This is a genomic window from Desulfovibrio sp. SGI.133 (genome assembly GCF_050313955.1).
Lineage (GTDB): Bacteria > Desulfobacterota > Desulfovibrionia > Desulfovibrionales > Desulfovibrionaceae > Desulfovibrio.
Genome location: NZ_JBNPMK010000010.1, coordinates 1 through 110,727, shown reverse-complemented (window position 1 = coordinate 110,727; position 110,727 = coordinate 1). Strand labels below are relative to the sequence as shown.

Below are 110,727 nucleotides of genomic sequence, written 5' to 3'. Positions count from 1 at the left end.
TAAAACTTTTATTATGGCCCCTGACGGTCATCAGAGACGCCGAAACCGTGCCGGGCGTTCTGTCCCCCGGCAGCACAGAAACGCCCCGTATCAAAACGATACGGGGCGTTTTTATGCCATCCAGAGGAATATATGGACGAAGCGTGAGCCTTGCGCCGGGCCGATCCAACCTTGCGACACCATGCCCGCCATACAGACCAGAAAAAAATTTTTTCGGGGTGGGGAAGAGCGCAAGAAGGGGAGGGACAGTTTTTACCAAAAAACGCCCCTCCCCCTCTCGCATCTCTTTCCCCGGTTCAGACGGGGCAGGCTTTAATCGTCATGCCGGGCGGCACGACCGCAAAAACGTCCCTGCAGCTCGTTGAGCTGGTTCACGGCTTCGCGCCCGTTGGCGATGTTGTGCACCAGAATCTCGCTTTGCTGCGAAAAACGGTTGCCCACCCGTACGGTGTAGCTGTTGAACAGCCAGCTGCTGAAACCCGAGGTGAAAGCCGCATCTTCCATATCCCGCCATTTGACGCCCACGGCGCCCCGGTTCCAGGGCAGGATGCCCCGGTACAACCAGACGCCCTTGCTGTCGGCATACAGGTGCACGCTGCGCACCAGCAGTATCCTGTAGACCATGCACAGCACCAGCAGGGCGCCCACGCCCGCGAAGATCCAGAAAAATTCCGGCATATAGCGCTGTCCGGCCACGCACAGGGCCACGCAGACCAGCAGCATCAGCACCGGCCCGGCCCAGGCCAGCCAGGACTGGCGATAACTGAGCAGGGGCCGTTCAGCGGCATCGCTGCCCTCAAGGATATGTTCATCAGACATGCGCGTTCCTCCTTGGAAAAGGACGTCGCTGTGAAGAGCTCCGGGGCGCAGGCACGCCCGCATAAAAACACGATGGGCGTGTCTGGAGAAAAGTTTTCCTTCCTCCAAACACGCCCATCACATTACAACATCAGATCTCGCTGCCCGGGGCCAGATGCAGCAGGCGCTCCAGCTCGGCGGTGGCGGCATCGCTGTCCCGGCCCTGGCGACGGGCCAGATCGGGCAGGTTGTCCACGGCATCGCAGGGACGCACATAGAGCGGCTCGATGTCCTCAGAAGCGTAGTCACCATGCCGTGCCAGCAAACACAGGGCCTCGGTGGAGGCATGGATGCAGGCGGGCAGGCAGGTCACGGCAGGCAGGGTTTCCAGCGGTGCGCAGGCATCCGCATTGCGCCGCAGGCCCGTACCGCAGACCAGCGTGGCGTCCGCCGTATCGGCAGTGATGGCCGCCACGGCCTCGGCCGGCGTGCACAGGCTCACCCCCTGCAGGGGCTGGGCCGGGATCTCGGGCCCGTAGCTGATGAAGGGCTGACAGTGGACGAGGTTGCGGCGGGCATGGGTCAGGACCCAGATGTGGCCGCCGTAGAGCATGCCGCGCCGCATGACGGCCGTGGTGGCCAGGGCCTGCATGTAGTCCAGCCCCGCCAGCTGCGCCCGGCCGCAACGGCGCAGAGCCGCGGCCGTGGCCAGGGTCAGGCGGATGCCCGTAAAGGAGCCCGGCCCGCGCACGCAGGCGATGCGGCGCAGATCGCTCCACCGGATGCCCAGTGACGTGGCCAGCTCGGCCAGCGCCGGGGCCAGGATCTCCGTGGCCCGCTCGCTGCGGTACCATTCCTGTGCACAAAGGATGGCCTCATCCTCCGTGACCACGATCTGCAGCACGCCTTCAGCGGCGTTGAGTATCAGCTCCAGTCCCGTTCCCGGGACAGCGTGTGTCGCCATATCTATTTCTCCCGCCGGACGCTAGGGGGCCGTCTTTTCCACGGCCGGGGCCTCGTCCGGCGTATTGATGATGCGTGTCACGTCGTTGAAGGTGGCAAAGATCATCAGGCTCAGCAGCAGGGCCATGCCCACGCGCATGCCCCATTCCTGGATCTTCTGCGGCACGGGGCGGCGGAAGATCATCTCGATGAGGCAAAAGAGCATCTGGCCGCCGTCCAGCACGGGCACGGGCAGCAGATTGAGGATGGCCAGGTTGATGCTGATGAGCGCCGCCAGGCCGAGCACGCCCACAAGGCCCTGCTCCGCCTGCTGGCCCACCATCTGGGCGATCATGATGGGGCCGCCCACCTGATCGGCGGGCACCACGCGCTGGGCCAGCTTGACGAAGCTCTGCCAGGTCAGGTCCACCAGACGCCAGGTCTGGACAAGGCCCGTCTTCAACGCCTCGGAAAAGCCCAGTTCTTCCACGCGCACCGAGCCCAGCGGCCCGATGCCGATGAGCCAAGCTTTCTCATCCTCGCCAAAGATGGTCTTGCGCGTGCTCCACTTCGGCGTCAGGGTCAGTTCCAGTTCCGTGCCCTGGGTCATGCCCTCGGCGGGCTGCCGGGCCACGGTCAGGGTCAGGGGACGGCCGTTGGCCTCGGCCACGGTCGGGGATATCTCGTCCCACGAATTGAGGGGACGGCCGTCGATGCTCAGGATCAGGTCGCCCTTTTGCAGACCGGCCTGTGCCGCCGCGCTCTGGGGCATGACGGCGCCCACCTGCGGCAGCATGACGGCATTGCCCCAGCCCCAGGCCACCACCCAGCACAGGATGCAGGCCAGCAGGATGTTGGCGAAGGGCCCGGCCGCGATCACAAGGAAGCGCTGCCACGCGGGCCGCAGGGAAAAGCATTCCTCCCGGGTGAAGCCGCTGGGGATGTCGTTCTCGTCGTTCTCGCCCACCAGGGCCACATAGCCGCCCAGAGGTACCAGCGACAGGGCGTATTCCGTCTTGCCGTGGCGGTATTTGAGCAGTTTGGGGCCAAAGCCCAGGGAAAAGGTGGACACGCCCATGCCCAGCCAGCGGGCCACGGCAAAATGTCCCAGTTCATGGAAAAAGATCAGGCCGCCAAGGACAATGATGGCGGCAACGATGGTCGTCAGCACTCGTCAACTCCGGCGCGGGCCAGCTGTTTCACCAGCTCGCGTGTTTTCAGGTCAAGGCGCGACATGCGCTCTGTCAAGATAGTCACTTCCCGTTCAAGGGCAAGACTGTCATCGCCGCTACAGGACAGCGGCGGGCAGAACGGTTCGTGCCCCGGCTCGCCGGCGGCATGGGCATCCATGGCGGCCGAGACCAGCTCCGCGATATCGGCAAAGGCGCACTTGCCGGACAGGAACAGCTCCACGGCGGCCTCGTTGGCGGCGTTCATCACCACCGACATGCCGCCGCGTTCCCGCAGGGCGCGGCGCGCCAGCTTCAGGGCCGGGAAAGCCTCGTCGTCAGGGGCGAAGAACTGCAGGGTGCCGGCCTTGACCAGATCCAGCGGCGGCACGCCCGTATCCACGCAGCGGGGCCAGAACAGGCAAGCCGCAATGGGGATGCGCATGTCCGGCGTGCCCAGCTGCGCCAGCTGGCTGCCGTCCGTGAACTGCACCAGCGAGTGCACCAGCGACTGCGGATGCACCAGCACCGTGATCTTTTCCAACGGCACGCCGTACAGGTGGAAGGCTTCCACCACTTCCAGGGCCTTGTTCATCATGGTGGCCGAGTCGATGCTGATCTTGGCGCCCATCTTCCAGTTGGGATGATCCAGGGCCTGCGCGCGGGTCACGTTGCGCAGCTCCTCGCGGCTGCGGCCGCGGAACGGGCCGCCGGAGGCCGTCAGCAGCAGGCGGTCCACCTCCTGTCCACGTCCGGCCAGGCACTGAAAGATGGCGTTGTGCTCGGAGTCCACCGGCAGGATACTGGCATGGGTGCGGGCGCAGACCTGACGCAGCATGTCACCGGCCAGCACCAGCGATTCCTTGTTGGCCAGGCAGATGACCTTGCCCGCCAGCGCGGCCGCCAGCGTCCCGGCCAGGCCCGCCGCGCCCACCTGCGCCGAAAGCACGGTGTCCGCTTCGGGCAGGGCCGCCAGACGGGCATAGCCTTCGCTGCCCACCAGGATCTCGGGGGTGTAGCCCGTGGGCAGCAGCTTGCGCAGGCCCGCGGCCGAAGCCTCGTCCAGCACGGCCAGATACGGAGGACGGAATTCCTGAGCCTGCTCGGCCAGGGTCTTGATGTTGCGCGCGCAGGAAAGGCCCAGCACCACGCATTCACGCCGCCGCGAACGGATGGCCGCCAATGTGTTGCCGCCGATGGAACCGGTGGAGCCCAAAAGGACAAGCTGGCGCACGCCGCGCCGCCACGCCTCGGAAGGCGCTTCCGAAATATACCGAATCGCAGGGCCGTTCAGCCCGGGCCACAGATCTGACATGTGTTTCTCCTTTGTCTCCGGGACAAAATCGTCCACAGCATGCCAAAAATCCCTTGCCGCGTCGAGAGCGGGCCGGAGGGAGGAAGGAATGGGATGCAAGCGTGTTTGCGGGGGAAGGGAGGGCCGGGACCGCGCTTGCCCCAGCCCGGATGCCGGGCAATGGCTGTCATCCGACGGCTGTTTCACAGAACGCAAGCGGATCTATTCCCCGCCAGCGTCCTTCTAAAAACGCCAAAGGGGCCGGTCCTCCAGAAGAAGACCGGCCCCTTTGCAAAATCGGGCTCAGCACGGGCAGCCGATGGTTCCATCAGCTGCCGGCGGCATGACGGCTAAAAGAAGAAGAACCACTGGTCCACGACGGCGAACATGGGCATGGCGAACAGGATGCTGTCCGCACGGTCCAGGATGCCGCCATGGCCGGGCAGCAGGTTGCTGGAGTCCTTCACATGCACCGCGCGCTTGAGGGCGGATTCGAACAGGTCGCCCAGCTGGGCAAAGGCATTGATGGCGATCCCCAGCAGGGCGAAGGCCCACCAGCTGGCGCTGCCCAGGCAGGCGCCGTAGATGGTGCAGAAGATGACGCAGCCCACCAGACTGCCCACCGCGCCTTCGGAGCTCTTGTTGGGGCTCACGCGGGGCCAAAGCTTGTGGTGCCCGAAGCGGGTGCCCACGAAATAGGCGGACGTATCGGAAACGGCCACGGCCGCCAGCACGAAGATGAGCTTGGTGGTGGAAAGATAGGTGGCGGGCAGCAACAGCAGCGGGATGTAGGCCAGACCGGCCATGAAGATGCCGCTGGAGGCAAAAGCGGGCACGCCTTCCTCTTCCACCTCATTCCAGCGGAACAGGAAGCTCATGGCAGCCAGCACGAAGCCCGCGCCCAGGCAGACCAGGGCGTCCTGCGTGCGGTGGGCCCAGGTCAGCGTCAGCATGCCCCAGCCCAGAGCGATAGCGCAGATACGGCTGGGGATGCGCTTGTTGCCCCAGAACAGGGAGAAGAACTCCCACAGGCCCAGCGCCGCCACCAGCAGGATGAGGGCAAGCAGCACCCAGCCCCGCAGGACGAGGGCAAGAACGACGATGGCGGCCAGAACGAGGCCGGTGATGGTGCGGCGGATGTCGGTGGCGTGATCAACGGCCATTGATTTGCTCCTGGGTTTTCCCGAATCGGCGCGAGCGTCCGGCGTAGACGGCCAGGGCCTCGTGCAGGGCCTCCACGCCGAAGTCGGGCCAGGGCGTGGGGGTGAAGTAAAATTCGCTGTAAGCGCACTGGTAGAGCAGATAATTGCTCAGGCGCTGTTCTCCGCTGGTGCGGATGAGGAAATCGGGGTCGGGCTGCCCGGCGGTGTACAGATGGTCGGCCAGGCTCTGTTCGGTGACGTCCTCGGGACGCAGGCCCTCGGCCATCATGCTGCGCACGGCGCGCACCAGCTCGGCGCGGCCGCCGTAGTTGAGGGCCAGGTTGAGCACCATGTCCGTATTGGCCGCCGTGCGGCGCAGGCCGTGGCGTAGAGCCGTGCGGGCGGCCAGGGGCAGGGCCTCCATGTCGCCCAGGATGTTCAGGCGGATGCCCTCGCGCTCCATGCGGGGCACTTCCTGGCCCAAAAATTCCAGCAGCAGGGAGAACAGGGCCGAGACTTCGGTCTTGGGCCGCGACCAGTTCTCGCTGGAAAAGGTGTACAGGGTCAGGTAGCGGATGCCCAGACGACGGCATTCGGTTACGATGGTGCGCACGGTCTCGGCACCGGCACGGTGCCCCGCCTCGCGCGGCAGACCGCGGGCCTGGGCCCAGCGGCCGTTGCCGTCCATGATGATGGCCAGGTGTACGGGAAGATGGGTAAGCGTTTCGCTCATGGTACCTCTCTGAACCGGGGACGACAGGCCCGGAAAACATGACCGTGCCGAAAAAAACATGGCCCGGTGCCCCTGGGGCTGGCCGGGCTGCGGAAAACGTCCGGGAGCGGCAATGCCGCTCCCGGAAGGCGGACACTAGATGTCCATGATTTCCTTTTCTTTGGCCTGGCTGCGCTTGTCGGCATCAGCCACGAACTTGTCGGTCAGCTTCTGCACTTCGGCCTCGGCCTTCTTCTGTTCGTCTTCGGTGATGGCCTTTTCCTTCTCCAGCTTCTTCAGGGAGTCGTTGGCATCACGACGCACGTTGCGCACGGCCACCTTGGCGTCTTCGGTGTACTTGCGGGCCACCTTGACGAGCTCCTTGCGGCGCTCTTCGGTCAGCGGCGGGATGTTGATGCGGATGATGCGGCCGTCATTGACCGGGGTCAGGCCCAGGTCGGACTTGAGGATGGCCTTCTCCACCACGGAGATGCCGCCCTTGTCCCAGGGCTGGATGGTGATGGTGCGGCTGTCGGGCACGGCCACGGAAGCCATCTGGGAGATGGGGGTGGGGGTGCCGTAGTAATCGGCCTTGATACCGTCCACCAGGGCGGTGGTGGCGCGGCCGGTGCGCAGTTTCTGGAAGTCGCGTTCCAGAGCGGCCATGGCTTTTTCCATGCGGTCTTCGGTATCCAGAAGGATGGTATCGATATCCATAAAATCTCCTTACAGACTGTAGAGTTCGGAAAGATCGTGACTAGCAGTCGTGCACGATGGTGCCCACCTGCTCGCCCAGGATGGCACGGCGGATGTCGCCGCCCAGCATGCGGCAGACGATGATGGGCACGTTGTTGTCGCGCACCAGGGCAAAGGCCGCGGCGTCCATGACGCCCAGATGGCGGGACAGGGTCTCGTCATAGCTCAGGCTGTCGTACTTGACGGCATCGGGGAACTTGGCGGGGTCCTTGTCGTAGATACCGTCCACCTTGGTGGCCTTGATGATGGCATCGCACTGCAGTTCCATGCCGCGCAGGGCAGCGGTGGTGTCGGTGGTGAAATAGGGGTTGCCGGTACCGGCGGCGCAGATGACCACACGGCCCTTTTCCAGATGGCGCATGGCGCGGCGACGGATGAAGGGCTCGCAGACTTCCTGCATGTCGATGGCGGACAGCACGCGGGTGGGATAGCCGAATTTTTCCAGCATGTCCTGCACGGCCAGGGCATTGAGCACCGTGGCCAGCATGCCCATGTAGTCGGCGGAGGAACGTTCCATGCCCTTGGCGGAACCGGAAAGGCCGCGGAAGATATTGCCGCCGCCGATGACCAGGGCAAGTTCCACGCCCATGTCGAGCAATCCGCCGATCTCCTTGCAGATGGTGCCCACGGTTTCGGGGTCGATACCGGTTTTCTGCTCTCCGGCCAGGGCCTCGCCGCTCAGCTTGAGCAGCACGCGCTTGTACTTGAGTTCAGCCATATGTTCCGCCTTGGTTGAAGCCGGCCACGCCGGCTGTTGCTTTCATGGATCGTCCGATACCGAACAGCAGGCATTCGGACGCGCTCTTTTCATCATAGCAAAAAACGTCGCTATCTCAAAGCACTTTTACCATGGCGCCCCCGCAGGACGGCACGGGACGGCCCTTTGCAAGGCGGCCTGCCCGGCAGGAGAAGACACGCTCCATGAACAGGACGACCGCGTTGGACGGAATGCAGGGTAAGCCCCATGACTGCCCCCTTCCCGGCCTCAGCGGGCCGTGTCTGCCGCACCTGACGGGAAGACAGGGGGGGGCTGCCGTCGCCCAACGTGCGGTACCTCAAGGTGCGGCGAGGCTGGACGGCAATATGCAGCGGGCTTTTGTCCGATACCTACCGCCGGGGACCGTCACCGGAACGGGAGCCTATTTGCCTGCCCCCGGCTTTTGCGGTATCGGAAAGATTCCCCCACTGAAGCCGCGCGCAGCCCGGCAAGGAGTCCCCATGCTCGAATGCAACAACCGTTTCGAAGATCGCGCCTTCCTCCTGCTGCTGGCCGGCGTCTCGCTGGCCTTCCTCTGGATGCTGCGCCCCTTCTTCGATGTCATCTTCTGGGGCATCGTCATCGCCCTGCTCTCCACTCCCGTCTACGATGCCCTGCAACGCCGCAGCATGGGCCGCAACCTGGCGGCGCTGACCTGCGTGCTCCTGAGTCTGGTGCTCATCATCGTGCCCTGCGCGTACATTTTTTATACGTTCATCAATGAGGTGGCCAACCTCTACGGCCGTCTGACGTCCGGCGGGCATGACATCCGCGAGACGCTGGAAAAGCTGCGCGAGGTGGCGCCCGGCGTGCAGGACTGGCTCACCCGCTACGGCTACGGCCCTGAGGTCATCACCCAGAAACTTTCCGAGCTGGCGGTCAAGGTCAGCGGGCTGGTGGCGCGCAACACCGTGGCCCTGGGCGGCAGTACGGTGAACTTCCTCGTGGACCTCTGCATCATGCTCTATCTGGCCTTCTTCCTGGTGCGCGACGGCAAGCAGCTGCGCGTGCTGCTCATCCGGGCCCTGCCCTTTGGCGACCACCGCGAGGACCTGCTCTTCGCCAAGTTCGCCGAAGTGCTGCGGGCCACGGTCAAGGGCAGCCTGCTGGTGGCCATGGCCCAGGGCGCGCTGGGCGGCCTCATCTTCTGGATACTGGGCATCAAGGCCCCGGTGCTTTGGGGCGTAGTGATGACCCTGCTCTCGCTCATCCCGGTGGTGGGCGCGGGCGTGGTCTGGGCGCCGGTGGCCGGATATCTGCTGCTCACAGGCGATTATGTGTCCGGTGTGGTGCTGCTGGCCTACGGGGTCTTCGTCATCGGTCTGGCGGACAACATCCTCCGCCCCGTCCTGGTGGGACGCGATACCAAGCTGCCGGACTTCATGGTCCTGCTCTCCACGCTGGGCGGGTTCTCGCTCTTCGGTATGGACGGCTTCGTGACGGGCCCCATGCTGGCCGTACTTTTCGTGACGGTCTGGAAGATCTTCATGGACGAATTCAAACCGCCCCTGACACTGGACGGTAGCGCCCCCGCACAGGATGCGGACGGGGACGGCCCCACGGCATGACGCAAAAGGCCACCCGCAACGGCGGGTGGCCTTCCATTACCTGCCCCCCGGCAGGTGAAAGATAGGGGACGGGATCCACGGCACCCGTCCCCTGTATGCGGCAGCCTCCCACAGCTGCTGCTCCGGAAGCAAGGAAGAGGGGAAAGGAGGAGAACCTGATCCCTTGCTTCCGGTAAATCCTGCTGTCCCGGCGAGGATGTTCCCATCCCCGGCGTCCTGCAGCGGCCCGGGACACACGGGCCATCCGGCATGCCCTTCCGGGCACCGGCGGCAGACGCCGCCCCGCCGGGACAGCTAATGTTCCAGACGGCGGACCAGCACCTCGTCGATGCGGTTGCCGTCCATCTTCACTATCTTCATCCGCCAGCCCTGGATGCGCACCCGCTCGCCTTCGTGCGGGATATGCCCCAGAGCTTCCAGCAACAGCCCCGCCAGTGTGGCCGAGGAGCTGCGCGGCGGCAGGTGGATGCCCAGCCAGGAGGTCACGGCATCCACGGTCAGGCGACCGGGCATGAGCCACGAACCGTCAGGCTGACGGCAGGCTTCTGGCCCGGCGGGCATGTCGCCCATCTGGCCTGCCAGCACGCTCACCAGATCCGTGGGCGTGATGCAGCCCACCACGCTGCCGTATTCGTCACGCACGAAGGCCAGGGGCGTGGGCTCTTCGCGAAAAGTTTCCAGCATCTCCGTCAGCGAGGCATGCTCGAAGATCGTGGGCGCGGAGCGCAGCAGGGGCAGCACGCTCCAGACCTGTCCGCTACCGTCATCCTGCGGCGCTGCCGTACCGGGGCCGTCCGTGCCCGTCACGGGCCCCTGGGGCGTCACGGCCGCCAGATCCCCGGTATGGATCACGCCCAGCACCTCGTCCCTGTCCGGGTCCAGCACCGGCAGCCAGGGCGAGAGGCTCTCGCTGGCAAAACGGCAGGCCGTGGCATAGTCGGCATCGCTGTCCAGCCAGCGTACCCGGTGGCGCGGGGTCATGATGAAGCGGGCCGTGCGTCCGCTCAGGCGGATCACGCGGGCCACCATGTCGCGCTCTTCCGGCTCGAACAGGGGCTGGGCATCGCTCTCGCTGGCCAGGGCCGCGGCATCGCGCCGCGCTTCTTCCTCGCCGGGACGTCCGCCGCCCAGCAGCCCCAGCACCGCCATGGCCATGGATTCACGCATGTCGCGCATGCTGATGCGCTTGCGACGGTTGCGCAGGGCCACCTGGTTGCAGATCTCCACCAGCACCGAGAAGCAGATGGCCGCATAGAGGTAACCCTTGGGAATATGGTAACCCAGGCCGTCCATGAGCAGGCTCAGGCCGATCATCATCAAAAAGCCCAGACACAGGATGATGACCGTGGGATGACGCTCCACAAAACTGGTCAGCGGTGCGGCGGCCATGACCATGACCAGCATGGCCACGATGACGGCCAGCATCATCACCGGGATATGGTCCACCATGCCCACCGAGGTGATGATGGAATCCAGGGAGAACACGGCATCCAGCACCAGGATCTGGATGATGACCTGCCAGAAGCCCGAGCGCGTGGGCGCCGAGGAGTATTCGGCCATGCCGCCTTCCAGGCGTTCGTGCAGCTCCATGGTCCCCTTGAGCAGCAAAAAGATACCGCCGCCCATGAGGATGAAATCTCGCCACGAGAAGGCTTTGCCGAAGATCGTGACCAGGGGCTCGGTCAGACTGACGATCCAGGCTATGGCGGAAAGCAGCACCAGGCGCATGACGAGCGCGAGACCAAGACCGGTAAGGAAAGCCCGGCGGCGCTGTTCCTGCGTATGCAGGCGCGAGGTGAGGATGGAGATGAAAACGAGGTTGTCGATGCCCAGCACGACCTCGAGCACGATCAGGGTGCCCAGCCCGGCCCAGGCCGAGGGATCGGCGATCCACGAGAAATCCCACATGGGAGCTTTCCGCCTCCTTGCGGCAGTGATGCTGAAGTGATGCCCGGCCCTCCCGCTCCGCATGAGGTCCCGGACTGGATGAAGGCAGCATACGCCGGCGTCCGTCAGGAAAGCGTCGGCATGGCCGGGAAAAAGGCCAAAAAAAAGGAGGGGCCGGAGCCCCTCCTGGGATCTTTATAGCGGACAGCTTATTCAGCGGCCAGCTGGATGCGGCTGAAGCCGGCGACCTTGATGTCGCCACCGGCGGCCTTGGCCACTTCGCGCACCACTTCGGTCATGCTCTTCTTGTCGTCGCGGATGTAGGGCTGTTCCATCAGGCAGACTTCCTTCTGGAACTTCTTCACGGCGCCTTCGGCGATCTTTTCCACGATCTGTTCGGGCTTGCCTTCTTCGCGGGCCTTCTGGCGGTACACTTCACGCTCGCGTTCCATGGCGGCGGCGTCCAGGCTGGCGCCGTCCAGGGCCATGGGGTTGGTGGCGGCCACCTGCATGGCCACGTTCTTGGCCAGTTCCTGCACTTCAGGCTTGGCAGCGGTAGCGGCGCTGTCGCACACCAGGTCCACCAGCACGCCGATCTTGCGGTTGGCGTGGATGTACTGGCCGATCACTTCGTTGTCTTCACGGGTGTGACGGGTGAAGTTGCCGAGCTGCATGTTTTCGCCCACGGAGGCGATGAGCTGGGTCACGTCTTCGCCCACCAGGCCCTTCAGGGCTTCGGCGTCGGCGGGGTTGCTGTCCAGCACGCTCTGGGCCACCTTGGCGGCCAGGGCTTCGAACTGTTCGCCGCGGGCCACGAAGTCGGTTTCGCACAGCAGGGCGGACATGGCCACGGTCTTGCCGTCAGCGCTCACGGCGGCCATCACCAGGCCTTCGCTGGTGGCACGGCCGGACTTCTTGGCAGCCTTGGCCATACCCTTCTGGCGCAGCCAGTCGACGGCCTTTTCCAGGTCGCCGTCCACTTCCACCAGGGCTTTCTTGCAGTCCATCATGCCGGCGCCGGTCTTTTCGCGCAGTTCCTTCACCATAGCGGCGGAAATAGCCATTGTATTCTCCTGTGTATCCGGCCTGGGCCGGAGCAAGATTCCAAAAAAATCGCGCAGTGCGCAGGGTGGCGGCACAGCCCGAAAGCCGCGCCGCCACCTTTTGAAGCATGGGGGGGCCGGAGCCTTGCCGCTCCGGTTCCTGCGTCGCCCGCCACGGGCATCCCCGTCCGGGCGCGGGCATCAGCAGGGCCGATGCCCGGGGCAACAGCGTTGCCCGAGGTCAGAAGACCGTACCAAAACTACTCGGCGGCAGCTTCGGTCTCGGCAGCCTTCTGCATGGCTTCTTCGGCGTTGGCTTCCACGGCGGCGCCGTCCTTCATCTGGGCTTCGCCTTCCTGGCAGGCTTCGGAGAAAGCCGTCACGAACAGCTTGATGGCGCGGATGGCGTCATCGTTGCCGGGGATGATGTAGTCGATGACATCGGGGTCGCAGTTGGTGTCGGTCACGGCCACGATCGGGATGCCCAGCTTGCGGCATTCCTTCACGGCGATGTCTTCGCGATGGGGGTCGATGATGAAAGCCAGCTGGGGCAGGCGATCCATGTTCTTGATACCGCCCAGGGTCTGTTCCAGCTTCTGCATTTCGCGTTCCAGCAGCAGGATTTCCTTCTTCTGGTAGCGGTTGATGCTGCCGTCGGCGAACATGCCTTCCAGCTTCTTCAGGCGTTCCACGCTCTTCTGGATGGTGACGAAGTTGGTCAGGGTGCCGCCCATCCAGCGGTTGGTCACGTAGTACTGGTTGGCCTTGGTGGCTTCGGTGGCCACGGCTTCCTGGGCCTGGCGCTTGGTACCGATGAACAGCACCTTGCCGCCGTTGGCCACGGTGTCGACCACCTTGTCATAGGCCACGCGGAACAGCTTCACGGTCTGCTGCAGGTCGATGATATGGATGCCGTTGCGGGCGCCGAAGATGTAAGGACGCATCTTGGGGTTCCAACGACGGGTCTGGTGACCGAAATGCACGCCGGTTTCCAGCATCTGCTTCATGCTGACGTAAGCCATTTTTCAATCCTCCAAAAGGGTTGTGATCTTCCACACCGGCCCAGACCCTGCAACCCGGCCTGCCGCCGCCCCCGGCCCCATGACCGGAAGACAACGAAAAATGCGCCGTAGCGCATTGCCGGGCACCCCGGGCCGCTGCCGGAGTGTGCTTCGATGAACGAGTTTCCATAGACCAAAAGCCCGTAAATGGCAAGCCCTGAAGGCAAAGAGCCGCTCCTTTCCCGACAGGCGGCATTTCTTTTGGCACATCGGAAAACATTCGCCTGATGCCTCTGAAAGATCCGGCAGCGTCACCAAAAAGAAAGGCTCCCCAAAGCGGGGAGCCTGACCGGGGAAGACTGCGGCGTTGCCTGCCGGCGCTTGAAGGCGACATGGCAGGGGCTGCTGCCGTTCCGTGGCCGTACCGGTAACGGAGCCGTGACGCGGCGCGTGGCCGGGTCCGATGTTCTCCGCTAGCGGGAAATTTTCCGGGATCACCGGCAGCCCCTCAAGGGGGGGCGGGGCTGCCGGGGGGGGTATCAGGAGGAGGAAGGTCGGTATGTTCCCGGCCGGCTCCGAAGGAGGGACGAGCCGGCCGGGGGAGGGACTTTTTCAGGAGGAAGGAGGTTGCTGTTTTCAGTCCCGGCCGGTCCTGGGGGGGGACAGGCCGACCGGGGAAGGAGGTCTTAGAAGAAGCGGAGGATGTTCGTTTCAGGTTCGAAGGAGGTCCGTCAGGCTGTCCACGCTACCGCGGTCTGTCGCGGGCCGAGGCAGCAAAGAGGCCATGCGGCTGCCGCGGTAGCGCGGACGGTAAGAAATTTGTGGTGTTCCATGACGGACCTCCATGAAGGAAGAAGATGGTATGGCATGTATATCTGTTCGGCGCTGTCCCCGTTAATGGTGGCGGACCGGAGGGCCCGTCCCGGACGATGCCGTTGTTGTACGGGATACAGCAATCGCCGTGCCAAAATATGTTTTTATAATAAAAACAATCTATTACAAAACAAGGCTTAAAAAAGGCGTTTTCCTTGCCCCGGCACCTGTACAGAAATTGAACACTTTTTCCCGCCATTCCGGCAGGTTGTAAAAAAATTGGACGCTTTGCCCCGCAGCAGGCGGCCCATGTGCTTTTTTTATACAGTCCGCGGCCGCCGTTCCGGCAAAGGGTCCTGCGCCGGGGCGCCAGCACGCTCTTTGCAAAGCGGCAGGCTCCATAGTATAGCCGAACCATATGAATCTTACCAACGAACCTTCCCTGAAAGGATCCCTCATGAACAGTCATGGTTTCGAACTCGTCACCGAGCGCCGCCTGCACGAAGTGGGCGGTACGGCCCGGCTCTGGAAACACGGCGTCACCGGCGCACAGCTGCTCTCCGTCAGCAATGCCGACGAGAACAAGTGCTTCGGCGTGAGCTTCCGCACCCCCCCCACGGACTCCACGGGCGTGGCCCACATCCTGGAGCATTCCGTGCTCTGCGGCTCGGACAAATATCCGGTCAAAGAACCCTTCGTGGAGCTGCTCAAGGGCTCGCTCCAGACCTTCCTCAACGCCTTCACCTTCCCGGACAAGACCTGCTACCCCGTGGCCAGCGCCAACCTGCAGGACTTCTACAACCTCATCGACGTCTACATCGACGCCGTCTTCCATCCCCGCATCAGCGAGGACATCTTCCGTCAGGAAGGCTGGCACGTGGAGGCCGAGGACACCAAGGGCCCCTGGACCTACAAGGGCGTGGTCTACAATGAGATGAAGGGCGCCTATTCCTCGCCCGATTCCGTGCTGGCCGAACAAAGCCAGCAGGCCATCTTCCCGGACATGCTCTACAGCCTGGACTCCGGCGGCAACCCGGAAGTCATCCCGGACCTGACCTACGAGGCCTTCCGCGATTTCCACAGCCGTTACTACCATCCCTCCAACGCGCGTTTCTTCTTCTGGGGCGATGACCCGGAAGAAAAGCGTCTGGAGATCGTGGCCGAGGCCCTGCAGGGCTATACCGCCCGTGCGGTGGACTCCGCCGTGCCCCTGCAGCCCCGCCGCGACACGCCCCGGCAGGTGGAAGTGCCCTACGCCGCCACCGACGGCCAGAAAACGGCCCTGTTCACGGTCAACTGGCTGCTGGGCGAACGTGGCGACGTGCATCAGGCCCTGCTCATGGAGATGCTGGAACACATCCTCGAAGGTCTGCCGGGCTCGCCCCTGCGCAAGGCCCTCATCAGCTCCGGCCTGGGCGAAGACACCACCGGCTGCGGCCTGGAGACCGACCTGCGCCAGATGTACTACTCCACCGGTCTCAAGGGCGTGGACCCGCGCAAGGTGCAGGACGCCGAGATGCTCATCTTCGAGACCCTCGCCGATCTTGCCGAGGACGGCATCGCCCCCGCTGCCGTGGAAGCCGCCGTCAACAGCGTGGAATTCGCCTACCGCGAGAACAATTCCGGTCGCTTCCCGCGCGGCCTCTCGGCCATGATCCAGGCTCTGTCCACCTGGCTCTATGACGGCGATCCGCTGGCTCCGCTGGCCTGGGAAGGCCCGCTGGCCGACATCAAGGCCCGTCTGGCCGCCGGGGAGAAGGTCTTCGAGAACGCCATCCGCGACCACTTCCTCAACAACGAACACCGCGCCACCGTGGTGCTGCTGCCGGACGCCCGTCTGGCCAAGGCCCGTGAGGACCGCGAGGCCGCCCGCCTGGCCGCCGTGTACGAAGCCTGCTCCGATGCCGAGCGGCAGGAGCTTGTGGAGGCCACCAGCCGTCTGCAGGCCGCCCAGTCCGCTCCGGACAGCCCCGAGGCCCTGGCCACCATCCCCAGCCTGGGCATGGATGCCCTGCCCCTGCGCAACACGCCCGTGCCCTGCGCGCGGGAGGCCCTGAGCGGCGGCCAGACCTGGCTGGCCCACGACCTGCCCACCAGCGGCATCGCCTATACGGCCCTGCTCCTGCCCCTGAACGCCGTCCCGGCCCGCCTGGAGCCCCTGCTGCCCCTCTTTGCCCGCAGCCTCACCGAAGTGGGCACCGCCCGCCGCGACTTCAGCGAACTGGGCGCGCGCATGGCCGCCAAGACCGGCGGTGTGGGCGCCGATCCCCTGCTGGCCACCACCCGCGGGGAACGCGGCCTGGTCAAATACCTGAGCGTGGCCGGCAAGGCCGTCTACGACAAGGTGCCCGACCTGTTCGACATCTTCCGCGAGATCCTGCTGGAGCCCCTGACCGACCGCGCCGTGCGTCTGGAGCGCCTGCGCCAGATGCTGCTGGAAGACAAGGCCCGTCTGGAACACGGCCTGGTGGCGGCCGGTCATTCGGCCGTGGGGTCCCGCCTGCGCGCCCACTTCACGCCCTCCGGCCTGCTGGCCGAGCGCCTGTCGGGCATCAGCCAGCTCATGGCCGTGCGCGAACACCTGCAGCGCCTGGACAGCGATCCCGACAGCCTGCTGGCCGATCTGGACGAGCTGCGCCGCCTCATCGTGGCCAGCCCCGACGTGCTGGTGGACTGCACGGCCGAGACCGCCGGTCTGGATGCCGTGCAGCGGCAGGCCGCCGACCTGCTGACCGCCCTGCCCGCCGGCCGTGACGCGGCCCTGGTCCTGCCGCCCTTCAGCGACGGTCTGCCCGCCGCCGAAGCCTTCCTGGCCCCTGCCCAGATCAACTATGTGGGCAAGGCGGCCAACCTCTACGACCTGGGCTACACCTACCACGGCTCGGCCAGCGTCATCCTGCGTTACATGCGCATGGGCTATCTGTGGGAACGCGTGCGCGTGCGCGGCGGTGCCTACGGCGCCTTCTGCATGCTGGACCGCATGGGCGGCACCCTGGTCTGCGCCTCTTACCGCGACCCCAACGTGGACGACACCCTGACCGCCTATGACCAGATGGCCGACTACCTGCGCTCCTTCCGTCCCGACAAGGAGCAGCTCACCAGCGCCATCGTGGGCGCCATCGGCGACCTGGACAGCTACCTGCTGCCCGACGCCCGCGGCGCGCAGGGCCTGGCCCGCCATCTGGCCGGGGACGACGAGGACGCCCGCCAGCAGATGCGTGACGAGATCCTCGGCACCACGGCGCAGCACTTCCGCGACTTCGCCGATGTGCTGGCCGAGGCCGCCGGCCACGGCGTGACCTGCGTACTGGGCGGTGCCCAGACCCGCGCCGCTGCCGAGGCCCACGGCTGGCAGACGCAGGAACTGCTGTAGTCCCGGCCCTGAGGCCTGGATGCGTACATAAACATCCGGGGGAAGCGGGAGAGCCTTTGCCGCGGCGAAGGTCTCCCCTTCCCCTTTCCCGTTCCTCTCGCCAGAACTCACCGGCCGGGGACCTCCATCAAGGCGGGCACGGCAGGAGCGCGGCCTCTCCGGCATCCCGGCCCGCAGGGACAAGGGCCGGTACGCCCTTCCCGGTCCATGCCGCCGTGAACGGGGCCGGGCGGGCCTTTGACGGCAGGACATCAATGTGACACGGGAGACCGTCAGCTCTCCCGCCCGTACCGGCAGCGATGCCTGGTATTGCCTTTTCCCTCTGGAATACCTACCTTTTCAGGAAACCGTCAGGCAGGGCCCCGCACGGGCTTTGCTGCCCGGATGTCGTCTTGCCGCACTGCAGCCGACCTGCTGCCGGTCCGGGATGCCTTCGATCTTCCGCATCCCCGGACGCCATGGCTTCAGGCAACGCTCATCCCTGCCCGTATCCGGGAACCCTTCCCCCAAGGCGTTCCCCTTCCCTGCTCCCAAGGAGGCTCCATGAAGCAGACCCCCGGCCCCGTCATCGGCGCTCCTTCTTTTGTCATGCCCGCCAATGTGGCCGACAATGCCCGCTTTCTGGCCGGGCGCGTCGATGAAGTGGCCTTGTGCCTTTTTGAGGCCCGTTCCTGCCTGGCCTATGACGACGAAGACCTGCCCCCCGCGCTGGCGGACCTGCCCCTGAGCTGGCATGTCCACCTGCCCGTGGATCTGCCCTGGCCGCGAAAGAAGGACGCCGAAGCCGTGCGCGTGGCCGTGGAGCTGGCCCTGCGCGTCTTTGACCGGGTGGCCTGGCTCAAACCCTGGGGCGCCGTGCTCCATGCCCCCAAGGGCAGCCCCGTGCTGCAGCGTTTCATCCTGCGTCAGGCCGCCGCCTGCTGGCAGCGCCGCAGCAAGATCCCCCTGCTGCTGGAGAACACCGACATCTGCGACATCGCCGGCCTGGGACGCGGCTTTCCGGCCGATCACGGACTGGGCTTCTGTCTGGACGTCGGTCACCTCATGGGCTATGCTCAAAACGCACTTTGGGCATCCCCCCTGCCCGAGACAGCGGCCCTGGTCCACTGGAGCGCCCCCGGCACCCAGGACCAGCATCTGGCCCTGCACCGGTTCACGGCAGCCCAGCAGCATCTGGCACGGCAACTGGCCGGCCGTCTGCCCGGGAACTGCCGTCATCTGCTGGAGATCTTCCGCTGGCAGGGGGTGGAGGAATCCCTGCCCCTCCTGCGCGACCTGCTGGCCAGCCAGCCGGATACCGTGTCCCCCGGCTGCCCGCACGGCCCCAACAACGCCAAAACAGCGGAGTAAAGCGGTCATGACCAATCCCTATGTAGCGCAGATGCGACAGTGGCGGCAGACACTGACCAAGGATCAGCGCTGGGCCATCCTCATCTCGGCGGACCCGGACGCCCTGGCCTCGGCGCTGGCGCTCAAGCGCATCATGGCGCATCGTGTGCGCGGTGTGGACATCTTCCGCATCAACGAAGTCACCCGGCCCGACAACCTGGCCATGATCCGCTACCTGCGCATCCCGGCCAAGCTCTGGCAGCCCGAAAAGGCCGATCTCTACACCAATTTCGCCATGGTGGACTCCCAGCCCCACCACAACCCGGCGTTCCAGGGCATCAGCTTCGACCTCATCATCGACCACCATCCCCTCACGGCAGGCCAGCTGCCGCAGGTGCCCTTCTGCGACATCCGCCCCGGTTTCGGTGCCACCAGCACCATGATGACCCGCTACCTGCAGGGCCTGCGCATCAAGCCCGGGCCGCTGCTCTCCACGGCGCTGCTCTACGGCATCCGCACGGATACCGCCACCTTCGAGCGTTCCGGCGGCGAGGACGACCTGCGCGCCTACCAGTGGCTTATCAAGCATGCCGACGCCACCCTGCTGCGCCGCATCATCCGCAGCGAGTACCTGCGCGCCTGGCTGCCCCTTTTCTCCCGCGCCTTCCGCTCCCTGCGCGACTGCCGGGGCGGGGCCATGGTCTGGCTCAACGAGGTGGACAGCGCCGACCTGCTGGTGGCCGTGGCCGACTTCTTCACCCGTGTGCACGGCCTCAAGTGGATCGCCGTCTGCGGCGTGGTGGAAAAGACCGTGGTGGTCATTTTCCGCGGTGACGGCAGCCGCGACATCGGCCGTCTGGCCGACGCCTGCTTCTACGACGTGGGCTCCGCCGGCGGCCACCGCAACCTGGGCCGCGCGGAATTCCCCCTTGCCGCCATCCCGGCAGGTACCAAGCCCGCGGAATTCATCTTCCAGCGCCTGCACAGCCGCAAGCTGCGCCCGGTCACGGCCAGCGCCGCGCCCCTGGCCGAAAACGCCGGGCAGCAGGCCGTGCACAGCGAAAAGCTGGAACCCGCTCCCGTCCAGGCCCTGGCCCACGGGGCGTAAGACACACGACAGACAGGCAAAAAGGGCAGGTGACGTACCGCGTCAGCTGCCCTTTTTTTGTGCGATAGTGGTGCCTCCGCAGGGAGCGGCGTACCGCCGCTGCGGGCGCTGCGGTGTTTACCTATACGGGCAATCGATTTTTTAATTTAATAAAAACAATAAGATATAAAAACATCTCCCGCTATTTTCCGGCGGGAGGCATTTTTTTCACGAGCGACTCTTGACAAGCCCCGGGCTGCGGCGTAGCGTTCGTGGAAACTGTTGGAGTTTTGAAGATGTCCCGTTTCGTTCCTGCCACCTCCTGCTACGCTGCTACCGGCTTTTGCTTTAGCTGGTTTTATTTTGCGTACTTTAGCGGAGCCTGTGGTCAGGAGCTTTGCTGACATCTTCTGTCAGAGAGTTTCGGGGCCGCAGGCATATAGCCGGCGGCCCTTTTTTTGTATCCAGCGCCGCCGGAACGGCTCCATTCCACAAGGAGAGATCCCATGTACCTTGGCAAACAGGTTCGTCTGGAACGCATCATCAATCGTGAAACCGGCCGCACTATCATCGTTCCCATGGACCACGGCGTGACCATCGGTGCCGTCGACGGCCTCATCGACATGCGCGAGACCGTCAACGACATGGCCGTGGGCGGCGCTGACGCCGTGCTCATGCACAAGGGCCTGGTCCGCTGCTCGCACCGCAACGCCGGCAAGGACGTGGGCCTTATCGTCCACCTGTCCGCCTCCACCATGCTCTCTCCCCAGGGCAACACCAAGACCCTGGTGGGCACCGTGGAAGAAGGCATCAAGCACGGCGCCGACTGCGTCTCCGTGCATGTGAACCTGGGCGATCCCAACGAGCGCCTGATGCTGGCCGACCTGGGCCGCGTGGCCGCCGCCTGTGACGACTGGCACATGCCCCTGCTGGCCATGATGTACGCCCGCGGCCCGGCCATCAAGAACGGCTTCGCTCCCGACGTGGTGGCCCACTGTGCCCGCGTGGGCGTGGAACTGGGCGCGGACATCGTCAAGGTGCCCTACACCGGCGACATGGAAAGCTTCTCCGACGTGGTCTCCTCCTGCTGCGTGCCCGTGGTCATCGCCGGCGGCGAACGCATGGAATCCACCCGCGACGTGCTCCAGATGGTGCATGACGCCATCAAGGCCGGCGGCGCGGGCATCTCCATGGGCCGCAACGTGTTCCAGCATCCCAACCGCATCCAGCTCGTGCGTGCCCTGCGTGCCATCGTGCATGAGAACGCCACGGTGGAAGAAGCCCTGGCCATCGTGGGAGAATAGCATGGCCCGCATCTACTACCGTTGCGAACCGTTCAGCAAGGTCGATGTGACCCTGGCCCTGGAATCCGGTGTGGACGGGGTCATCGTGCCCCGCGCCCAGGTGGAGAAGGTGGCTGCCCTTTCCCGCTGCACCGTCTGGGCCTGCGAGGACGTGGCCAGCGTGCCGCTGAACGTCAAGGCCGACGAGGAGGCCCTGGTGGCCCGCCTCAAGGCCGGTGAGACCGCCTGCCTGGCCCGCGGCTGGGAGATCATCCCCGTGGAGAACCTGCTGGCCCAGGCCGACAATGTGCTGGCCGAGGCGGGCAGCCTGGAAGAAGCCCGTCTGGCCGCCGGCATCCTGGAACGCGGCGTGGACGGCATCGTGGTCCTGCCCGAGGCCCTGGCCGAGCTCAAGGCCATCGTGGCCCAGTGCAAGATCTCGCAGGGACGCGAGGAATTGCAGAAAGCCGTCATCACCCGCGTGGAACCCGTGGGCCTGGGGCACCGCGTCTGCGCCGACACCCTTTCCCTGCTCAAGCGCGGCCAGGGCATGCTGGTGGGCAATTCCAGCGCCTTCACCTTCCTTGTCCATGCCGAGACCGAACACAACGAATATGTGGCCGCCCGTCCCTTCAGGGTCAATGCCGGGGCCGTGCATGCCTATGCCCGCCTGCCCCACGACAAGACCTGCTACCTGGGCGAGCTGGCCGCAGGACAGGAAGTGCTCATCGTGGGCGCCGACGGCCAGACCAGCGTGGCCACGGTGGGCCGGGTCAAGATCGAAGTGCGCCCCATGCTGCTGGTGGAAGCCGAGGCCGAGACCCCCGAAGGCCCCAAGCGCGGCGCCGTGTTCCTGCAGAACGCCGAGACCATCCGCCTGACCGCCCCTGACGGCACGCCCCTGAGCGTGGTCAGCCTCAAGCCCGGCGATACGGTGCTCTGCCGTCTGGATCAGGCAGGCCGCCACTTCGGCATGCGCATCCAGGAAGAGATCCGCGAGGTGTAGCATGGCCGACGCACATTCCCCCTCCGACGCCCCCCAGCGCCTGACCGCCATCCGCGGCGAGATCGACAGCGTGGACCAGGAACTGCTGGCCCTGTTCAACCGCCGCGCCGCCCTGAGCCTGGAAGTGGGCCGCATCAAGGCCGGTGACCCCGGCATCGTGTTCAAGCCCCTGCGCGAGCGCGAAGTGCTGGACGGCCTGGCCCGCAAGAACGACGGCCCCCTGCCCGAAGAGCACCTGCGTGCCATCTGGCGCGAGATCTTCTCCTCGTCGCGCGCCCTGCAGCGCCCGCAGAACGTGGCTTATCTGGGCCCGGAAGGCACCTTCTCCTATTTTGCCGGCGTGGAATATCTGGGCCATGCCGCCAGCTTCCACCCCTGCAACGACCTGCCGCAGGTCTTCGCCGACGTGCACTCCGGCCGCTGTGAGCTGGGCGTGGTGCCGCTGGAAAATTCCCTGCAGGGCACCGTGGGCGTCAGCTTCGACCTGTTCCTCAAGTATGACGTGCATATCCAGGCCGAGCTCTTCTCGCCCATCTCGCACTGTCTGCTGAGCCATGCCGCCAGCCTGGCCGAGATCACCACGGTCTACTCGCACCCCCAGCCCCTGGCCCAGTGCGGCGGCTGGCTGCGCAGCCACCTGCCCCAGGCCGGTCTCATCCCCGTGGAGTCCACCGCCGCCGCGGCCCGCATGGCCGCCGCCAATCCGCAGTCCGCGGCCATCGGCAACGGCAAGCTGGCCGACATGACCGGCCTTTCCATCCTGGCCCGCCGCATCGAGGACGAGCCCGGCAACTGGACGCGCTTCGTCATCATCGGCCCCAAGCCCGTGGGACAGCTGGACAAGCTGCCGCGCACCGCTCCCGTGCCCGGCCATACCGGCGCGGACAAGACCTCCATGCTCTTCACCCTGCCGGACAAGTCCGGTGCGCTCTCCTGCGTGCTTTCCCTGCTGGCCGAGCACAAGATCAATATGCGCAAGCTGGAGTCCCGCCCCCTGCGCGGCCAGTGCTGGAAGTACGTCTTCTTCACGGACGTGGAATGCGACCTGACCGCCCCCCAGTATGCTGACCTGCTCCAGAAGCTGGCCGAGACCTGCACCAGCTTCCGCATCCTGGGCAGCTACGCCACCGGCCCGCAGCTGGACCGCATCGGCCTGGACGACGTGGAGGACAACCATGCCTAGTCCCGATACCGCCTGCGTGCGGGCCCCGGCCTCCAAATCCATCTCGCACCGCTACTGCATCGGCGCGGCCCTGGCCCACGGCACGTCCGAGCTGCACCACGTGCTGGACAGCCGTGACCTGGAATGCACCCGCGCCATCCTTTGCGCCGCCGGAGCCCGTATGGAAGCCCTGCCCGATGAGGAAGGCGGCTGGCGTGTCACCGGCATGGACGGCCGTCCCCGGGGCGGCACGGACACGCCCCTGAGCTGCGACGTGCACGAATCCGGCACCACCTGCCGCCTGCTGACCGCCGTGCTGGCTGCCGGTCACGGCCTGTTCCGCATCCACGGTGCGCCGCGCATGCACGAGCGGCCCATCGACGAGCTGACCCGCGCCCTGGAGGCCCTGGGGACGGATGTGCGCTTCGAGCAGCGTCCCGACTGCCCGCCCCTGCTGCTGCGGGCTGCGGGCCTCGATCCCGCCCGCAACGGCGGCCGCGTGCGCCTGGGCATGGATGCCTCCAGCCAGTATTTCTCCGGCCTGCTGCTGGCAGCGCCGCTGGCTCCGGCTCCCCTCTGTGTGGAACTGGGCGGACAAAAGGCCGTGTCCTGGCCCTATGTGGGCCTGACCCTGCATTGTCTGGAAGATTTCGGCATCCGCTTCAGCGTGGAGACCCGCGAGCCCGACGGTCCGTGGCAGACCCTGCCCGACGGCGGCTGGCGCGCCCTGCGCACCGCCCGTCCCGACGGACTGCGCATCACCGTGCAGCCCGGCACCTACCGTGCGGGCAGCTATCAGGTGGAAGGCGACTGGTCCGGGGCCTCCTACCTGCTGGCCGCCGGTGCCCTGGGCAGCCGCCCCGTGCGTGTGGACGGCCTGAGGGCCGATTCCCTGCAGGGCGACCGCGCCATGCTGGACATCCTGCGCGCCATGGGCGCCCGGGCCGAGGTGGAGGGCACGTCCATCACCGTGCATCCTTCGTCCCTGCACGGCGTGGACGTGGACATGGGCCACTGCCCTGATCTGGTGCCCACGGTGGCCGTGCTGGCCGCCTTTGCCCAGGGGCCCACCCGGGTGCGCAACGTGGCCCATCTGCGTATCAAGGAATCCGACCGCATCACCGCCCCGGCCACCGAGCTGGCCCGGCTGGGCGTGCGTGTGGACGAGCATGACGACGGCCTGACCGTCCACGGTCTGGGTCCCGAGGGCCCGGTCTGGGACGAAGCCGCGCGCTTCTCGGCCCACAACGACCACCGCATCGCCATGTCCCTGGCCCTGCTGGGCCTGCCCCACGGCAAACGCATGGACGCCCTGCTGGACGATCCGCTAGTGGTGCGCAAGTCCTTCCCCACCTTCTGGAAGGTCTGGGAGCGGCTGCTGTGAGCCCGGACACGACGACGCCCAGGGCGGACGAAGACGGAACCGGCCCCGTGCCCGCGAAAGCCGCGGTCTCCCTGCGGGGACGCGCCGTGCTCGTCGTGGGCTGCCGGGGCCGCATGGGCGCCATGCTCTGCCGCCGCGGTAAGGCTGCCGGTCTGGACATACGGGGCGTGGACGTGCCCCTGACGGACGCGGTACTGGCCCCGGCCTGTAAGGATACGTCCCTTGTGCTGCTTTGCGTGCCCGCGGCCGTCTTTGCCGACGTGGCCGCTACGGTCTGCGCCCATCTGCCCACCACGGCCATCCTGGCCGACATCACGTCGGTGAAGGTGCGTCCCCTGCAGCAGATGGAAGCCATCTGGCCCGGTCCGGTGGTAGGCACGCACCCGCTCTTCGGCCCGGCCACGCCCGACGAGGACGGCCTGCCAGTGACCGTTACGCCCGGCCGCACGGCCCGCGCGGAGGACACGGCCCTGGTGGAAGCCTTTTTCCGGGCCCTGGGGTGCAGCACTTTCCGGGCCACGGCCGACGAGCACGACCGCGCCATGGCCCGCGTCCAGAACATGAACTTCATCACCAACCTGGCCTACTTTGCCCTGCTGGCAGGGCAGGAAGACCTGTTGCCCTATATCACCCCCTCCTTCCGCCGCCGCCTGCACGCGGCAGAGAAGATGCTCACCGAGGACGGCACCATGTTCACCGGCCTCTTCGAGGCCAATCCGTACAGCCACGAGGCCGTGCGCCAGTATCGCAAGATGCTCAACGTGGCCGCTGCCGGTGATATCGAACTGCTCTGCCGCCGCGCGCAGTGGTGGTGGAAAAAATGACAGCGGGGAAGGAAGCGCCCTGGACAAGCGCTTTCCTTCCCCTTTTTCCTGCTTCGTCCGGCAGCCGTCTCCGCCAGCAGTACTGACCGTCCGCGTCCGTCACGGGCGGACGATTCCCCCACCTTCCCACGGCTCCCCTGCTCCGGCGTCCCGCTCCCCGTACCCACCGCACGGCGGCAGCCATGCGCTTTCCGGCAACCCCGAAAAATCGTTGCTCGCGCAACCTTGACCGCCACGACCCTGTTGCCGCATCATGGTCCCCTCCCTTGCAACCCATGGAGGACCCATGACCACCTTCTTGCTCCTTATCGCCTGCGGCATCGCGGGCGGCCTGCTGTTCTTCTTCCTGCATATCCCCGGCGGTGCCATGCTGGGGGCCGTGGTGGCCGTGCTGGCCGTCAAGATGCTGGGACATGTGGAAGCCGATACGCCCCGTCTGTTCCAGCTGGGGGCCCAGATCGCCATCGGCGTCATGGTCGGCAATATGATGACCGGCGGCACCCTGCTGGAGATACGCGCCATGGCGCCCCTGATGTTCGGCTCCACGGCCCTGCTCGTCGTGGCCGGTGCTTTGGGGGCCTGGTTCATCTGCCGCTCGGCCGGGCTGGATGCGGGCAGCGCCATTCTGGCCACCAGCCCCGGCGGGCTCCAGGCCGTGGTGGGCATGGCCTCCGACCTGGGCACCAACGCCCCCGCCGTGCTGGCCTTCCATCTGGTGCGCCTGTACACCGTATTGCTGCTGGCGCCGCTCCTGGGCTGGCTGCTGCACCGCCTGCTGCCGCACAGCTGATACCGGCCATAAAAAAAACGGCTCGGGAGGGAGCGTCCTCTCTTGGGCCGGACATCGACAGTCCTGCGGCAACGGCGGCGCATCTCAGCCAAACAGCGCAGGCATCCCTCGCAGTGCCCTGCCGGATGGTATGAAAAAAGCTCCGGCGCTGCCGGAGCCATGATGCCTCAGTATGCCCCCGTCCACATATCGTCCGGGGATCGGAAAACCTTTCGAAACTATAGCGAAAAACGCAATCGCGGCAGGGGGCCGTCCAGATAATCCAGGGCCTGCGCCAGCACGGCGGGCCGGGTGGCGATGTCGTCCGGCCGCAGGGGCAGAGTATCGAAACGGAAGCCGTAGGCACGCGCGTAGCGGGCCACGTCAGCGAGCCCGGCACCCACGTCGGCCTTGTCGTGGGCATCGGAGGCCAGGCAGATGTCCACACCGAAGTCGGCGGCCAGCCCCATGATGGCCGGGCAGGGATAGGGCTCGGCAAAGGGCTGGCGCAACCCGGCCGACGAGACCTCCATGATGACCCCGTTATCGGCCATGGCCTGCACGGCACGGGCCACCAGATCCAGGCTGCCCTCTTCGCGCAGCCACTCATGGAACAGGCCGTAGGAGGCCCGCTTGATGAAGTCGGGATGCGAGGCCACGTTCACCAGCCCGCTGGCCGCCATGCGCGCCATCTCTTCATAATATTCCCGGTAGCGGGCATAGGCGGCCTCCCGGCCGTCGGTCCAGGTGTTGGGACGCGCCACCGGGAAGAGCCCCACATAATGCAGGGAGCCGATCACATAGCTGAACGGCCAGCAGGAAAGGAAACGGCACATGTGCCTGGGATAGTCGGGCAGCCAGTCCAGTTCCACGCCCAGCAGGGGCAACGGTCGGTCTCCCCGCTCCAGCTCCCGCTGCCGCAAGGCCTGCACGTCCCGGACGAAGTCCCGGAAATTGCCGGGGAACGCCGCCACATACAGCTTACAGGCATATTCCTCCGGCAGGGGGGAATGCTCGCTCAGGCCGAAAAGATCCAGTCCGGCCGTGGCAGCGGCCTCGTACATCTCGGCGGCGCTGTGGTGTCCGTGGGACGTGTTGGTGTGGGTATGCAGGTCTGCCAGCATCGTGTTTCCTCCGGCGGACACCTTATGCCGGAGCGCGGCAGGACTCAAGGGGCAGAAAAAGGTGACCGCTCTTTTATGGGGAGCAAACACCTTAGCGAATCAGCGAAAAAACAGGCCAGCTTTTCCCAAATTCAGCCAGGCCGTCATCACAACACACGACTGTCATATAAGAACCTTTTTCATGACGGCGCAATCTTGTTATGCCTGTATAGAGCAAGGATATATTTTTTTCTGTCGATGAGATGATACATAATACGATAAATCTTGCTTCCCACCCTTTAAAACTATGGAGCGTCGTTGCTTTAACAGCGGATTTCCCCATACAGAAGCCCATTTTCTTTCGACGCTGATTTTGAGCATTTTCATCAAATGTATCTATAGTTTTTATATTTCGCTTACCAAGTTCACAAACAATATCACGACCGCATTCTACTGTTTCAGATAAAACAACTATATCAGGAATAGCCGCTTTGCTTTTTTCTCCGCAAGCCTTCATCATATCTTTGACAGCAATAAAACAGGCTTCTCCTCGTCTCTCAAGGGAGCTTTGAATCCAGCGCAGCTGACAAGGCCATATATCTGGAAGGGCATCTCTGTCATCGACTGGAAATTCAAACTGCTTTTCACTATAAAATCGACGAATAAAGTCCTGCGCTATTTTCAGTGCGTCAGGCGGCAGCCTATAACTGAATGGAAGTTTGACCCAATCACCACGAAATCCCATACCTTCCATAGCTTCATCAGTCCACGAGCTTGCCGTACCGTAAATATCCTGCGTCTGATCAGCAACAAGAAGCATTTCTCCATTCTGTTTGCAAGCCGCACGCAATACGGTCCACCAAAGAGGTTGAAAATCCTGTCCTTCATCAACAAGTATCGCATCATATTTACTAAATTCATTATTTTCTATCACCCTATAGGTCAAATCAGGAAGGATCTTATTGATTTTTTTATCGCTAGTTACAGACTCATCTCTCCATATATTCAAATATTCATTTGAATACCCATATTGATAGCAAACCAATCTGCACCACCTGTGAAAGTGTACAAACTCTATATTAAAAAGCCCATTTTTACCATCAAAACTACGAATAACCAAATCATGAATATAATTTAAAAGCGTTATATTAAATGTACAAATGAGAACTTTTTTCCCTTCCGCAGCCAGTATTGCCGCACGTTTTGCCAACACAACGGTTTTCCCGGATCCCGCAGCCCCCTTTATGCGGCGATAACCACTTTTTGTACGCGTAGAAGCCAGATCTTTTTGGATACGGCTTAGAGGTAAAGGAGTTCTCTGGATTCTGGAAAAATCAGGTTCCACGAGCCATGCACGCAAATCCTGTGCATATTCTTCTCGCATGATATACGAATGGGAACGATAACTTTCTGGAAAAATTTTTTGCAGATTTTTCGATGTTACTTCATCACATCCGCTAACCGTAAAATATTGATATTTCCTTTCTCCGTCATCTAAGTTATTGTAAAAATACTTTATAAGAAAATTTTTATCCAAATTTGGACAAATCACACCTGTCGTGATTACCGCCCATGCAGCATGAGAATTACCATAGGCTTCACCAAGACGCGGACAGTAAAGCTCGTATAATTCTCTTTTATATAATCTTATTTTATTTAATACATTTTGTGCAAATTTTATTTTTTCTTCAAGTCTGCTATTATCAGTCCATGAACACTCCTCTACTTCAAAGAGAGCAATACCAACGTTAGGATTAAGAAGGATAAAATCTGGTTGCACCCCATTCAAATGTGGATGTACATATATCTCCCAACCTCGTGGCAAAAATTTATTAAAAATATCCAATACAATTCTTTCTTCCACGCTTAGACGAGTCCCTAAATGCCCGAATATCGCATGTTGTGGGGAGACCTCATGCGTCATAGCAACCTCACAGTAATACAAAATTATTCAATAAAAATCATTTCCTTTTGCAATATTTCTCATATAATTCATCAAAATCTTCTAGTGGAATTAAATTTGGCATCAGTAAAGGATATATCAAAACACACCTGTCATATATCTCTCTTAATTCCACTTTCGCTTTTTCTATTCTCAAAAATTCATCCATATCCCCACTACTGGATTTTATTTCATCCTGATACTCTTCAAGTTCTTTTATATTTTTAAAGAATTCCTCTTTCAGCTGCCTACGTGATTCTTTTTCAATTTCTTCAACCTTATCTGTTCCAAGTATCTCTACAAAATATCCATTACGTCTAGACATCCGTTCATATAATTCGATATTTTTATAAGAAAATTTAACTATTAATTTCACATTATATTTTCTAAAAAATGCTTCTACTTTCCTAGCATACTTTCTCAAAATTATGATACAGACAAATATACATATAATAATTATAAACATACTAAAAAACACTTCATTTTTCATCGCTTTCTCCAATGCGTGTTATAAAATTATATTTTTTTAAAATAGGAAAACATATTTTTCAACGGATTATAACCGTATTAAAATCACGCAATTACATATATCAGACAAAAAAACGGCGCGTAACGATCTCTCGTTACACGCCGGTCTAGCTGGCATGAGGATACCGCCCCGCAGGGCAGCCCCGTCATTTCAGGTGCGTTATACCATCGCCGTCTGTTCTAAAAATACATGGTCAGCAAATCGCGGGCCCGGGCAACGTCGGTGCGGATCTGGGCTACCAGGGCATCGGCGGACTCGAAGCGCTTCTCGTCGCGCAAACGGGCCACGAAGTCCAAACGCAGCTCATTGCCGTAGAGGTTCAGGTCCGTATCCAGCAGGAAGCTCTCGATACTCAGGCCGTAGTCCCCGAAGGTGGGCTTGCGGCCGATGTTGGTCACGGCCTGCAGGGTCTTGCCCAGGTGCGGCACCACCACGCGGGTGGCGTAGACGCCCGGCGCGGGCAACATGGTGTCCGGGATGGCGATATTGGCCGTAGGGAAGCCCAGACCGGTGCCGCGGCCTTCGCCGTGCACCACCAGTCCCTCGCAGCCGTAGGCATGGCCCAGCAGGCTGGCGGCCGTGGCCACGTCGCCCTTGCCGATGAGCTCGCGCAGGCAGGTGGAGCTGACCACATGCCCGCCCACTTCCACCGGCGGCAGCTGGTCCACATCAAAGCCGTACTTCTCGCCCAGGGAGCGCAGCACGTCGGGCTGGCCGCTGCGACCGCGCCCCAGCGTGAAGTCATGGCCGATGACCAGATGTTTGAGCCGCAGCGGCAGCAGGTGCTGCCGGACGAACTCCTCGGGCGACAGCGCGGCCAGCTCGTGGGTGAAGGGCAGCTCCAGCACACGCAGATCGCCCAGGCCCTGCAGCAGGCGCATGCGGGCGGCCCGGCTGGTCAGGGGCTGATGCGGCTTACCGAAAAGCACGCGCGGATGCGGCCAGAAGGTGATGACCACGCAATCCAGGCCGAACTGCTGGCTGTAGGTCAGCGCACGGCGGATGAGGACCTGATGGCCCTGATGGACGCCGTCGAAATTGCCGATGGTGACGGCCGTGGCGCGGGGAGACGCGGAAGGGGAAGTATCCATGATGGTCCAGTTGCTCAGATAAGACGGTCGAAAATGGATTGATAGGTTTGCCGCACATGCAGCATCAGGCGCAGGGCCATGGCCTGTGCGCGGGCCTCGTCCTCGAAAAAGACAGCGGCCAGGAAACGGGACACGGGACGGAAGTCCGCATCGCCCCGCTCGGCCAGCACCTCCCAGTAGGCCGGGGCACGCTCCAGGGCCAGGGCAGAGATCTTGTCCGTATGGCTCTGCCCGAAGCTTTCCCGGAACTGCCGGAACATGGCCTCGGCATGCTCAGGGAAGGAGCGCTGCAGGGCCAGACGCCACAGGGCCATGCACAGGCCGCGCCACTCCGCCAGCAGACGGGCGCGACGCCGGAACTGCAAACGGCCGATACCGAGGATGTGCAGGGCCCGTCCCGCATCCAGATCGAGGAGCAGGACGGGAAAATTGTCCAGGGCCTCCTGTACCGCATCGGCACGGACGGCCATCAGACTGCTCATGCTTCTGCCTGACCTTCAGCCGCAGGCTTGCGACGACGGCGACGACGGCGACGCTTGGCCGTGCCCTCCCCTTCGGCAGGGGCGGGAGCATCCCCGCCATCCGCCGCGGGCGCGGCGTCCGCGACGGCCTCGGCGGCAGGAGCAGCGGCCTCGGCGCTCTTGTCCCCGCGATCACGGCGACGACGGGAGGAACGCTTGCGGCCCCGGCCCTCGCCGTCACCACGGCGGGAAGACTCGCTGCGGCCTTCGGGCAGCTGCTGCACATGGCCCAGGCTCTCCTGATAGGCGGCATCCACCAGCATGGCCAGCAGCAGGCCGTTCTCGTCGTCCTCGGCCTGGCTGGCCAGTTCGCGCACCAGCGGCGCATAACGGGCCACGCGCATCTTCTCCAGACCGGTCAGCTTGCGGAAACGGCTCTCCAGCAGGGTGGTCACGCGCGCACCGGCCACCACGGCCACGTCCTCGTCCGTGGGCGCGGGAATCTCGCGCAGGGCGATCTTGTAATGACGGGCGATGCGCTCCAGTTCCATGCGCTGCATGATGTCCACCAGCGAGATGACCGTACCGGCAGCCCCGGCACGGCCCGTACGGCCGGCACGGTGGATGTAGCTTTCGTGGTCTTCCGGGGGCTCGTAGAGAAAAACATGGGACAGGGCCGGGATGTCGATGCCGCGCGCGGCCACGTCCGTGGCCACCAGATACTGCAGGCTGCCCTGGCGGATCTTGTCCAGCACGGCTTCGCGCCGGGCCTGAGAAAGGTCGGCCGACAGCTCGTCGGCATTGTAACCGAAGCCCTGCAGCACGCCGGTGATGTAATGGACATTGGCCTTGGTGTTGCAAAAGATGATGGCCGATGCCGGATTCTCGGTCTCCAGCAGGCGCACCAGCACGCGGTCCTTGTCCATGGGGCGGCTCTGGCAGAACAGATGCTGCACTTCGGCCACATGCACTTCCTTCTGCGAAAGGGAAAGCATGGAAGGCTCGGTCAAAAATTCCCCGGCCAGCTTGAGCACATGCGGCGGATAGGTGGCCGAGAACATGCTGGTATGGATGCGGCGGCGCGGCAGGTAGCGCTGCACTTCCTTCATGTCGGGATAAAAGCCGATGGACAGCATGCGGTCGGCTTCGTCGAAGACCAGGGCGTCCAGATCGTCCAGCGAAAGGGTGCGGCGCAGCAGATGGTCCAGCACGCGCCCGGGCGTGCCCACCACCAGCTGGGCCCCGTCACGCAGGGCATCCATCTGCTTCTTGTAGCCCACGCCGCCATAGACGGCCACGGGACGGATGCCCGTGCCTTCGAACAGGGTGCGCGCCTCGTGTTCCACCTGCACGGCCAGCTCGCGGGTGGGCACCAGGATCAGGGCCTGGGCGGCGTGCAGTTCGGGATCCAGACGCGGCACCAGGGGCAGCAGGTAACAGCCGGTCTTGCCGCTGCCGGTACGGGACTGCACCATGATGTCGCGGCCTTCCAGCAGGTACGGCAGGGCCAGGGACTGCACGGGCATTAGGGACGTCCAGCCCGCACGGCCGCAGGCAGCGGCGATGGTCTCGGGCAGGGTCTCCAGCGTGGCGCGCGGCAGGGCGTTCTCGGGCTCGGCCACGGAAAAATTCTCAAGGGAAGCGCCGGGGGTGGAAAGTTCGGCCGCAGGGGCGGCCTGTTCCTGCGCGGCCTCTCCGGCGGAGGCGGGGCAGGTAGGATCGGTAATGTCGGACATGATGGCTCTCTGACGCATGGCGGCCGGGGGGATCCCGTCTGCCGCCGATGCGGATGGGTTATTCTTTTGATGTCGGAAACGCACTAAACTGCCACAAGCGGCGCCCATGCGCAAGGCGCCGCCGGGGCCCTCCCGCGACGGGTACGGGGGCGACCCGCAAAGGCCTTCACGATAGCGTCAGCCGGACAAAAGCGCCCCCTTTGCCGGGTGTAGGGGCAGGCCGCGTTGTTGAAAAGCCTGACCATCTTTCCGTCAGGCAGCGCCCGAAACGTTCCCCGTACGCAGGGGCGTCAAAAAGGCACGGGGCGCGGCTCTTGTCACCCCGGCGTCGCCAGTCTGTCACCGGCGGCGGGCAGGCTGTGAAAAAAGGCCGCCGGATGCGGGCGCCGCTTGCGTCCGGGCAAGAATGCGGCTAGCCTGAAAGGCCTCACCGGCGCACCCGCCGTACGAACAGGGGCACCGGAGCATGTTTTTTTGATTCGGAGGGAGCCATGGCGCAATTACAGCCGGATTTCGGTCCCGATTTTTCCAAGGGACTGGTCCCCGCCATCGCGCAGGACGCGGCCACGGGCGAAGTGCTCATGCTGGCCTATATGAATGAAGAAGCCTGGAAACGTACCCTGGAAACCGGCGAGGCCCATTACTGGAGCCGCAGCCGCAAGGAACTCTGGCACAAGGGCGGTACGTCCGGGAACGTACAGAAAGTGCTTTCCATCCGCCTGGACTGCGACAGCGACACCGTGCTGCTCAAGATCGAGCAGATCGGCGGCGCGGCCTGCCATACGGGACGGCGTTCCTGCTTCTACCGGGAATGGGACAACGGCGTGGTGCGCGAGTGCTCCCCCGTGGTCTTCGATCCCCAGAAGGTCTACGGCACCAAGTAGCCGGGACCGCACGATGCTTTCTTCGGGCCTTCGGGCCCGTCTCTGGGAAGGAGCCATGCGGCGCATGGCCCAAACAACACAGCAGCAGGCCTTTCGCCTGCCGGAGTAGACACGATGAGCGAAGAATCGCAGGCCATCCTTAAACTGGGCGTGCCCAAGGGCTCGCTGGAAGACGCCACCATCAACCTTTTCGAGCGCGCCGGCTGGAAGATCCGCAAGCATACGCGCAACTATTTCCCGGACATCAATGACCCCGAGATCACGGCCTCGCTGTGCCGCGTGCAGGAGATCGGCGGCTACATCGCCGCGGGCATCCTGGACGTGGGCATCACCGGTCTGGACTGGCTCACGGAAGGCGGTCATGAAGACAAGGTGGTGCATGTGGCGGATCTGGTCTACTCCAAGACGTCCAACCGCCCCTGCCGCTGGGTGCTGGCCGTGGCCGGTGACTCCCCCTACCAGTGCCCGCAGGACCTGGCCGGCAAGCGCATCGCCACCGAACTGGAAGGTCTGACCCGCAATTATTTCAAGCGCGTGGGCGTGGACGTGAACGTCTTCTATTCCTGGGGCGCTACGGAAGCCAAGGTCGTGGAAGGCCTGGCCGACGGTATCGTGGAAGTGACCGAGACCGGCACCACCATTCGGGCCCACGGCCTGCGCATCATCGACGAAGTGATGTGCTCCTACCCGGTCATCATCGCCAACAAGGAAGCCTGGGCCGACCCGCGCAAGCGCGCCAAGATCGACCAGCTGACCCTGCTCCTGCAGGGCGCCCTGCGCGCTGAAAGCCTGGTGGCCATCAAGATGAACGCGCCGGCCTCCAACCTGGACGCCATCCTCGAGATGCTGCCCTCCCTGAACTCGCCCACGGTCTCGCCCCTGCGCGACGAGGCCTGGCTCTCGGTGGAAACCGTGGTCAACATCGACGTGGTGCGCGACCTCATCCCCCGTCTGCGCGACGCCGGGGCCGAGGGCATCATCGAATACGCCCTGAACAAGGTCATCTAGCAGGGCCCATCTGAAAGAATGTCTGTGGGGGAGGGAACCCCTTATCTCTGCTGTCGATGCCCGTAGCTTCCTTCGTCGCAACGGGCACAGCCCTTGCGGTCCGCCTTCGGTCGCTTGCTTGCGGCAAAAAGGGGCCCCCTCCCCCACACCCCCTCCCTCCCCAAAACCCGCCATACGGGGCTGAGCTATCGGAAGGACTGTGCAGCGGCATCTCCTGCGGGAGAAGGTCGCTTTTTTCTTATTCGGGTAACGGGCATGACCATGTCGTCTTGTCCGGCGATTTTCGGCCCCTCTTTCAAAAGCCGGGCGCCCGGGCACAGGGACATCCGGCACAATGACAGTTTTGCTCTCCCCTACCGTATGCCTCCACGAGGTCCCGTCATGTATCGCCAGACCCTCCGCCTGCTGACCGTCCTCTGTCTCCTGGGCGCCGCCCCGGTCTTTACCGCACAGGTGTCCGCAGGCAGTGGCTCCCTCACGTCCACCGTCACCAGTGTGGCCGCCATGACCGGCCCGTCCCGGCAGCCTTCGTCCTCCGTCCGGCCTTCCCCCCGACCCGCCCAACGGCAATGGCAGGGCAATCCCGCACGCAAGGGCTACGACGACTTCCGCAACAAGCACCACCTGCGTCCCGAAGGCCAGCACCGCCTGCCCCGGCCCCGCATCCAGCGGGACGGCTCCTGGCGTCCGGGCCGTCACGACTGAGGACGTCCGGCGCAGGAAGCTCGCGCACGCCGCCTTAGGCTCAGGACTCATTATTTCCAACGACGTCAAAAAAGGATAAGTATGGATATGGAGGTTTCTATGTCCACTCTTTTTTACCTTTCTTCCGCTCAGATGGATGTCATTCGCCCTTTCTTTCCTCGTTCAAGAGGCATTCCCAGAAGGGACGATCAAAAAATTATCAGTGGAATTATCCATGTTCTCAAGTTCGGTCTCCGATGGAAGGATGCTCCAAAAGAATACGGCCCCTATAAAACTCTTTATAACCGTTTTGTCAGATGGAGTAACATGGGCGTCTTCAAAAAGATTTTTACGGCTCTTTCCGAAAGTACCCAGGACACCTCCCTTCTCATGATTGATGCTACCTGTCTGAAAGCTCACAGAACTGCCGCAAGTTTGAGAAAAAAAGGGCTTCCTCTCGCTGTATCGGACGCACAAAAGGAGGATTGAACACCAAATTACATGTAGTCTGCGACTTCGACGGACGTTCAATTCGGACATTGCTGACAGCCGGAAGCATCAGTGATTATGGCGGTGCGGCATGTCTCTTGCCAACTCTGCCTTCAACCCGAATACTTCTTGCTGACAGGGGCTATGATGCCGGATGGATTCGCAGTTTTTTGAAAAATCGAGGTTGCACTCCCTGCATTCCTTCTCGGAAAAATACAAGAGTCATGAGTATTACAACAAGAAACAATATCTCCAGCATCACAAGATAGAACACATGTTTTCCCGGTGAATGACTGGCGTCACATAGCCACGCGCTATGATCGCTGTGCTCACAGATTCCTTTCAGCAATTCACCTTGCGGCTATCGTTATTTTTTACCTTTAATGAGTCCTGAGCCTACAAGATGGCCGCCATTCTGGACAAGTTCCCGAAGCTCCGGGTTTGCGCCGCGCATCTGGGGGGCTTCCGGCAATGGAAGTACGCGCTGGACGTGCTGGCCGACCGCAACGTCTGGATGGACACGTCCTCCTGCATGCAGGAGATCGACGACGACACCCTGCGCGCCATCCTGCGGCGGCACCCGCGCGAAAGGCTGGTCTTCGGCACGGATTACCCCATCATGGACCCGCAGGACGAGATCGACGCCCTCCAGCGCCGCACCCGCTTCACGGACAGCGAGCTTGACGAGCTGCTCATGAACGGATCGACCATGCTTTTTGGCTGAGCCCGGCCCCTGCGCTTTCGTCCACGGGCGGTTGCGCGGGAGGGGCCCGGCCCCGTGCACGGCAAGGCCCCGTTTCCTGCCGGGAACGGGGCCTTGTTCTGCGCGCCTTGCGGAGAAGGGGGGATCAGTTCTGCGGGGCTGCGAGGCGGGCGCCGATGCAGCCCACGAGGATCAGCAGCATGAAGCCGGCCTGGGGCAGGGAGATGCGGTCTTGAAAGAAGAGCATGCCGCCCACGGCCACGCCGATGGAGCCGAGGCCGGTCCACAGCGCGTAGGACAGGCCGGCGGGCAGGAAGCGCATGGCGTAAGACAGCAGGCCCATGTTGAGGAAGCTCAGGACAATGGGGATGAGGGAGGCAACAAGGGGACGGGAGGTCGTGGGAGCCCATTTGAGGCTCAGGCCCCAGATAATTTCCGTGACGACTGCGGTGAACAAGGCAAGCCAGGGCATGGGGATACTCCTTGCGGCTTACGTGGTGAGCGCGGGCATGCGGAAGCCTGAAGATCATGCCCGCGTTCCTCCGCAAGGAGAGCGCATGCCGGCTTTCTACCATCCGGGGCATCCCGTGGCAAGTCCTAGGCTCAGGACTCATTATTTCCAATGACGTCAAAAAAGGATAAGTATGGATATGGAGGTTTCTATGTCCACTCTTTTTTACCTTTCTTCCGCTCAGATGGATGTCATTCGCCCTTTTTTTCCTCGTTCAAGAGGCATTCCCAGAAGGGACGATCAAAAAATTATCAGTGGAATTATCCATGTTCTCAAGTTCGGTCTCCGATGGAAGGATGCTCCAAAAGAATACGGCCCCTATAAAACTCTTTATAACCGTTTTGTCAGATGGAGTAACATGGGCGTCTTCGAAAAGATTTTTACGGCTCTTTCCGAAAGTACCCAGGACACATCCCTTCTCATGATTGATGCTACCTGTCTGAAAGCTCACAGAACTGCCGCAAGTTTGAGAAAAAAAGGGCTTCCTCTCGCTGTATCGGACGCACAAAAGGAGGATTGAACACCAAATTACATGTAGTCTGCGACTTCGACGGACGTCCGATTCGGACATTGCTGACAGCCGGAAGCATCAGTGATTATGGCGGTGCGGCATGTCTCTTGCCAACTCTGCCTTCAACCCGAATACTTCTTGCTGACAGGGGCTATGATGCCGGATGGATTCGCAGTTTTTTGAAAAATCGAGGTTGCACTCCCTGCATTCCTTCTCGGAAAAATACAAGAGTCATGAGTATTACAACAAGAAACAATATCTCCAGCATCACAAGATAGAACACATGTTTTCCCGGTGAATGACTGGCGTCACATAGCCATGCGCTATGATCGCTGTGCTCATACATTCCTTTCAGCAATTCACCTTGCGGCTATCGTTATTTTTTACCTTTAATGAGTCCTGAGCCTAGACCCGCGCTTCTCCACACGAGGCAGGGTACCGGCTCTCCAGGACGATCCCTGATCCCTCTCTGCGTACCTGACCTTCATCCCGCCTAGAATGCATGCTCCTCCCGCGAAGTCGGCAAAGACGAACCAGACAGTCCGGTACGGCAGCAGCCTGCCCTATGCCTGCCCTGCTGCAGCGGCATAAAGCCCAGTAAAAAGGGCCGCAGCCCCTTCCATCGCACCGCAGTCCTTCCTCTGGAACGAAAAAGTTTGCAGCAAACCCCGGAAGAGGATACAAGCAAGCAGGACGGCGCGCATTAGGGAAATTTTTCCCAAACACTGTCCTGCTCCCACAACCTTCCAACAAGAGAACGCATCATGGAAAAAGACGCCAGCCGCGAATTCATGGAAAACCTGCCCGAGCTGGAACCGGGCAAGACCTTCTGCTTTGCCTGCCATCCCGAAGTTCCCTGCTTCAACCGCTGCTGTGCGGAACTGACCCTGCCCCTGACCCCCTATGACGTGCTGCGCCTGCGCCGTCATATGAACAACATGCCCAGCGAGGCCTTCCTCAACGACTTCACCCGCATGCGCACCTTCCCCGACACGGGCTTCCCCCTGCCTCTGCTGCGCATGCTGGAAGGCCCCGGCGAACCCTGTCCCTTCGTGACGCCCGGCGGCTGCTCCGTGTACGAGAACCGCCCCGGCGCCTGCCGCTTCTACCCCCTGGGCCGCGGCACCAAGATGGGCCACGAGGGCGTGGACGAACGCTTCTTCCTGGTGCGTGAGCCCCACTGCCACGGCTTTGACGAAGGCAAGGAATGGACGGCCCAGACCTGGCTGGCCAGCCAGGAGCTGGACGAATACAATGCCGCCAATGACCGCTACATGCGCCTGATGGCCATGGTCAAGGCCACGGAAAAGCCGCTGGAACCGCGCATGGCCACCATGGTCATCCTTTGCCTCTACCAGCTGGACAAGTTCCGCGAACTCATCGAAAAGATGGGCATCTTCCGCCGCGTGGAGATCACCGAAGAGCGCCAGAAGGCCGTCATGGAATCCGACGAAGCCACGCTGGACTTTGCTCTGGACTGGCTGGAACTGGTCATCTTCGGACAGAGTGAAGGTTTGAACAAAAAGTAGCTTTTTTTTGCAACTGTAAAAAAAGCTGACATCTGACAGCCTGCTTTCCATCAGGGGAGCAGGCTGTTTTTGTTTTCCGTATCTCCTTTGGTTACGGCATGTTAGCTTGCGATTGGGATTTTTTGCACAAATGGCATGTTTTTTGCTGTTTTTGACGGCAAACATACCGGGAGGAGTTATGAGTTTTGGCAGATCACTGTATCAATTTCTGTTAAGCAGCTCGCAGGCCTACGCCAAATGGGACCTGGAAGTCTCCACGTCCATCATCAAGAACCGCAAAAAGATGCTGTTCCTGCTGGCCCTGGCCGCGCCCATCCTGCTCGTGTGCGGTGCCGAAGCCTATGAAGCCCACGAAATGCTGGGCGGCAAAAGCGCGTATGCGCCGGCCTTCTACACCACCACCATTTTCCTGGCCTCCATCGCCGTCGGTCTGGCGGCCGGCCTCATCACCGGCTGCATCGGCGCCGGTGGCGGCTTCATCATCACCCCGGCCCTGATGGCCGCGGGCGTCAAGGGCATCCTGGCTGTCGGTACGGACCTGTTCCACATCTTCGCCAAGGCCATCATGGGCACCACCGTCCATAAAAAGCTCGGTAACGTGTCCGTCAAACTGGCCATCGCGTTCCTGGTAGGCTCCGGTGCCGGTACCTTCGTGGGCGGCGCCATCAACAAGGGCCTGTACAATGCCGACCCGCTGCTGTCCGAAATGTTCATCAGCACCATCTACGCCGTGCTGCTGGGCTTCCTGGGCTTCTACGCCCTGTTCGACTTCCTGAAAGCCACCCGCGGCACCCAGGCCGACAGCGGCGACGCTCACGGCGGCACCGCCGGCATGACCGGCCTTTCCGTCAAGCTGCAGAGCCTGAACGTGCCCCCCATGATCACCTTTGACGAAGACCTGGTGCCTGGTGGCCGTCGCATCTCCGGCTGGATCGTTGCCGCCGGTGGCGTGGTCGTGGGCATGCTGGCCGCCATCATGGGTGTGGGCGGCGGTTTCGTGACCTTCCCCATGTTCGTGTACATCTTCGGTGTGTCCTCCATGACCACCGTGGGTACCGACATCCTGCAGATCATCTTCACCGCCGGTCTGGCTTCCGTGGGCCAGTACGCCATTTACGGTTACGTGTTCTACACCCTGGCCGTGGGCATGCTGCTGGGTTCCCTGCTGGGCATCCAGGTGGGCGCTCTGACCACCAAGGTCGTAAAGGGCGTGCACATCCGCGGTTTCTACGCCGTGTCCATCATCTCTGGTTTCATCAACCGCGCCGCCACCCTGCCCAAGAAGCTGGTCGAAATGGAATACCTCGACTGGTCCATGTCTGTGGTGAATATCATCGAAGAAGTGGGCAACGTGATCTTCTGGGTGGTCGTCGCCTTCTTCGGCCTCTGGGTGTTCAGCAAGTTCTTCCTTAATCTCGGCAAGCTCAGAGGGGAGGCCTAATTATGCTTATTCATGAAAAAGGCCCCTTTGTCCGGGGTTCCATCCTGCTGATTTCGTTCCTGGTCCTGTTCTGTGTGCTGCTCACCCCCGTCATGCGTGACGAAAAGGGCAACCACCTGACCGGCCTCCAGTACGCCGATAACGTGTTCAACGAACTTTCCAAGGGTTCTTCCTACTTCATCCCCAGTGTGCGTGAACATGTGAAGACCGTGGAAAAGGTCAACGTCAAGGTCACCGTGACCATGAAGAAGGCCGATCTGGCCGAGACCGCCGTGCAGGTGCTGACCAAGGCCGGCATGACCGCCAGCGCTGACGGCGCCAAGGTCACCTACGAAGGCAACCTGGCCGCCATGCTGAACGCCGCCACCACCGACGCCGACAGCCTGTACCACAACGACGCCGAGACCGTGACCGCCCGTTACGACGGCACCCATGCCCTCAAGGCCGCCGCGGCCTGGTGGTATGTGCTGAGCCCCTCCATCAAGGAACTGCAGAAGCAGCGCCTGATCGCCGAGGCCCAGGTCGTTGACCAGGTCCTGCGCCGCGCCGTGGAACCCGGCAACAACTTCTACAGCGTGGAACCCGTGAAGGTGTCGGATCACATCTGGCTCATGAGCGGCATGCTGATCTTCTACGTCATCTACACGCTCTGGTATGGCTTCGCCATCTTCGAGCTGTTTGAAGGCGTTGGCCTTGCCATGACCAAGTCCAAGGTCAAGCAGGAAGGCTAGTTCCCGGTCTGGCCTTTCCAGGCGGGCAACGTCAGGCGCCGACGGGCAACCGTCGGCGCCTTTTTTATCCCCGTCCCCGGGCATTCCGAACAGGACCTTTGTTTCTTCCCTTTCGGCGACAGTCCCTGCAGGCGTTCCTTGTTCCTGCCCGCTCCTTGCCTGCCGCCCCGCCTGCCGAGGCCTTCCCGGCCTGCCCGCGGCTCTCCCCAAAAGACTCGACGCCGACTGTCCTCCTTCCCCACGGGCCCTACCGCGACGGAGCTGAAGCCGCGCGGGACGGCTGTTCCCCGTTCCCGCCATCCCTCACGCCCACCTGTCCGCTGCCTTCCCTGCCCCCCGGGGGCACGGCCTTTCCCTCCCCTGAGGCATGCCGCCCTTTTTCGTCCTTTTCCCCTGCGGGACATTGACACCCCCGCTTTGCCGAGGCTATCCTGCCGGGATAACGCCCGTAACGGGCCAACTCCACGCAAGGACAAGTTCGATGATGGATATTGATCGCCAAATGGCCGTGATCAAGCGCGGCGTGGCGGAACTGATTGACGAGAAGGAACTGCGCAAGAAACTGGAACGCGGCACGCCCCTGCGCGTGAAGGTGGGCTTTGACCCCACCGCTCCTGACCTGCATCTGGGCCACACCGTGGTCATGCACAAGATGCGCCATTTTCAGGAGCTGGGTCACCAGATCATCTTCCTGATCGGTGACTTCACCGGCCGCATCGGCGACCCCACCGGCCGCTCCGAGACCCGTCCCCCCCTGACCGAGGAACAGGTCATCGCCAATGCCGAGACCTACAAGAAGCAGGTCTTCAAGATCCTCGACCCCGAAAAGACCATCGTGGAATTCAACTCCCACTGGCTGGGCAAGATGGACGCCTCGGACTTCATCCGTCTGGCCTCCAGCTATACCGTGGCCCGCATGATGGAGCGCGATGACTTTGAAAAGCGCTTCCGTGAGCAGCGCCCCATCTCCATCCACGAATTCATCTACCCCCTCTGCCAGGGCTATGACTCCGTGGCCCTCAAGGCCGACGTGGAAATGGGCGGCACCGACCAGAAGTTCAACCTGCTGGTGGGCCGCAACCTCCAGGCCCACTACGGCATGGAAAGCCAGTGCATCCTGACCATGCCCCTGCTGGAAGGCCTGGACGGCGTGCGCAAGATGTCCAAGTCCTACGGCAACTACATCGGCATCGACGAAGCTCCCTCCGAGATCTTCGGCAAGGTCATGGCCATCTCCGACGAGCTCATGTGGCGCTACTACGAGCTGCTGTCCTTCAAGTCTCTGGAAGAGATCGCCACCCTCAAGGAAGACGTGGCCCAGGGCCGCGTGCATCCCAAGGCTGCCAAAGAAATGCTGGCCCACGAAATGGTCAGCCGCTACCACAGCGAAAAGGACGCCGACGAGGCTCGCCAGGGCTTCAATGCCGTCTTTGCCAGCGGCGGCGTGCCGGATGACGCCCCCTGCCACACCTGCGCCCAGGGCGACGACAGCACCCCGCCCGCCTTCCTGGAAGCCGCCGGTCTGGTCAAGAGCCGCGGCGAAGCCAAGCGCCTCATCAAGGAAGGCGCCCTGTCCGTGGACGGCCAGCGCTGCGACGACGCCATGTCGCCCCTGGCTGCCGGTGAATACGTCATCAAGCTGGGCAAGAAGCGCTTCCTGCGCCTGACCGTCACGGCCTAAGCTGCCGCAGCTGTTTTTTTGCGAGGGGGCGGGGGACTTTTGTGAACACAAAGTCCCCCGCCCCCTCGCGCTCCCCCACCCCTTCAAAAAACTTTGCTCTGGTCGTGCGCCGGTCCCCATCACCGTCTCACCGGCAAGGGCCTCCTTCCCTGATCATCCGGACCTGCGCACAAGATGCCCGCGCCGCCGGATTCCCGGCCGGACACCGGCCTCAGTGCAGACAGCCCGTATCCGCTTCTTGTTCCTCATTCCGGCAAGATCTTTGAGCCTGTCCTCCCGCCCCTGCATCCAGAGCGGCCCCGCCCTGCCTGTACTTCAACGCCCTCTGCTGCTCTCCTACCGCCACAGTCCAGAGCCTTCCCCATCACCTGCTCCTTGCCGGTTGTCATGGCAGGAGACGCAACACTCTCGGCAATTTGCAACAATACCCTTCATTCCCGGAGGGGCACCCGTCTGTTCCCTTTTCCGGCACGCCCGGATATCCCTGCCCTTCCAGACAACGGCGGGAACTGTCGTCCACACCCGAGCAAATTTTTTTTCGGGATTGGGGGGGTGAGGGGAGGGGCAGTTTTTGCCCCAAAAACGCCCATTCCCCCACGACAAACCCGCTTCCAATCCCCCGGTCGGCAATGCTATCCTGCGGCAGGAGTAAATTATGCGAAACACGCCCGTTAGTCCGCTGTGTGCGGCTTTTCTACTGGTGATGCTGCTGTGCCCTCTTTCTGCCGGTGCGGTACAGCCTCAAAAAAACATATCGTCCCCTCTGACCATCACGGTACAGGAGGCAGAACCAGGACAAATGCTACTTTTGGGCAGCAGCCCTGAAGACAGCGACCTGCGCGTGGGGGCCCTGATCTGCCGTCCTCTGGCCGAACAGGCGGTGGACAGGAAAAAAACAGGAGGCGGCCTGCGCCTGGACGTGCCGCTGGAATGGCTGGACGGTTATGTGGCGGCCCGCAGCGGCAAGGAAGATCTTCCCTTCCAGCTCTGGCAGCAGGGGGAGCAATGGACCTCCAGCCTGCCCATACGCCTGCATGACGCCTGCGCCGCGGCCCCCATGTCCCGCCTGACGGAACGCTGGCAGGCAGTGCGGGAAAAGCTATCGCGTCAAAAGCTCTCCCAGCCCTGCCGTGCCTTCCGCCAGCAGGGCGACAACTGGCTGCCGCTGGTCCTCTGGTGGGACGGCCATCAGGCCTTCAAGGAAGACCGCCCCTATCGCCCCCTGGAGCTGGGGAGCATGGCCGCCCAAAGCGACGCCCTGCAGGAGTGGTGCGGCAAGCATCCCGGCAAGCCGCTGAAAAAGGCCCTGGAACAGCTTGCGGCCCCCAAGGCGGCCCCTGCGTCCCGCTGACCGGCATGACGCTCGGCCCTGTCCAGCTCGTGGCCAGGCCGCGCTTGAGATCCGTACAGACCAACGCCCACAGGAGTCACATGCACAAGCTCTATCTCGTCATGGTGGGCTTGCCCGCACGCGGCAAGTCCCGTCTGGCCCGGCGCATCTGCGGCGGCCTGGCGGCTGACGGCTTCCGTTCAGCCATCTTCAACAACGGCGATGTCCGCCGCGAACTGCTGGGGGCGGAATCCACCCTGCCGGAGTTCTATTCCCCGGACAATGCCGAAGGACGCAGGATCCGCGAGGAGATCTGCCAGCGCAACCTGGTCCGGGCCAAAGAATGGCTGAACCGGGAAGGTGACGTGGCCATCCTGGATGCCACCAACGTCAGCCGCGCACGGCGGGCCTTCATAGAGCGCAGCCTCACGGATCATCCCGTTCTCTTTCTGGAATGCGTCAATGAAGACCCCGTGCTGCTCAATGCCTGCATCCGCAACAAGACCCGCTTGCCGGAATACGCAGGCTATACCGAGGACGAAGCACTGGCGAGCTTTGTGGGCCGCATCGGCTATTACGAAGCCATCTACGAACCTGTAGGCAAGGAGCAGTACTGGCTGTGCGTGGACACCATGTCCAGCCGCATCCTGGCGGAACAGCCCTGCGAAGGCTCCCCCTACTATCCCGCCATCCGCGAGATCGTGGTCAGCTGGTGGGTGCAGAGCCTGTACCTGGCGCGGCATGGCCAGACGGAATACAACGTGCAGGGCCGCATCGGCGGAGACCCGCCCCTGACGGCTAAGGGCCGGATGCAGGCCGAGGCCCTGGCCCTGCATCTGCGCGACCAGAAGCTGGACTGGGTGTTCACTTCCACGCGCATGCGCTCGCACGAGACTGCAGCCCCTCTGCTGCGCGGACGTCATGATACCCGTGTGATGGCCTTCAAGGAATTCGACGAGATATGGGCCGGGGATTGCGAAGGCATGAGCTACAGCGAGATCCGCGAGACCATGCCCGAAGTCACGGCAGGCCGTAACGCGGACAAGTACCACTACGCCTACCCGCACGGCGAAAGCTACGCCATGCTGCGCGAGCGTGTGCGGCGCGGCCTGCAGCGGGCCCTGTTCCTGGCCGGGGAACTGCCCGTGATGCTGGTGGGGCACCAGGCCATCAACCGAGTCATCCTCTCCTTGTTCCTGCGCCAGCGTGAGGAGGACATCCCCTACATCAACGTGCCTCAGAACCAGTACTACCACATCTCGCTTACGCCCCGCCGCAAGCTCATCGAGCGCATCAGCTACTAGGGCATGATGCCCTTCGGGAAGGGATGCGCCTTCCAAGCAAAAGCAGCCGCTGCCCCGGCATCTTGTATGTCCGGGCAGCGGCTGCTGCGTCAAAAGGGCTCCCCGCACGGGGTACCCGAAAATTTTCTAGCTCTCGGTACTGCGGTACTCGTGGGCCGAGGCCACCACGCGCTTGAGCAGGGCCTGCAGGGTGTGCTTCTCGTCCTCCGTCAACGGGCTGGTCACCGAGGCGTCCCAGCCCCGGATGATCTCCAGCACGTGCGGGTACACGTCCAGGGCCTTCTGCGTCGGGAAGACGGCGGCCGTGCGCTTGTCCTGCGGATTGACCTCACGCCGGATGAAGCCGCGCTTTTCCAGATGGGCCAGGGCACGGGTGACGTTGCTCTTGTTGATGTGGATGATGTCCGGCAGCTTGTCCTGGGTCAGGCCGGGCTGGCGGCAGATGTTCAGGATGAAAAGATACTGGCTGCCGCTGAGACCGTACGAAGCAAGACGCTTGTTCAGGTACATAAGGTAATGCCGGTTGGCCAGCGCGATCCACTTATAGGTCAGTTCCACAACAGCTCCAGAAAATTGATGTAGGTCACATACGTCGTTTTTTCATAGTCAGCCTTGCAGCGCCTTGCAAGGGCAAAAGCGCTCCGTCCGCCGGACAGGTTTTCTGCTTGACAAGAGAAAGCACCCGGACGTATATCGTTGCACACGCAACGGTATGGCGATATTTCGCCCAGGAATCCCTATGCCCACCCAACACAGATCCCGGCCCCGGACACAGGACCGCAGCACCGCCAGCACCGGCGAAGCCCTGCGCTCCATTTTCAACCGCAACTTCAATGTGGTCGCCTGCATCAACCTGCTGGTCATGACGGCCTATTACCTGATGTTCGTCACCAGCACGGCCTACGCGCGGGCCACCTACGGCGCCAGCCTCAGCAGCGCCGGGCTCACCGCGGGCATCATGGTCATCGGCTGCCTTATCGGCCGTTTCCTGACCGGCAACCTGCTTTCCCTGTGCGGCTGCCGTGCCATCCTTTTTGCCGGGCTGCTGCTCTATTCGGCCAGCATCGCGGCCTTTTTCTGGGTCCCCAACCTAGCCCTGCTCTTCGTGCAACGTCTGTGCATGGGCATGGGCGTGGGCATCATGGGCACGGCTACCGGTACCATCGTGGCCTATGTGGTGCCCCACCAGCATCACGGGCTGGGCATCAGCCTGTTCAGCATGAGCACGGCCTTCGCGCTGGCCCTGGGGCCCTTCCTGGGCATCCTCATCTCCCAGTATTTCAGCTATACCATCCTGGCACAGACCTGCCTGGGCATCGGGCTGGCCTGCATCGCCATCTTCTTCGGCCTGCACGACCTGCCGGAGATGCGCCACCGCCACCGGCCCTTCCTTGAGCTCAACAGCTACATCGACCCCCGTGTGGTGCGTTTTTCGCTGGTGGCGCTCATCACCTGCCTGAGCTACGGCTGCATCCAGGCCTTCATGACCTCTTATGCGGCGGAACGCGGCCTGACCGGCGCGGCCAGCCTTTTCTTCCTGCTCTACGCCCTGGCCGCCCTGGTGACCCGGCCCCTGACCGGCCGCCTGTTCGACCTGCGCGGCGAGAACATCATCTTCTACCCGGCCCTGCTGCTGACGGCCCTTTCCCTGACCATGATGGCCCACGCCAACAGCAGCTGGGTCCTGCTGGCCGCAGGATTGATCCTGGGCATGGGCTTCGGCAACTTCCAGTCCGCCGGGCAGGCGGTCTCGCTTTCGCTGGTGTCCAAATCCCGCTTTGCCCAGGCCACCACGACCTTCTTCATCTTCTTCGACCTTGGCATCGGTCTGGGGCCCTACCTGTTCGGCTTCATGATCCCCGCCGCAGGGTATGACGGCATGTATCAGACCCTGGCCTTCGTGGTCCTCGGCGCGGTGCTGCTGTACTACGTCCTCCACGGCCGCCGCGTGGCAGCCGCATAGATATCTCCTTCCCCAGAGAGACGGCATTGTCATTCTCCCGGACGATGCCAAAACGCCGGGTCCCCCCCGGCGTTTCCGTTTTTTTGAGCGGCCACGTCGCCGCTGTGTCCTCTGCGGAGCAAAAGCAGGATGCCGCCCCCTGTTGTGACGGCAGGGATGCGAGCCCGTTAAAAGGCCATGCGTCAGGCTGTTTGCCCTGCCCCGGCGCCCCCGGCCCGCACCCGGCGCAGATGCAGGAGCGGATACGGCTGCCCCGCCCCATCCAGCGGGGAGCGCCCTACCACCTCGAAGCCCCGGCGGGCATAAAATATCCGGGCCGCCGTATTCTGTTCATTGACGTCCAGCAGGATCTCGGGATGCCGGGAGCCGAAGTCCTCCAGCAGGGCCGTACCGATACCCCGGCCCCGCAGGCCCGGCTCCACGAAGAGCATCTCCACCCGCTGCTCCACGCTGCCCAGAAAGCCCGCCGGCAAACGCCCCTGAGAGGGACGGGGCACAGCCACCGTGCCCGCCGGTAAGGGGCCTTGCGCCGTCCTCGGCACACATTCGTCCCCGGCATCTCCGGCGGACGCGAGCTCCAGCCAGGCCAGACGTACGCGCTCCATGGCCGGAAGATAGACGCCCGGCAAGGCAGCCCCGATGGCCCGCAGATAGTCCTCCGCCACGAAGCCGTGCGTGGCCCGCACGTTGCGCCACCACAGGCACAGCAGATACGGCCAGTCCGCAGGACCGGCATCGCTGAAGGTCAGTCGTTCCATCCTCTATTCCTTGCAGGGATAGCACCAGCAGGGGGCCTCAGGCCTGTACGCTGCAGGTGCCCCACCCCCCCCGGATGCGTCCGCGGGCAGTGCCCGACGGCAGGCAAGGCAATCCGGCCGGACTTCTGACGGGAACAGCAACGCCATCGTTTCCAGGCCCCGGAGCGCCGTACGGCTGCCCATCGCAAGGGAGCGTCCGCAAGCGCCTCAGGCTGTCTCGGTGTCCGTCAGTAATTCATCTTCCACTGGACACCGGCGCTGGTGTTGTCCTGCTCCGTGCGGATGCCCGCCTTGCTGTGCGGGGTCAGTTCCAGTTCCATGATGACGGCGGTGCTGTCCGGCTCCAGGCCCTGTTCCACGCCGAGATAGATCTTCTCGCCGATGAACTTGCCCACTTCCAGGCTGCTTTCTTCATCCCCGCTCTCCTTGTCCGTGGCGGAATTGATGCGCAGCACGTCCACGCCCAGCACCGCGCGGCCCAGATCCAGGACGCCCAGGCCGCCGGAACCGAATCCGGCCAGACGTGCCACGGCGGCGGCCAGACGCAGGCTTTCGAAACGGCCCAGCTCGCTGGAGCCGCGTCCGAACATGACCCGCGAGATGATCTCTTCCTGCGGCAAGGAGGGCGTACTGCTCAGTTCCAGCTTCATGCGCCGCACGGAGCCGCTGACGCGCACGTCGGCCGTGATCTCCGGCACTTCGTAGCGCAGGGTCACGTCCAGCAGGGGATTGGAGACCGCCCCGCCGTTGAAGGAAATGGTGCTGGGGCGCAGGGTGAAGATCTTGGAGAGCAGGTCGAACTGCCCCCGTACCGAGCGCACACTGCCGATGACCAGCGGATCGTTGAGGGCCCCGCGCACGCGCAGACCGGCCTGCCATTCACTCTCCAGCCCGTGGCCGTTGACGGCGATATGCCCGGGCGCCCGGACGCTCACGTCCAGGGAGCCGCGTCCTTCCTTCTTTTCCGTGACCGGTTCCGGGGCCTCGCTGGTTCCCTCCACGGGCAGGGTGGTCACGCTGCTGCCGGTGAGGCGGTTGAGATTGACCTGGGCCTCGTCGATGGTGATGTCCGCCGCCACCTGGGGCGCCATGAGCGTGCCCTTGACCGAGGCCGTGCCCGACAGGGTCGCCTGGATGTCCGCGCGCCGCAGGGGGCGCAGACGCTTCATGGCGGCATCCAGATCGAGCCTGCCGCCTTCGGGATGCAGACTGCCCGCGGCCGTCACCAGGCCGCCGCGCCCGTCGCTCATGGAGGCCTCCACATGCACGGGCTCCAGCTTCAGGCCCTTGCCGCTGCCCGCCGTCACCGAGGCCTTGATGTCCGTCAGCAGGATGCCCAGGGCCAGATCCTCATACCGTCCGCCCGCGATCTCCAGCCGCCCCTTGGCCGTAGGCACGGCAAGACTGCCGGCCAGAGCCAGATGCATGTCCAGGCGTCCGGTCACGCGGCGGTCGGCCACCGGCACCAGACGCCAGAGCGGGGCCAGGTCACCCTGCCAGTCCAGACGCCCGGAAAGCGGGGCCTTCATGTCCGGCAGGGGCAGGCCGTTGGCGGAAAAATGCAGGGGCAGGCGGACTTCAAGACCGGCCTGCTCCGCTCCCAGGGCCTGCCGGGTGGAGGGAGGCAGTTCCAGCCGTGTGTCCAGACGTCCTTTGCCGTTGCTGCCGCCCAGCTTGCCCGTCAGGGCCAGATCCAGCGGCGGCAGGGAGCTTTGCGGGACTTCCAGTCGCCGCACGTCCAGCCGGAAGGTCCCGGCAGGGGCCGCTGGGCTGCCGTGCAGGCGGCTCTGGAAAGCCAGCGCGGCCGAAGGCAGGCCCGGCACTACCGTCCGCCACGGGGCAAGATCCATGCTGTCCAGCGTCAGGCGCACATCCATGGCCGCGGGCTTCAGGCTGGCCGTGGCCCGTACCCGCCCCGCAGGCGCGATGCGGGCATCCAGACCACGCAGGGAAAGACCGTCCTTGTCCAGCACCAGGGCCGTCCCTGCCTGCAGGCGCAGGCCCACGCCCTGCTTGAGATGCAGGTCACACACGGGGATGTCCAGCCTGTCGCCCTGCCAGCGAAGACGCAGCTTGGCCCGAATGTCTCCGGCGCAGGCCAGTTCCGCTTCGAGCGGGGTCGCCAGTTCGCCCTTCAGGCCCACGAGCACCCGCTCCAGACGCAGACCGGCCGCATGGAGCTGGCGCACGTCCAGGCGCTGTTCCAACTTTCCCCGGCCGAAAATATCGTCGATGCGCAGATGCTGATGCAGCTCGCGCAGCAGCAGACGCTCGCCTCCCCTGTCGTGCAGGCGGAGGAAGCCCACGTCGGCATCCAGACTGAACCACTGTTGCCAGTCCCGGCTACTCAGGAAGGCCGGATCGGCCAGTCCGGCCACAGCCGCCAGCGGAAGTTCTTCGGCTTTGTCCGGGGCACACGGCAGACCGCCCGCACGCAGCATCAGACGGACAGGCCGGTCATCCTTCTTTTCCAGGCGCAGGCCCGGTGACCAGTAGTCCAGCACCCGGCCCAGCGCGGCCCAGTCTTCTATCTCGCCGTACAGCGAGGCCCACAAACGCGGCCTTGTCCCGGGATCGGGGAACAGCCGGGCCAGCAGTCGCGCAGGGACAAAATCGCTGCCTACGATGGCCGGGGCCGGAGGGACGGGGGCTGCGGCGGCATCCGCAGCCGAGGCAGGAACAGGGGCCGCCGGAAGGGCCGCTGCGGGCTGTCCGGCCGTATCCGCAGGAGCCGGGGGCGTCCCGGCCTCTCCCACCGCAGGGACCGGGGCCTGCTTTTCCGCCGAAGCAGCAGGAACGGCAAGCATCTCCTGCGGGGCATCGGGCAGCAGGGCCAGCAGGGCACCGTCCAGACGGGCACCGGCGCCGTGCAACTCCAGCTGCGGCAGGCCCAGCAGCCAGGCCGCGCCGTCATGTCCGGCCCGCAGGCGCAGTTTCGTGGAGATGTGGTCTTTTCCGGTGCGCACCTGCAGGGAGAGCGGCAGTTCCACCTCGCCTTTGGCAGCCAGCTGCGGCCACGGCAAAGCCTCTCCGCCTGCCAGCAGGGAGAAATCGTTGACGGCATGTCCGCCTAAGTCCAGCGTGGCACAGGCCAGTTCCAGACGGGGCTCGGGCGCACCGGGACTGCCCTTCACGCCGACGTCCAGACGCAGGGCATCGCCCAGGGGCGCCAGCAAGGCCCGCGCCTGGGGCAGCAGGGCCGCCGCATCCGCAGCGGAAGACACGGTAAGCGAGCAATCCAGTGCCAGCGGCGAGGCCAGCGCATCCGCAGCGGTGGCAAGCTCCAGCGTCCCCTGGCCGCGCAGCCGCACGGCCCCGGCATCCGCCTGCAGGGCCTCCAGCGCCAGCACGGGGCGCTCACCGGGCAGCAGGGCCAGCTCCACCCTCAGGGACGACGCCTGCCCGGGCGTCAAAAGCAGAGCCAGCGGCGCGGGCAGCCACTGTCCTGCCGCTTCCGTCAGGAGGGGGGCCGTATCCGTATTTTTTTCCTGCGCAGGAACAGGACCGGCTTCTTGTGCCGGGGCCGCCGCCGGAGTCATCCCGGGCGCTGTCACACCGGATCCGGGAGCGGGCGCAGCGGCGGAAGGCGTCTCCTCAGTGGCCGAAGCAGCGGCTGCCGATGCGGACGCCAACTGCCACGAGGCCTGGAGACCGGCCCGGGCCGTTGTCCCGCTCAGGGAAAAATCAGCTTCGGCTGTCAGGCACAGCGAGATTTTCAGCCCCTCACCGACGCGGAGGGCGCTTTCCACGGCGGCCACAGCCACGGACAGGGGCGGCGCCGGGGGAGCCCCGGGCGTCATCGCCTCTTGTGCAGGGGCAGGCGCAGCGACGGCAGGGACCGGGGGCGTCTGAGCATCCGCAGGCACACTCCCCGTTCCGGCCGAAGCCGCCGCGTCCTGTGCTGCCTGCCCGGAGGCATCCACCAGCGTGCCGGACGAACTGCCGTCCAGTACGGCCGAGCCCAGCCACAGGCCATCCAGTGCCACGTCACGCACATGCAGGGAAGGCAGCCAGCCCGGCAGGGAGGCCGTGATGTCCAGCGCGCTCCGCAGGCTCGTCTCCAGCCCGGCCAGCGTCTCGGCCAGCGGCGGGGAGGGCTCGTCGGGAGAGGGAGGCAGCTGGGGCAGGCGATACAGAGAGGGGTGTTCCAGGCGCAGGTCGAGCGAGATGCCGGGCGGGAAGACGGACAGACCCACGTCCACACGCGCCCGGGGCACATCCAGCCAGAGGCCCCCGGCATCACGCATACGCAGGGCGCATTCCATCTCCAGCGGCAGGGCCCCCTCCAGACGGATCAGCTCCAGGGAAAGGCCCTGTTCGGCCAGGGGCGGAGCCAGCAGGGCGTCGGCTTCCTGCCGCAGCCAGTCCTGCCCGCCGGGCGTACGCAGCCACCAGACCGCTCCGGCCCCGGCCAGCAAAGTCAGGAGCACGAAAAGCAGCAGGCACGGCAGGACACGGCGCCGGAAAAAGCTCCTGCGCACGGGCGCTGCCCCTTCCGAGGGAGCAGGGCCCGACGGCCGGCCGTCAGGGACAACAGGGGGAGTGCCGGATTCGCTGGCCATCAGAAGCTCTGTCCTATGCTGATATAGAGTTGCAGGGGGGGATCACCGTCCACGGGATTGAGGGGCGTGGCCACGTCCAGACGCACCGGGCCGATGGGCGTGTAGTAGCGCAGGCCCAGGCCCGCGCCCCAGCGCATATCGCCGAAGATCTGCGGCAGGGCGTCCTCGTAGACCATGCCGCCGTCCAGGAAGGGCACGATGCCTATCTCGTCGGTGATCTTGTAGCGGGCCTCCAGATTGACGATCTGGTAGGAACGACCGCCGCTGGGGTCGCCCTTGTCGTTGCGCGGGCCGATGGCCTGATAGGAATAGCCGCGCACCGAACCGGCACCACCGGCGTAATAGCGCAGCGTGCTGGGCAGGTTGTTCATCTCGGCCCCGGCCATGCTGCCGCCGCGCACACGGGCCGCCAGCACGAGTTTGTCGTCGATGGCCCCCTTGCGCGGACCTTTGCGGAAGGGGGCGTAGTAGAACATGCCTTCCACTTCCGTGCCCAGGGCCGTGAAAAAGCCGTCGTAATAGCCGAAGATGGGTTTGGAATTGATCTCCAGCACCGAGCCGCGCTTGGGATTGATCTTGTTGTTGCGGCTGTCGCGCACGATGCGCAGGTGCGGGCCCACGAAACTGTAAGGCTCGTTGGTGCGGTCGTCCTCGGTGAGGGCGCCGCTGTCGGAAGAGGCGCCCACCCCCACCCACCAGTAGGGGCTTAGGCGGCGCTCGATACCGGCGCCCACGCGCAGGCCGCGCCGGTCGTAAGCATCGGTGAATTCCTGCAACAGGGAGGCTTCGCCCACCAGCTTCTGGTCGCGATCCAGAAAGGCCGGTTTTTCGAACGACGCCTTCAGCCCCTGCTTTTCGGGCGTGATGGGCAGGGAGACCACCAGCTTTTCCCCGTTGCCGAAGAAGTTGCGGTGTTCCCATTCCCCTTCCACGCCGATACCGGAATCGGTCTCATAGCGGGCAGCGGCGCTGACCGAGCGCGGCGGCCCTTCGCGCACCACCAGCTGCACGGGCAGCACCACCATGCCGTCCTTGCGCGGCGAGGGCACGTCCTTGATGTTGCGCTGCCGTACCATGCTGAACAGGCCCAGGCCGCGGAGCTCGTCCACATAGTCCTGCACCCGGCTCTCGTTCCAGGGCTCCGTCCCGGCCTTCCAGGGGGCGCGTTCGCGGATGTAGGTCGTACTGACGTCCTTGTTGCCCTCCACCACGATCTCGCCCAGCAGAGCCGGAGGACCGGTATCCACCACGATCTCGGCATTGAGGGTACGGGCCGCGCGATCGAGGAAATAGCGCTGGCTGCTCACCTGGGCCAGCGGATAGCCCCGGCGGCGCAAGCGTTCGGGCAATTTTTCCACGGCTTCCAGCATCTGGTCGGCCGTGACGGGTTCGCCGGGGGTGACCCCGCGCAGGGTATCGGGAAAACGCGGGGGCGGGGTCGCTTCGCGGGCCTCGTCGCCCCACAGGGCCCCCAGGCCGCTGTACGGCGCCCGCCGCTTGCCGTGCTTGAGGGCCGCGGGCACGACGGGGACAGGTTCATAGCGCACCGAGGCCCGGCCCAGCACATAGCGGGGGCCCGGCGTCAGCTGCAGGCGCACCGTGACCGGTTTGGTCGTGCTGTCCATCTGAAAGGTCGCCGTGCCGTCATAATAGCCCTGGGAATGCAGCAGCTTGACCGCCGTCTCCACATCGCCCCGGGCCCGGCGCTCCAGGCCCAGCAGGCTGTCCGGCGGATCGGAACGCAATTGCTCCAGCTGGCTCAGATCGCGCATCTTGTCCGACAGGCCGCTGTTTCCCCTAGTAGCAGACGGCGCGGCTCCCGTCCCTTCACGGTCGGGGGCATCCGCCTGCGGGGCTGCCGGTCCGGCCTCGTCGTCCTCCTCCGGGCTGCCGCCCAGGGGCACGCCCTCGGACTCCCCGTCAGGATCCGTGGCCGCAGCGCGTTTTTCAGCCGCCGTGGCGCGGCGTTCCCCCTCCACTTCGATGGACAGCTTGTAGGGGATGCGCTCGCCCTGTGCGGCGGGCATCTTGGTCCCGCCGTCATCACGCAGTTCTCCGGCGGCATCGCCGAACAACAGGCCGCAGCCCCCCAGCAAGAGGCAGGCCATGAGCAAAAAAGAAAAAAGGATATATGTTCGGCGCATAATAATCCCATAGCCGCAGTGAGACAGCTTGGCAAGACAAATCCCCTTTGTTACCATGAAGTTATTCAGTTCTTTTTTTCAGGAGTCTCCCCATGTCGTATGATCTCTGCCTCCATGTGGACGCCAATGATCCCGCTGTGCTGGCCTTTGCTTTCGTCAATGCCCGCAACTATCTGAACGGCCTGCCCGGCAAGGAATTCGAGCTGGTGATGGTGGCCAACGGCCCGGCCGTCAAACTGTTCGTGCCTGCCCAGACCGAACTGCAGAAGACCGCCGAGGAACTCATGGCCCGCGGCCTCAAGCTGCGTCTGTGCAAGAATGCCCTGGATGCCAACAAGATGACCGCCGCCGACCTTTGGCCCGGTTGCGAAGTGGTGCCCGCCGGCCTGGTGGAAATCGTGGAGCTGCAGAACAAGGGTTTCGCCTACATCAGACCGTAAGCCCATTTTTGTCTGCTATCCGCAGCTGTTGACGTCAAAGGCCCTCCCCAGGCTCAGAAAAATCCTGAAGAGCGCTTCACGCCCCTGAGCCGTAACCTATTCCCAGCGTCGTCCTGCTGTCCCGCAGGGACTGGTCTCCTGTCCGTCACGCGATCAACGCTGGTAGTGATTTTCCTATACCTTCCAGGCCTGTCCGCCTGAAAAAGAAAAAGGGCCGGCAGACATGCGAACATGTCTGCCGGCCCTTTATGCATCCGGGATAAGGAGACCTAGGCCTTCTTCTTGGCCCCGGCCATCTGGTAGCGCTTCTGGGCGGAGAGTTCCACCTTGCGCAGGCGCAGGGACACGGGGGTCACTTCCACCAGCTCGTCCTCACGCACGAAGTGCAGGGCGTGTTCCAGGGTCATCTTCTTCACGGGGGTGAGGATGACGTTCTCGTCCTTGCCGGCGGCGCGCAGGTTGGTGAGCTTCTTTTCCTTGGTGGCGTTGACGTCGATGTCGTTGTCACGGTTGTGCTCGCCCACGATCATGCCCTCGTAGACCGGATCGCCGGGCTCCACGAACAGGGTGCCGCGGGGCTCCAGGTTGAACAGGGCGTAGGCCACGGCATTGCCGGGACGGTCGGCCACGATGGAACCGGAATAGCGGGTGGGGAAGTCGCCGCGCCATTCTTCATAGCCTTCCAGATAGGAGTTCATGATACCGGTGCCCTTGGTATCGGTGAGGAACTCGTCGCGGTAGCCGATGAGGCCGCGGGAAGGCACGGAGAACTCCAGACGCACGCGGCCGGTACCGTTGTTGGTGCAGTTGAGCATGCGGCCCTTGCGCTGGTTGATCTTGTCGGTGACCACACCCATGAAGACTTCGTCGCAGTCCACATACAGGTGCTCGATGGGCTCCAGGGTCTTGCCGTTCTCGTCCTTCTTGAGGATGACCTCGGGACGGCCCACGGAAAGCTCGAAGCCTTCGCGGCGCATGGTCTCGATGAGGATGGCCATCTGGAACTCGCCGCGGCCCTTGACCAGGAAGGCGTCCTTGTCGGTGGTGTCTTCCACGCGCACGGCCACGTTGCGCAGGCATTCGCGGTTCAGGCGGTCGCGGATCATGCGGCTCTGCACCAGCTTGCCTTCACGGCCGGCCAGGGGCGAGGTGTTGATGCCGAAGCGCATGGCCACGGTGGGCTCGTCCACGCGGATGCGCGGCAGGGCGCGGGGATTCTCGCGGGTGCAGATGGTGTCGCCGATGGTCACGTCCTCGATGCCGGCCACCACCACGATGTCGCCGGGCTGGGCCTTGTCCACTTCGGCCAGCTGCAGGCCTTCATAGACCTGGATCTTGGAGGCGCGCAGCGGGCGGGCCTGACCGTCTTCACCGATGCAGGCCAGGCTCTCGTTGGCGTAGATGCTGCCGTGCATGATGCGGCCCACGGCCAGACGGCCCAGGTAATCGGAGTAGTCCAGGTCGGCCACCAGCATCTGGAAGGGCTGCTCGGGATCGTAGGAAGGACCGGGGATCTTTTCGAGGATGGTCTCGAACAGGGGGGTCAGGTCCTTCTGCTCGTCGTCGATGTTGCGCATGGCCACACCGGCGCGGCCGATGGCGTAGAGCACGGGGAATTCCAGCTGCTCGTCGCTGGCGTCCAGATCGATGAACAGGTCGTAGACCTCGTTGAGCACTTCATCGGGACGGGCGTCCTTGCGGTCGATCTTGTTGATGACCACGACCACGGGCAGACCGGCTTCCAGGGTCTTGCGCAGTACGAAACGGGTCTGGGGCAGCGGGCCTTCGGAGGCGTCCACCAGCAGGATGGCGCCGCTGGCCATGGAGAGCGAACGTTCCACTTCACCGCCAAAGTCGGCGTGACCGGGGGTGTCGATGATGTTGATCTTCACGCCGTTCCAGTGCACGGCGCAGTTCTTGGCCGCGATGGTGATGCCGCGTTCGCGTTCCAGATCCATGCTGTCCATGACGCGGTCATCGACCTGCTGGTCTGCTCGAAACACGCCGCTCTGACGGAAAAGGGCGTCCACCAGGGTCGTTTTGCCGTGGTCAACGTGGGCGATGATAGCCACGTTACGAAGTTTGTCATTCTGCTGCATAGTTCTGTCTCGCTCTGGTAAAAAAATCGCCCCGGAACGTTGCCGGGGCGCATGGTTTACGCGATTTTTACAACTTTGTCACCACCGCTTCCACAAGGCGGCCCAGGTCCTTCCCGGCCCGGCCGGCCACGGCGATGACTTCTTCCAGCGGCGCGGGCCGCATGCAGTCGGGCAGGTTCTTGTTGGTGAGGCAGGAGATGCCCAGCACGCGCAGGCCCATATGGCGGGCGGCGATGACCTCCAGCACGGAGCTCATGCCCACGGCATCGGCGCCCCACTGGCGGAACATGCGGGTCTCGGCGGGGCTTTCCATCTGCGGACCGCGCACACCGATATAGACACCGCGCTCCAGGCGGATGCCCAGATCGAGCGCGCACCGGCAGGCCAGGTCGCGCAGGCCGGCGTCGTAGATGGCGCTCATGTCGGGGAAGCGCTCGCCCCAGGCATCATGGTTGGGTCCGCTCAGGGGAGAGACGCCGGTAAAATTGATCTGGTCGCTGATGCACATGAGCCCGCCCGCATCGAACTGCGGGTCCAGGGCACCTGCCGCATTGGTGAGGATCAGGGTGTCCGCACCCAGCCCGGCCATGACGCGCACGCCCATGCAGACCTTGTCCGGCCCGAAGCCTTCGTACAGATGGCAGCGGCCCTGCTGCACCAGCACGGTGCGGCCGCCCAGACGTCCCAGCACGAAGGCCCCGGCATGGGAGGCCACCGTGGACACCGGGAAGCCCGGAAGATCGGCATAGGGGACGCTGACCGTGTCCTCCATACGTTCCACGAGCCCCGAAAGACCGGTGCCCAGAATGATGGCCGCATCGAGCCGGGAGGGCAGCGCGGCCCCCAGACGCTGGCGCAGCGCCGCCACCGCAAGCTGGACTTCTTCCCAGTTTTGCATAGAATTGACCCCCTCAGATATTGAAGACCAAGCCGATATGCTGTAGTAGCTCTTGTTTTTCAGTCGCAAAAGCGAACCGCTTTATAGCGTGCTGACGCCCATTCCACAAGAGCGGCACAGCACCGCCCTCAGGAGACCGCCTTGGAGACCAGCCAGAAAGACTCTTTGCAACAACACAAGGTTCTCGTCGCCAACCGCGGCGAGATCGCCATACGCATCATGCGGGCCTGCCGCAAGCTGGGTGTGGCCTTTACTGCCATCTTTACCGCCGAAGACGCCGCTTCGGGCCATGTGCGCTACGCCCGTGAGAACGGCGGCGAACGCAGCCTGTTCCGGGTTTCTTCCTACCATGACGCCAACGAACTCATGTCCGTGGCCGACCAGGCCGGCTGCACGGCCGTGCATCCCGGTTACGGTTTCTTCGCCGAGGACTTCCGCTTTGCCCGTCGCGTGACCAAGCGCGACCGCAAGATGATCTTCATCGGCCCCTCGTGGAAGATCATCCGCGAGCTGGGCGACAAGATCAACACCAAACGTCTGGCCCGCAGCCTGGACGTGCCCACCGTTCCCGGTTCCGACCGCCCCATCTATGACGAGATGGAAGCCGAACGCATCGCCCGCAGCGTGTTCGAGTTCCAGGTGCAGCAGGGCATCAAGCGTCCGCTGGTGCTGGTCAAGGCTTCGGCCGGCGGTGGCGGCATGGGCATCGAGGAAGTGTACGACATCGACAACTTCCGCTCCGTGTACCGCCGCATCCGCAACTACGCCCTGCGCCAGTTCAAGGACGAGGGCGTGCTCATCGAGCAGCGCATCACGGACTTCAACCACCTGGAAGTCCAGATCGTGTCCGACCGCAGCGGCAAGAACCCCGTGCACTTCGGCACCCGCAACTGCTCCATCCAGTCCACCGGTCTGCAGAAGCGCGTGGAAGTGGCCCCCGGCTTCGTGCCCGCCCAGATGGACTACAGCTTCGATGCCGCCAAGGTGCTGCAGGACATCGTCCACTACTCCCTGACCATGGCCCGCAAGGTGGGCTATGACAACGTGGGCACCTGGGAATGGATCGTCACCCGCCAGGGCGAGCCCTTCCTCATGGAAGTGAACACCCGCATCCAGGTGGAGAACGGCGTCTCGGCCCGCATCTCCAGCATCCGCAACCACGAGGGCCCCGTGGACCTCATCGCCGAACAGATCCGCATCGGTCTGGGCGAACCCCTGGGCTACACCCAGGACGACGTGACCTTTGACGGCGTGGGCATCGAATACCGCCTCATCGCCGAAGACCCCGAGCACGGCTTCACCCCCTGGGTGGGCCGCATCGAGCGTTTTGCCTGGAAGGAAGAGCCCTGGCTCACCATGCTGACCCACGTGCCCACCGATACGCCTTACGAGATCCCCACCGAATTCGACCCCAACCTGGCCCTGGCCATCATCTGGGGCAAGGATCTGGCCGAGGCCCGGGAACGCGGCGTCTCCTTCCTGGACAACCTGCACCTGGAAGGCCGGAACAACGCCGGTGAAGCGCTCAAGTCCAACGTGGACTTCCTGCGGGCCAACACCGCCCGCACCCTGCGCTTCTAGCTGACGGGCCGCCCCGGCGGTCCCCTTCCATCAACGTCAAACGGCGCAAGAGATTATGGACAACACTATCGAAAAACGCATCCAAAGCCTGAACGACAGGCTCTCGTATACGCGCGACATCTTCGCCGGCAAGCACGAGGACAGCATCCGCCTGCTGGACGAGAAGCTGACCGAGTTCACCAATCGTGTGCGCAACGGCGAGGTCGAGGATCCCCATACCGAGATCGTTTCCCTGGAAGACCTCTTCGTCTTCGTGGAAAAACGCCTGGAAAAGCTCATCACGCCCATGGACCGCGTGCGCATCGTGCGCCATCCCCAGCGCATCTGCCTGCGTGACATCCTGGAGAACGTCTACGACAACTTCACCGAAGTGGGCGGCCAGGACGAGCACAGCCTCGACCCCAGCATGCTCATCGCCCGTGCGGTCATCACCCGCCGCCGCGGCAAGAAGATGCACACCCAGTCCGTCATGGTCATCGGCCAGGAAAAGGGCCACGGCGCCGAGTTCCGCAACGGCGGTTCCGTGAAGCCCTGGGGCAATGCCAAGGCCCTGCAGTACATGCGCGTGGCCGAGACCGAAGGCATCCCCATCCACTGCTACATCTTCACCCCCGGCTCCTACCCCATCGAGGACTACCCCGGCGCGGCCCAGCAGATCGCCCGTAACATCTACACCATGGCCGGTCTGCGCGTGCCCGTCATCTCCATCATCTCCGAGGGCGGTTCCGGCGGCGCCGAGGCCATTGGCCTGGCCGACAAGCGCCTCATGCTCTCCCACGGCTACTACTCGGTCATCTCGCCCGAAGGCGGGGCCGCCATCGAAGGCCGTCTCAAGGCCGGCCAGCGCGCCGCGCCCGAGCTCATCGAGCATTGCGCCCAGAACCTGCACATCACCGCGCAGGACAACCTCTCCTTCGGCTACATCGACAGCGTGGTGCAGGAACCCGCCCTGGGTGCCCGCCCGCACCACTTCGACTTCTTCCGCTCCCTGCGGCAGGAAGTGCTGCGCGCCACCGACGAAGTGGTCATCACCAACACCAAGCCGCCCATGATCCGCGGCCTGGCCCTGGCGCGCCTGCGCAACCCCGAAGCCAACCTGGACGAGATGTATGTGCGCTGGGGCATGTCCGGCGCGGCCAAGAACCGCATGCGCGAACGCCGCCAGCAGAAGTTCCTGCGCCTCTCCCGCGCGGCCGCCATCGACAACCGTCCTTTCCTGGCCAAGAACGCCGCCGCCCTGCGCGACTGGGTGACCAAGCCCTGGATGCACTTCAAGTACGACTTCGTGCGTCGCCACCAGCGCAAGCTGCACAACATCATGGAAGAGCTGAGCAGCGAATGGGATGTGTTCAAGGGCCGTATCTTCAGCCCCTGGAAGCGCATCGCCAGCCCGGCGGAAAAGAAGGCCACTGCCAAGGAACTGACCACCCTTTCCAACTGGGTGGAAGACAACCGCGTGAGCAAGTGGAACTACCTGTCGCCGCGCTACAAGATCGACCGTACCATCACCTGCCCCAACAGCGCCTCGTACGGCTGCCTCGACCTCTGGGGGCCCGACCTGTTCGCCGAATTCGCGGGTGTGTGCAGCCATTGCGGCTATCACTTCCCCATGGAGCCCGAATGGTACGTGCAGAACGTCTTCGACAAGGGCTCGGTCTTTGAGTTCAACCGCGAGATCGAAGCCGGCAACCCGCTGAACTTCCCCAACTTCGATGAGCGCATCAAGGCCGCCCAGGAAAAGACCGGCTGCCGCAGCGGCTGCATGACCTTCGAGGCCCGCATCGACGGCACCAAGCTGGTGGTGGCCATGCTCATGGGCACCTTCCGCGGCGGTTCCTTCGGCGCCGCCGAAGGCTACAAGTTCGTGGAAGCCGCCGCCCGCGCCGCCAAAAAGCGCTATCCCTTCCTGGCCTATGTGCACGGCACCGCCGGCATCCGCATCCAGGAAGGCACCCACGGCGTCATCCAGATGCCCCGCTGTACCGTGGCCGTGCGCCGCTACATCGAGTCCGGCGGCCTGTACCTGGTGCTGTACGATACCAACTCCTTCGCCGGTCCCGTGGCCAGCTTCCTGGGGTGCGCTCCCTACCAGTTCGCGGTGCGCTCCTCCAACATCGGCTTTGCCGGCCCCGGCGTCATCAAGGAGACCACGGGCATGGACATCCCGCCCAAGTATCACCGCTCCTACCGGGCCCTGTCCCGCGGTCATATCCAGGGCATCTGGGACCGCCGCCAGATCCGTGCCAACCTCAAGCAGGCGCTGCTCACCATGGGCGGACGCAACCTGTACTACCGTTAGCAAGCAGACGGCGGGGCGGACTTTCCGCCCCGCCTTTCGCCGCCCTTGACGGTGCGGCCCCACCCAAGACAAACGAAAAAGCGGGAAAACCACATGATCAACATTTCCGCATTGCTGGATGAGATAAAAGCCTCCCCCTACCGCGAGATCGTCATCCGTACGCCCCACACCGGCGTGGTGACTTTCGCCGACATCAAGGAAGGCGACGAGGTCCTCGGCCCCCAGGGCCAGTGGAAGGAAAAGCCCGGCACCCGCCTGGCCACCCTGGAACGCGAACGCAACCCCAAACCCATCTGCGCGCCTGAAAAGGGCATCATCAGCAAGATCCACAGCCAGCTCGAAGGCATGTTCGTGGAGGCCGGCACGCCCCTGATGGTCATCCGCCACATGCTCACCCGCAGCGAAGTGGAGCACCAGATCCTCAAGAAGGCCCTGTACCTGTTCCGCGCGCCCGAGCGGGCCAAATATTACTTCACCCCCGAAGTAGACAAAAAGATCCGCGCCTCGGACGCCCACTCCGTGGTGGTGCGCGACGGCATGGAGCTGCTCATCATGTCGCGCATGAAGCGTGAGGTGCCCCTGCATTACAGCGGCCCCACGGGCGTCATCTACGCCGTCTACTTCAGCTACAACGAGAACATGGATGCGGACGCCCCCCTCATCGGCGTCTGCCCCGAAGACCAGCTGCCCGTCATCCAGGACGTCATCATGCGCGTCCAGACCGAGTGGACGGAAAAGGGCTAGACCGTCATGGGCAAGGCACTGCAGATCCGCCAGAAAGCCGCCGACAGTCCCCAGGGGCTCACGGCCCGTCGCTGGCCCGCCCTGCTGGCCCTGGCCCGCAAGGCTGCCGGTCCCTATGGTGAGGACGTGGCGGCCTGGCTGGCCGTGCCCGAGGCACAGGCCGAGCCCTGCCTGCTGGAACTGGCGCAATGCCTGAGCCGCCTGACCATGCGCAACGTGGACGACCTGGCGCCCCTGACGCTGGATGCCCTGCGCCCCCTGTGCGATCTGACGCGCCACTGCGAGGACGCCCTGGGCAGCTGGCAGGCCGAAGACGCCGCCGCAGGTCTCCAGGCCCTGGCCGCCCTGCTGGACACGCTGGAGGCCACGCTCACGCAGTCCGCCATCCGGCCCCCGCTGACCACGCCCGTGGCCCGCATCACCACCGTGGACGTCACCTGGAACTCCGGCCTGCTGGAAAAATGCTGGCCCGGTCTCAGTCTCCTGGCGTTCGGCCATGCCGGTGTGGGCGGAGCCGGTGTCCGCGACCTTCTGGACCGTCTGGAACGGGGCATGGCCGAGGACCGCTGGCCCGAACAGCAGGCCCCCTTCAAACAGGCGCTGGCCGATGCTCTTGTGCAGCGCAGCAGCCTGGACGCGGCCCTGCACGCCAATGATCCCCGGGCCGCCCACCGCGCCAGCGAGTCCCTGGAAGACGCCCTGACCGAAATGGAAGACAGCCTGCTTTCTGCAGGCTCCGGCCCCAAACGCAAAAAACCGTCCTTCTTCCGGCGCCTTTTCGGCCTGCGCTGAGACGGTACAACGAACAACCGTTCGAGGAACAGAATCTATGCTGAACAAAGTCATGATCATCGGTCGCCTCGGCCGCGACCCTGAACTGCGCTACACCCAGAGCGGTTCCCCTGTGGCCACCCTCAACGTGGCCACCGACGAATCCTACATGGACCGCGACGGCAACAAGGTGGAACGTACCGAGTGGCACCGCGTGTCCGTGTTCCAGCGCCAGGCCGAGAACTGCGCCAACTTCCTGACCAAGGGCAGCCTTGTCTATGTGGAAGGCAGCCTGCAGACCCGCAAATGGCAGGATCAGAACGGCCAGGACCGCTACACCACCGAGATCAAGGCCCAGCGCGTCCAGTTCCTGGATCGCCGCGGCGACGGCCCCCGTGCCGACATGGGCGGCTATGAAGACGACTACGGTGCGCCTGCGCCCGCTCCCCGCGCTCCCCGCGGCGGCAACATGGGCGGCGGCCAGCGCCAGGCCCCGCGTCGTCCCGCGCCCCAGCAGCGCGACGACGATCTGGGTCCCGCCTTCCCCTCCGAAGCTTCCAACATGGACGAAGTGCCCTTCTAGGCACAGATGCCGCATCCAAAGCATATGGCAGGGCGTTCCTCATGGGGAACGCCCTTTTTTTATGCCCGGCGGCCGTCAGGCCCTGAAGATGCTCCTCTCTGGTATCCCGCTCCGATATCTTCCGCCTGCTCGCTCTGCTGCAGACGGCAGGACAAGCTGCCAACCTCCGGGACAGAAATATTAGTTATCTAATTGGAATAATTATATATCAGCATGAATGATCAAAAATTATTCATAAAAAAATATACAAAAAATAACCAGTTATCCAGCTAATAGTAAAAATTCCTGTTGACTTCCTCCGCTACTTGTGAAAAAAAGCTCCTGCTGCCCCCCGGCAAAACCCGTGATGCCGACCCGGCATCGCCCCCCAAGGAGGACGATATGAAGGAAAAACTGCTGGCTTCCGCGGCCCTCGTGCTGCTGGCCTGCACCCCTGCCATGGCGCAGGGGCTGGACGATGTGAAGCACAAGTTCGCCAGTGTCTCTGGCATCGTGCAGGACAAGTGCATGGCCTGTCACTCCCGCGGCTATGACCTGCCGTTCTATGCCAAGGTTCCCGGCATCAGCGGCATCATCGAAAAAGACTACAGGGACGGCATCCGCGCCATGGACCTCAACCAGGAGCTGGTGCAGCGCAAGGATCGCCCCGTGGGCGAGACCGTGCTGGCCAAGATGGAATGGGTCATCCTCAATGACACCATGCCGCCCGCCAAATTTGCTGTGGTGCACTGGGGCAGCCGCCTGTCCGATCAGGACAAGAAAGACATCCTGACCTGGGTGGCCCAGACCCGCAAAGCCCACTACGCCACGGACGCCGCTCCCGAACATGCCAACGAGCCCATCCAGCCCATCCCCCACCGTCTGCCCGTGGACGAGGCCAAGGTGGCCCTGGGCAAGACCCTGTTCAACGATGCCCGCCTTTCCGCCGACAGCACCGTGGCCTGCGCCACCTGCCATGCCATGGACAAGGCCGGCACGGACAACGCCCGCTTCTCCGAAGGCATCCGCAAGCAGCTGGGCGATGTGAACGCCCCCACCACCTTCAATGCCGTGTTCAACTTCGTGCAGTTCTGGGATGGCCGCGCGGCCGACCTGCAGGAACAGGCCGGTGGCCCGCCGCTGAACCCCATCGAAATGGGCAGCAAGAACTGGGACGAGATCGTGGCCCGTCTGGCCGCCGATGCGGAACTGACCGCCAAGTTCCGCGCCGTCTATCCTGACGGCTGGTCCGGAAAGAACATTACGGACGCCATCGCCGAATACGAAAAGACCCTCATCTCGCCCGACAGCCGCTTCGACCGCTGGCTGCGCGGCGACAAGAGCGCCCTGACCGCCGCCGAAGTGGAAGGCTACGAGCGCTTCAAGGCCTACCGCTGCGCTTCCTGCCATGTGGGCAAGAGCATGGGCGGCCAGTCCTATGAATATCTGGACCTCAAGAAGGATTACTTCGCCGACCGCGGCGGTAAGCCCCTGGGTTCCGACAAGGGCCGCTTCAATGCCAGCGGCAAGGAAGAGGACATGCACCGCTTCAAGGTGCCCAACCTGCGCAACGTGGAGCTGACCCATCCCTACCTGCACGACGGTACCGTGACCACTCTGGACGAAGCCGTGCGCATCATGGGCATCTACTGCTCCGGCCTGGACGTGCCCCAGAAGGACCGCGCCCTCATCGTGGGCTTCCTGCGCACCCTGACCGGCCAGCATGAAGGCCGTCCCGTGCAAGGCGAGGCCGTGGCCCGCTAACCTGACCTGATCTGATCCGCAGCCTCCCCGGCCCGGCACCTTATGGTGCCGGGCTTTTTTTTGCGTCGCAGGGGGGAAAACCAGGGGGCCGTCCGCACATGAGCGCACAAGGCACAAGAATTTGTCCTTGTTTTCCGCACGGCTGGAAAAAGGATACAGCAGCAGGCCCGCCGGCCCCCTTTTCATGCTTTGGCGGCCATGCTATGTTCCACCCAAACTTCGGCAGGGGGCCCGGCCATAGACGTGGCGGGATATTCCAGCCGGAACGGTATGGGGCCCGAGTGCGCGTCAATTTTCACAATAAAAATTTTCTCGCGCTCTTTGTGTTGTAAATCAATGTGATAGCCGTTTTCTGCTACGTCTTTTTCGTGTCGTTTCCGTGAAAAATTCGGAAAGGTGGTTGACTTTTTGTTAGATTATTCACAAGATGCAACTCACAAAGAGACGTTACGGATGCGCCACTTGCGCAACGGTATAGCAACAAATCAAATGGAGGATTTCTCAATGTCCAAACTGGTACCCCCTCATGGCGGCAAGGGCCTGGTGTGTTGTCTTCTGGAAGGCGCGGCGTTGGAAGAAGAACTGAAAAAGGCTGCCGGCCTGAAGCAGATTGAGATCTCCTCTCGCGCCAAGGGCGACCTGATCATGATGGGCATCGGTGGCTTCTCTCCCCTGAACGGCTTCATGAACAAGGCCGACTGGAAGAGCGTGTGCGAAAAGATGCTGCTGTCCGACGGTACCTTCTGGCCCGTGCCGGTGACCCTGGACGTGTCCGCTGACGACGCCAAGGCCCTGAAGGTCGGCGAAGAAGTCGCCCTGGTCCGCAAGGGTCAGATCATGGCCACCATGAAGGTGGAAGACATCTATGAAATGACCGAAGCCGACAAGAAGTGGGAATGCGAACTGGTGTTCAAGGGCTGCGGTCCTGACTCCGAAAAGTTCTGGGAAGTGGCCCCCAATGACCATCCCGGCGTGAAGATGGTCCTGGGCCAGAAAGAATACAACATCGGCGGCCCCGTGAAAGTCCTGTCTCAGGGCGAATTCCCCGAAAAGTTCCCCGGCGTGTACATGACCCCCGCTCAGCTGCGTGCCAAGATGGACGAACGCGGCTGGAAGAACGTGGCCGCCCTGCAGCTGCGTAACCCCATGCACCGTTCTCACGAATACCTGGCCAAGCTGGGCGTGGAAGTGTGCGACGGCGTTGTGATCCACTCCCTGGTGGGCGCCCTGAAACCCGGTGACATCCCGGCCGAAGTCCGCGTGAAATGCATCGACACCCTGGTGCAGAAGTACTTCGTGCCCGAGCATGTGATCCAGGCCGGCTATCCTCTGGACATGCGTTACGCTGGTCCTCGTGAAGCTCTGCTGCACGCCACCTTCCGCCAGAACTACGGTATCAACCGTCAGCTGGTGGGCCGCGACCACGCCGGTGTGGGCGACTTCTACGGCATGTTCGAAGCCCAGGAAATCTTCGACAAGATCCCCACTCCCGCTGAAGAAGGCAAGCGCCTGCTCTGCGAACCCATGAAGATCGACTGGACCTTCTACTGCAAGAAGTGCGACGGCATGGCCTCCATGCGTACCTGCCCCCACAGCAAGGAAGACCGCGTCATCCTGTCCGGTACCAAGCTGCGTAAGATGCTGTCCGAAGGCGCTGAAGTGCCGGATCATTTCGGTCGTGAAGAAGTGCTCGCCATCCTGCGCGAATACTACTCCGGCCTGACCGAAAAGGTCGAAATCAAGATGCAGCGCGCTGCTTCCGGTTCCACCATGTAAGCATCGCCGGGTTTTCCCAGCGAAATCCTGATAGCGGGCGCCCCTTCGGGGGCGCCCCTTTTTTTGCCCGATCTGCCGTCTTTTCATATTTTGGCATCGTGCACAGAATCACAATGTTCTCTCACGCAACGCTTGCTCTTTGGCAGGTAAGAGTGGGAAGGAACGCTGTCCACTTTATGATGCAGTTCTTTTCCTAGGGAAACTTCATAACTGCAATACGGCATTCTTTCTTAGTAATGGAAAAAATTTTTTTCTTTTTTCCTCTTTTCCTTGTAGAGAAACATCCCTTTCAGCTCTGTTTTTTTCGAGATCAAGACAGCTATTTATTTTCTTTATCCCGATCCAGGACATATTACACAACGCAACTCCCGGCAGGCATGACAAGATGCCTTTACCTGTCCGGGATTATGGAGTATACAGGGTGTGCGTCTGCATCTGCCGGACGTAGTTCCTTTACCAAGGAGAGCCATGAAACAGGCCTACGGCATCTCCGGCGGCGCACTGGCGGCCGCCCTTCTGGGTATGCTCTTCTGCATCTGGACGGCATTGGGCAACGAAGTGGCCTTTTGCGTCACTGCAGGCTGCTCCCTGTATCAAGACCTTGTCATCGGCGGCCTCTCCATGTGGTGGATCGGCACGGCCGCCTTTGGCGTGCTGGCCTGTCTTGCTCTGTTGGGCGCTGTCCCGGCGGGGCACTTCCTGGCGGGCATGACCCTGCTGGGTGATATTTTCCTGCTGCTGCTCATGGCGCTGACCTCCCCCTGTGTCAGCTGCCTGGTAGTGGCCTGTTTTTTTGCCCTGACCTACTGGCTCTTCGGCCGTGCGCGGCACCGGGACGACAGACGTCCGCAGGAGCGTTCGCTCCTGCTCTGTGTCTGGCTGGTGCTGTTCGTGGTCAACGCGGGCCAGGTAGTGCGCATGCAGGGCGAGGTCTGGAGCATCAGCGAGAATCCCGACCAGGCCACGGTGCGCATGTTCTTCTCGCCGTCCTGCTCGGCCTGCCGCGAAGGTATCGACATCCTGTCGGGCAGCGTGGACGTGGCCTTCTGCCCGGTGGCGGAGAACGACATCGACGTGGCCCGCGTGGAGCGCATGTTGCTCCTGCTGGAAGAAGGCAAGACCCTCAGGGAGGCCGTGGCCTCCTGCCAGAACGTGGAGGAGCCGGGCCCCTGGGCGTTCCTGCATCCGGGGCAGTGGGGCCTGCGCCTGCGCCTGCAGCGCAACCGGGCCCATATTTTCAATGCCGGTTCCCGTACGGTACCGTTTTTCGAGTATCACGGCCTGCCGGCCATGCTCAAAAAACAGGTCCAGCCTCCGGCCCCTGCCCGTGCGCAGGAGCCGGTCATCGAATTTTCACCGGCCGGTGGCCAGACGTTCCCGGACGCCGTTCTGCCCCTGGAACCCCAGGTGGCCGGGCAGTGCGGCGGCCCGACGCCCTGCCCGTAGGCGCCGTCGCCGGACGATGAAAAACTTGACGAGAAAAGCCGGGCACTTTATAGGAATGCCCGTTTACCCTTTTGCCAAAGTACTGCCATGAACGTACAAAAAATTTTCCGTGAGCAGCGCGCTGTCATCGTCGAGGGGTGGATCAATGCGGTCTATTCGACCTATCCCCTCCAAACGACTGGTTTTTTGCGCACCAAGAACGATCCTTTCACCAATCCGGTGGGGGATATGACCAAGGAAGCCGCCGGCCTCATCTATGACGTGATCGCCGGCGAACATGCGACGCCGCAAAAGATCAAGCACGCCCTGGACCGCTTCGTGCGGCTGCGTGCCGTGCAGCAGTATACGCCCAGCCAGGGCCTGGGGGTCTTCTTCCTCATGAAGCCCCTGCTGCGCGAACACATCCTTCCCCTGTGTCAGGAGAAGGAAGATCTGGCGGAGTATCTGGACGCGGAATCTCGGCTGGACAGCGTCACGCTGCTGGCCTTCGATTTGTATTCGGCCGCGCGCGAGACCCTGGCGGAAACGCGCATCGCCGAAATACGCAATCAGCATGCCCAGCTGGTGCGCTGGGCGCAATCGGTGGATGGCAGCCCGGTTTCGGGCAAAAGCTAACACTCTTCGAAGCGAGGTAGGGAATGTTCGCATCATTGCTGGTGGTGGCGCTCATCGGGGCCATTGCCTGGGCAGGTTCGGCCATTGGTCTGTCGTACCTGTTCGGCGTGGTTTTGCCCTATGTGGCGGTAGTCACCTTCTTCCTGGGCGTCATCTGGCGCATGGTTTACTGGGCCAAATCGCCCGTGCCTTTCAGCATCCCCACGACCGGGGGTCAGGAAAAGTCGCTGGACTTCATCAAACATGAAAAGTGGGACTGCCCCAACACCAAGTTCGGTGTGGTCGTCCGCATGTTCCTGGAAGTCTGCTTCTTCCGTTCGCTGTTCCGCAACACCGCGGCCGACGTGCGTGAATTCGACCCTGTGACCAAGGGCCCCCGCACCATCTACTACTCTTCCAAGTGGTTGTGGTTCTTCGCCCTTCTGTTCCATTACTGCTTCCTGCTGGTCTTCATCCGCCACTTCCGTTTCTTCATGGATCCGGTGCCCGGCTGGCTGACCTTCATGGAAAGCATCGACGGCATCATGCAGATCGGCGCCCCCCGCTTCTTCTGGACCGGCGGTCTGCTGCTGGTGGCCGTGCTCTTCCTGCTGGCCCGTCGTCTGTTCAACCAGCGCCTGCGTTACATCTCCCTGATGAACGACTACTTCCCCCTGTTCCTCATCCTGGGCGTCGTTCTGAGCGGTATCTGCATGCGCTACTTCGATAAGACCGACATCGCCCAGGTCAAGGTCTTCATCATGGGTCTGGTGCACTTCTCGCCCGTGGCCCCCGACGGCATCAGCCCGCTCTTCTTCATGCATCTGGCCTTTGTCAGCGTGCTGCTGCTGTACTTCCCCTTCTCCAAGCTCATGCACATGCCTGGCGTGTTCTTCAGCCCCACGCGCAACCTTCCCACCAACACCCGCGAAGTGCGCCACGTGAACCCCTGGAACCCGCCCAAGCAGTACTTCACCTATGCCGAATATGAGGACGTTTACCGCGATGCCATGGCCGAAGCCGGCCTGCCGCTGGAAAAGCAGCCCTCTTCCAAGGCCGCCGAGTAAGGAGCTGACATCATGGCTAAATTACCTACGCCACAAGAACTCATCGCCAGCCGTCCCGAGTTTCCCTCGGAACCCTGGCTGGACATCAAGCCCAAGTTTGCGCCGGGCAGCTACTGCTATCCTGCCAAGAAGGAAACCATGGAGCTGCTGCACATGCCCAATCCCCACGATTGGGATCCGGCGGCCGAAGACTGGAACCTGCCCGAGAACTGGGAACAGATCCTCTGTGACGCCTTCGAGGAACGCCTGCAGAAGCACCGCTCCCTCAAGCTGTTCATGGACATCTGTGTGCGCTGCGGCGCCTGCGCCGACAAGTGCCACTTCTTCCTGGGCACCAACGACCCCAAGAACATGCCCGTGCTGCGTGCCGAGCTGCTGCGCTCCCTGTACCGCCGCGACTACACCAAGCTGGGCAAGATCCTCGGCAAGCGCGCCGGCGCCCGCAGCTGGGACAAGGAAGTGGTGAAGGAACTCTTCTACTACGCCTACCAGTGCACCGAATGCCGCCGCTGCTCCCTGTTCTGCCCCTACGGCATCGACACCGCCGAGATCACGGCCATCGTGCGTGAACTGCTGCACGAAGTGGGCCTGGGCATCCACTGGATCATGGACCCGGTGAAAAACTGCTCCTTCACGGGCAACCACCTGGGCATCCAGCCCCACTCCTTCGTGGAAATCGTGGAAATGCTGGCCGATGACTGCGAAACCATCACCGGCATCCGTCCCAAGACCCCCTTCAACGAAAAGGGCCACGAGATCCTGTTCATCACGCCTTCCGGCGACGTGTTCGCGGACCCCGGCATCTACACCTTCATGGGCTACCTGATGCTGTTCCACGAACTGGATCTGGACTACACCTTCTCCACCTATGCCTCTGAAGGCGGTAACTTCGGTTCCTTCACCACCTTCAACATGGCCAAGAAGCTCAACGCCAAGATGTACGCCGAAGCCGAACGTCTGGGCGCCAAGTGGATCCTGGGTGGCGAATGCGGCCACATGTGGCGCGTCATCAACCAGTACATGGCCACCTACAACGGCCCGGCCCCGTCCTGCATGATGGATGTGCCCACCTCCCCCATCACCGGCACCAAGTTCACCAACGCGGCTGCCACCAAGATGGTGCACATCACCGAGTTCACGGCCGACCTGATCAAGCACAACAAGCTGAACCTGGATCCCAGCCGTAACGACCATATCATCACCACCTTCCACGACTCCTGTAACCCCGCCCGCGGTATGGGTCTGCTGGAAGAACCCCGTTACGTGCTCAAGGCCGTGTGCAACAACTTCGTGGAAATGCCCGAGAACACCATCCGTGAGCAGACCTTCTGCTGCGGCGCCGGTTCCGGTCTGAACACCGAAGAAATCATGGAACTGCGCATGCGCTCCGGTATGCCTCGTGGTAACGCCCTGCGCTATGTGCAGGAAAAGTACGGCGTCAACCACATGGCCTGCGTCTGCGCCATCGACCGCGCCACCCTGCCGCCCCTGGCCGACTACTGGGCCCCCGGCGTGACCGTGAGCGGCGTGCACGAACTGGTGGCCAATGCCCTGGTCATGAAGGGCGAGTGCAAGCGCACCATGGACCTGCGCCAGGAAGACCTGCCCAATGTGACCGCCGAGGCCGAGGAGGAATAACAACATGTACAACGCCAAAGCTGTCATTCTCGGGATCCTCGTTTTCGCGGTCCTGTTCTCCACCCCCTTCTGGGCCAACTTCGGCGGTACCAAGGACTACAAGCGTCCTGCCGTCGTCCTGCCCCAGAATGAAAAGGAATGCGTGGAACCCGTCGAGTTCATGCGCGCCGAGCACATGTACCTGCTCAACGAATGGCGCGATCAGGCCCTGCGCTATGAGAACCGCACCTATGTGTCGTCCACCGGCAAAAAGTGGACCATCAGCCTGCAGAACACCTGCCTGAAGTGCCACAGCAACTACGAAGAGTTCTGCGACAAGTGCCACGTGTCCAACAGCGTCGATCCTTACTGCTGGACCTGCCACATTCTTCCCAAGGGGAACAAGTAATGAACAAAAGCAGAAGATCCTTTCTGAAGGTGGCGGGCCTCTCGGTCTTTGCCCTGAGCAGCGGCCTGGCCACCATGGCCGGCTCTGCCCAGGCCGGTGCGCGCATCGGCTCCTATGAACCCAACGCCAAGGCCCTGAAGGCCAAGCGCTGGGCCATGGTCATCGACACCCGCGCCTTCAAGAACGCCAAGGAATACGCTCCCATCATCGAAGCCTGCCACAAGGCCCACAACGTGCCCACCATGGAAGGCCATCAGGACATCAAGTGGATGTGGCTCGAAAAGTTCGACCACGCCTTCCCTGACGACCTGAACGAACACCTGACCTCCCGTGTGAAGGATGCCAGCTATCCCCTGCTGTGCAACCACTGCACCAACCCGCCGTGCGTGCGCGTGTGCCCCACCCAGGCCACCTATCAGATGGAAGACGGCATCATCGCCATGGACTACCATCGCTGCATCGGCTGCCGTTTCTGCATGGCCGGCTGTCCCTTCGGCGCCCGCTCCTTCAACTTTGTGGATCCCCGCAAGTACCTGAGCGATCCCGTGCCGAACCCCGCCTACCCCACCCGCATGATCGGTGTGGTGGAAAAATGCACCTTCTGCGCCGAGCGCCTGGCCGTGGGCCAGATGCCCGCCTGCGTGGAAGCTGCCGGCGGCCGCATCCTCTTCGGCGATCTCAACGATCCCAAGTCCGATGTGTGCAAGGCCCTCGCCTCCAACTACAGCATTCGCCGCAAGCCCAATCTGGGCACCCAGCCCGGCGTTTACTACCTCATCTAGGGAGAACAGGCCATGCTTGAAAAATTGCTTACCGGTCCCAAGACCTACTACCTGTGGCTGCTCTTCCTGCTCGCAGTCATCGCCGGTTGCGGCCTGGTCTACCTGCAGCAGCTGCAGGAAGGCCTCTCCATCACCGGCATGAGCCGCGATGTCTCGTGGGGCCTCTACATCTCGCAGTTCACCTATCTTGTGGGTGTGGCCGCTTCCGCCGTTATGCTGGTGCTGCCCGCCTACTTCCACCACTACAAGAAGTTCAAGCGCATGATCATCTTCGGTGAATTCATGGCCATCTCGGCCGTGGTCATGTGCGCCCTCTTCATCGTGGTGGACCTGGGCCAGCCCCAGCGCATGATGAACGTGCTGCTGCATCCCACGCCCAATTCGGTCATGTTCTATGACATGATCGTGCTCATCGGTTACCTGACCCTCAACGCCGTCATCGGCTGGGTCACCCTGGAAGCCGAGCGCCATGACGTGGAACCGCCCAAGTGGATCAAGCCCCTGATCTACCTTTCGATCCTGTGGGCCTTCTCCATCCACACCGTGACCGCCTTCCTGTACGCCGGCATCCCCGGCCGCCATTACTGGCTGACCGCCATCATGGCTGCCCGCTTCCTGTCCTCGGCGTTCTGCTCCGGTCCCGCCATCCTGCTGCTGCTGATCTTCATCGTGCGCCGCCTCACCGGCTTCGATCCCGGCCGCGACGCCATCAAGACCCTGACGACCATCATCACCTATGCCATGTGCATCAACGTGTTCTTCTACCTGCTGGAAGTCTTCACCGCGTTCTACAGTGGCATCCCCGGTCATCAGCATCCCCTGGTCTTCCTGTTCGCTGGTCATGAAGGCCACGTTTCCTGGGTGACCAACTGGATGTGGGCCGCTGTGGTCATGGCCGCCGCTTCCCTGATCATCCTGATCCCGCCGCAGTGGCGTACCGGCCCCCTGCTGCCCCTGGCTCTGGTGCTGCTGGTTGCCGCTTCCTGGATCGACAAGGGCCTCGGCCTGCTCATCGGTGGTTTCACTCCCAACATGTTTGAGACCGTCACCGAATACGCCCCCACCGGCCGTGAAATCATCGTGGCCCTGGGCGTGTACGCCGTGGGCGCCCTGGTGCTCTCCCTGCTCTGGAAGATCGCCCTGGGCGTGAAGCGCGAAACCGGTCACTTCAGCGACTAGTTTCACGATCCCGCACTCCAAAGGCCCCGTGCTCGCACGGGGCCTTTTTTGTTGCCCGGGGCCTCCGCGTGAGCGAGGCCGCCCACCTTATCTGAAAGGACAGCACGGCCACCCCTCCGGACGGCGGCCATACCTCTCACGGGTCTGCCCCTCCCCTGAGCGCACAGCCTGATGCCGGGACTCGTGCCTTCTCATCCTGCCCTGCCCTCCAGACGTTCCGGGGCGGTCGCGGGGGTGCCCCGGTAGTTTATGCGGGCATCCGGGCATGGCTCTCCCCGCAGGCCCGGGCATCGCTTCCAGCCCCTTTTGCCCCCCGGAAGACATCGCGCCCGGAGCGCACTGTTGCTTGACTTTGCCCCCATTGCCGCCGATACTGAAATCAGCGGCCTGCAATGCGGTCAGGCCTTCACAACGCATGTATGCCGGGGATTTCCCTGGATGCGGCTTCGCCGCTTGAGGAGTTTTCATGGAAAAAGCGCTAAAAGACGCCATCACCATCTGCAAAACCCTGCTGCGCAACGGCTATGACGCCCACGTCATCAATGCGCCCGTGCAGGAACATCTTTTGAAACACAGCAAACAGCTGGCTGTGGACATCGCCTGTGAGCCCGACCTCGAGACGCTTCTCAAGCTCTTCCCCGAAGCCCGCGTCGAGCCGGACCAGCGTGCCATCGCCCAGATGGAAAAAGACGGCGTGCTTTTCCGTTTCTATGCCCTGGAAGTGGAGGATGCCAGCCATCCCGAACTTTCCCTGCTGCGCATCACCCCCACCATGGCCAACATGATGGACCCCCAGGAGCGCCTGCAGCTGCGCATGACCGGCTTCGGCAGCCCGGCCCCCACCGGGGACGTCTATGACGGTTTCATGGACGTCAAGGGCGGCCTCATCCAGCTCACCGGCCTGCCGGACGAGACCCTGCGCCACAACTACCTGCTGGCCATCCGCGCCCTGCGCTTCGCCGCCAACTTCGACATCCCCATCGAGCCCAACACCTGGCTGGCCATCGTGCGTTCGTCCACCCGCGTGCTGGACTACGTGCCCGCCGCCGACATCATGGACGAATGGCGCAAAGTGGCCGCCGAATCCATGTACCGCTTCGTGAAGCTCATGTTCGACGCCCACATCCTCCAGGGCCTCATCCCCGAAGTGGCCGCCCTGGCCTGCATCCGCCAGCGCCGCAACGATGATGACGACACCGAGGAGACGGTCTTCGACCACACCCTGGAGTGCATGCGCCACTACCCCGAAGAAGGCTTCCACTACGACTGGCTGGGCACCATGGCCATGCTCTTCCACGATGTGGGCAAACTCTTCACCGGCGAGTACTTCGACGGCCAGTGGACCTTCTACCAGCACCACCGCGTGGGCGCCAAGGTCACCCGCAAAATCCTGCGCCGTCTGCACTTCAGCCCCGAAGACATCGACCTGCTCTGCCATCTGGTGCGCTACCACATGCGCTTCCACTTCATGCTCACGGACCGCGGCATCCGCCGTTTCAAGGCCCTGGACGAATACCCGCGCCTCATCGCCATGTCCCGTGCCGACATCCAGGCCCGCGACGGCAGCTACACCTACTTCAACCACAATATGAAGTATCTGGAGCGCGCCGAGACCCCCGAACAGATGCTGGAGCCCCTGCTCAACGGTAACGAGATCATGAGCGAAACCAAGCTGGCCCCCGGCCCGCTGGTGGGCGTCATCCGCGATGCCCTGCTCCAGGCCCAGATCGCGGGCGAAGTCACGGACCGAGCCTCGGCCCTGCACTTCGTGTGCGAATACGCCCGCAAGTCCGTGGGCTAGACGCATCCCGCACCCTGCGGCCCCCAAAACGGGACCGCTCCCACACGACCATAAGGGAGAGGAAGCACGGCGCCATGCCGTCTCCCTCTCCCTCTCATATTCCCCCTCCGGCATTTTCCGGCAGGCGGCCCTTGTGCCGGACACGGGGCCACAGTGTGCCCCGCCGCCCTGCCTGTCCTCCAACCCACGGTCGAGCCCTGCCGTGGCATCCCCGAAGACCATGATCAATCTCCTCGACTATACCCTGCCCGAACTCACCGACTGGATGCAGAACGAGCTGGGCGAGCCCAAGTTCCGGGCCGTCCAGGTCTGGCAATGGATCTGGCAGAAGATGGCCCGCGATTTCGACGCCATGACCAATGTCTCCAAAGCCTGCCGGGAACGTCTGGCCCAGTGTGCCGAGATCCGCTGGCCCGAGATCGTCACCGTGGAACAGAGCAGCGACGATACCACCAAGTTCCTGCTCCGCCTCCAGGACGGCGCCGAAGTGGAGACCGTGCTCATCCCCAGCGACTCCCGCGAAGGCGTGCGCCGCTGGACCCAGTGCCTGTCCTCGCAGGTGGGCTGCGCCATGGCCTGCACTTTCTGCAGCACCGGCACCATGGGATTCGAGCGCAACATGACCATGGGCGAAATCCTGGGCCAGATCCTGGTGGCCCGCGAGCACCTGGGCGATACCCGCCCGGACTGGCCCGTGCTGCGCAACCTGGTCTTCATGGGCATGGGCGAGCCCCTGCTCAACCTTAAGAACGTCATGCGCGCCCTGGAGAGCCTCAACAACGACAAGGGCCTGAACTTCTCGCCCCGCCGCATCACGGTCTCCACCTGCGGCATCGAGAAGGGCCTGCGCGAACTGGGCGAAAGCGGTCTGGCCTATCTGGCCGTGTCCCTGCACGCCCCCACCCAGGAGCTCCGCGCCCGCATCATGCCCAAGGCCGCCCGCTGGCCCCTCGAGGACCTGCTCCAGGCCCTCAAGTCTTATCCGCTCAAGACCCGTGAGCGCATCACCTTCGAATATCTGCTGCTGGGCGGCGTCAATGACGGTCTGGAACAGGCCCGACAGCTGGCCCGCGTGGTCAGCGACGTCAAGGGCAAGCTCAACCTCATCGTCTACAACCCCTCCGAGGGCGATCCCTATAAGGCCCCCTCGCCGGAACGCGTCCTGGCCTTCGAGCAGTACCTCTGGGACCGCAACATCACGGCCATCATCCGCAAGAGCAAGGGGCAGGACATCAAGGCGGCCTGTGGCCAGCTCAAGGCCGCCCGCCAGAACGAGGCCGGGGAACAGGCCTAGGCGGGAGATGCTTTCCGGGGGAAGGAGGCCCTTTGCTAGCGCCCAAAGTGCCTCCTTCCCCCGCACCCCCATCCTCTCCAAACGCGTTTTTTCAGGAGTAGGCGGGGAAAGCACCGCGAAGGATCGCACGGTATCTGGGAGACCTCTTTTATCCCTTCCCAGCGCCCTTCTGGACGCTGAAGAACAAATGTCTGGAAGAGAGACGTGCAAACAAAAAAGACGCCCTCAGGGCGTCTTTTTGCGTTATCTGGAACGATAGAATTTTGTTGGGGGCATGCCGTGGAGCATGGCTGACAAGCTCAGGCGCGGGCCCGTCGCCCCGTACTCCGACGGCGATCCCACCACAGGCCGCGGCGGGCCAGACGGACGAGGACCAGCAGGGCCCAGAGCAGCGCACAGCCCAGGTGGCAATGCTTGATGAGGGTGTACACAGGGCCGTAGAAGGAAAAATCCTGGAAGTTGTGCAGGATCAGGCCCAGACCGGAAAGCATGAGCAGGGCCAGCAAGACCAGGCGCAGCATGCCGAAGGGGGTCAGACTGTAGTTGCGCGTGCCCCTGACCAGCCAGACGATGGCCGCATAGCTTGTCAGGCAGAGCATGGCCGCTGCGGCCCAATAATGGGCCACTGTGCCCGAATAGGCTGCGGGCCGCAGCCAGGGGAGAGCTTCCTCGGCGTAGCGGTAGATCACGGGCAGATGCGCAAAGCCGCTGGCCACCGCCCAGACCACGCTGATCCGCCACAGCAGACGGAAAAGGAAGCCGAACAGCGGGCGGCGCTCAGTCCTCATCCTTATCCCTCCAGTGGTCACGCAGCAGGCGCAGGCCGGCCAGCGCGGCTCCGGCCAACGGTGCGGCCAGTACCGTGCCCACGAGATCGTTCTCACGCTCCAGACTGGCTCCAGCCGGACGCAGGCTGGGCCGTCCTGCGGAGACCAGCCCCTGCCGCAGCAATGAGGCTTCGATATCCCGGAAGGGGATGGACGAGACGTAGATCAGGCAGGTACCGCCATTCTCCTGCAGACCGAAAAGATCGCCGTGCCGCTCTTCCGCCATGCGGCGGGCCAGGGCCGTCATCTCCGTATAGGGGCCGAAATGCTGCGCGCCGTGCGGGCAGGCTGCCACGCAGAGTGGGGGCTTGCCGTCGCTGATGATGTCTTCACAGAAGTCGCATTTGAAGGTCTGGCCGTAGCCCAGATAACCGGGAGCCAGATGCAGATAGGGCCCCACTCCGGCCTGGAGGCGCGGGATATGCCACGGGCAGACGGCGATGCACTGGCTGTCGCCGAAGCACAAGGACATCTCCGTGTAGACAGCACCGGTGGGACGCTGCCGGGCGGCCCCCAGCGGGCACAGGCTGACACAGGGCGGGTTGAGACATTGCAGGCAGCGCCGCGGCATGAAGACCCGGCGCTCACCCCGGGCCGTTTGTACGGTACAGGATTGCAGGTACAGCCAGTTGTAAGGGGTCAGGCGATCCGTGACGTTGCGCCGTCCCCACCAGTCGGGTTTTCTATCCCGGCCCCAGCGGGAAGCCGGGATGGGTGATACCGGCTGGGGGACCCGGGCGGCGGCCCGCTCATGGCAGGCCTGTACGCAGGCCCCGCAGCCCGTGCAGGCATCCACATCCACGACCACAGCAAGGCAATCTTCCAACCCGGCCGCCTGAGCCGGGGTCGCAGCTCCCCAGGCAGAGAGCATCCCCGCTCCCAGGCCGGCGCCTGCCAGCGATTTGAGAAAGCCGCGTCGTTCCATATGATCAGGCCTCCTGACGCTGCTCCTTCTCAAAAGCCGGCGGCGGGCGCCAGTACCAGAACAGCGCCAGCAGGGGCAGCAGGCCGGCCAGTTCCGCCACTTCGCGCGGCAGGGCCAGGATCATGCCCAGCGACCACCACAGGCCCACGGCCACGGCGATGGCGGCCAGCATCAGCAACCACTGCCCCAGGCTCATGGGACGGGCCACCCACTGGAAATAGCCCACAGTAAGGATGGCCACCCAGACCTTGGTGGCGGTCAGGGAAAGCGCGGCCCCTTCCAGCGGCATGGGCTCGATGATGGTCAGGCAGCAGACGATATTAACCACCAGACCGCTCAGATAGAAGAAGAGCAGCAGGGTATGCTTCCTCATGCCGATCATGGCATAGGCCGCCAGATTGTGCAGGAAGGCCGTGGCCAGACAGGGCGTCAGCAGGCGCTGTGCCGTGGCCGCCATCTCATAGCCCGGGCCGTAGATGGTGGGCAGGAAGCGGTCGCTCTCCACGCAGATCAGAAAGATCAGCGGCAGGGAAGCCGCCCAGAGGGAACGGGCCGTCTGCCCCGCCAGCTGACGGAACGCGGCCCTGTCCTGCGCCCAGTAACGGGCCAGCAAGGGGAAGATGACCTTGCCGAGCAGCGCGCTGGAGACCAGCACGGACAGGCCTTCCACGGTCTCCCAGGCCACGTTGTAGCCGCCCACGGCAGCGTCGCCGCCGTAGTTCTTGAGGAAGAACACATTGATCTTGTTGTAGAACATGGCGCAGGCGGCCATGATGGTGAAGATGAAGCCGCTCTTCATCTTCACGGCCAAATCGCGCACATTGTCGTAACCGAAGCCCACGAAGGGATTGCGGCCCAGGGCACGGAAAGCGAAGCCCGTGCAGAGGACGGATTCGATGAGCTTGTAGAGGGCAATGAAGATCAGGGGCGCTCCGGCCACCACGCAGACGATGCCGTAGCCTATGCCCAGCAGGGCCGAAGGCACGCGGATGCGCATCTCCACGTCCTGCCGCCCGCGGGCCTGGCAGAGCGCGAAGAAAGAGTCCGTCACCCCGTCGAGGCCGAAGCCTGTGGCGATGAACAGGACGATGAGCCGCAGCTCGAAGCTGTACCCCAGCCAGCCCGTCACGAACCAGGTGACGATCAGGGCCAGCATCATGAAACAGGTCTTGAGGCCCGTCACCTCGCCCAGCAGGGTACGGGGACGTTCCTCACGACGAGCGAAGGTGGACAGCAGAAAGTCGTTGAGCCCCACGTCCGAGACGGTCTTGACCAGATAACCGCAGGAAAGGGCCACGGCGATCTGGCCCAGCATCTCGGGGCTGCGCCGTGCCAGCAGGATAGTGAAGATGGTCCAGGAAAGGTCCCTGGTCCATTGGGCCCCCAGGATGTATCCCAGCTGGCGCGGCAGGCTTTTCAGCTTCATGGGCTACTCGGCAGCGCCAAAGCGCACCAGCGCCTTGAAGCCGGGCTTAAGCTCAAGCTGGCTGTTGGGCACGGTCAGTTCCACCGTGTAATACGAGGGCTGGGCCACGTCCATATTGGTGGAGATCCACGAAATCTCCGTGATGGTGGCCGCGAACACCTTATCGCCCAGCGAGGGAATCTCCACGCGGGCATGGCCGCCTTCCTTGATGCGGCCCAGGTCGCCTTCATAGACCGGCACCTGGATCAGCACGGGGTCCAGCTGGCCCACGGTCACGGGCGTGGCCTGGGCGGGCAGCAGCACATCGGGATTGAGGTTGGGCATGAGCTGCAGCACATAGCCGTCGATGGGCGAGGTCAGCACCAGCTGGTCCGGCAGCGTCTCGCCTTCCCGGATGGGCTGGCCGTAATAGCCTTCCAGTTCCTTCAGACGGGCCCGGAAGCTCTCTTCGTTCTTCTTGATGGAGATCTGGGTCAGCTCGATGCGGTGCTGCAGGGAGCGCACGCTCTCCTCCAGACGGCCCAGGGCCTGGCGCGAGCCCAGCCCGGAAGCGGCCAGCTGGCTGGCACGATTGCGTTCGGCGCGGGTCTGCACCAGTTCGCGTTCCAGATCAAGGATCTGGCCGCGCAGGCTCTCGGTGGCGGCACCGGTGGTCACTTCGCGCTGCAGCACGCGTTCGGCTTCGTCCTGCAGGTGATAGCGCACCAGCGGATCCCCGGCTTTGATGGCGTCCCCGGGACGGACCAGCACCTCGTCGATGACGGCATTGAAGGGCAGACGCACATCACGCGTCACGGTAGCCACCACCTTGCCGGTGGCGGTGGTCTCCACGGCCATGGCCGGGGCGGCCAGCAGCAGACAGGCCAGCAAGGCCCAGAAAACGGTCAGTCTTTTCATTATTTTTCAATCTCCGTGGCAGGAAGGCCCAGGAAGCGTTCCTGCAAGAGGTTGGCGACATACATCCATTCCAGATTGGCCAGCTTGAGTTCCAGTTCGGCCTCCACCAGCTTGATACGGCTCTGGACCATAGCCTCGTGGGCGGAACTCATGGCGGGCATATCGCCCAGACCGGTTTCGAAGGAGATGCTGGCTTCCTTGTAGCGCATCTCGGCCGTCTCGAAATGGACTTTGGCCAGGCGGCGGTTGGTCTCGGCCAGGGCCACGCGCTGTTCGCACTGCAACCAGGTGTTGGAGTAATCCGTGCGCTTGCGCGACAGCTCATGGAAGGCCTGGGCCTTCTTCATGCGGGCCGCCTGCACGCCGCGGTAACGGCGGTTCCAGTCAATGAGCGGGAAGTCGAAGGTCAGGCGCCAGAAGTAGTCTTCCTGGCCGTCAGCGGGCTGGTACTGACCGGCGGGCGGATTTTTGTCCACCCGGATGGTCATGTCGGGCACGTATTCGGCCCAGGCCAGCATGATGTTGTAATCGCCCAGACGAATCTGGGAACGCAGCAGCAAATTATCTTCCGTGACCAGCCAGCGGTCTTCCCAGCGATAATCCTTGCCGTTGAACCCACGCAGGATGTCGTTGGCGCTCTTGCTGTCGATGTTTAGGCGCTGCTGCGGCTCCACACCGGCCAGGATCTTGAGGCTGGTACGCTCCATGACCTCTTCCATGGTCATGCGTTCGCTGGTCAGCTCCACTTCACGCTCGTGCTGCTGGGCCAGATTGAGGGCCACGCCCTGACGGCCGTCAGCGGACTCCAGCTGCTCCCAGTAGCGGGTCGTTTCCTTGGCCAGGGGAGCGACTTCTTTCTGAATGCGCAGGATCTCGTTCTTGGCCTCCAGGCGCAGGTAGGCCTGGGCCACTTTGTAGATGGCCTCGCCCACGGCTTTGCGGTGCGTGGAGATGGCCAGGTTGACAAGTATCTTCTGGGCCTGGTGATTGAAATAAGACTCCAAGGGGTTCGGGAATGCCGCGTAGAAGCCGATGCGAGGCACCACCTTGCCGTAATTGCTGGGCACGTCGTCGCGGCCTTCATTGTAATAGGTCAGGGTATTGCCCACTTCCACGGTCATGCGGGGTTCGGGCAGATACTTCCAGACCGCATCGGTCAGGGCCAGGCGCTTGATCTCCAGCTCCACGGCGCTGTTGACCAGCAGGGGCGACTGCTGGATGGTCAGGAACACGCAATCCTCGAACGAGAATTTCTTGGCCGGGTCATAGAGGTTGGGGATCACGGCCTCGAGCTTGCTCTTGTTCTCCACCGGCACACCGGGCACGTCTTCCAGCCAGTGTTTGGCGGGCAGTTCCGGGGCATCCGACCCGGCTTTCTGCGAAGCACATCCCGAAAGCGCCATCCCGGCGCACAAGGCCGCCACAGCCAGTCCCTGTTTCCAGCGAACCCTTCTTTTCGTCATGGTCATTCCCTTGCGACAAATATTAGGCACCGGCGCCTTCCTGCGGCCGGACATCCTTTTCAAATTCCATCTGGTGCAATGTCAGCAGCACCCGGTCGTCCGCATCCACGACCTGGGCGTCATAACGCTGCAGACGTTCATCGTCCCAGCCGCGGCGCAACTGGATGCGCCAGGGCATCCGGGCACCGCACAGCAGCCCCGTGTCCGCGAAGCGGATGAAGCCTATGCCGCTCAGACGCCAGCCCTGCGGCCAAAGCAGACGTCCTCCGGCAAGTTCCGCCCCGGGAACGGTCTCTTCCATGATACGGCAGGCTGCCTGCAAAATGGCGTCCACAGCGGACAGCAAGCTACAATAGCCGGATTTGCCAGCCGGGGCAATGCCTTGCGCCATGCCGTCGAAGCGGCCCTGCCACAGGTCATCGCCCGCCGGAGCCAGCTCTTCCAGCAGGCGCCAGCCTCCCGCCATGCCGCAGCCCGCGTAGAAGTCTTCCAGAGGCAGATCAGGGCCGGTAACGGTCATCTCGCCGTCCCACAGGGGCGGCAGGCTCCCCGCGGCAGCGGCCAGGAAGACCATGCCCCGTGCCAGAGGCGAAAAATGGTTGATGCGCCGCAGATTGGGGGCCAGATCGCGGCTTTGCAGGCGCACATGGCACATGCGCGTCATCACGCCGTCCTGCAGCAGCCAAGACTGGGAACGGGCCGTGATGCGGCACTCCCGGGTCACGGCCTCGGGCAGGGGCAGGGGCGCCGCAAAGCGCAGATCGGAGAAGCCGGTGGGTTCCAGCCACGGCAGCTGCAAACGACCGCTCTCCAGCATGGTCTGGAGCAGTTCGCTCAGGGGCAGCCAGGGCCGGCCGTCCTGCGGCAGGGCACCATGCCCGGCAAGACGCGGATCGGCATAACGGGAGAACTGTGCGCAGGCGAGCATCTGGCGGGAAGAAGGCCGGGCGGCTTCTGGCCAGGGCATGGCCTCGTGCGCCACAGCGGCGGAAAAGACACGCGGGAAGAGCTCGGGCCGCTCCAGCCACTGCCAGTCACGGACAGGAGCATCGGCCGGGGCGCGCCGCCAGAGCACCCTGTCGGACGTCCCGTGCGTCAGGGCCCGGGCCAGCAGGTCACCCAGCTCGCGGGGGATGGGGAGCCGCCCTCCGTCGTCCACGCAGACCACCCGCCAGGGCAGACCCAGCTCACGGGCGGCCGCTTCACCGGCTTCCTGCCAGGGCGCGGCGTGGGCCGCATCACCGGCACGCAGCCAGCGCAGGGCATAGACATAGCGCACACCACAGGCTTTGGCCGAACGGCACAGCGCTTCCATCTCGTCAGCGGCCAGCGCCCTGTCCGCGGGCGCGCACAGCAGGATACCGTCCAGGCGCCCGCAGGCACGATGCACGGTCTCGGGCAGGGCCGTGAGGGCCGTCAGCGCGGGCAGGCCGTACAGGTGGCCGCCCAGCTGCTCCAGCGACAGACAGTCTTCCAGCGCGGCCTCAGGCAGGGCAAAGGTCATGCCCAGGGGGGCCAGCGACCCCAGCAGCTCGGCCAGAGGCAAAGCCTGGGCATCGGGCCCCCAGACAGCCAGCACGTCACCGGCGTGGGCCCCCATGCCCCGGGCGGCCGGATCGAGGACCAGAGGCAGCGGCTGCCCGTCTTCGTCGCAGCAGCCCAGATCGAAGCAGCACAGGGGCGGCAGATCTTCACCGGAGCCGTGCTGCGGCGCGCTCAGGGGAGCGACCTCTCCGGGCTCTCTCTCCGCCGGAGCAAGGCTGGCCAGCACGCGCAGCAGGTCGCCCACGGTGGCCACGTGCAGCAGAGCCTCGAAATCCACGCTGATGCCCAGTTCCTCCTCCACTTCCTGCACGATGAGCGGGAAGCGGCTGGAGCGCAGGGCCAGGTCATAGCGCAGATCCATCTCCGGCTTCAGGGACGCCGCCTCACGACCGCAGGCAGCGGCCAGGATCTCCAGTACCTTGCGGGCGGCCTCGGGCAGTTCGTCCTTGGCCGGAGCCGCGGCGCGCGCCGCCGGGGCGGCAGGGGCCTCTGCAGAGGCAGCCGGAGCGGGGGCCGCATCCATCCAGCGCTGCCGGTGCCGCGCCACGCCGTCATGCGTCAGGTGGCCAAGGGCATAGAGGCGCGCGCAGGTCTGGCGCATGCCTTCGGCTTCCTTGCCCTTGCGGCCGGCAGCCAGGCACAGGGCCTGCGGCTCGATATCGTTCACCAGACCGCACAGGGTATCCTGCGGGCCTACTTCCACGAAATGCCGGATGCCGTCGCGCTGCCACATGGCCTGCACGCATTCCACCCAGCGCACGGAATTCTCGTCCAGGTCGCCGATGTGCTCGCAGATGCCGGGCTGGTCGTCGGGATAGGGGCGCGTGGTGATGCAACTGAGCATGGGGATCTGCGGCGCCTGCATGGCCAGGGCATTGAGGCGGCGCAGGGACATGTCGCGCAGCACGCGCATGCTGGGATGGTGGAAGGCCAGGCTCACGTTGAGCATGATGGCCGGGATGCGGCGTTTGCGCAGGCTCTTGCGGGCCTCCAGCAGCACGTCGCGGGGGCCGCTGATGATGAACTGGCGCGGGGAGTTGTAATTGGAAACGTAGAGCTGGGGCCAGGTCTTGCGGGCCTCTTCGATGACCGAGGCCTCGGCGGGCACGGCCATCATGCCGGTCTCGCGGGTGGCGCGGGCCTCCAGTTCGGCCATGTGGGTGGAGCGGGTATCCAGGATGTACCAGGCCACTTCCGGTTCGTAGACGCCGGCCAGGCACAGGGCGATGAGCTCGCCCAGGCTGTGCCCGCAGATGAGGGAAGGCCGCAGTCCCAGCGAGGCCAGGTGGCTCCACTGGGCGTATTCCAGCAAAAAGAGGTAGGGCTGCTGCCAGCGGGTCAGACCGATCTTTTCCACATCGGTCTCGTCCAGAAGGGCCAGCACGTCCCAGTCGGCGGCGCGGGCGATGCGGTCCATGGCGGCCCGGGCCGCCGGGAAGTGGTCGTAGAGCTCGCGGCCCATGCCGGGCCAGACGGCCCCCTGGCCGCAGCACATGACGGCCAGCGGCGGCACGTCGCCCTGCGGATGCAACCAGATGCCCCGCTGCCCCATGGCTTCAAGGGCCGCGGCATCGGGACGGGCCCCGAGGGCCAGCAGTTCCTGGCGCCAGGCGGGCACCACGGAGCCTGCGTGCCAGATGCCCCCGCCGTGCGGCAGGTCGGCGAAGCGCACGCCGTCACAGGCGATCTCCCCTTCTCCGGGCTCACAGGACGGTGTGGGCATGTCGGGCATGCTCACCACGGCGGCTTCCGGCGCAGGGGCTTCCGGCACAGGAGCTTCCGCCGCTTCCCTGCGGGCCAGCAGCATGCCTTCCCAGGTGTCTTCGGGGCGGGGCTGGAGGAGCAGGACAGGACGGTCTCCACCGGCCAGCCGGGCCAGATCTCCGGGACCAGGGACAGCCGGAAGGGCCTCGGGCTCAAGGCCGGGCCAAAACGCGGCAGCCAGAGGACGGAGCATGTCGAGCGCGGCGGCCGTGGCCTGCTCGCTGCCGGCGGGACTGAGGACAAGACGGGGGGCCTTGCCCCGGAGCTGGGGCAGGCGGAAAGCTTCTTCGAGGAGCAGGCGGCAGGACTCGCCGCTGTCGGCGCCCTCGCGCCCGGCAAGGGGCCAAAGTTCGAGAGCCGCAGACGCTCCGCAAGATTCGGGTCGTTGCATCGTAAGGATACCGGGAATACCGCCACCGGCGGGTAAGGGACCCGGAGGGGTCCGGTATGTACAGCCCGCTGCCCAGGGGAGCCGCGGCCATTCTATCACAATGTTAAAAGCAAATTTTAGGCCATCTCAGGCCGCTTGTCCAGCCCGCGCCAACCGCAAGGCTTTCTCGCTTGCTTTGGTGGAACTCTTGGGATATGGTTAGCCGTTAAAAACAATTTTTACGGGCAGTTTGCCCGGAACGTTTACTGTACGTCACCTGTAACGTACGGTTTTTATACTATATCTGAGAGGATCCGGAATGAAAGAAAACCACTCCAGCCAGAACGCCCAGGAGAGCGGCACCAGCAGTTTCACACGGTTGCGCTCCAAACTGTCGTTTGAGCGCATGGTGGAAATGGGTGCCAAGATGGGCATGGAAAACCCGCTCTTCCTGTGCCACGAGCGGGCGGCTAAGGCCACCACGGTGATCAATGGCAAGGAGTACATCAACTTCTCCACCTACGACTATCTGGACCTCAATACCCATCCCGAGATCACTGAAGCCGTCACCGAAGCCGCCAAGGTCTTCGGGAGCTCCGCCGGCGCCAGCCGCCTGGTGGGCGGCGAACGTCCGCCCCATCGCCAGCTCGAACGCGCCCTGGCCGACTTCTACGGTGTCGAGGACTGCATCGCCTATGTGAGCGGCCATGCCACCAACGTCTCCACCCTGGGTTTCCTTTTCGGTCACCGCGACGCCATCTTCTATGACGGTCTTGCTCACAACTCCCTGATGCAGGGCGCCCGCCTTTCCGGCGCCGACCGCTACTCCTACGAGCACAATGACTGCGATGCCCTGGAGAAGATGCTCAAGGAACACCGCGGTAAGCACAAGCGCGCCTGCATCGTCACCGAAGGCCTGTTCAGCATGGACGGCAACATCCCCGACCTGCCGCGCATCATCGAGCTGAAGAAGAAGTACGACTGCATGCTGCTGGTGGACGAGGCCCACTCCTTCGGCGTGCTGGGTGCCACCGGCCGCGGCGTGCACGAATACTTCGGCATCGACGCCAACGAAGTGGACATGTGGATGAGCACCCTCAGCAAGGCCATGTGCGGTTGCGGCGGCTTCATCGCCGGTCGCAAGGAGCTGGTGGAATACCTCAAGTACGGTTCCCCGGGCTTCGTCTTCAGCGTGGGCATGCCTCCCATCGTGGCCGCTGCCTGCCACAAGGCCCTGGAACTCATGCAGCGTGAGCCCGAACGCGTGCACAAGCTGCAGAAGATCTCCCAGTTCTTCCTCAACTACGCCCAGGAAAAGGGCCTGGATACCGGCGCCGCCCAGGGCTACGCCATCGTGCCCATCATGGTGGGCGACTCCATGGTCAGCGGCTTCCTGGCCACCCGCCTCTTTGCCCGCGGCATCTATGTGATGCCCATCACCTTCCCCGCCGTGAAGGAAGGCGCCGCCCGCCTGCGCTTCTTCCTTTCCGCCTCCCACACGGAAGAGCAGATCCGCAAGACCATCGACACCGTGGTCGAAGAGATCCCCGTGGCCCGGGAGATCGTGGAGAAATTCCGCCGCGAGCACCAGGACGAACAGAACGCCTAGTCTGTCGCACAGCACGAGGCCGGGCACCCTGCCCGGCCTTTTTTTTCTTCCCCAACATCCTGCCCATCCGAGGTCCCTATGCTGTCCCCCCGTATGGCCTATGTGCTGCTCTGGTTCCCCCTCTCTTCCGAGACCTTCGTCTTCCGTGAGATCCAGCAGCTGGTCCAGCGCGGCATGGATATCCGCGTCTATACCATGTACGGCGAGAAGCTGCACGGTTGCAGCGACGAGATGAAGAATTACGCCGGGCCCATCAAACGCTTCGGCTCCGTGGCGACCCTGCGCCTGCTCAAGGCCTTCTGGCGCGCCTGGAAACGCGACCGCGAGACCGTCAAGACCCTGATGCGCCGCGGCCTGTTCCGCAAGATGCGCAATCTGGAAGCCTATGCCGAGAACCTCTGGTGTTTCCTGGCCGGCTTCCTGCTGGCCGAAGAGGCCCAGCGTGACGGCATCGAGCTTTTGCACTCCTCCTGGGGCAACGGGCCCGCCACCGCCGTCTGGGTGGCCTCGCGTCTGTCGGGCATCCCCTTCGCCTTCACCGGCCGCGCGGGCGACATCTACCCGCAGGACGGCATCCTGGCCGAAAAATCGCGCGACGCCATCTTCATCCGTACCAACAACATGGCCAACAAGCCCTGGCTCCAGAGCTTCTGCCCCGCCGGACAGAAGGACAAGGTGCACGTCATCTACAACGGCCTGACCCTGGGCCGCCGCGTGGATTGCCGCGCCCCCTTCCAGAAGCCCTACCGCCTGCTGGCCATCGGCCGCTTTGCCCGCACCAAGGGCTTTCCCGAGCTGCTCACGGCCATGGCCCGTCTGCGTGACGACGGCTTCCCCGTGCGCCTGACCCTGGTGGGCGACGGCAACTGGAAGCGCAAGCTGGTGGAGATGCGCAAGCGCCTGCATCTGGAAGATCTGGTGGACATGCCGGGCTTCGTGCCCAATGACCGCATCCGTACCTTCATGGAAGAGCACGACATGCTGGTGGTGCCCAGCGTGGTGCACACCAACGGCGACCGCGACGGCATCCCCAACGTCATCATGGAGGCCCTTTCCTGCGGCATGCCCGTGGTGGCCACCGATGTCTGCGGCGTGGGCGAGGTCATCCGCAACGGCGAGACCGGCTACCTCATCCCCCAGCGCGACCCCGCCGCCCTGGCCGATGCCATCCGCCGCATGCTCTCCGACCGCGAGGCGGCCCTGCGCATGGCCCAGACCGGGCGCGAACTCGTCTTCCGCATGTTCGATACCGAGACCAATATCGCGGCCCTGCAGGATCTCTACTGCCGGCAGTACACGCAGTGGCGCACCACGCACGGCCCCAACGTTTAGGAAAAGTCCACCGGGGAGGGAGGCCCCTTCCGCACGGAAGGCTGGCCCCTTCCCCGTTTCCCTTCTCCCCGTGCACGTTTCGTGAACGGTGCCCTGCGGCGGCCCTGTCGCGCGTCCCCTCCGGCAGCGCCCCCTGCCGGGAACACAAACAATTCTCCTTTCCCCGCTCCGTGACGGTCTTCCGCCGGAGCCCCTTCCCCGACACCTGCAACCGGCGGCCGGCGGCCTGAACCTCCGGTACGCCCTGTGGATATGCCATGTGCGGAATAGCCGGTATCTGCCGTCTTGACGGCCAGCCCCTGAACGAGGACGCCCGGGCCCATGTCCGGGCCATGACCGACGTCATCACCTACCGCGGCCCCGACGGCAGCGGCATCTGGCAGGAAGGCCCCGTCAGCCTGGGGCACCGCCGCCTGTCCATCATCGACCTTTCCGGCGGCAGCCAGCCCATGCAGGATGTGGACGGCGAGCTCTGCATCGTCTTCAACGGCGAGATCTACAACTTTGCCGAACTCCGGCAGGAGCTGCTGCAGGCGGGCGCCCGCTTCCACAGCAGCCACTCCGATACGGAGGTCATCCTCCAGGCCTACCGCGTCTGGGGCACGGACTGCCTCCAGCGCTTCGACGGCATGTTCGCCTTCGCCCTCTGGGATGCCCCCCGCCGCCGTCTGTTCTGCGCCCGTGACCGCTTCGGCAAAAAGCCCTTCTTCTACACCCTGCAGCAGGGCAGCCTGTTCTTCGGCTCGGAGCTCAACTGCCTGGCCGCCGTGCCGGGGCTTGAGCTCACCCTCGATCCGCAGGCCGTCATGCGCTACCTGGCCTACGAATACGTGCCCACCCCGGACACCATGTACCGCGAGGCCAAGAGCCTGCCGCCCTCGCACTGGCTGCTGGTGGAGGACGGACGCCTGAGCATCTGCCGCTACTGGGACCTGCCCCCGGCCGATGAGGATGACCGCCGCTCCGAGGCCGACATCTGCGCCGACGTGCACGAGCTGCTCACCCGCGCCGTGGGCCGCCGCATGGTCAGCGACGTGCCCCTGGGGGTCTTTCTCTCCGGCGGCATCGACTCGTCCATCGTGGCCGGTCTCATGGCCCGCCAGTCTTCCACGCCCATCAAGACCTTTTCCATCGGCTTCACCGAGGCCAGCTACGACGAGAGCCGCTACGCCCGCGTGGTGGCCCAGCGCTGGAACACCGACCATCACGAGCGTGTGCTCTCGGCCGAGGACTGCGCCGAGCATCTGCCCAACATCATCAGCCGCATGGACGTGCCCATGGCCGACGCCTCGGTGGCGCCCACCTGGCTGCTCTCTGGCGTGACCCGCGAAAAAGTCACCGTGGCCCTGGGCGGCGACGGTGCCGATGAACTCTGGGCCGGGTACGAGCACTACATCGCTTTCAAGATCGCCGAATGGTACAACGCCATCCCCGGCATCGTGCGCCGCGGCGTCATCGAGCCCCTGACCCGGCTCCTGCCCGCCTCGGCCGGATACATCAATCCCCGTCTGGCGGTGGAGACCTTCTTGCGCGGCGCCCACGCCCCGGCCTGGGAACGGGTGCAGACCCTGCTCACCTCCTTCACGCCCGAGATGCAGGCCGAACTGCTGGCCCGGCCCGATCACGACTTTCTGCGCCGCGAGAACCTCTTCGCGCCCACGCGGGAGCAGTTCGAGCACTGGCCCGCCGGCCCCTCGCCCCTGGCACGGGCCTTCCACGTCTATGCCCGCCAGTTCATGCTGGACGACATCCTGGTCAAGGTGGACCGCTGCTCCATGCTCCACTCGCTGGAAGTGCGCGCGCCTTTCCTGGACAAGGATTTTGCCGAATATGTGGCCCGCCTGCCCATCCGGCACAAACTGCACGGTTTCCAGCGCAAATACCTGCTCAAGAAGGCCTTCACCGACGTGCTGCCGCCCGAGATCCTGCACCGCAACAAGCGCGGCTTCCAGATCCCCGTGGCGGCCTGGTTGCGCGGGCGCATGCGGCCGCTCATGGAAGAGCTTTTCGCTCCCGAGCGCCTGCGTGCCCAGGGCCTGTTCCGGCCCGAGGCCGTGCGCTCCCTGGTGGACGCCCACTGCTCCGGCAAGGCCGACCTGCGCAAGCCGCTCTGGACGTTGCTCGTGCTCCAGCTCTGGCTGCGCGCCCGGGGGATGTAACGGATAAAAAAAGAGGCCCGGTACGGCTGGCAGCCTTCCGGGATGGACGAGGGGGCGGGGGAACTTTTCCTGGCGGAAAAAAGTTCCCCCGCCCCCTCGCGCTCCCCCACCCCTTCAAAACCGCTCATACGGGTTGGGAAAAAAGACAAGGGCGTACTACAGGCCCGGGAAGACGCCTCCCATGGGTTGGCGCTATTCGGGACGGACAGCAAACGACAGGGGCAGGCCGAGGCCCGCCCCTGGGTAAGGATCTGAAGAAAGGATGCGTGGAGGATCAGCCTGGTCGTGCTGACGCCTTATGCCTTCACATAGCTGCTGAGGCCCCGGTGGATCTCCCTGGCCTCGTCCGTGAACAGGGCATCGAGACCGGCCACGCCCTTGGTCTTGAAGCCCGCCAGACCGGTGTTCAAACGCTGCATCTCCAGATTGCCGCCGTTGAGGGCCACCTGCTGGAAGATCTGCTGGTCCATGTGGCTGCGCGGGATCTCAAAGGACGGCAGCAGGCCGCCGTTCTCGTGCATCTGCAGGGCCAGGGTCTTGCAGGCCACGTCCATCTGTCCGGTGCGGTCCTTGCCGCTCTTGCAGTTGAACAGCGGCATCATGCCCATGATGTGTCCCAGCATGGCCAGACGCGCAGGCAGGCGATAGGGGTCGGCCCCGCTCATCCTGTAGCCTCCGGCGGCCCAGAGGGCGTGGATCTCGTAGCGCAGGGCCTGTATGTTCTGCCTGTCCCGGGCGGAGATGTCCGACCGCGCAAGATAGGTCTCCACCATCCCGCCGAGCATGTCGTCCCCGAAAAGCTGGGCCATGGCTTCCCTGTTGTACCGGTCGGACGTGCCCCAGCCGCCGATCAGGCCCTGGAGCCCGCCCTGCGCGCCGGTGTTCACGCCGAAATTGAAGGTGAGCACCTGCGGCCTGACCTTGACCGCCCTTTCCTGCCCGTCAGGCAGGACCACCTTCACCGTGCAGGTGCCGTCAGGCCCGCAGGCATCCTTCCACGAAGCGCATTGTTCGGCCAGATAGGTCTTTTCCGACGTGCCGAAGATCTCGCGCGGCACATCGGGCGTGACCAGACTGGTGGAGAGCAAAGGCAGGTCGATGACGGCATCGGGGTTCACCGCCAGCCTGCGCTGGACATCCGCCAGCTTCGGGGAGCTTTGCAGGGCCGCCGTGAAGATCTCCGTGGCGCGGGTGGCGTTGGCCGTCCTTCTGGCCGCGGGATTCTTGATGGAATAGGCGCTGTTGATACCGTGCCGCAGGCCCCGGAACAGGGTGTTGCCGCCCACGGCGATCTCCGTGCGGGCCAGGTTCAGGGCATGGTTGGGCTGGCCCCTGTCCTCGCAGGAGACACCATTGATGCCGTGCCGGGCCATGCTCCGGCCGATGGGGCCGGGCTGTGCGCCCGCACCGATATGGCAGGCGGGCGTGATGATGGACGTGGCCGTCACTCCCGCGCCCCCGCGTCCCAGATATTGCAGATCGCGCCGGATGACACCCCAGCCCTGTTCGTTGAGCACCTGGATATGGGCTTCCTTGATCTCCTTGGCCAGCTTCCCCGCCGACAGGTCGGGCAGCAGCCGGTGCAGTTCCTTGCCCAGATCCCCGGGGAGCTCATTGAAGGACTTCATCACCGCATCGGGGACGCGTTCCCCGTCGGCCAGGCCACGCAGCTCGGGCGGATCGGTCATCTTGTCCTGCATGGCCGCCATCAGCCTGCTGAGATCCCGGGCCCGTTCCGCAAGGCGCATGCCCTTGTCCGAAGCGGGATCCAGGGTACCCAGCTCCACACCCGTCCGGCGCACATGCTCCCCTATGACCCGTTCGTAGGCGGCATAGGTCTGCTGAAAGGCAAGGCGCACGTTCCCGGCCGTGAAGGGGCTCTGCTCCTTCTGGGCGGCCATGATGTCCCGCTTGGTATCCAGCTGTGCCTTGAGCCCTTCCAGACAATGGAGCACCCCGGCCACGCCCTCCGCGCCTGCGGGCAGGCTTGCCTGGAAGGTGTCCAGATCCCTGCGCATGGCGTCCACCGCCCAGGAGACCGAGGCAAGCTCCCGCTCGCCCTCCGCAACGGACTGCTGCCCCCAGAAATCGTTCCCCACCAGGCGCACGCCCTGGCTCACCAGGCTGATGAAATAGTCGGGATCCACACCGGCCCGGCCCAGCTCCGCCATAAGCTCCGGCCGGAGGGCCCGCCGCCCCGTGGCCACCATGCCGCGCCCCAGGCAGGACAGGTTGCGCTCCGCCGCCGCATCCAGGAGCCTGGACAGGTTACCGCCGGTGAAGGCCTTGCCCTCCAGGGACTTCTTGCCGATGTACTGGTTGAACAAACGTGTGCCCTCGGCCTTGCCGCAATAGGCGCAGACGCTGTCGCGCACGCGCTCGGCCGCGGCCCTGTTCCCGGCCTTTTCCTGACTGCGTTGCGACCACTGCCAGAAACGGGCCTTGGCGGTCGTCGTCTGGAGCTTGTCCGTGCCCTGGTCGAGGCGGACGAAGCTGCCCTGGGCCTGACTCAGGTGGCGCAGGCTGGCTATGGAATCGATAGGCATGGCTCCCTCCTAGACCTTCACATAAAAGGGCTGCTCGCTCTCCATCACGGTGTCGCCCAGGGTCGCGCAGCGCTGCGTCCAGAAGTCCAGCGACAGGGCGAAGGATTGCAGGAAGGCATCCAGTTTGTCCGCCGTGGCCTGCTCGGGCAGCCACATCTGCTGCAACAGCACGGTGTCGCTCTCCGGGGCCAGGGTGATGGTGGCGCCCTGGGTATCCTGCCACATGAGGTTGGCGGTGAGCAGGGCCCGCAGTTCCCGCAGGGCCACTTCCTCATCTTCGGAAAGCGTACCTATGCTGCCGAAGGCAATGAACGTGCCCTGCCCTTCATCGAAACGCAGATGCACCACATGATCGTCGGCCGAAGCCAGGGCGCAATAATTGGCGTCATCGAGCTGCAAAGGCTCGATCTCCTGCTGACGGGAAAATTCTTCCAGAAGCGTGTTGGCGGTCTCGCGGCTTATCATGATGCCTCCTTCCGTGCAGAGGTCTAAAGAAGTTCAGGGGATATTTTCGGCCTGTCCCTGATGTTGGCGGTACTGCCGACAGCGTTGGCAACAGAACAGGTTACACCAGTGAATCAGCAAAAAGAGTGCCAGTGGGCAGCCTCGGCATGGCAGCGGGGCAGCACCACGCACCATACCAGCAGCCTCCGGGCAGAGCCTCCTCGCCTTGCCGGAGGGGCAACGACAATCCGTACACGCCACCGGCAGGGATGAGGGAAAGCCGTATGTCATTATCCCCCAGGGACACGGACTTTTCAACGTCTCCGCCTCCCGGCGGCCTTGCCGAAACCGGAGCGTATGGTCCGGCAAGACGCCCCGGCGACCAGCCGTAGTGGCGACGGCTCCGGCAATCTGGCCCATCCCGGCCGGTGGGCGTGCGACGGGGCCTCCGTCCGCCGGCAGGCACAAAAAAGCGAAGCCCCGGCAGCGGGGCTTCGCATCATACAGCAAGGAAGGAAGAGAAGTATCAGAGGTTGGCTTTGAAAAACGCCTCGATCTTGTCGAAGGGGATGATGTCCACCCTGTCGTACAGGTCCGTATGCGAGGCCCCGGGCACGATCAGCAGCTCCTTGTTGTCACCGCTGAGCTTCTTGAAGGCATCCTCGCTGAAATAGCGGGAATGGGCCTTTTCCCCATGGACCAGCAGGACCGCGCTGCGGATCTCGCCCGCATAGGCCAGCAGCGGCATATTCAGGAAGGACAGGGCCGAAGTGGCGTTCCAGGCACCGTTGGAATTGATGGAACGGGGATGGAAGCCGCGCCTGGTCTTGTAATAGTCGAAGTAATCCTTGACGAACTGCGGCTCGTCGCCCGTCAGGGCCTCGGGCAGGCCCGCGGCGGACGGTGCGATGCTGTCGGAACGTGCGTCCCGGGTGCGCTGTGCGTTCAGCTGCCGGCGCAGCGCGTAGCGGGCCTCGGCATCCATGGCGTCGAAATAGCCGTTGGCCGTGACGCGGCTCATGTCGTACATGGTCACGGCCACGGTGGCCTTGATGCGGGTATCCATGGCGGCGGCGTTCAGGCCCATGCCGCCAAAACCGCAGATGCCGATGATGCCGATGCGCTCCGCATCCACCGCGTCCAGCGTGGTGAGGAAGTCCACCGCGGCGCTGAAGTCTTCGGTGTTGATGTCCGGCGAGGCCACGTGACGCGGCTCGCCGCTGCTCTCGCCCGTATAGGAGGGGTCGAAGGCCAGCGTCAGGAAGCCGCGTTCGGCCATGGTCTGGGCATAGAGCCCGGACGCCTGTTCCTTCACCGCGCCAAAGGGACCGCTCACGGCCAGGGCCGCCAGTTTTCCCTTGGCATCCCGGGGCACGTACAGATCGCCCGCCAGGACAGTGCCGTAACGGGTGCGGAAAGTCACTTTACGATGTTCTACCCTGTCGCTCTTGGGAAAGACCTTGTCCCATTCCTGTACCAGTTCCATAGCCTTACCATCCTTGGAAGAAGCCGTGCCAGAGGGGACCTTGTCCGCTGCGGCCGCAGATCCGGCAAACAATATCGTGCCTGCCAGGATCGCCGTCACCAGTGTTTTACACATGCTCATCATGTCGCTCCGGCTTGAGGTTAGGCAGGCAAAAACAATCCTGCCGCTGTTTCTTCCTCTTTAGCCGCAGCACAGATCCATGACAAATACCTATATCGAATGCTTCACCATAGAAATAAAGCATGGATAAGCCCGCATATGTCCCACCTGGCACACCGCTCCGGTACGGAAGGTCCCAGCAGTGCCTTGCAAGAAAGGGGATCGCCACCAAACGGATGCGCCTCGTGGCGTCCGCGCCGCGCCACTTGATTTTTTCAAGAAAACGGCGCCCATTTCTTGGCCCGGCTTCTGGCCCGGCCCCGGCACCCCTGATACTTTTCTCTCCGGATACCGGGACTCCGCAACAACATCCAGAGAGGTGACCCAGATGAAGATACAGCAGATCCGCAACGCCATGGTCCGCATCCACTACGCCGGCAAGACCTTCCTCACCGACCCCTGGCTGGCGCCCAGGGGCAGCATGGGGACGTTCCGCGACTATCCCATGTTCCGCTGCCGCCCCGAACAGCTGGACCTGCCCCTGCCCCTGTGCGACCTGCCCATGCCGGTGGCCGACATCCTGGCCGGTGTGGATGCCTATATCGTGACCCATGCGCATCCCGACCATATCGACATGGCCGCCGACGGCAGCGTGGGCGCGCCGCTGGACAAGAAAGTGCCCGTGTTCGTGCAGAGCGAAGAGGATGCCGCCGTGCTCCGGCGCTCCGGCTTCGCCCGGGTGGACGTGCTGGGAGAGGAGACCGTCTTTGCGGGCATCCGCCTCAGCAGGACGCCCGGACGCCACGGCACCATCATCCCCTGCGGGCCGTCCTGCGGCGTGGTCTTCCGGCATCCTGACGAAAAGACGCTCTATGTGGCCGGTGACACCATCTGGTTCGACGGTGTGGCCGAAAGCCTGCGCCGTTACCGGCCCGATGTGGTCATGGTCAATGCCTGCGCGGCCGAACTGCTGGACGAGGGCCGCCTGATCATGGACGACGCGGACGTGGCCGCCCTGCACGCCGCCCGTCCGGAAGCGCGGATCATCGTCAGCCATATGGATACCGTGCCCCATGCGACCCTGACCCGGCAGGACATGGACCAGGCCCTGCGCCGTCGCGGCATCCGGGAGGCCGTCTTCATGCCCGACGACGGCCAGAGCGCCGATTTTTAACGGCAGGAAAACTCCGCACGGCCCGCAGACGGACGGGCTGACGCCAGAGCGTGGCAGGCAGGAGGGATCCGTCCGGCCACGGTGCCTGCGCTCCGGCAGGGCCACGGCTCCGCCCGGCGCCCTGCCCTGTGCCCTCCCCGAATCAGGTCCCCGCCGGTCCCCAGGCAGAACGCCTTCCTTCCTCTTCCCCCTCCGGCGGGGGCCTTCATTCCGCCAGATCTTCCGCTTCCCTCAGGACCACATGCAGCTCGTAGCTGCCCAGCGGTTCCACCTCGGCCAGAAAGGCGTCCAGGGCTTCCATGTCCAGAAAATACATGTCGAGAAAGTACAGGTTGTCGCCTGTGGTGCGGTAGCAATGGATGGTGCGCCTGCCCTCCTTGCGGCAGCAGGCCTTCAGGGCGTCCGTCGGACCATGCCTGAGCTGCACCCGGATGACGGCATGGACCTTGTAGCCGAAGACCGGACAATTGACGTTGATGGTGTAGCGCTGCAGGATGCCCATGTCCTCCAGCCGTTCCACCCTGTTCTTGACGGCCTGCCCGGTAAGGAAGACCCGCGCCCCCAGTTCCTTCATGGTGATGCGCGCGTTCTTCCTGAGTTCTTCGACGATCCTCACATCCGTTGCATCTATCTTGGTCTTCATACGGCCTCCGCTCTGCCCGCCATCTTCCCGGATAAGCAGGCCAAAAGCAAATCCTCTGCCCTCCTGACGGCAAGGCGTCATCTTTGCCCTTCGCTTTTCCTTCCTGTCCTTGCGCCTTTCGCAGCACAGTCCGCCTTTGTTCCCGCATGACGGCAGTCGGCCTCCCCGGCCGCGAAGGCGGTCCGTTACCCGCGCATCCCGGCAGCGGGCATGAAAAAAAGCCCGGCGGACAGGGCATACCTGTCTGCCGGGCTCGATGAGGCGGACGGATCGTCGCTGCTAGTAAGCGTGCTCGTCCTTCAGGTCTTCAGCGCTCAGGCTGTGGGAGAACAGGCGGTAGACCCAGAACTGGTACAGCAGCACGATGGGCACCATGACCAGAGCCACGCCCAGCATGATCTTGAGGGTCAGCTCGGACGAAGAGGCATTGAAGGCCGTCAGGGTGGCGGTGGGATCGATGGACGAGATGAGCATGCGCGGGAACATGCCCATGACGCCGAAGAAGGTCACACCGATGATGTACACGGCGCTGCACATCCAGGCCTTCCACAGCTGGCCGCGGCGCAGCATGCAGCGCACGCCCAGCAGGCCGGCCAGGGCCACCACGGGCAGCAGGAGCAGCAGCGGGTTGCTCCAGTAGTTGCTGAACAGGTCGGTGTTGAAGAAGGTCAGCACCAGGAAGGCCACCAGCAGGATGAGCATCACGGGCCAGAGCAGGGTGGCGCTGGCCACGGCGCGGGTCTGCAGTTCGCCCTGGCTCTTGATGGCCAGCCACAGGGAACCGTGCAGCATGAACATCACCAGGAAGAAGATGGCGCCGGCGATGCCGTAGCCGTTGACCAGGCCCATGAGCGTGCCGTGGAACACGCCTTCACCGTCGATGGGGATGCCCATGAACAGGTTGGCGAAGGTCACGCCCAGCAGCAGGGAGGGCACCAGGTTGGACAGGAAGTGGACCAGATCCCAGAAGCCGCGCCACACGCCGCTTTCCACCTTGCCGCGGAACTCGAAGGACACGGCGCGGAAGATCAGGGCGAACAGCAGGATCAGCAGGGGAGCGTACAGGGCGCTGAACATCACGGCATAGACCTTGGGGAAGGCCGCGAAGGTCACGCCGCCGGCGGAGATCAGCCACACTTCGTTGCCGTCCCAGAAGGGACCGGCAGCGTTGTACATGATGCGGCGTTCTTCCTCATTGCTGCCGATGAAGGGCAGCAGGCTGCCCAAGCCCAGGTCGAAGCCGTCCAGGACGAAATACACGGCCCAGAGCAGCGCCCACAGGATGAACCAGATTACTTGCAAGGTTTCCAGCATGACTTAGTCCTCCTGCCCCTGCGGGCCCTTGATGGCGTACTTGCGCAGCAGGAAAATGTCCAGAAGGCCCAGCACGCTGTAAACGATGATGAAGGCCAGCAGCGACGTGGACACATGCTCGGCGGGCACCGGCGACACGGCGTCGCTGGTGCGCATCAGACCGTAGACGATCCAGGGCTGACGGCCCATTTCCGCCACCAGCCAGCCCATGGCGATGCTGATGTAGGGCAGCGGGATGCACCACACCAGGGCACGCATGAGCGTGGGGTTGATGGTCTCGCGGTTACGCTGCAGCGTGGCCCAGGCGGCCAGGGCCAGGAAGATGACACCAAAGAAGATCATGGCGCGGAAACCCCAGAACACGGGCGTGACCGGCGGACGGTCTTCCTTGGGGAAGTCCTTGAGGCCCTTCACTTCGGCGTCTGCATCGCCGTAGGAGATCCAGCTCAGCAGGCCGGGGATGCCGATGGCTTCCACGGAGTTGGTCTCGTTGGCTTCGTCCGGCACCACGGCCAGATAGAAGGGAGCGTTCTTGGTGGTCTCCCAGTGGGATTCCATGGCGGCCAGCTTGGCGGGCTGCAGTTCGGACACCACCTTGCCCTGGATGTCGCCGCTCAGGGCGAGAGCCAGCACCAGCACCAGGCAGATGGGAGCGGTCATGCGGAAGGAGCGGCGGAAGAATTCCACGTTGCTCTTGCGCAGCAGGTGCCAGGAAGACACGCCCAGCACGAAGAAGCAGGACAGCGTCCAGGCGGAGAGCAGGGTGTGGGCGTACATGCCCCAGGCGTAGGGGTTGGTGACCACGGCCATGAAGTCGGCCAGTTCGGCGCGGCCGTTCTGGATCACATAGCCCAGCGGGTTCTGCATGAAGCCGTTGGCCAGGATGATCCACAGGGCGGACAGGTTGCCGGCCAGTACCACCAGCCAGATGGCCAGCAGGTGGGTCTTCTTGCCCACGCGATGCCAGCCGAAATGCCAGACAGCCAGGAACGTGGACTCCAGGAAGAAGGCCACAGTGGCTTCGATGGCCAGCAGGGAGCCGAAGATGTCGCCCACGTATTCCGAATACCGGGCCCAGTTGGTCCCGAACTGGAATTCCAGGGTGATGCCCGTCACCACGCCCAGGGTGAAGTTGATGATGAAAAGTTTGCCCCAGAACTTGGCATGCTTGCGCCAGACCTCATCCCCGGTGCGCACATAGCGGGTCTCCATCAGCGCGATGAGCAGGGACAGGCCCAGCGTCAGCGGCACGAAGATGAAGTGGAAAAAGACGGCCACGGCGAACTGTAGCCGCGAAAGCAGAATGACATCATCCATAGATCGTCCTCCTTATGGAGCGACCTGCATACCGTTATCCTTAGCGAAAAGCAAGACAAAGTTTAGGCCCTGCAAGGCCTTGACGGCTGATTGGGAAAGATTACTTATTCCCCAGCAAGTATCCATGGAGGTTGTCATCATGCCGGAAAATACGGCTCAATCCTGTGAATTTCGCGCCGAAGTGCGCAAGGTGCTGAGCATTCTCACCAACTCTCTGTATACCAATCGCGAGATCTTTCTCCGCGAGCTCATCTCCAACGCTTCCGACGCCCTGGACAAACTGCGCTTCCGCAGCAACCGGGGCGAGACCCCGCGCCATGACGACCTGCCGCTGGAGATCCGCATCAGCCTCGACAAGGACGCCAAGACCCTGACCATCGAGGACACCGGCCTGGGCATGACCGCCGCCGAACTGGCCGAGAACCTGGGCACCATCGCCAAATCCGGCACCGAGGCCTTCCGGGCCCAGCTGGCTGCCGAAGAAGCCAAGGCCGACGGCGAAAAAGCCGATGCCGCCAACATCATCGGCCGTTTCGGCGTGGGCTTCTATTCCGTGTTCATGGTGGCCGAAAAGGTGGACGTGACCTCGCGCCCGGCCTTCGGCGATGACGACGGCGCCGCCACCTGGACCAGCGACGGCCTGGGCACCTACACCGTGGCTCCCGCCGGTGACGACGCCCCGCAGCGCGGCACGCGCATCGTGGCCCACCTCAAGGAAGACGCCGCGGAATTCCTCGAAAAGTTCCGCGTGGAATCCGTCATCCGCAAGCATTCGGCCTTCGTGCCCTTCCCCGTGCTGGTGGACGGCGAGCAGGTCAACACCCAGCCCGCCCTGTGGCGCGAGCCCAAGTCCTCCGTCACCAAGGAACAGTACGATGCCTTCTACCAGGCCCTGACCTATGACAGCAAGGCGCCGCTGGACGTGCTGCACATCTCCGTGGACGCGCCCGTGCAGTTCAACGCCCTGCTCTACATCCCCGACGTGCGTCAGGACCTCTTCGGCCTCGACCGTGATTTCTGGGGCCTGGACCTCTACGCCAGCCGCGTGCTCATCCAGCACCGCAACAAGGAACTGATCCCCGACTGGCTGGCCTTCCTCAAGGGCGTGGTGGACACCGAGGACCTGCCCCTCAACATCTCCCGCGAGACCCTTCAGGAAAACGTGGTCCTGCGCAAGATCAACCAGACCATCATCAAGCAGACCCTGAGCCACCTGGAAAAGCTGGCCGCCAAGGATGCCGAGAAGTACGCCGCCTTCTGGCGCCTGCACGGCCGCATCTTCAAGCTCTCCTACCAGGACTTCGCCAACCGTGAGCGCATCGCCGGCCTGCTGCGCTTCAACACCTCGGCCCTGGACGACGGCGAGGCCCTCTCCAGCCTGGACGAATACATGTCCCGCGCTCCCGAAGGCCAGAAGACCTTCTGGTACGTCTCCGCGCCCAACCGTGAGGCCGCCCGCCTGAGCCCGCACCTGGAACGCTTCACCCGCAAGGGCATCGAAGTGCTCTTCCTCTACGAGCCCGTGGACGAGTTCGTCATGGAAGGTATGGGCAAGTACAAGGACTGGGAATTCAAGGCCATCGAGAACGCCGCCGATGACGCCCTGGATGCCTTCGCCGACAAAGCCGACAGCGAAAAGCCCGCCGCCGCGCCCCTTTCCGACGACGACAACGCCAGCTTCGACAAGCTGCTGGAACGCATCAAGGAGATCCTGGGCGAACGCGTGGCCGACGTGCGCGTCTCCCACCGTCTGGCCGACAGCCCGGCCGTGCTGGTCTCGCCCGACGGCATGACCTCGTCCATGGAAAAACTCATGCGCGCCATGCAAAAGGACGACTCCCTGCCCGTCAAGGTGCTGGAAGTCAACCGCGACCACGTGCTGCTGCGCAGCCTGCTCAAGATGTTCAAGGCCGATCCCCAGGACAAGACCCTGGCCGGCATGGTGGAGAACCTCTTCGACGCCTGCATGCTCCAGGAAGGCTACCTGCGCGATGCCCAGATGCTGGCCGGCCGCAGCAGCCATCTGCTGGAACAGGCCGCGGCCTGGTACGTGGAAGTGAAAAAGCTGTAACCCGCCGACAACACACCCCGCCCGCCGGCAGGACACCGGCGGACGTTCCTCCTCGCAGGATGTCCGGCCCCGCTCAAGGGGCCGGGCATCTCCCCCGTACCGGGGATCGCCGCGGGCCTTGCGCCTGCGGCGATTTTGCTGTCATCCCCCCTGCTCCGGTCGCCGCATCCATAAAAAGGGGACTCGCCCCGCCCTGCGGCTGCGGTGCTTCGTCGGCGATTCGCCGCCGTCCCGTCTTCCTGCCGTAAAGTTGGGGCGTCAGGACTTGACAAGCGCGTCCGTGCATTGTATGTGTTGCCGCTCTACGGCATTCATGCGCTGCCTGTCCGTCTTGGGCAGGCAGTGAAACTTTGGAGGAAACTATGCCTACTATCAACCAGCTCATCCGCATCGAGCGGACTGCGGTGGTGAAGCGCAAGAAGACCCCGGCCCTGCAGGCTTGCCCCCAGCGCCGCGGCGTGTGCACCCGTGTGTACACCACCACCCCCAAGAAGCCTAACTCCGCTCTGCGTAAGGTCGCCCGTGTGCGCCTGACCAACGGCATCGAAGTGACGGCCTACATCCCCGGCGAAGGCCACAACCTGCAGGAACACTCCGTGGTGCTCATCCGCGGCGGTCGTGTGAAAGACTTGCCCGGTGTCCGTTACCACATCGTGCGCGGCACCCTGGATACCTCCGGTGTGGCCGACCGTCGCAAGAGCCGTTCCAAGTACGGCGCCAAGCGTCCCAAATAGGTTATTTTTTGCTAACTCCGGCGTACGTCATGCAACGCACCCAGGCTGCCCTCTCACGGCGCGCCGGGGCGCTGCGGGGCTGGTGACGCCGAAACACAGAGATTCTCAAGGAGAATATCATGCCCCGTAAAGGTCCTGTCCCGAAGAGGGAAGTGCTGCCCGATCCGCTGTACAACAGCCGTCTGGTCACCAAGTTCGTGAACCGTCTCATGTACGACGGCAAGAAGGGCGCTGCTGAAAAGATTTTCTACAGCTCGCTGGAAACCCTGGGCGAAAAGACCGGTGAAGAACCCATGCGCGCCTTTGAAAAGGCCCTGGACAACGTCAAGCCCCATCTGGAAGTCAAGGCCCGCCGCGTGGGCGGTGCCACCTACCAGGTGCCCATGGAAGTCCGTCCCGAACGTCAGATTTCCCTGTCCATCCGCTGGCTGATCAACTATGCCCGTTCGCGCGGCGAAAAGGGCATGACCTCCAAGCTTTCCGCTGAACTGCTGGACGCCTACAACGGTCGCGGCGGCGCGGTGAAAAAGCGCGAAGATACCCACCGTATGGCCGAAGCCAACAAGGCTTTCGCCCACTACCGCTGGTAAGCTCGATTCCGAGTGACTGCTGCCGCGCCCGCAAGGGCGCGGCGCTTTTCCCCCCGCCCCACTGCCCCTTTTCTGGAGGATAACGTGTCCCGCACCACCCCCGTAGACAAACAGCGCAATATCGGCATCATGGCCCATATTGACGCCGGCAAAACCACCACCACCGAACGCATCCTTTTCTACACCGGTGTTTCCCACAAGATCGGCGAAACCCACGACGGTGAGTCCACCATGGACTGGATGGAACAGGAACAGGAGCGCGGCATCACCATCACCTCCGCCGCCACCACCTGCTTCTGGAAGGACTGCCGCATCAACATCATCGACACCCCCGGCCACGTGGACTTCACCATCGAAGTGGAACGTTCCCTGCGCGTGCTGGACGGTGCCGTGTGCGTGTTCGACGCCGTGGCCGGCGTTGAGCCCCAGTCCGAAACCGTGTGGCGTCAGGCCGACCGCTACCACGTGCCCCGCATCTGCTTCGTGAACAAGATGGACCGCATCGGTGCCAACTTCTTCCGCTGCGTGGGCATGATCCACGAACGCCTGGGCGCCAAGGCCGTGCCCCTGCAGCTGCCCATCGGCGCTGAAGACAAGTTCGAAGGCGTCGTGGACCTCATCGAAGGCAAGGCCCACCGTTTCGACAAGTCCTCCAAGGGCGCCCAGTTCACCGAAGAAGACGTGCCCGCCGAACTGAAGGACCTGTACGAAGAAAAGCGCCACGAACTCATCGAAGCCGTGGCCGAAGAAGATGAAGCCCTGCTGGAAAAGTACCTGGGCGGCGAAGATCTGACCCGCGAAGAGATCATTTCCTGCATCCGCAAGGCCACCATCGCCCGCAACATCGTGCCCGTGCTCTGCGGTTCCGCTTTCCGCAACATGGGTGTACAGCCCCTGCTGGACGCCGTGGTGGACTACCTGCCCTCCCCCGTGGACATCGCCGTCATGACCGGCCATGAGCCCGGCAACGAAGAACACCTGATCGAATGCCCCTGCGACGACAAGGAACCCCTTGCCGGCCTGGTGTTCAAGCTGTTCTCCGACCCCTTCATCGGTCACCTGTCCTTCTTCCGCATCTACTCCGGCTGCCTGGAATCCGGTACCAGCGTGTACAACGCCAACACCGGCAAGAAGGAACGCATCGGCCGTATCCTGAAGATGCACGCCAACAAGCGTGAAGACATCAAGTGGGCCGGCGCCGGTGACATCGTGGCTCTGGTGGGCCTGAAGAACGCCTCCACCGGTGACACCCTGTGCGACGAAAAGCGCCCGGTGATCCTGGAATCCCTGAACATCCCCGAGCCCGTCATCGAAGTGGCCATCGAGCCCAAGACCAAGGCCGACCGTGATGCTCTGTCCGCTGCCCTGAACAAGCTGGCCAAGGAAGACCCCTCCTTCCGCGTCAAGGGCGACGAAGAAACCAACCAGACCCTGATCGCCGGCATGGGCGAACTGCATCTGGAAATCATCGTTGACCGCCTGACCCGCGAGTTCAACGTCAACGCCAACGTGGGCAAGCCCCAGGTTGCCTACCGCGAAACCATCTCCAAGCCTGCCAAGACCGACATGAAGCATGCCAAGCAGTCTGGTGGTCGCGGTCAGTACGGTCACTGCGTGATCGAGGTGGAACCCAACCCGGGCAAGGGTTACGAGTTCATCAACTCCATCACCGGCGGCGTGATCCCCAAGGAATACATCCCCGCCATCGACAAGGGTATCCAGGATGCCATGAAGTCCGGCGTGCTGGCCGGCTTCCCCTGCGTGGACCTGAAGGTCAACCTGGTCTTCGGTAGCTACCACGAAGTGGACTCCTCCGAACAGGCCTTCTACGTGGCCGGTTCCATGGCCATCAAGGACGCCATGCAGAAGGCCGGCCCGGTCCTGCTGGAACCCATCATGGACGTGGAAGTGGTCACCCCCGAAGAATACCTCGGCGACGTGATGGGCGACCTCAACGGCCGTCGTGGTCGCGTGCAGAGCATGGAAGCCCGCGCCGGCGGTGCCCAGAGCGTGCGTGCCCAGGTGCCCCTGGCCTCCATGTTCGGTTACGCCACCGACCTGCGCTCCCGTACCCAGGGCCGCGCTACCTTCACCATGCAGTTCGATCACTACGAGCGTGTGCCCCAGGCTATCGCCGACGAGATCCAGAAGAGCAAAAACTAGCGTCCTGAACGTCCGTTCCCACAAAGACCGGACAGCGCTGGTTGCTTGATATGACGGCGGGGATTTTGCAAGGCAAGATCCCCGCCTTTTTTTCATCGTTTTCCTCCCGGAAGCCCATGACCGGAAAGGATGTTCCCATGAGCGATACGCGCAACGACCTGCCCCTCGGCTTCTCCGCCGGGGCCGCTGCGGCCGGTTTCAAAAAAGCCGGCCGCGACGACCTGGGGCTGATTGTTTCCGACCGTCCCGCCGTGCTGGCGGGCCTGTTCACCACCAATGCCTTCAAGGCCGCCCCCGTGCAGATCTGCCAGCAGACCCTGCGCGAATACGGTACCTGCCGCGCCGTGCTGGCCAACTCCGGCCAGGCCAATGCCTGCACCGGCGACGAAGGCCTGGAAAATTGCCTCGAGACCCGACGCATGGTCGCCGCCCTCACCGGGCTGGCCCCGCATGAAATCATGCCCATGTCCACCGGCGTCATCGGCGACCAGCTCAAGATGGACCGCTGGCGCGAGGCCGTGCCCTCCCTGGTGGAAAGCCTGGGCAGCCGCGATGCCGAAGGCTTTACCCGCGCGTTCATGACCACCGACGCCTTTCCCAAGTTCGCCAGCATCACCGTGCCCCTGTCCGGCGGCACCGTGCGCCTTACCGGCATGGCCAAGGGCGCGGGCATGATCTGCCCCAACATGGCCACCATGCTGGCCGTCATGCTCACCGACGCCGATGTGGACCGCGAGACCTGGCAGGCCATGTTCGCCCGCGCCGTGGACAAGACCTTCAACCGCGTCAGCGTGGACGGTGATACCTCCACCAACGACACCATTCTCGGCCTGGCCAACGGCGCTTCCGGCATCCGTGCCGAAGGTGAGGACGCCGCCCTGCTGGAAAAGGGCCTTACCGACATCCTGGGCCAGATTTCCTACATGCTGGTCAAGGACGGCGAAGGCGCCAGCAAGGTCATGCACATCACCGTGAGCGGCGCCGCCTCCGACGAGGACGCCTGCCGCATCGCCCGCACCGTGGGCCACTCCCAGCTGGTCAAGACCGCCATCTACGGCCAGGACGCCAACTGGGGCCGCATCGTGGCCGCCGTGGGCCGCAGCGGGGCCCAGGTGGACCCCAGCCGCGTGCGCCTGGTGCTCTGCGGCATCGAACGTTTCCGCGACGGCCAGCCCGTCAACGGCGACAAGGAAGCCGAGCTTTCCGAGCTGCTCAAGGCCACCGACATCCCTGTGGAGATCCATATGGGCCTGGGCGACGGCTGCTACGATCTGCGCGCCTCCGACCTCGGCCACGAGTACGTCAGCCTCAACGCCGATTACCGCTCGTAAGAGAAAGGTGTTTTGTTGAGGGGGGAAGGAGGCCCTTTGCTGGCGCCAAAAGGGCCTCCTTCCCCCCTCAAACTCCCCCCTTCCTCCCCAAACGCGCTTTATCAGGGAGAGGCGGAGAAACACGGCATTGCCGTGCTTCCCCGCCTCTCCTTTTCTGTCACAGGGATATATATTTCTCCCGCTATTTCTATTGCCCTTCCCCAGTTTCTTCCCCACCAATTGGGTATGTCAGGCCACCTGCCACAGTCTTATCCCTCACCAATTGAGCGCGCCGCTTGGGCGGCGTGCGCCGCAGGCGCTGTGCCGGCCCTCTGCCGCATCGCCGCGCAGGCGACCAAGTTCGGATGCCGGGCAGCAGGCGTCATCAGACGGCATACCCGGCAAAGCGCACGCGCCCCTCCCCCCTCCCCTTGCCACTTTGCTGACGCATGCTTATCTACAGTGAGCGAATCCCTACCTCGCACATCAAGGAGATATCATGACCAGCCAGATCAAGACCGTGCTGCTTCTCGCCCTGCTTTCCGCCATCATCATCGGCCTGGGCGGCATCATGGGCGGCCGCACCGGCATCATCATCGCCTTTGTGATCGCCATGATCATGAACGTGGGTTCCTACTGGTATTCGGACAAGATCGTGCTCTCCATGTACCAGGCCCGCGAGCTGTCCGAAGACGAAGCCCCCATGTTGCACCGCATGGTGGCCGAGCTTTCCGCCAATGCCGGCATCCCCAAGCCCCGCGTCTGTGTCATCCCTGAAGACGCGCCCAACGCCTTTGCCACCGGCCGCGACCCCGAGCACGGTGTGGTGGCCGTCACCGACGGCATCATGCGCATCCTCAGCCCCGAAGAGCTGCGCGGCGTCATCGCCCACGAGATCGGTCACATCGCCAACCGTGACATTCTGATCCAGACCATCGCCGGTGTGCTGGCCTCGGTCATCGTCAGCATCGCCAACTTCATGCAGTTCGCCGCCATTTTCGGCGGCAGCAGCAATGACGAGGAAGGCGGCACCAACCCCATCGCCGCGTTCCTGCTGGCCATCCTGGCCCCCATCGCCGCCAGCATCATCCAGATGGCCATCTCCCGCTCGCGTGAGTACCTGGCCGACGAGACCGGCGCCCGCATCTGCGGCCAGCCCCTGGCCCTGGCCGGTGCCCTGCACAAGCTGGGCGTGGCCAGCGGACAGATCCCCATGCAGAACGGCAACCCCAGCACCGAGCAGATGTTCATCGTCTCGCCGCTGTTCGGCTTCGGCGGCGGCAGCATGGCCAACCTGTTCAGCACGCACCCGCCGCTGGAAGAACGCATCGCCCGTCTGCAGGAGATGAGCCGTCAGGCCCGCTAACGGCCATCCCCGCCCCTCCGGCATACGAACCTTTTGACAAAAAAGCGGGCTTGGTGTGTAGTCAGCAATGACGCCACCTGCCCGCTTTTGTCGTGCCCGGGGGCGAATCTGATGCCGGTACGCCCGGCAGGAGAATGACATGAAACGTTTCCCCGTGATCCTTGCCCCCGCCCTGCTTGGGTCCCTTCTGATGCTGGGCGGCTGTGCCACCACAGGCCCCAATACGGCCCCCCTGCCGCCCGATCGTGACTGCCAGGAAGTCTATACCGTGGCTCCCGGCAATTACATCATCGACATCGCAGGCGGCTCCATGGTCGTCCTCGACCCGGCCGTGCAGGACTTCCCCCTGTTCTGCTCGCCCGAAGAAGCCCGTGCCGGTCTGAAGACCGCCATGGACAACGGTGCCCTGCCCGCCGGGGACTGGCGCATCTACCGCCTCAACGGCACCCTGCAGGAGATCGGCCAGCAGCCCGAACCCGGCCATTACAGCCTGGCTCGCATGGCCCGCCTGGTGGACTGGGTGAGCAAGGCGGAAACGGAAGACCCGGATAAGAAATAGCCTGTCCCAGTACCGGGGCAGCCCTGCACAAGGTCCCATGCCGTCACAGGCCTGGCGGGCTTCCTTTGTGCCTCAAATACAAGTAGTCAAAGCGCTCCGTCTTTCAAGGATGGAGCGCTTTTTTATACCCGAGCCCCTGCGGTGTACATCAGGCACCAGATGGCCCCCGCAAGAATATTCCCCGCCTTCGCTGAAACAACCTTTCCTCTTCCCCTTTTCCTGACGCCCTACGCCTTTCCTGACGCCCTACGCCTTTCCTGACGCCCTACGCCTTTCC

85 protein-coding genes and 2 pseudogenes are annotated in these 110,727 nt (G+C 63.6%); 51 read left to right on the top strand and 36 right to left on the bottom strand.

The window, feature by feature from the left end:
* Positions 1 to 312 precede the first annotated feature (312 nt).
* The 8 genes from ACQRBR_RS11465 to pyrH all read right to left on the bottom strand — a co-directional run bounded on the left by ACQRBR_RS11465 (position 313) and on the right by pyrH (position 7,531).
* A complete protein-coding gene (locus ACQRBR_RS11465; RefSeq protein ID WP_303879286.1) occupies positions 313 to 819 on the bottom strand; it encodes a hypothetical protein in 507 nt (168 codons plus the stop codon).
* A gap of 130 nt (positions 820 to 949) precedes the next feature.
* Positions 950 to 1,762, bottom strand: a complete 813-nt coding sequence (gene tsaB, locus ACQRBR_RS11460) for a tRNA (adenosine(37)-N6)-threonylcarbamoyltransferase complex dimerization subunit type 1 TsaB (protein WP_427813014.1) — start codon at positions 1,760 to 1,762, stop codon at positions 950 to 952.
* A gap of 21 nt (positions 1,763 to 1,783) precedes the next feature.
* Positions 1,784 to 2,911, bottom strand: coding sequence for an RIP metalloprotease RseP (gene rseP, locus ACQRBR_RS11455; RefSeq protein ID WP_427813013.1), 1,128 nt, complete (start codon positions 2,909 to 2,911; stop codon positions 1,784 to 1,786).
* On the bottom strand, positions 2,905 to 4,224 hold the full coding sequence (gene dxr / locus ACQRBR_RS11450) for a 1-deoxy-D-xylulose-5-phosphate reductoisomerase (protein ID WP_278337902.1): 1,320 nt from the start codon (positions 4,222 to 4,224) through the stop codon (positions 2,905 to 2,907). The genes rseP and dxr overlap by 7 nt, the downstream gene beginning before the upstream one ends.
* A 329-nt stretch (positions 4,225 to 4,553) precedes the next feature.
* Positions 4,554 to 5,366 carry a phosphatidate cytidylyltransferase gene (locus ACQRBR_RS11445; RefSeq protein WP_303879303.1) on the bottom strand — a complete coding sequence of 271 codons (813 nt, stop codon included), beginning with the start codon at positions 5,364 to 5,366 and terminating at the stop codon, positions 4,554 to 4,556.
* The gene (locus ACQRBR_RS11440; protein ID WP_427813012.1) at positions 5,356 to 6,078 is read right to left on the bottom strand and encodes an isoprenyl transferase; all 723 of its coding nucleotides are present in this window, start codon (positions 6,076 to 6,078) and stop codon (positions 5,356 to 5,358) included. Before ACQRBR_RS11440 ends, ACQRBR_RS11445 begins: the two co-directional genes overlap by 11 nt.
* Before the next feature lie 135 nt (positions 6,079 to 6,213).
* The gene (gene frr / locus ACQRBR_RS11435; protein WP_006007844.1) at positions 6,214 to 6,774 is read right to left on the bottom strand and encodes a ribosome recycling factor; all 561 of its coding nucleotides are present in this window, start codon (positions 6,772 to 6,774) and stop codon (positions 6,214 to 6,216) included.
* A 40-nt stretch (positions 6,775 to 6,814) separates the two neighbouring features.
* Positions 6,815 to 7,531 (bottom strand): UMP kinase, encoded by a 717-nt coding sequence (gene pyrH, locus ACQRBR_RS11430; protein ID WP_006007843.1) that lies wholly within the window; start codon positions 7,529 to 7,531, stop codon positions 6,815 to 6,817.
* A gap of 500 nt (positions 7,532 to 8,031) precedes the next feature.
* On the opposite strand from pyrH, the gene ACQRBR_RS11425 reads away from it, so the two are divergent.
* Complete coding sequence (locus ACQRBR_RS11425) at positions 8,032 to 9,138, top strand: AI-2E family transporter (protein ID WP_427813011.1); 1,107 nt, start codon at positions 8,032 to 8,034, stop codon at positions 9,136 to 9,138.
* 294 nt (positions 9,139 to 9,432) lie between these two features.
* Here ACQRBR_RS11425 and ACQRBR_RS11420 read toward each other — a convergent pair whose 3' ends face one another.
* The 3 genes from ACQRBR_RS11420 to rpsB all read right to left on the bottom strand — a co-directional run bounded on the left by ACQRBR_RS11420 (position 9,433) and on the right by rpsB (position 13,090).
* On the bottom strand, positions 9,433 to 11,046 hold the full coding sequence (locus ACQRBR_RS11420; protein WP_427813010.1) for a TerC family protein: 1,614 nt from the start codon (positions 11,044 to 11,046) through the stop codon (positions 9,433 to 9,435).
* Positions 11,047 to 11,234: 188 nt separating this feature from the next.
* A complete protein-coding gene (gene tsf, locus ACQRBR_RS11415) occupies positions 11,235 to 12,089 on the bottom strand; it encodes a translation elongation factor Ts (protein WP_006007838.1) in 855 nt (284 codons plus the stop codon).
* A gap of 239 nt (positions 12,090 to 12,328) precedes the next feature.
* The gene (gene rpsB, locus ACQRBR_RS11410; protein WP_006007837.1) at positions 12,329 to 13,090 is read right to left on the bottom strand and encodes a 30S ribosomal protein S2; all 762 of its coding nucleotides are present in this window, start codon (positions 13,088 to 13,090) and stop codon (positions 12,329 to 12,331) included.
* A 1,249-nt stretch (positions 13,091 to 14,339) separates the two neighbouring features.
* On the opposite strand from rpsB, the gene ACQRBR_RS11405 reads away from it, so the two are divergent.
* From ACQRBR_RS11405 to ACQRBR_RS11365, 9 genes are all read left to right on the top strand, one after another.
* Positions 14,340 to 17,255, top strand: coding sequence for an insulinase family protein (locus tag ACQRBR_RS11405; RefSeq protein WP_427813015.1), 2,916 nt, complete (start codon positions 14,340 to 14,342; stop codon positions 17,253 to 17,255).
* Between the two features lie 543 nt (positions 17,256 to 17,798).
* On the top strand, positions 17,799 to 18,605 hold the full coding sequence (gene cbiR, locus ACQRBR_RS11400; RefSeq protein ID WP_297139074.1) for a cobamide remodeling phosphodiesterase CbiR: 807 nt from the start codon (positions 17,799 to 17,801) through the stop codon (positions 18,603 to 18,605).
* Between the two features lie 7 nt (positions 18,606 to 18,612).
* Positions 18,613 to 19,692: a DHH family phosphoesterase gene (locus ACQRBR_RS11395; protein WP_427813009.1), complete on the top strand. Its 1,080-nt coding sequence runs from the start codon at positions 18,613 to 18,615 to the stop codon at positions 19,690 to 19,692.
* A 485-nt stretch (positions 19,693 to 20,177) separates the two neighbouring features.
* Positions 20,178 to 20,975, top strand: coding sequence for a 2-amino-3,7-dideoxy-D-threo-hept-6-ulosonate synthase (locus ACQRBR_RS11390; RefSeq protein ID WP_006007824.1), 798 nt, complete (start codon positions 20,178 to 20,180; stop codon positions 20,973 to 20,975).
* 1 nt (position 20,976) lies between these two features.
* Entirely contained in the window at positions 20,977 to 21,960 is a 984-nt protein-coding gene (locus ACQRBR_RS11385) for a 3-dehydroquinate synthase II family protein (RefSeq protein WP_427813008.1), read from the top strand.
* Between the two features lies 1 nt (position 21,961).
* Positions 21,962 to 23,143 carry a prephenate dehydratase gene (gene pheA / locus ACQRBR_RS11380; protein ID WP_427813007.1) on the top strand — a complete coding sequence of 394 codons (1,182 nt, stop codon included), beginning with the start codon at positions 21,962 to 21,964 and terminating at the stop codon, positions 23,141 to 23,143.
* Complete coding sequence (locus ACQRBR_RS11375; protein ID WP_427813006.1) at positions 23,136 to 24,506, top strand: 3-phosphoshikimate 1-carboxyvinyltransferase; 1,371 nt, start codon at positions 23,136 to 23,138, stop codon at positions 24,504 to 24,506. Before pheA ends, ACQRBR_RS11375 begins: the two co-directional genes overlap by 8 nt.
* A complete protein-coding gene (locus ACQRBR_RS11370; RefSeq protein ID WP_427813005.1) occupies positions 24,503 to 25,330 on the top strand; it encodes a prephenate dehydrogenase/arogenate dehydrogenase family protein in 828 nt (275 codons plus the stop codon). Before ACQRBR_RS11375 ends, ACQRBR_RS11370 begins: the two co-directional genes overlap by 4 nt.
* Before the next feature lie 286 nt (positions 25,331 to 25,616).
* Positions 25,617 to 26,120, top strand: a complete 504-nt coding sequence (locus tag ACQRBR_RS11365; RefSeq protein WP_427813004.1) for an AbrB family transcriptional regulator — start codon at positions 25,617 to 25,619, stop codon at positions 26,118 to 26,120.
* A gap of 218 nt (positions 26,121 to 26,338) precedes the next feature.
* Here the strand turns inward: ACQRBR_RS11365 and ACQRBR_RS11360 are convergent, their stop codons facing one another.
* The 6 genes from ACQRBR_RS11360 to ACQRBR_RS11335 form a co-directional block, all read right to left on the bottom strand.
* A complete protein-coding gene (locus ACQRBR_RS11360; protein WP_427813003.1) occupies positions 26,339 to 27,223 on the bottom strand; it encodes a histidinol-phosphatase HisJ family protein in 885 nt (294 codons plus the stop codon).
* Between the two features lie 91 nt (positions 27,224 to 27,314).
* Entirely contained in the window at positions 27,315 to 29,126 is a 1,812-nt protein-coding gene (locus tag ACQRBR_RS11355) for a UvrD-helicase domain-containing protein (protein WP_427813002.1), read from the bottom strand.
* Positions 29,127 to 29,163: 37 nt separating this feature from the next.
* Positions 29,164 to 29,634: a hypothetical protein gene (locus tag ACQRBR_RS11350; RefSeq protein WP_427813001.1), complete on the bottom strand. Its 471-nt coding sequence runs from the start codon at positions 29,632 to 29,634 to the stop codon at positions 29,164 to 29,166.
* Between the two features lie 218 nt (positions 29,635 to 29,852).
* A complete protein-coding gene (locus ACQRBR_RS11345; RefSeq protein WP_427813000.1) occupies positions 29,853 to 30,764 on the bottom strand; it encodes a bifunctional riboflavin kinase/FAD synthetase in 912 nt (303 codons plus the stop codon).
* A 14-nt stretch (positions 30,765 to 30,778) separates the two neighbouring features.
* A complete protein-coding gene (locus ACQRBR_RS11340) occupies positions 30,779 to 31,246 on the bottom strand; it encodes a hypothetical protein (RefSeq protein WP_427812999.1) in 468 nt (155 codons plus the stop codon).
* Positions 31,243 to 32,961, bottom strand: a complete 1,719-nt coding sequence (locus ACQRBR_RS11335; RefSeq protein ID WP_321127127.1) for a DEAD/DEAH box helicase — start codon at positions 32,959 to 32,961, stop codon at positions 31,243 to 31,245. The genes ACQRBR_RS11340 and ACQRBR_RS11335 overlap by 4 nt, the downstream gene beginning before the upstream one ends.
* Before the next feature lie 491 nt (positions 32,962 to 33,452).
* On the opposite strand from ACQRBR_RS11335, the gene hisI reads away from it, so the two are divergent.
* The 5 genes and pseudogenes from hisI to ACQRBR_RS11310 all read left to right on the top strand — a co-directional run bounded on the left by hisI (position 33,453) and on the right by ACQRBR_RS11310 (position 36,750).
* On the top strand, positions 33,453 to 33,845 hold the full coding sequence (gene hisI / locus ACQRBR_RS11330) for a phosphoribosyl-AMP cyclohydrolase (RefSeq protein WP_303879439.1): 393 nt from the start codon (positions 33,453 to 33,455) through the stop codon (positions 33,843 to 33,845).
* 114 nt (positions 33,846 to 33,959) lie between these two features.
* The gene (hisG, locus tag ACQRBR_RS11325; protein WP_204626043.1) at positions 33,960 to 34,853 is read left to right on the top strand and encodes an ATP phosphoribosyltransferase; all 894 of its coding nucleotides are present in this window, start codon (positions 33,960 to 33,962) and stop codon (positions 34,851 to 34,853) included.
* A gap of 381 nt (positions 34,854 to 35,234) precedes the next feature.
* Positions 35,235 to 35,558 (top strand): hypothetical protein, encoded by a 324-nt coding sequence (locus tag ACQRBR_RS11320; RefSeq protein WP_417035459.1) that lies wholly within the window; start codon positions 35,235 to 35,237, stop codon positions 35,556 to 35,558.
* Between the two features lie 99 nt (positions 35,559 to 35,657).
* Positions 35,658 to 36,410: pseudogene (locus tag ACQRBR_RS11315) on the top strand (IS5 family transposase).
* A 19-nt stretch (positions 36,411 to 36,429) separates the two neighbouring features.
* A complete protein-coding gene (locus ACQRBR_RS11310) occupies positions 36,430 to 36,750 on the top strand; it encodes an amidohydrolase family protein (protein WP_303879466.1) in 321 nt (106 codons plus the stop codon).
* Between the two features lie 124 nt (positions 36,751 to 36,874).
* Here ACQRBR_RS11310 and ACQRBR_RS11305 read toward each other — a convergent pair whose 3' ends face one another.
* Positions 36,875 to 37,201, bottom strand: coding sequence for a DMT family transporter (locus ACQRBR_RS11305; RefSeq protein WP_289616696.1), 327 nt, complete (start codon positions 37,199 to 37,201; stop codon positions 36,875 to 36,877).
* Positions 37,202 to 37,391: 190 nt separating this feature from the next.
* Here ACQRBR_RS11305 and ACQRBR_RS11300 point away from each other — a divergent pair.
* From ACQRBR_RS11300 to ACQRBR_RS11270, 7 genes and pseudogenes are all read left to right on the top strand, one after another.
* A pseudogene (locus ACQRBR_RS11300) lies at positions 37,392 to 38,144 on the top strand (IS5 family transposase).
* Between the two features lie 371 nt (positions 38,145 to 38,515).
* Positions 38,516 to 39,280, top strand: coding sequence for a YkgJ family cysteine cluster protein (locus tag ACQRBR_RS11295; protein WP_168935822.1), 765 nt, complete (start codon positions 38,516 to 38,518; stop codon positions 39,278 to 39,280).
* 178 nt (positions 39,281 to 39,458) lie between these two features.
* Entirely contained in the window at positions 39,459 to 40,721 is a 1,263-nt protein-coding gene (locus ACQRBR_RS11290; protein WP_006007786.1) for a sulfite exporter TauE/SafE family protein, read from the top strand.
* Positions 40,722 to 40,723: 2 nt separating this feature from the next.
* Positions 40,724 to 41,452 carry a hypothetical protein gene (locus ACQRBR_RS11285; protein ID WP_303879482.1) on the top strand — a complete coding sequence of 243 codons (729 nt, stop codon included), beginning with the start codon at positions 40,724 to 40,726 and terminating at the stop codon, positions 41,450 to 41,452.
* 481 nt (positions 41,453 to 41,933) lie between these two features.
* A complete protein-coding gene (gene tyrS / locus ACQRBR_RS11280; protein WP_006007781.1) occupies positions 41,934 to 43,133 on the top strand; it encodes a tyrosine--tRNA ligase in 1,200 nt (399 codons plus the stop codon).
* A gap of 799 nt (positions 43,134 to 43,932) precedes the next feature.
* On the top strand, positions 43,933 to 44,484 hold the full coding sequence (locus tag ACQRBR_RS11275; RefSeq protein WP_427812998.1) for a hypothetical protein: 552 nt from the start codon (positions 43,933 to 43,935) through the stop codon (positions 44,482 to 44,484).
* An 80-nt stretch (positions 44,485 to 44,564) separates the two neighbouring features.
* On the top strand, positions 44,565 to 45,767 hold the full coding sequence (locus tag ACQRBR_RS11270; RefSeq protein ID WP_427812997.1) for a bifunctional nucleoside/nucleotide kinase/histidine phosphatase family protein: 1,203 nt from the start codon (positions 44,565 to 44,567) through the stop codon (positions 45,765 to 45,767).
* Between the two features lie 126 nt (positions 45,768 to 45,893).
* On the opposite strand, the gene ACQRBR_RS11265 is transcribed toward ACQRBR_RS11270, so the two are convergent.
* On the bottom strand, positions 45,894 to 46,325 hold the full coding sequence (locus ACQRBR_RS11265; protein ID WP_303879499.1) for a MarR family winged helix-turn-helix transcriptional regulator: 432 nt from the start codon (positions 46,323 to 46,325) through the stop codon (positions 45,894 to 45,896).
* Between the two features lie 181 nt (positions 46,326 to 46,506).
* Between ACQRBR_RS11265 and ACQRBR_RS11260 the strand changes: the two genes are divergently transcribed.
* On the top strand, positions 46,507 to 47,730 hold the full coding sequence (locus tag ACQRBR_RS11260; RefSeq protein WP_239465028.1) for an MFS transporter: 1,224 nt from the start codon (positions 46,507 to 46,509) through the stop codon (positions 47,728 to 47,730).
* Between the two features lie 182 nt (positions 47,731 to 47,912).
* Here ACQRBR_RS11260 and ACQRBR_RS11255 read toward each other — a convergent pair whose 3' ends face one another.
* The 3 genes from ACQRBR_RS11255 to ACQRBR_RS11245 form a co-directional block, all read right to left on the bottom strand.
* Positions 47,913 to 48,488, bottom strand: a complete 576-nt coding sequence (locus ACQRBR_RS11255; RefSeq protein ID WP_427812996.1) for a GNAT family N-acetyltransferase — start codon at positions 48,486 to 48,488, stop codon at positions 47,913 to 47,915.
* A 227-nt stretch (positions 48,489 to 48,715) separates the two neighbouring features.
* A complete protein-coding gene (locus tag ACQRBR_RS11250) occupies positions 48,716 to 53,050 on the bottom strand; it encodes a translocation/assembly module TamB domain-containing protein (protein WP_427812995.1) in 4,335 nt (1,444 codons plus the stop codon).
* Positions 53,050 to 55,194: an autotransporter assembly complex protein TamA gene (locus ACQRBR_RS11245; RefSeq protein WP_427812994.1), complete on the bottom strand. Its 2,145-nt coding sequence runs from the start codon at positions 55,192 to 55,194 to the stop codon at positions 53,050 to 53,052. The genes ACQRBR_RS11250 and ACQRBR_RS11245 overlap by 1 nt, the downstream gene beginning before the upstream one ends.
* Positions 55,195 to 55,286: 92 nt before the next feature.
* Here ACQRBR_RS11245 and ACQRBR_RS11240 point away from each other — a divergent pair, with 92 nt between their 5' ends.
* Positions 55,287 to 55,634 (top strand): DsrE family protein, encoded by a 348-nt coding sequence (locus ACQRBR_RS11240; RefSeq protein ID WP_303879511.1) that lies wholly within the window; start codon positions 55,287 to 55,289, stop codon positions 55,632 to 55,634.
* A 269-nt stretch (positions 55,635 to 55,903) separates the two neighbouring features.
* Here the strand turns inward: ACQRBR_RS11240 and typA are convergent, their stop codons facing one another.
* Both typA and ACQRBR_RS11230 read right to left on the bottom strand, forming a co-directional pair.
* Entirely contained in the window at positions 55,904 to 57,733 is a 1,830-nt protein-coding gene (typA, locus tag ACQRBR_RS11235) for a translational GTPase TypA (protein WP_168934940.1), read from the bottom strand.
* A 67-nt stretch (positions 57,734 to 57,800) separates the two neighbouring features.
* The gene (locus ACQRBR_RS11230; RefSeq protein WP_427812993.1) at positions 57,801 to 58,631 is read right to left on the bottom strand and encodes a purine-nucleoside phosphorylase; all 831 of its coding nucleotides are present in this window, start codon (positions 58,629 to 58,631) and stop codon (positions 57,801 to 57,803) included.
* A gap of 141 nt (positions 58,632 to 58,772) precedes the next feature.
* On the opposite strand from ACQRBR_RS11230, the gene ACQRBR_RS11225 reads away from it, so the two are divergent.
* The 16 genes from ACQRBR_RS11225 to rlmN all read left to right on the top strand — a co-directional run bounded on the left by ACQRBR_RS11225 (position 58,773) and on the right by rlmN (position 78,317).
* Positions 58,773 to 60,212: a biotin carboxylase N-terminal domain-containing protein gene (locus ACQRBR_RS11225; RefSeq protein ID WP_006007747.1), complete on the top strand. Its 1,440-nt coding sequence runs from the start codon at positions 58,773 to 58,775 to the stop codon at positions 60,210 to 60,212.
* A 55-nt stretch (positions 60,213 to 60,267) separates the two neighbouring features.
* A complete protein-coding gene (locus ACQRBR_RS11220) occupies positions 60,268 to 62,511 on the top strand; it encodes a carboxyl transferase domain-containing protein (RefSeq protein WP_427812992.1) in 2,244 nt (747 codons plus the stop codon).
* 93 nt (positions 62,512 to 62,604) lie between these two features.
* Positions 62,605 to 63,255, top strand: a complete 651-nt coding sequence (locus tag ACQRBR_RS11215; RefSeq protein WP_303879517.1) for a biotin attachment protein — start codon at positions 62,605 to 62,607, stop codon at positions 63,253 to 63,255.
* A gap of 6 nt (positions 63,256 to 63,261) precedes the next feature.
* On the top strand, positions 63,262 to 64,047 hold the full coding sequence (locus ACQRBR_RS11210) for a hypothetical protein (RefSeq protein ID WP_303879520.1): 786 nt from the start codon (positions 63,262 to 63,264) through the stop codon (positions 64,045 to 64,047).
* A 37-nt stretch (positions 64,048 to 64,084) separates the two neighbouring features.
* Complete coding sequence (locus ACQRBR_RS11205) at positions 64,085 to 64,609, top strand: single-stranded DNA-binding protein (RefSeq protein ID WP_321128257.1); 525 nt, start codon at positions 64,085 to 64,087, stop codon at positions 64,607 to 64,609.
* 381 nt (positions 64,610 to 64,990) lie between these two features.
* Positions 64,991 to 66,352, top strand: coding sequence for a cytochrome c peroxidase (locus tag ACQRBR_RS11200; RefSeq protein ID WP_427812991.1), 1,362 nt, complete (start codon positions 64,991 to 64,993; stop codon positions 66,350 to 66,352).
* 504 nt (positions 66,353 to 66,856) lie between these two features.
* Positions 66,857 to 68,128 (top strand): sulfate adenylyltransferase, encoded by a 1,272-nt coding sequence (gene sat, locus ACQRBR_RS11195; RefSeq protein ID WP_278882552.1) that lies wholly within the window; start codon positions 66,857 to 66,859, stop codon positions 68,126 to 68,128.
* A gap of 468 nt (positions 68,129 to 68,596) precedes the next feature.
* Positions 68,597 to 69,574 (top strand): hypothetical protein, encoded by a 978-nt coding sequence (locus ACQRBR_RS11190; protein ID WP_427812990.1) that lies wholly within the window; start codon positions 68,597 to 68,599, stop codon positions 69,572 to 69,574.
* Positions 69,575 to 69,661: 87 nt separating this feature from the next.
* Positions 69,662 to 70,189 carry an RsbRD N-terminal domain-containing protein gene (locus tag ACQRBR_RS11185; RefSeq protein WP_303879531.1) on the top strand — a complete coding sequence of 176 codons (528 nt, stop codon included), beginning with the start codon at positions 69,662 to 69,664 and terminating at the stop codon, positions 70,187 to 70,189.
* 23 nt (positions 70,190 to 70,212) lie between these two features.
* Complete coding sequence (gene dsrM, locus ACQRBR_RS11180; RefSeq protein ID WP_168934931.1) at positions 70,213 to 71,235, top strand: sulfate reduction electron transfer complex DsrMKJOP subunit DsrM; 1,023 nt, start codon at positions 70,213 to 70,215, stop codon at positions 71,233 to 71,235.
* A gap of 12 nt (positions 71,236 to 71,247) precedes the next feature.
* Complete coding sequence (gene dsrK, locus ACQRBR_RS11175) at positions 71,248 to 72,873, top strand: sulfate reduction electron transfer complex DsrMKJOP subunit DsrK (RefSeq protein ID WP_006007726.1); 1,626 nt, start codon at positions 71,248 to 71,250, stop codon at positions 72,871 to 72,873.
* A 4-nt stretch (positions 72,874 to 72,877) separates the two neighbouring features.
* Positions 72,878 to 73,261 carry a sulfate reduction electron transfer complex DsrMKJOP subunit DsrJ gene (gene dsrJ / locus ACQRBR_RS11170; protein ID WP_303879532.1) on the top strand — a complete coding sequence of 128 codons (384 nt, stop codon included), beginning with the start codon at positions 72,878 to 72,880 and terminating at the stop codon, positions 73,259 to 73,261.
* Positions 73,261 to 74,043: a sulfate reduction electron transfer complex DsrMKJOP subunit DsrO gene (gene dsrO / locus ACQRBR_RS11165; protein ID WP_006007722.1), complete on the top strand. Its 783-nt coding sequence runs from the start codon at positions 73,261 to 73,263 to the stop codon at positions 74,041 to 74,043. Before dsrJ ends, dsrO begins: the two co-directional genes overlap by 1 nt.
* A 12-nt stretch (positions 74,044 to 74,055) precedes the next feature.
* On the top strand, positions 74,056 to 75,222 hold the full coding sequence (gene dsrP / locus ACQRBR_RS11160; RefSeq protein ID WP_006007720.1) for a sulfate reduction electron transfer complex DsrMKJOP subunit DsrP: 1,167 nt from the start codon (positions 74,056 to 74,058) through the stop codon (positions 75,220 to 75,222).
* Positions 75,223 to 75,688: 466 nt separating this feature from the next.
* Positions 75,689 to 77,023 (top strand): HD domain-containing protein, encoded by a 1,335-nt coding sequence (locus ACQRBR_RS11155; RefSeq protein WP_168934929.1) that lies wholly within the window; start codon positions 75,689 to 75,691, stop codon positions 77,021 to 77,023.
* Positions 77,024 to 77,243: 220 nt separating this feature from the next.
* Positions 77,244 to 78,317 (top strand): 23S rRNA (adenine(2503)-C(2))-methyltransferase RlmN, encoded by a 1,074-nt coding sequence (rlmN, locus tag ACQRBR_RS11150; RefSeq protein ID WP_204625786.1) that lies wholly within the window; start codon positions 77,244 to 77,246, stop codon positions 78,315 to 78,317.
* Between the two features lie 299 nt (positions 78,318 to 78,616).
* Here rlmN and ACQRBR_RS11145 read toward each other — a convergent pair whose 3' ends face one another.
* The 6 genes from ACQRBR_RS11145 to ACQRBR_RS11120 are packed head-to-tail and all read right to left on the bottom strand — an operon-like array spanning position 78,617 to position 87,555.
* Complete coding sequence (locus ACQRBR_RS11145; protein WP_427812989.1) at positions 78,617 to 79,105, bottom strand: FeS-binding protein; 489 nt, start codon at positions 79,103 to 79,105, stop codon at positions 78,617 to 78,619.
* A complete protein-coding gene (locus ACQRBR_RS11140) occupies positions 79,095 to 80,069 on the bottom strand; it encodes a 4Fe-4S dicluster domain-containing protein (RefSeq protein WP_427812988.1) in 975 nt (324 codons plus the stop codon). Before ACQRBR_RS11140 ends, ACQRBR_RS11145 begins: the two co-directional genes overlap by 11 nt.
* A gap of 4 nt (positions 80,070 to 80,073) precedes the next feature.
* A complete protein-coding gene (locus ACQRBR_RS11135) occupies positions 80,074 to 81,495 on the bottom strand; it encodes an oligosaccharide flippase family protein (RefSeq protein WP_006007699.1) in 1,422 nt (473 codons plus the stop codon).
* A 3-nt stretch (positions 81,496 to 81,498) separates the two neighbouring features.
* Positions 81,499 to 82,392: an HlyD family secretion protein gene (locus ACQRBR_RS11130; protein ID WP_303879554.1), complete on the bottom strand. Its 894-nt coding sequence runs from the start codon at positions 82,390 to 82,392 to the stop codon at positions 81,499 to 81,501.
* The gene (locus ACQRBR_RS11125; protein WP_303879559.1) at positions 82,392 to 83,855 is read right to left on the bottom strand and encodes a TolC family protein; all 1,464 of its coding nucleotides are present in this window, start codon (positions 83,853 to 83,855) and stop codon (positions 82,392 to 82,394) included. Before ACQRBR_RS11125 ends, ACQRBR_RS11130 begins: the two co-directional genes overlap by 1 nt.
* Before the next feature lie 22 nt (positions 83,856 to 83,877).
* Positions 83,878 to 87,555 carry an acyltransferase domain-containing protein gene (locus ACQRBR_RS11120; RefSeq protein ID WP_427812987.1) on the bottom strand — a complete coding sequence of 1,226 codons (3,678 nt, stop codon included), beginning with the start codon at positions 87,553 to 87,555 and terminating at the stop codon, positions 83,878 to 83,880.
* Between the two features lie 298 nt (positions 87,556 to 87,853).
* Here ACQRBR_RS11120 and ACQRBR_RS11115 point away from each other — a divergent pair, with 298 nt between their 5' ends.
* The 3 genes from ACQRBR_RS11115 (at position 87,854) to asnB (ending at position 92,634) form a co-directional block, all read left to right on the top strand.
* Complete coding sequence (locus ACQRBR_RS11115) at positions 87,854 to 89,143, top strand: aminotransferase class I/II-fold pyridoxal phosphate-dependent enzyme (RefSeq protein ID WP_204625782.1); 1,290 nt, start codon at positions 87,854 to 87,856, stop codon at positions 89,141 to 89,143.
* A 78-nt stretch (positions 89,144 to 89,221) separates the two neighbouring features.
* A complete protein-coding gene (locus ACQRBR_RS11110) occupies positions 89,222 to 90,475 on the top strand; it encodes a glycosyltransferase family 4 protein (protein ID WP_427812986.1) in 1,254 nt (417 codons plus the stop codon).
* A gap of 257 nt (positions 90,476 to 90,732) precedes the next feature.
* Positions 90,733 to 92,634: an asparagine synthase (glutamine-hydrolyzing) gene (asnB, locus tag ACQRBR_RS11105; protein ID WP_427812985.1), complete on the top strand. Its 1,902-nt coding sequence runs from the start codon at positions 90,733 to 90,735 to the stop codon at positions 92,632 to 92,634.
* A gap of 296 nt (positions 92,635 to 92,930) precedes the next feature.
* Here asnB and ACQRBR_RS11100 read toward each other — a convergent pair whose 3' ends face one another.
* The 3 genes from ACQRBR_RS11100 to ACQRBR_RS11090 form a co-directional block, all read right to left on the bottom strand.
* Entirely contained in the window at positions 92,931 to 95,180 is a 2,250-nt protein-coding gene (locus tag ACQRBR_RS11100; RefSeq protein WP_427812984.1) for an inositol phosphate phosphatase SopB, read from the bottom strand.
* A 9-nt stretch (positions 95,181 to 95,189) separates the two neighbouring features.
* On the bottom strand, positions 95,190 to 95,645 hold the full coding sequence (locus ACQRBR_RS11095) for a type III secretion system chaperone (protein ID WP_006007678.1): 456 nt from the start codon (positions 95,643 to 95,645) through the stop codon (positions 95,190 to 95,192).
* A 505-nt stretch (positions 95,646 to 96,150) separates the two neighbouring features.
* Positions 96,151 to 97,110, bottom strand: coding sequence for an alpha/beta hydrolase (locus ACQRBR_RS11090; protein WP_427812983.1), 960 nt, complete (start codon positions 97,108 to 97,110; stop codon positions 96,151 to 96,153).
* Between the two features lie 487 nt (positions 97,111 to 97,597).
* Between ACQRBR_RS11090 and ACQRBR_RS11085 the strand changes: the two genes are divergently transcribed.
* Positions 97,598 to 98,383, top strand: coding sequence for an MBL fold metallo-hydrolase (locus ACQRBR_RS11085; RefSeq protein ID WP_427812982.1), 786 nt, complete (start codon positions 97,598 to 97,600; stop codon positions 98,381 to 98,383).
* Positions 98,384 to 98,588: 205 nt separating this feature from the next.
* On the opposite strand, the gene ACQRBR_RS11080 is transcribed toward ACQRBR_RS11085, so the two are convergent.
* From ACQRBR_RS11080 to ACQRBR_RS11070, 3 genes are all read right to left on the bottom strand, one after another.
* Positions 98,589 to 99,026, bottom strand: coding sequence for an Lrp/AsnC family transcriptional regulator (locus ACQRBR_RS11080; protein WP_427812981.1), 438 nt, complete (start codon positions 99,024 to 99,026; stop codon positions 98,589 to 98,591).
* 279 nt (positions 99,027 to 99,305) lie between these two features.
* Positions 99,306 to 100,340: a cytochrome d ubiquinol oxidase subunit II gene (gene cydB / locus ACQRBR_RS11075; RefSeq protein WP_204626411.1), complete on the bottom strand. Its 1,035-nt coding sequence runs from the start codon at positions 100,338 to 100,340 to the stop codon at positions 99,306 to 99,308.
* 3 nt (positions 100,341 to 100,343) lie between these two features.
* Positions 100,344 to 101,657, bottom strand: coding sequence for a cytochrome ubiquinol oxidase subunit I (locus ACQRBR_RS11070; RefSeq protein WP_168934915.1), 1,314 nt, complete (start codon positions 101,655 to 101,657; stop codon positions 100,344 to 100,346).
* A gap of 139 nt (positions 101,658 to 101,796) precedes the next feature.
* Here ACQRBR_RS11070 and htpG point away from each other — a divergent pair, with 139 nt between their 5' ends.
* The 7 genes from htpG (at position 101,797) to ACQRBR_RS11035 (ending at position 110,450) form a co-directional block, all read left to right on the top strand.
* Positions 101,797 to 103,728 carry a molecular chaperone HtpG gene (htpG, locus tag ACQRBR_RS11065; RefSeq protein ID WP_427812980.1) on the top strand — a complete coding sequence of 644 codons (1,932 nt, stop codon included), beginning with the start codon at positions 101,797 to 101,799 and terminating at the stop codon, positions 103,726 to 103,728.
* A 362-nt stretch (positions 103,729 to 104,090) separates the two neighbouring features.
* Positions 104,091 to 104,462: a 30S ribosomal protein S12 gene (gene rpsL, locus ACQRBR_RS11060; RefSeq protein WP_006007654.1), complete on the top strand. Its 372-nt coding sequence runs from the start codon at positions 104,091 to 104,093 to the stop codon at positions 104,460 to 104,462.
* A gap of 119 nt (positions 104,463 to 104,581) precedes the next feature.
* Positions 104,582 to 105,052, top strand: coding sequence for a 30S ribosomal protein S7 (rpsG, locus tag ACQRBR_RS11055; RefSeq protein ID WP_006007647.1), 471 nt, complete (start codon positions 104,582 to 104,584; stop codon positions 105,050 to 105,052).
* Between the two features lie 84 nt (positions 105,053 to 105,136).
* Positions 105,137 to 107,215 (top strand): elongation factor G, encoded by a 2,079-nt coding sequence (fusA, locus tag ACQRBR_RS11050; protein ID WP_168934913.1) that lies wholly within the window; start codon positions 105,137 to 105,139, stop codon positions 107,213 to 107,215.
* A 137-nt stretch (positions 107,216 to 107,352) separates the two neighbouring features.
* Positions 107,353 to 108,546, top strand: a complete 1,194-nt coding sequence (gene argJ, locus ACQRBR_RS11045; protein WP_300706432.1) for a bifunctional glutamate N-acetyltransferase/amino-acid acetyltransferase ArgJ — start codon at positions 107,353 to 107,355, stop codon at positions 108,544 to 108,546.
* Between the two features lie 478 nt (positions 108,547 to 109,024).
* Positions 109,025 to 109,891, top strand: coding sequence for a zinc metalloprotease HtpX (locus ACQRBR_RS11040; RefSeq protein WP_204626662.1), 867 nt, complete (start codon positions 109,025 to 109,027; stop codon positions 109,889 to 109,891).
* A 139-nt stretch (positions 109,892 to 110,030) separates the two neighbouring features.
* The gene (locus tag ACQRBR_RS11035) at positions 110,031 to 110,450 is read left to right on the top strand and encodes a DVU_2496 family lipoprotein (protein ID WP_302260998.1); all 420 of its coding nucleotides are present in this window, start codon (positions 110,031 to 110,033) and stop codon (positions 110,448 to 110,450) included.
* Positions 110,451 to 110,727: the final 277 nt, after the last annotated feature.

Bases quoted from the DNA above. Each gene is read 5' to 3' on its own strand.
- ACQRBR_RS11245 (WP_427812994.1), bottom strand. From the start codon at position 55,194: ATGCGCCGAACATATATCCTTTTTTCTTTTTTGCTCATGGCCTGCCTC.
- dxr (WP_278337902.1), bottom strand. From the start codon at position 4,224: ATGTCAGATCTGTGGCCCGGGCTGAACGGCCCTGCGATTCGGTATATT.
- tsaB (WP_427813014.1), bottom strand. From the start codon at position 1,762: ATGGCGACACACGCTGTCCCGGGAACGGGACTGGAGCTGATACTCAAC.
- dsrM (WP_168934931.1), top strand. From the start codon at position 70,213: ATGTTCGCATCATTGCTGGTGGTGGCGCTCATCGGGGCCATTGCCTGG.
- ACQRBR_RS11085 (WP_427812982.1), top strand. From the start codon at position 97,598: ATGAAGATACAGCAGATCCGCAACGCCATGGTCCGCATCCACTACGCC.
- dsrO (WP_006007722.1), top strand. From the start codon at position 73,261: ATGAACAAAAGCAGAAGATCCTTTCTGAAGGTGGCGGGCCTCTCGGTC.
- ACQRBR_RS11230 (WP_427812993.1), bottom strand. From the start codon at position 58,631: ATGCAAAACTGGGAAGAAGTCCAGCTTGCGGTGGCGGCGCTGCGCCAG.
- typA (WP_168934940.1), bottom strand. From the start codon at position 57,733: ATGCAGCAGAATGACAAACTTCGTAACGTGGCTATCATCGCCCACGTT.
- cydB (WP_204626411.1), bottom strand. From the start codon at position 100,340: ATGCTGGAAACCTTGCAAGTAATCTGGTTCATCCTGTGGGCGCTGCTC.
- dsrK (WP_006007726.1), top strand. From the start codon at position 71,248: ATGGCTAAATTACCTACGCCACAAGAACTCATCGCCAGCCGTCCCGAG.
- ACQRBR_RS11100 (WP_427812984.1), bottom strand. From the start codon at position 95,180: ATGCCTATCGATTCCATAGCCAGCCTGCGCCACCTGAGTCAGGCCCAG.
- ACQRBR_RS11365 (WP_427813004.1), top strand. From the start codon at position 25,617: ATGACCACCTTCTTGCTCCTTATCGCCTGCGGCATCGCGGGCGGCCTG.
- ACQRBR_RS11210 (WP_303879520.1), top strand. From the start codon at position 63,262: ATGGGCAAGGCACTGCAGATCCGCCAGAAAGCCGCCGACAGTCCCCAG.
- dsrJ (WP_303879532.1), top strand. From the start codon at position 72,878: ATGTACAACGCCAAAGCTGTCATTCTCGGGATCCTCGTTTTCGCGGTC.
- dsrP (WP_006007720.1), top strand. From the start codon at position 74,056: ATGCTTGAAAAATTGCTTACCGGTCCCAAGACCTACTACCTGTGGCTG.
- tsf (WP_006007838.1), bottom strand. From the start codon at position 12,089: ATGGCTATTTCCGCCGCTATGGTGAAGGAACTGCGCGAAAAGACCGGC.
- ACQRBR_RS11070 (WP_168934915.1), bottom strand. From the start codon at position 101,657: ATGGATGATGTCATTCTGCTTTCGCGGCTACAGTTCGCCGTGGCCGTC.
- ACQRBR_RS11240 (WP_303879511.1), top strand. From the start codon at position 55,287: ATGTCGTATGATCTCTGCCTCCATGTGGACGCCAATGATCCCGCTGTG.
- ACQRBR_RS11215 (WP_303879517.1), top strand. From the start codon at position 62,605: ATGATCAACATTTCCGCATTGCTGGATGAGATAAAAGCCTCCCCCTAC.
- ACQRBR_RS11360 (WP_427813003.1), bottom strand. From the start codon at position 27,223: ATGCTGGCAGACCTGCATACCCACACCAACACGTCCCACGGACACCAC.
- ACQRBR_RS11440 (WP_427813012.1), bottom strand. From the start codon at position 6,078: ATGAGCGAAACGCTTACCCATCTTCCCGTACACCTGGCCATCATCATG.
- ACQRBR_RS11395 (WP_427813009.1), top strand. From the start codon at position 18,613: ATGACCAATCCCTATGTAGCGCAGATGCGACAGTGGCGGCAGACACTG.
- ACQRBR_RS11295 (WP_168935822.1), top strand. From the start codon at position 38,516: ATGGAAAAAGACGCCAGCCGCGAATTCATGGAAAACCTGCCCGAGCTG.
- ACQRBR_RS11185 (WP_303879531.1), top strand. From the start codon at position 69,662: ATGAACGTACAAAAAATTTTCCGTGAGCAGCGCGCTGTCATCGTCGAG.
- ACQRBR_RS11350 (WP_427813001.1), bottom strand. From the start codon at position 29,634: ATGAAAAATGAAGTGTTTTTTAGTATGTTTATAATTATTATATGTATA.
- ACQRBR_RS11260 (WP_239465028.1), top strand. From the start codon at position 46,507: ATGCCCACCCAACACAGATCCCGGCCCCGGACACAGGACCGCAGCACC.
- ACQRBR_RS11425 (WP_427813011.1), top strand. From the start codon at position 8,032: ATGCTCGAATGCAACAACCGTTTCGAAGATCGCGCCTTCCTCCTGCTG.
- ACQRBR_RS11275 (WP_427812998.1), top strand. From the start codon at position 43,933: ATGCTACTTTTGGGCAGCAGCCCTGAAGACAGCGACCTGCGCGTGGGG.
- sat (WP_278882552.1), top strand. From the start codon at position 66,857: ATGTCCAAACTGGTACCCCCTCATGGCGGCAAGGGCCTGGTGTGTTGT.
- ACQRBR_RS11115 (WP_204625782.1), top strand. From the start codon at position 87,854: ATGAAAGAAAACCACTCCAGCCAGAACGCCCAGGAGAGCGGCACCAGC.
- ACQRBR_RS11145 (WP_427812989.1), bottom strand. From the start codon at position 79,105: ATGAGGACTGAGCGCCGCCCGCTGTTCGGCTTCCTTTTCCGTCTGCTG.
- ACQRBR_RS11290 (WP_006007786.1), top strand. From the start codon at position 39,459: ATGAGTTTTGGCAGATCACTGTATCAATTTCTGTTAAGCAGCTCGCAG.
- ACQRBR_RS11355 (WP_427813002.1), bottom strand. From the start codon at position 29,126: ATGACGCATGAGGTCTCCCCACAACATGCGATATTCGGGCATTTAGGG.
- frr (WP_006007844.1), bottom strand. From the start codon at position 6,774: ATGGATATCGATACCATCCTTCTGGATACCGAAGACCGCATGGAAAAA.
- pyrH (WP_006007843.1), bottom strand. From the start codon at position 7,531: ATGGCTGAACTCAAGTACAAGCGCGTGCTGCTCAAGCTGAGCGGCGAG.
- ACQRBR_RS11140 (WP_427812988.1), bottom strand. From the start codon at position 80,069: ATGGAACGACGCGGCTTTCTCAAATCGCTGGCAGGCGCCGGCCTGGGA.
- htpG (WP_427812980.1), top strand. From the start codon at position 101,797: ATGCCGGAAAATACGGCTCAATCCTGTGAATTTCGCGCCGAAGTGCGC.
- ACQRBR_RS11340 (WP_427812999.1), bottom strand. From the start codon at position 31,246: ATGAGCAGTCTGATGGCCGTCCGTGCCGATGCGGTACAGGAGGCCCTG.
- ACQRBR_RS11080 (WP_427812981.1), bottom strand. From the start codon at position 99,026: ATGAAGACCAAGATAGATGCAACGGATGTGAGGATCGTCGAAGAACTC.
- ACQRBR_RS11285 (WP_303879482.1), top strand. From the start codon at position 40,724: ATGCTTATTCATGAAAAAGGCCCCTTTGTCCGGGGTTCCATCCTGCTG.
- tyrS (WP_006007781.1), top strand. From the start codon at position 41,934: ATGATGGATATTGATCGCCAAATGGCCGTGATCAAGCGCGGCGTGGCG.
- ACQRBR_RS11345 (WP_427813000.1), bottom strand. From the start codon at position 30,764: ATGGATACTTCCCCTTCCGCGTCTCCCCGCGCCACGGCCGTCACCATC.
- ACQRBR_RS11090 (WP_427812983.1), bottom strand. From the start codon at position 97,110: ATGGAACTGGTACAGGAATGGGACAAGGTCTTTCCCAAGAGCGACAGG.
- ACQRBR_RS11155 (WP_168934929.1), top strand. From the start codon at position 75,689: ATGGAAAAAGCGCTAAAAGACGCCATCACCATCTGCAAAACCCTGCTG.
- ACQRBR_RS11035 (WP_302260998.1), top strand. From the start codon at position 110,031: ATGAAACGTTTCCCCGTGATCCTTGCCCCCGCCCTGCTTGGGTCCCTT.
- hisI (WP_303879439.1), top strand. From the start codon at position 33,453: ATGGCGCAATTACAGCCGGATTTCGGTCCCGATTTTTCCAAGGGACTG.
- ACQRBR_RS11335 (WP_321127127.1), bottom strand. From the start codon at position 32,961: ATGTCCGACATTACCGATCCTACCTGCCCCGCCTCCGCCGGAGAGGCC.
- ACQRBR_RS11110 (WP_427812986.1), top strand. From the start codon at position 89,222: ATGCTGTCCCCCCGTATGGCCTATGTGCTGCTCTGGTTCCCCCTCTCT.
- rpsB (WP_006007837.1), bottom strand. From the start codon at position 13,090: ATGGCTTACGTCAGCATGAAGCAGATGCTGGAAACCGGCGTGCATTTC.
- ACQRBR_RS11130 (WP_303879554.1), bottom strand. From the start codon at position 82,392: ATGAAAAGACTGACCGTTTTCTGGGCCTTGCTGGCCTGTCTGCTGCTG.
- pheA (WP_427813007.1), top strand. From the start codon at position 21,962: ATGGCCGACGCACATTCCCCCTCCGACGCCCCCCAGCGCCTGACCGCC.
- ACQRBR_RS11250 (WP_427812995.1), bottom strand. From the start codon at position 53,050: ATGGCCAGCGAATCCGGCACTCCCCCTGTTGTCCCTGACGGCCGGCCG.
- ACQRBR_RS11405 (WP_427813015.1), top strand. From the start codon at position 14,340: ATGAACAGTCATGGTTTCGAACTCGTCACCGAGCGCCGCCTGCACGAA.
- ACQRBR_RS11270 (WP_427812997.1), top strand. From the start codon at position 44,565: ATGCACAAGCTCTATCTCGTCATGGTGGGCTTGCCCGCACGCGGCAAG.
- ACQRBR_RS11320 (WP_417035459.1), top strand. From the start codon at position 35,235: ATGTATCGCCAGACCCTCCGCCTGCTGACCGTCCTCTGTCTCCTGGGC.
- asnB (WP_427812985.1), top strand. From the start codon at position 90,733: ATGTGCGGAATAGCCGGTATCTGCCGTCTTGACGGCCAGCCCCTGAAC.
- ACQRBR_RS11120 (WP_427812987.1), bottom strand. From the start codon at position 87,555: ATGCAACGACCCGAATCTTGCGGAGCGTCTGCGGCTCTCGAACTTTGG.
- ACQRBR_RS11095 (WP_006007678.1), bottom strand. From the start codon at position 95,645: ATGATAAGCCGCGAGACCGCCAACACGCTTCTGGAAGAATTTTCCCGT.
- argJ (WP_300706432.1), top strand. From the start codon at position 107,353: ATGAGCGATACGCGCAACGACCTGCCCCTCGGCTTCTCCGCCGGGGCC.
- ACQRBR_RS11375 (WP_427813006.1), top strand. From the start codon at position 23,136: ATGCCTAGTCCCGATACCGCCTGCGTGCGGGCCCCGGCCTCCAAATCC.
- ACQRBR_RS11385 (WP_427813008.1), top strand. From the start codon at position 20,977: ATGGCCCGCATCTACTACCGTTGCGAACCGTTCAGCAAGGTCGATGTG.
- ACQRBR_RS11205 (WP_321128257.1), top strand. From the start codon at position 64,085: ATGCTGAACAAAGTCATGATCATCGGTCGCCTCGGCCGCGACCCTGAA.
- ACQRBR_RS11200 (WP_427812991.1), top strand. From the start codon at position 64,991: ATGAAGGAAAAACTGCTGGCTTCCGCGGCCCTCGTGCTGCTGGCCTGC.
- hisG (WP_204626043.1), top strand. From the start codon at position 33,960: ATGAGCGAAGAATCGCAGGCCATCCTTAAACTGGGCGTGCCCAAGGGC.
- ACQRBR_RS11420 (WP_427813010.1), bottom strand. From the start codon at position 11,046: ATGTGGGATTTCTCGTGGATCGCCGATCCCTCGGCCTGGGCCGGGCTG.
- ACQRBR_RS11190 (WP_427812990.1), top strand. From the start codon at position 68,597: ATGAAACAGGCCTACGGCATCTCCGGCGGCGCACTGGCGGCCGCCCTT.
- ACQRBR_RS11390 (WP_006007824.1), top strand. From the start codon at position 20,178: ATGTACCTTGGCAAACAGGTTCGTCTGGAACGCATCATCAATCGTGAA.
- cbiR (WP_297139074.1), top strand. From the start codon at position 17,799: ATGAAGCAGACCCCCGGCCCCGTCATCGGCGCTCCTTCTTTTGTCATG.
- rpsG (WP_006007647.1), top strand. From the start codon at position 104,582: ATGCCCCGTAAAGGTCCTGTCCCGAAGAGGGAAGTGCTGCCCGATCCG.
- ACQRBR_RS11465 (WP_303879286.1), bottom strand. From the start codon at position 819: ATGTCTGATGAACATATCCTTGAGGGCAGCGATGCCGCTGAACGGCCC.
- rlmN (WP_204625786.1), top strand. From the start codon at position 77,244: ATGATCAATCTCCTCGACTATACCCTGCCCGAACTCACCGACTGGATG.
- ACQRBR_RS11125 (WP_303879559.1), bottom strand. From the start codon at position 83,855: ATGACGAAAAGAAGGGTTCGCTGGAAACAGGGACTGGCTGTGGCGGCC.
- ACQRBR_RS11135 (WP_006007699.1), bottom strand. From the start codon at position 81,495: ATGAAGCTGAAAAGCCTGCCGCGCCAGCTGGGATACATCCTGGGGGCC.
- ACQRBR_RS11220 (WP_427812992.1), top strand. From the start codon at position 60,268: ATGGACAACACTATCGAAAAACGCATCCAAAGCCTGAACGACAGGCTC.
- rpsL (WP_006007654.1), top strand. From the start codon at position 104,091: ATGCCTACTATCAACCAGCTCATCCGCATCGAGCGGACTGCGGTGGTG.
- ACQRBR_RS11040 (WP_204626662.1), top strand. From the start codon at position 109,025: ATGACCAGCCAGATCAAGACCGTGCTGCTTCTCGCCCTGCTTTCCGCC.
- ACQRBR_RS11255 (WP_427812996.1), bottom strand. From the start codon at position 48,488: ATGGAACGACTGACCTTCAGCGATGCCGGTCCTGCGGACTGGCCGTAT.
- ACQRBR_RS11310 (WP_303879466.1), top strand. From the start codon at position 36,430: ATGGCCGCCATTCTGGACAAGTTCCCGAAGCTCCGGGTTTGCGCCGCG.
- ACQRBR_RS11305 (WP_289616696.1), bottom strand. From the start codon at position 37,201: ATGCCCTGGCTTGCCTTGTTCACCGCAGTCGTCACGGAAATTATCTGG.
- ACQRBR_RS11445 (WP_303879303.1), bottom strand. From the start codon at position 5,366: ATGGCCGTTGATCACGCCACCGACATCCGCCGCACCATCACCGGCCTC.